65 protein-coding genes and 8 pseudogenes (1 of these 73 running past the window's edge) are annotated in these 115343 nt (G+C 70.2%); 49 read left to right on the forward strand and 24 right to left on the reverse strand.

Features of this window, described 5'->3' with window-relative positions:
- The 6 genes and pseudogenes from ACZ60Q_RS10500 to ACZ60Q_RS10525 all read left to right on the forward strand — a co-directional run.
- Positions 1-407: pseudogene (locus ACZ60Q_RS10500) on the forward strand (potassium-transporting ATPase subunit B); the annotation flags it as partial.
- Positions 408-413: 6 nt separating this feature from the next.
- Positions 414-1085, forward strand: a complete 672-nt coding sequence (locus ACZ60Q_RS10505) for a potassium-transporting ATPase subunit C (RefSeq protein ID WP_469631348.1) — start codon at positions 414-416, stop codon at positions 1083-1085.
- Between the two features lie 122 nt (positions 1086-1207).
- Positions 1208-3769, forward strand: coding sequence for a DUF4118 domain-containing protein (locus ACZ60Q_RS10510; protein WP_469631351.1), 2562 nt, complete (start codon positions 1208-1210; stop codon positions 3767-3769).
- 640 nt (positions 3770-4409) lie between these two features.
- Positions 4410-6050, forward strand: coding sequence for an FG-GAP repeat domain-containing protein (locus ACZ60Q_RS10515; RefSeq protein ID WP_469631354.1), 1641 nt, complete (start codon positions 4410-4412; stop codon positions 6048-6050).
- A 29-nt stretch (positions 6051-6079) separates the two neighbouring features.
- Positions 6080-9748: a LamG domain-containing protein gene (locus ACZ60Q_RS10520; protein WP_469631357.1), complete on the forward strand. Its 3669-nt coding sequence runs from the start codon at positions 6080-6082 to the stop codon at positions 9746-9748.
- 178 nt (positions 9749-9926) lie between these two features.
- Positions 9927-16880 carry an RHS repeat-associated core domain-containing protein gene (locus ACZ60Q_RS10525; RefSeq protein ID WP_469631360.1) on the forward strand — a complete coding sequence of 2318 codons (6954 nt, stop codon included), beginning with the start codon at positions 9927-9929 and terminating at the stop codon, positions 16878-16880.
- Positions 16881-16939: 59 nt separating this feature from the next.
- On the opposite strand, the gene ACZ60Q_RS10530 is transcribed toward ACZ60Q_RS10525, so the two are convergent.
- The 3 genes and pseudogenes from ACZ60Q_RS10530 to ACZ60Q_RS10540 all read right to left on the reverse strand — a co-directional run.
- Complete coding sequence (locus tag ACZ60Q_RS10530; protein WP_469631362.1) at positions 16940-17296, reverse strand: helix-turn-helix domain-containing protein; 357 nt, start codon at positions 17294-17296, stop codon at positions 16940-16942.
- A gap of 120 nt (positions 17297-17416) precedes the next feature.
- Positions 17417-17698 (reverse strand): annotated as a pseudogene (locus ACZ60Q_RS10535) (tyrosine-type recombinase/integrase); the annotation flags it as partial.
- Between the two features lie 18 nt (positions 17699-17716).
- Positions 17717-18022: pseudogene (locus ACZ60Q_RS10540) on the reverse strand (integrase core domain-containing protein); the annotation flags it as partial.
- 47 nt (positions 18023-18069) lie between these two features.
- Between ACZ60Q_RS10540 and ACZ60Q_RS10545 the strand changes: the two are divergent.
- The 6 genes and pseudogenes from ACZ60Q_RS10545 to ACZ60Q_RS10570 form a co-directional block, all read left to right on the forward strand.
- A pseudogene (locus tag ACZ60Q_RS10545) lies at positions 18070-18315 on the forward strand (IS30 family transposase); the annotation flags it as partial.
- 167 nt (positions 18316-18482) lie between these two features.
- Positions 18483-19328 (forward strand): polymorphic toxin-type HINT domain-containing protein, encoded by an 846-nt coding sequence (locus ACZ60Q_RS10550; protein ID WP_469631365.1) that lies wholly within the window; start codon positions 18483-18485, stop codon positions 19326-19328.
- A complete protein-coding gene (locus tag ACZ60Q_RS10555; RefSeq protein ID WP_469631368.1) occupies positions 19325-19807 on the forward strand; it encodes an Imm1 family immunity protein in 483 nt (160 codons plus the stop codon). Before ACZ60Q_RS10550 ends, ACZ60Q_RS10555 begins: the two co-directional genes overlap by 4 nt.
- A 149-nt stretch (positions 19808-19956) precedes the next feature.
- Positions 19957-20283: a transposase gene (locus tag ACZ60Q_RS10560; protein ID WP_469631371.1), complete on the forward strand. Its 327-nt coding sequence runs from the start codon at positions 19957-19959 to the stop codon at positions 20281-20283.
- Between the two features lie 45 nt (positions 20284-20328).
- Positions 20329-20922, forward strand: coding sequence for an IS3 family transposase (locus ACZ60Q_RS10565; protein WP_469632711.1), 594 nt, complete (start codon positions 20329-20331; stop codon positions 20920-20922).
- A 32-nt stretch (positions 20923-20954) separates the two neighbouring features.
- Positions 20955-22352: an IS30 family transposase gene (locus tag ACZ60Q_RS10570; RefSeq protein ID WP_469631373.1), complete on the forward strand. Its 1398-nt coding sequence runs from the start codon at positions 20955-20957 to the stop codon at positions 22350-22352.
- Between the two features lie 7 nt (positions 22353-22359).
- Here the strand turns inward: ACZ60Q_RS10570 and ACZ60Q_RS10575 are convergent.
- A pseudogene (locus ACZ60Q_RS10575) lies at positions 22360-23273 on the reverse strand (IS3 family transposase); the annotation flags it as partial.
- 766 nt (positions 23274-24039) lie between these two features.
- On the opposite strand from ACZ60Q_RS10575, the gene ACZ60Q_RS10580 reads away from it, so the two are divergent.
- Together ACZ60Q_RS10580 and ACZ60Q_RS10585 are read left to right on the forward strand one after the other, a co-directional pair.
- Complete coding sequence (locus ACZ60Q_RS10580; protein ID WP_469631376.1) at positions 24040-25185, forward strand: sporulation protein; 1146 nt, start codon at positions 24040-24042, stop codon at positions 25183-25185.
- Between the two features lie 289 nt (positions 25186-25474).
- Positions 25475-25684 carry a DUF1090 family protein gene (locus ACZ60Q_RS10585; RefSeq protein WP_469631379.1) on the forward strand — a complete coding sequence of 70 codons (210 nt, stop codon included), beginning with the start codon at positions 25475-25477 and terminating at the stop codon, positions 25682-25684.
- A 165-nt stretch (positions 25685-25849) separates the two neighbouring features.
- On the opposite strand, the pseudogene ACZ60Q_RS10590 reads toward ACZ60Q_RS10585, so the two are convergent.
- The 7 genes and pseudogenes from ACZ60Q_RS10590 to ACZ60Q_RS10620 all read right to left on the reverse strand — a co-directional run bounded on the left by ACZ60Q_RS10590 (position 25850) and on the right by ACZ60Q_RS10620 (position 30217).
- Positions 25850-26778: pseudogene (locus ACZ60Q_RS10590) on the reverse strand (IS5 family transposase).
- A 65-nt stretch (positions 26779-26843) separates the two neighbouring features.
- Positions 26844-27068, reverse strand: a complete 225-nt coding sequence (locus tag ACZ60Q_RS10595) for a hypothetical protein (protein ID WP_469632712.1) — start codon at positions 27066-27068, stop codon at positions 26844-26846.
- A 249-nt stretch (positions 27069-27317) separates the two neighbouring features.
- Positions 27318-28178, reverse strand: coding sequence for an isocitrate lyase/phosphoenolpyruvate mutase family protein (locus tag ACZ60Q_RS10600; RefSeq protein WP_469631382.1), 861 nt, complete (start codon positions 28176-28178; stop codon positions 27318-27320).
- A gap of 490 nt (positions 28179-28668) precedes the next feature.
- Positions 28669-28911, reverse strand: coding sequence for a helix-turn-helix domain-containing protein (locus ACZ60Q_RS10605; protein ID WP_469631384.1), 243 nt, complete (start codon positions 28909-28911; stop codon positions 28669-28671).
- 50 nt (positions 28912-28961) lie between these two features.
- A pseudogene (locus tag ACZ60Q_RS10610) lies at positions 28962-29270 on the reverse strand (transposase); the annotation flags it as partial.
- 33 nt (positions 29271-29303) lie between these two features.
- Positions 29304-29540 (reverse strand): integrase core domain-containing protein, encoded by a 237-nt coding sequence (locus ACZ60Q_RS10615; protein WP_469631388.1) that lies wholly within the window; start codon positions 29538-29540, stop codon positions 29304-29306.
- Positions 29525-30217 (reverse strand): FCD domain-containing protein, encoded by a 693-nt coding sequence (locus ACZ60Q_RS10620; RefSeq protein ID WP_469631391.1) that lies wholly within the window; start codon positions 30215-30217, stop codon positions 29525-29527. The genes ACZ60Q_RS10615 and ACZ60Q_RS10620 overlap by 16 nt, the downstream gene beginning before the upstream one ends.
- A gap of 250 nt (positions 30218-30467) precedes the next feature.
- Here ACZ60Q_RS10620 and ACZ60Q_RS10625 point away from each other — a divergent pair, with 250 nt between their 5' ends.
- The 3 genes from ACZ60Q_RS10625 to ACZ60Q_RS10635 are packed head-to-tail and all read left to right on the forward strand — an operon-like array spanning position 30468 to position 34249.
- Positions 30468-31583, forward strand: a complete 1116-nt coding sequence (locus ACZ60Q_RS10625) for a mandelate racemase/muconate lactonizing enzyme family protein (RefSeq protein ID WP_469631392.1) — start codon at positions 30468-30470, stop codon at positions 31581-31583.
- A gap of 30 nt (positions 31584-31613) precedes the next feature.
- Complete coding sequence (locus ACZ60Q_RS10630; RefSeq protein WP_469631395.1) at positions 31614-33074, forward strand: cation:dicarboxylate symporter family transporter; 1461 nt, start codon at positions 31614-31616, stop codon at positions 33072-33074.
- Complete coding sequence (locus ACZ60Q_RS10635; protein ID WP_469631398.1) at positions 33074-34249, forward strand: mandelate racemase/muconate lactonizing enzyme family protein; 1176 nt, start codon at positions 33074-33076, stop codon at positions 34247-34249. Before ACZ60Q_RS10630 ends, ACZ60Q_RS10635 begins: the two co-directional genes overlap by 1 nt.
- Before the next feature lie 235 nt (positions 34250-34484).
- On the opposite strand, the gene ACZ60Q_RS10640 is transcribed toward ACZ60Q_RS10635, so the two are convergent.
- Positions 34485-35165: a GntR family transcriptional regulator gene (locus ACZ60Q_RS10640; RefSeq protein ID WP_469631401.1), complete on the reverse strand. Its 681-nt coding sequence runs from the start codon at positions 35163-35165 to the stop codon at positions 34485-34487.
- A 159-nt stretch (positions 35166-35324) separates the two neighbouring features.
- Between ACZ60Q_RS10640 and ACZ60Q_RS10645 the strand changes: the two genes are divergently transcribed.
- The 8 genes from ACZ60Q_RS10645 (at position 35325) to ACZ60Q_RS10680 (ending at position 42347) form a co-directional block, all read left to right on the forward strand.
- Positions 35325-36335, forward strand: coding sequence for a phosphoglycerate dehydrogenase (locus ACZ60Q_RS10645; protein WP_469631403.1), 1011 nt, complete (start codon positions 35325-35327; stop codon positions 36333-36335).
- A complete protein-coding gene (locus ACZ60Q_RS10650; protein WP_469631406.1) occupies positions 36335-37165 on the forward strand; it encodes a hydroxypyruvate isomerase family protein in 831 nt (276 codons plus the stop codon). The genes ACZ60Q_RS10645 and ACZ60Q_RS10650 overlap by 1 nt, the downstream gene beginning before the upstream one ends.
- On the forward strand, positions 37162-37854 hold the full coding sequence (locus ACZ60Q_RS10655) for an aspartate/glutamate racemase family protein (protein ID WP_469631409.1): 693 nt from the start codon (positions 37162-37164) through the stop codon (positions 37852-37854). The genes ACZ60Q_RS10650 and ACZ60Q_RS10655 overlap by 4 nt, the downstream gene beginning before the upstream one ends.
- Entirely contained in the window at positions 37851-39248 is a 1398-nt protein-coding gene (gene otnK, locus ACZ60Q_RS10660; protein WP_469631411.1) for a 3-oxo-tetronate kinase, read from the forward strand. The genes ACZ60Q_RS10655 and otnK overlap by 4 nt, the downstream gene beginning before the upstream one ends.
- Entirely contained in the window at positions 39245-39883 is a 639-nt protein-coding gene (locus ACZ60Q_RS10665) for a class II aldolase/adducin family protein (RefSeq protein ID WP_469631414.1), read from the forward strand. Before otnK ends, ACZ60Q_RS10665 begins: the two co-directional genes overlap by 4 nt.
- A 113-nt stretch (positions 39884-39996) precedes the next feature.
- A complete protein-coding gene (locus ACZ60Q_RS10670) occupies positions 39997-40686 on the forward strand; it encodes a molybdate ABC transporter substrate-binding protein (protein WP_469631417.1) in 690 nt (229 codons plus the stop codon).
- Between the two features lie 60 nt (positions 40687-40746).
- The gene (locus tag ACZ60Q_RS10675; protein ID WP_469631420.1) at positions 40747-42096 is read left to right on the forward strand and encodes a TRAP transporter large permease subunit; all 1350 of its coding nucleotides are present in this window, start codon (positions 40747-40749) and stop codon (positions 42094-42096) included.
- Positions 42093-42347, forward strand: coding sequence for a hypothetical protein (locus ACZ60Q_RS10680; RefSeq protein WP_469631422.1), 255 nt, complete (start codon positions 42093-42095; stop codon positions 42345-42347). Before ACZ60Q_RS10675 ends, ACZ60Q_RS10680 begins: the two co-directional genes overlap by 4 nt.
- Before the next feature lie 976 nt (positions 42348-43323).
- Here ACZ60Q_RS10680 and ACZ60Q_RS10685 read toward each other — a convergent pair.
- Both ACZ60Q_RS10685 and ACZ60Q_RS10690 read right to left on the reverse strand, forming a co-directional pair.
- Entirely contained in the window at positions 43324-45306 is a 1983-nt protein-coding gene (locus ACZ60Q_RS10685) for a WD40 repeat domain-containing protein (RefSeq protein ID WP_469631425.1), read from the reverse strand.
- A 581-nt stretch (positions 45307-45887) separates the two neighbouring features.
- Complete coding sequence (locus ACZ60Q_RS10690; protein ID WP_469631428.1) at positions 45888-46898, reverse strand: hypothetical protein; 1011 nt, start codon at positions 46896-46898, stop codon at positions 45888-45890.
- Positions 46899-47447: 549 nt separating this feature from the next.
- Between ACZ60Q_RS10690 and ACZ60Q_RS10695 the strand changes: the two genes are divergently transcribed.
- On the forward strand, positions 47448-47645 hold the full coding sequence (locus ACZ60Q_RS10695; RefSeq protein WP_469631431.1) for a hypothetical protein: 198 nt from the start codon (positions 47448-47450) through the stop codon (positions 47643-47645).
- 16 nt (positions 47646-47661) lie between these two features.
- On the opposite strand, the gene ACZ60Q_RS10700 is transcribed toward ACZ60Q_RS10695, so the two are convergent.
- Complete coding sequence (locus ACZ60Q_RS10700; protein WP_469631433.1) at positions 47662-48120, reverse strand: SgcJ/EcaC family oxidoreductase; 459 nt, start codon at positions 48118-48120, stop codon at positions 47662-47664.
- Between the two features lie 90 nt (positions 48121-48210).
- Between ACZ60Q_RS10700 and ACZ60Q_RS10705 the strand changes: the two genes are divergently transcribed.
- Complete coding sequence (locus ACZ60Q_RS10705) at positions 48211-48813, forward strand: TetR/AcrR family transcriptional regulator (RefSeq protein WP_469631435.1); 603 nt, start codon at positions 48211-48213, stop codon at positions 48811-48813.
- A 512-nt stretch (positions 48814-49325) separates the two neighbouring features.
- Here the strand turns inward: ACZ60Q_RS10705 and ACZ60Q_RS10710 are convergent.
- Entirely contained in the window at positions 49326-52688 is a 3363-nt protein-coding gene (locus tag ACZ60Q_RS10710; RefSeq protein ID WP_469631438.1) for a BTAD domain-containing putative transcriptional regulator, read from the reverse strand.
- A 432-nt stretch (positions 52689-53120) separates the two neighbouring features.
- On the opposite strand from ACZ60Q_RS10710, the gene ACZ60Q_RS10715 reads away from it, so the two are divergent.
- The 6 genes from ACZ60Q_RS10715 to ACZ60Q_RS10740 are packed head-to-tail and all read left to right on the forward strand — an operon-like array spanning position 53121 to position 79575.
- A complete protein-coding gene (locus tag ACZ60Q_RS10715; protein ID WP_469631441.1) occupies positions 53121-53996 on the forward strand; it encodes an ACP S-malonyltransferase in 876 nt (291 codons plus the stop codon).
- Positions 53997-53999: 3 nt separating this feature from the next.
- The gene (locus ACZ60Q_RS10720; RefSeq protein ID WP_469631444.1) at positions 54000-54257 is read left to right on the forward strand and encodes a phosphopantetheine-binding protein; all 258 of its coding nucleotides are present in this window, start codon (positions 54000-54002) and stop codon (positions 54255-54257) included.
- A 16-nt stretch (positions 54258-54273) separates the two neighbouring features.
- A complete protein-coding gene (gene asnB, locus ACZ60Q_RS10725; RefSeq protein WP_469631446.1) occupies positions 54274-56310 on the forward strand; it encodes an asparagine synthase (glutamine-hydrolyzing) in 2037 nt (678 codons plus the stop codon).
- Positions 56307-76841 (forward strand): SDR family NAD(P)-dependent oxidoreductase, encoded by a 20535-nt coding sequence (locus tag ACZ60Q_RS10730; protein ID WP_469631449.1) that lies wholly within the window; start codon positions 56307-56309, stop codon positions 76839-76841. The genes asnB and ACZ60Q_RS10730 overlap by 4 nt, the downstream gene beginning before the upstream one ends.
- Complete coding sequence (locus ACZ60Q_RS10735) at positions 76838-77797, forward strand: LysR family transcriptional regulator (protein ID WP_469631452.1); 960 nt, start codon at positions 76838-76840, stop codon at positions 77795-77797. Before ACZ60Q_RS10730 ends, ACZ60Q_RS10735 begins: the two co-directional genes overlap by 4 nt.
- A 17-nt stretch (positions 77798-77814) precedes the next feature.
- On the forward strand, positions 77815-79575 hold the full coding sequence (locus tag ACZ60Q_RS10740; RefSeq protein ID WP_469631455.1) for a condensation domain-containing protein: 1761 nt from the start codon (positions 77815-77817) through the stop codon (positions 79573-79575).
- A 78-nt stretch (positions 79576-79653) separates the two neighbouring features.
- Here ACZ60Q_RS10740 and ACZ60Q_RS10745 read toward each other — a convergent pair whose 3' ends face one another.
- Positions 79654-80748, reverse strand: coding sequence for an NADH:flavin oxidoreductase (locus tag ACZ60Q_RS10745; RefSeq protein WP_469631456.1), 1095 nt, complete (start codon positions 80746-80748; stop codon positions 79654-79656).
- 311 nt (positions 80749-81059) lie between these two features.
- Here ACZ60Q_RS10745 and ACZ60Q_RS10750 point away from each other — a divergent pair, with 311 nt between their 5' ends.
- The 4 genes from ACZ60Q_RS10750 to ACZ60Q_RS10765 all read left to right on the forward strand — a co-directional run bounded on the left by ACZ60Q_RS10750 (position 81060) and on the right by ACZ60Q_RS10765 (position 87163).
- Positions 81060-81848, forward strand: a complete 789-nt coding sequence (locus ACZ60Q_RS10750) for an SDR family oxidoreductase (RefSeq protein WP_469631459.1) — start codon at positions 81060-81062, stop codon at positions 81846-81848.
- 95 nt (positions 81849-81943) lie between these two features.
- Positions 81944-83137, forward strand: a complete 1194-nt coding sequence (locus ACZ60Q_RS10755) for a cytochrome P450 (RefSeq protein ID WP_469631461.1) — start codon at positions 81944-81946, stop codon at positions 83135-83137.
- A gap of 126 nt (positions 83138-83263) precedes the next feature.
- Complete coding sequence (gene car, locus ACZ60Q_RS10760; protein WP_469631463.1) at positions 83264-86713, forward strand: carboxylic acid reductase; 3450 nt, start codon at positions 83264-83266, stop codon at positions 86711-86713.
- Between the two features lie 60 nt (positions 86714-86773).
- The gene (locus ACZ60Q_RS10765) at positions 86774-87163 is read left to right on the forward strand and encodes a nuclear transport factor 2-like protein (RefSeq protein WP_469631465.1); all 390 of its coding nucleotides are present in this window, start codon (positions 86774-86776) and stop codon (positions 87161-87163) included.
- Between the two features lie 12 nt (positions 87164-87175).
- Here ACZ60Q_RS10765 and ACZ60Q_RS10770 read toward each other — a convergent pair whose 3' ends face one another.
- The gene (locus ACZ60Q_RS10770) at positions 87176-87427 is read right to left on the reverse strand and encodes a hypothetical protein (RefSeq protein WP_469631468.1); all 252 of its coding nucleotides are present in this window, start codon (positions 87425-87427) and stop codon (positions 87176-87178) included.
- Positions 87428-87541: 114 nt separating this feature from the next.
- On the opposite strand from ACZ60Q_RS10770, the gene ACZ60Q_RS10775 reads away from it, so the two are divergent.
- The 6 genes from ACZ60Q_RS10775 to ACZ60Q_RS10800 all read left to right on the forward strand — a co-directional run bounded on the left by ACZ60Q_RS10775 (position 87542) and on the right by ACZ60Q_RS10800 (position 100965).
- On the forward strand, positions 87542-88402 hold the full coding sequence (locus ACZ60Q_RS10775) for a DUF4132 domain-containing protein (RefSeq protein WP_469631471.1): 861 nt from the start codon (positions 87542-87544) through the stop codon (positions 88400-88402).
- Positions 88399-93609: a hypothetical protein gene (locus tag ACZ60Q_RS10780; protein WP_469631474.1), complete on the forward strand. Its 5211-nt coding sequence runs from the start codon at positions 88399-88401 to the stop codon at positions 93607-93609. The genes ACZ60Q_RS10775 and ACZ60Q_RS10780 overlap by 4 nt, the downstream gene beginning before the upstream one ends.
- Positions 93606-94859, forward strand: coding sequence for an ATP-binding protein (locus tag ACZ60Q_RS10785; RefSeq protein ID WP_469631476.1), 1254 nt, complete (start codon positions 93606-93608; stop codon positions 94857-94859). Before ACZ60Q_RS10780 ends, ACZ60Q_RS10785 begins: the two co-directional genes overlap by 4 nt.
- A 3-nt stretch (positions 94860-94862) precedes the next feature.
- The gene (locus ACZ60Q_RS10790; protein WP_469631479.1) at positions 94863-98789 is read left to right on the forward strand and encodes a vWA domain-containing protein; all 3927 of its coding nucleotides are present in this window, start codon (positions 94863-94865) and stop codon (positions 98787-98789) included.
- The gene (locus ACZ60Q_RS10795; RefSeq protein WP_469631482.1) at positions 98786-100591 is read left to right on the forward strand and encodes a hypothetical protein; all 1806 of its coding nucleotides are present in this window, start codon (positions 98786-98788) and stop codon (positions 100589-100591) included. The genes ACZ60Q_RS10790 and ACZ60Q_RS10795 overlap by 4 nt, the downstream gene beginning before the upstream one ends.
- A 62-nt stretch (positions 100592-100653) precedes the next feature.
- Positions 100654-100965, forward strand: coding sequence for an NIPSNAP family protein (locus ACZ60Q_RS10800; RefSeq protein WP_469631484.1), 312 nt, complete (start codon positions 100654-100656; stop codon positions 100963-100965).
- A 422-nt stretch (positions 100966-101387) separates the two neighbouring features.
- On the opposite strand, the gene ACZ60Q_RS10805 is transcribed toward ACZ60Q_RS10800, so the two are convergent.
- The 3 genes from ACZ60Q_RS10805 to ACZ60Q_RS10815 form a co-directional block, all read right to left on the reverse strand.
- Positions 101388-105755 (reverse strand): nSTAND1 domain-containing NTPase, encoded by a 4368-nt coding sequence (locus tag ACZ60Q_RS10805; RefSeq protein WP_469631486.1) that lies wholly within the window; start codon positions 105753-105755, stop codon positions 101388-101390.
- A 15-nt stretch (positions 105756-105770) separates the two neighbouring features.
- Positions 105771-106103 (reverse strand): CU044_2847 family protein, encoded by a 333-nt coding sequence (locus ACZ60Q_RS10810; RefSeq protein ID WP_469631489.1) that lies wholly within the window; start codon positions 106101-106103, stop codon positions 105771-105773.
- A gap of 894 nt (positions 106104-106997) precedes the next feature.
- Positions 106998-107714, reverse strand: coding sequence for a DUF899 domain-containing protein (locus ACZ60Q_RS10815; RefSeq protein ID WP_469631493.1), 717 nt, complete (start codon positions 107712-107714; stop codon positions 106998-107000).
- Positions 107715-107778: 64 nt separating this feature from the next.
- Between ACZ60Q_RS10815 and ACZ60Q_RS10820 the strand changes: the two are divergent.
- A pseudogene (locus ACZ60Q_RS10820) lies at positions 107779-108216 on the forward strand (alpha/beta fold hydrolase); the annotation flags it as partial.
- Positions 108217-108223: 7 nt separating this feature from the next.
- Here ACZ60Q_RS10820 and ACZ60Q_RS10825 read toward each other — a convergent pair.
- The 3 genes from ACZ60Q_RS10825 to ACZ60Q_RS10835 all read right to left on the reverse strand — a co-directional run bounded on the left by ACZ60Q_RS10825 (position 108224) and on the right by ACZ60Q_RS10835 (position 110842).
- Positions 108224-109120: a DUF2510 domain-containing protein gene (locus ACZ60Q_RS10825; RefSeq protein WP_469632715.1), complete on the reverse strand. Its 897-nt coding sequence runs from the start codon at positions 109118-109120 to the stop codon at positions 108224-108226.
- Positions 109121-109193: 73 nt separating this feature from the next.
- Positions 109194-109886: a response regulator gene (locus ACZ60Q_RS10830; RefSeq protein ID WP_469631495.1), complete on the reverse strand. Its 693-nt coding sequence runs from the start codon at positions 109884-109886 to the stop codon at positions 109194-109196.
- Positions 109887-109888: 2 nt separating this feature from the next.
- Positions 109889-110842 (reverse strand): HAMP domain-containing sensor histidine kinase, encoded by a 954-nt coding sequence (locus tag ACZ60Q_RS10835; protein ID WP_469631498.1) that lies wholly within the window; start codon positions 110840-110842, stop codon positions 109889-109891.
- Between the two features lie 314 nt (positions 110843-111156).
- Between ACZ60Q_RS10835 and ACZ60Q_RS10840 the strand changes: the two genes are divergently transcribed.
- The 5 genes from ACZ60Q_RS10840 to ACZ60Q_RS10860 all read left to right on the forward strand — a co-directional run.
- Positions 111157-111444, forward strand: a complete 288-nt coding sequence (locus ACZ60Q_RS10840; protein ID WP_469631501.1) for a DUF3040 domain-containing protein — start codon at positions 111157-111159, stop codon at positions 111442-111444.
- A 268-nt stretch (positions 111445-111712) separates the two neighbouring features.
- Positions 111713-112444, forward strand: coding sequence for a FadR/GntR family transcriptional regulator (locus tag ACZ60Q_RS10845; protein WP_469631504.1), 732 nt, complete (start codon positions 111713-111715; stop codon positions 112442-112444).
- Between the two features lie 184 nt (positions 112445-112628).
- On the forward strand, positions 112629-113396 hold the full coding sequence (locus ACZ60Q_RS10850; RefSeq protein ID WP_469631505.1) for a (Fe-S)-binding protein: 768 nt from the start codon (positions 112629-112631) through the stop codon (positions 113394-113396).
- Positions 113393-114946: a lactate utilization protein B gene (locus ACZ60Q_RS10855; RefSeq protein ID WP_469631508.1), complete on the forward strand. Its 1554-nt coding sequence runs from the start codon at positions 113393-113395 to the stop codon at positions 114944-114946. Before ACZ60Q_RS10850 ends, ACZ60Q_RS10855 begins: the two co-directional genes overlap by 4 nt.
- A protein-coding gene (locus ACZ60Q_RS10860) for a LutC/YkgG family protein (protein ID WP_469631510.1) crosses the window boundary here: on the forward strand, positions 114943-115343 show its 5' portion. Its footprint extends 232 nt past the window's final position; the window shows 401 of its 633 coding nt (coding positions 1-401); the start codon lies at positions 114943-114945; its stop codon lies off the right edge, out of view. The genes ACZ60Q_RS10855 and ACZ60Q_RS10860 overlap by 4 nt, the downstream gene beginning before the upstream one ends.

Here is a 115343-nt window from a genome sequence, read left to right on the forward strand (position 1 = left end):
TGGACCTCGACTCCGACCCCACCAAACTCATCGAGATCGTCGAGATCGGCAAACAACTCCTCATCACCCGAGGAGCGTTGACCACCTTCTCCATCGCCAACGACGTCGCGAAGTACTTCGCGATCATCCCCGCGATGTTCGCCGTGGCCTACCCGTCGCTGGACAAGCTGAACATCATGGGCCTCACCTCGCCCGAGTCCGCGATCCTGTCCGCGGTCATCTTCAACGCGCTGGTCATCGTCGCGCTGGTGCCCCTCGCCCTCAAGGGCGTCCGCTACCGGCCCGCGAGCGCCGACCGGATGCTCCGCCGCAACCTGGGTGTCTACGGACTCGGCGGCATCGTCGCCCCGTTCATCGGCATCAAGATCATCGACCTGCTCCTCTCCCTCATCCCCGGAATCGGCTGATTCGCCATGACCAACAACGCCGTCAGCAGCACCGCGCGCGTACTCGGTGCGGGGCTCCGCGCCCTCCTCGTCCTCACCCTCGTATGCGGGGTCATCTACCCGCTCGCCGTCACCGGCGTCGCCCAGGCCCTGTTCCACGACAAGGCCAACGGCTCCGAGATCAAGGACGGGAGCGGACAGGTCGTGGGCTCCTCCCTCATCGGTCAGCGGTACGACCTCCCGCAGAAGGAGGGTGAGGAGTCACCCGCCCCGGACCTGAAGTGGTTCCAGCCCCGCCCCTCCAACGGCCTCGGCAGCAACAGCGTCAACACCCAGTACTCCCTGATCCTCTCCGGAGCCACCAACCGCTCCGGCGACAACCCGGAGTTGGTCCAGTGGGTGACCGACGCCAAGACGGCCGTGGTCGAGGACAACACCACGCCCACGTACACGGTGAAGCCCGCGGACGTGCCGGCCGACGCCGTCACATCGTCCGGCTCCGGCCTGGACCCCGACATCTCACCCGCGTACGCCGCACTCCAGGTCCACCGGGTCGCCGAGAAGAACAACCTCGACGTCAAGGAGGTCAAGGACCTGGTCGCCGATCACACCACCGGACGGCTGCTCGGCTTCATGGGCGAACCCCGGGTGAACGTCCTTGAGCTGAACACCGCGCTCAGGAACCTGACCCAAGGCTGATGGCACCGCCGCGGGACACCGGACACCGGTGGGGTACGGAACCTCCGCACCCCACCGGTGTCCGCCCACGTGTGTCCGTCGCACCCTGATGCCCATCCACCACGGAAGAACGAGAAGTCACCATGGGACGCGGCACACTCCGGATCTACCTGGGCGCGGCACCGGGCGTCGGCAAGACGTACGCGATGCTTTCCGAGGCGCATCGCCGGGTCGAGCGTGGGACCGACTGTGTGGTGGCTTTCGTGGAGCATCACGACCGGCCGCGGACCGAGGTGATGCTGCACGGGCTGGAGCTTCTGCCGCGCCGGGAGCTGGAGTACCGGGGGAGTGTGTTCACCGAGATGGATGTGGACGCTGTTCTGGAGCGTGCTCCGGCGGTGGCGCTGGTGGACGAGCTGGCGCATACCAATGTTCCCGGTTCGCGCAACGCGAAGCGCTGGCAGGATGTCGAGGAGCTGCTGAGGGCGGGGATCGATGTCATATCCACGGTCAACATCCAGCATCTGGAGTCGCTGGGTGATGTCGTGGAGTCGATCACCGGGGTCCGGCAGCGTGAGACGGTGCCGGACGAGGTGGTGCGCCGGGCCGATCAGATCGAGCTGGTCGACATGTCGCCCCAGGCGCTGCGCCGGCGGATGGCGCACGGGAACATCTACCGGCCCGACAAGATGGACGCGGCGCTCTCGAACTACTTCCGCCCGGGCAACCTCACCGCCCTGCGTGAGCTGGCCCTGCTCTGGGTCGCCGACCGGGTCGACGAGTACCTCCAGCAGTACCGGGGCGAGCACAACATCCGTACCACCTGGCAGGCCCGTGAACGCATCGTCGTCGGACTGACCGGAGGGCCCGAGGGCCGCACCCTCATCCGCCGCGCCTCCCGGATGGCGGCCAAGGGCTCCGGCAGCGAGATCCTCGCCGTCTACATCGCCCGCAGCGACGGCCTGAAGGCGGTGTCGCCCAAGGAACTGGCCGTCCAGCGCACCCTGGTCGAGGACCTCGGCGGCACCTTCCACCATGTCATCGGGGACGACGTGCCCTCGGCCCTGCTGGAGTTCGCCCGCGGCGTCAACGCCACCCAGATCGTTCTCGGCGTCAGCCGCCGCAAGTCCTGGCAGTACATCTTCGGGCCCGGCGTCAGCGCCACCGTCGCCCGCGAGTCCGGTCCGGACCTGGACGTCCATATGGTCACCCACGACGCCGTCGCCAAGGGCCGGGGGCTGCCGATAGCCCGCGGCGCCCGCCTCGGGCGGGCCCGGGTCGTCTGGGGCTGGCTCGTCGGCGTCACGGGCCCCGCCCTCCTCGCCCTGCTCCTCAGCACCGTCGTCCCCGACCTCGGGCTCGCCAACGACATGCTGCTGTTCCTCACCGCCACCGTCGCCGCCGCCCTGCTCGGCGGCCTGCTGCCCGCCCTCGCCTCGGCGGCCTTCGGCTCCCTGCTGCTGAACTACTACTTCACCCCGCCCCTGGGCCGGTTCACCATCGCCGACCCCAACAACATCGTCGCCATCGTGATCTTCGTCGGGGTGGCCGTGTCCGTCGCCTCCGTCGTCGACCTGGCGGCCCGCCGGACCCACCAGGCGGCACGACTGCGCGCCGAGTCGGAGATCCTCTCCTTCCTGGCCGGCAGCATCCTGCGGGGCGAGAACTCCCTCGACGCGCTGCTGGAGCGGCTCCGGGAAACCTTCGCCATGGACTCCGTCGCCCTGCTGGAGCGGACGGCCGAGGTCGAGCCCTGGACCTGTACGGCGGCTGTCGGCACCCGCCCCGTCGAGCGCCCCGAGGACGCCGACGTCGACATCCCCGTGGGGGAGAACCTGGCGCTGGTCCTGAGCGGCCGGGCACTGCCCGCCGAGAACCGCCGGGTCCTGGGCGCCTTCGCCGCCCAGGCGGCCGTGGCACTGGACCGCCAGCGCCTGGTCGACCAGGCGGAGGAGGCGCGCAAACTCGCCGAGGGCGACCGCTTCCGCACCGCCCTCCTCGCCGCGGTCAGCCACGACCTCCGCACCCCCCTGGCCGGCATCAAGGCATCGGTCACCTCGTTGCGCTCCCACGACGTCGCCTGGTCGGAGACCGACCGCGAGGCCCTGCTCGAAGGCATCGAGGACGGAGCCGACCGGCTCTCGGCGCTGATCGGCAACCTCCTGGACATGTCCCGCCTCAACACGGGCACCGTCGTCCCGCTGATCAGGGAGACGGACCTGGACGAAGTCGTCCCCATGGCGCTGGGCGGCGTCCCCGACGGCAGCGTCGAACTGGACATCCCGGAGACGCTCCCCATGGTCGCCGTCGACCGCGGCCTGCTGGAACGCATCGTCGCCAACATCGTCGAGAACGCCGTCAAGTACAGCCCCGAGGGACGTCCCGTACTCGTCTCCGCCAGCACCCTGCGCGACCGCGTCGAACTCCGCGTCGTCGACCGGGGGCCCGGTGTCCCCGACACAGCCAAGGAACGCATGTTCGAACCGTTCCAGCGGCTCGGCGACGCCCCGAGAGGCGCGGGAGTCGGACTCGGCCTGGCCGTCGCAAGGGGCTTCACCGAGGCGATACAGGCCACCCTCACCACCGAGGACACACCCGGCGGCGGCCTCACCATGGTCCTCAGCCTGCCCCGCGGCACCACCGCCGCGCCCGGCTCCTCGGACGCGCCCCCAGGGGCGGACGCGCCCCCAGGGGCGCCCGCGTAGGCGCCCTCACCCCGGTGGCGGACCGGCGGTCGGGCGGATAGCGCACATCAGCAGACAACCAGGTGGTGTTCTCCCCGGCCGCCTGTACGCGTACCTGCATGTCGTCCCCGTCCGTCACGCTTGGGTCGGGCGTCTTTGGAATACGTGAGAACCAGTCAAGAGTGGCCGATTGGCGAAGGCTTGGTATCTCGGCGTGAGTAAAGCCTTGACAAGAGCATGACCCGGAAAAGTAGTCTCCACCTGCCGCATGGTCACGATTTTTTCACAGGTTGCACACGGGGGTGGGGATGAGGCGCACACATGCGCGCTCGCTCGGTCTGAGCGCAGCGCGTTTCGGAGCCGCGGAGTGGCTGGCCGCACCGACTGGGGCCGCGACGGCATTAGCGTCCGACGCGGATCCGTATCTCAACAAAAGCGGGCAGCGGGACCGGGCCACCGGCTGTCCCGGGGCGACGACCGACGGTCCTGCCCATGCCGACGTGGTGTACATGGTGTGCGCTGGTGACAAGGGCAGCCTATGGTTTCTCCAGGAGCCGGAGCGCTTTGGTGGCGGCGCTGAGAATGACGGCCGGTTCGGCCGCCCTCTCGCGGCAGGAATGTCTTCGAGCATCGGCGACAAGGCTTTCAGTGCGGTGGCGAAGTGACGGAGAGCCGACGGCTCTCCTTTGAACTCACCGCTGATTTACCGCAGTCGAGTCAATGCGAGATCTCGATCAGAAGAGCGGGCCGTCGACTCGCGCTGCGCGCGGCCCTGGCGGCCGGCCTTGCCGGGGCTGTAGTGGCCACCGCGCTGGCCTTCAATGCCGCACCGGCGTCGGGGACGGACGTCCGGAGCCCGGTGGCAGCCGCCGCCTGTTCCGGAGCGGACTCCGACTTCAACGGAGACGGCCTACGCGACGTCGCCATAGCGGACCCGGAAGCCACCGTTTCCGGAATCGAGCGGGCAGGACTCGTCCACATCGTCTACGGCGGCGGCAAGGGCACTCTCGAGCTGAGTCAGGATACGCCCAACATCTCCGACGGAGCCGAGCGCGGTGACGAGTTCGGTTTCTCTATCGCTGTGTACGACGCGAACTTGGACGGATGCTCCGATATCGCGGTCGGCATTCCCTATGAGGACGTCGGCACAGTGAAAGACGCCGGTCTGGTGCATGTGGTCTATGGATCGCTTTCCGGCCTCGGCCAGGGAACTGTCGCCTCGGTGGGGCTGCGACAGGGCTCCGACGGAGAACTGGCCGACGGCTACGAGGCGGAGGACTGGGTTGGATACGCCCTGGCCGCAGGCAAGTCGGCGACCAACGTTCCCTTCCTCGTCGTCGGCGTGCCTGGTGAGGACGGGCCTCGCGGCGCGGATATCGGGATAGCGCACTACGTCTACGGAACAGACCTGAAGTCCGCGCCGTTCGGCCAGGACAGCGCAGGCGTCTGGGAGGACACCGAACCCTACGACCGCTTCGGTTCCTCGATTGCGTCCACCGACCGGCACTTCGTCGTCGGTGCGCCCGGTGAGTCGATCGGTACCGTGCAATTCGCCGGTGCGGTTCTCGCGTTCCGGCCCTCGCTCAACACCAGCGGTATACCGGATCCGATGTTCGGCATGGGGCAGGGCAGAGTCGAGGGCCCCGACAGCGCCGCGCAAGGCGGTGACGGATACGGGACCTCGCTGTCGATGGCGCCCTACCGGCCCAGCGGGGCGGCCACCGCCACCGACTCGATGCTGGCCGTGGGAGCCCCCGGTGAGGACCTCTCCACCACGGTCGATGCCGGAGCGGTGCAGGTCTACCACATCAAGGCCGACCAGTCCGTCGTACATACCCAGTGGATCGATCAGAACGCGCCTGACGTCGAAGGGGAGGCTGAGCCCGGCGACTTCTTCGGGCAGAAAGTTGCCGCGGTCAACAGCGCCCCCAACTCGGTCGGTACGGCTGCGACCATGCGTCTTGCCGTCGGTGTGCCGGGTGAGGAGTACGGAGCGGAGCACACTGAGAGCGGTGGCGTCGCCCTGTTCTCGATGCTGGGTGCGCCCGGCGCGGCGGACAGCTGGATCGAGCCCGGCCACGGCATTCCCGGGGAACCCGCACCCCGCCAGTTCATCGGCATGAGCCTGGGCAGCAGTCCCTCGCTTCTGTATGTGGGTATGCCCTATGGCCCGACCCAAGGCCGTGCGGTCTACGGCTTCCCGTGGAACGTCGCCTCGGGCGCTGCTCCCACCCAGACCTTCAGGCCCGGTGAGGGCGGAATCCCGACTGACGTCGCCGCCTTCGGCGCAACCGTTCGCTGACCGCGATGAATGACATGGAGAGCGGACGAGTGTCCAGACGAATGGGGCGCGACCTCGCGCTGCGCGCCGCCTTGGCAGCCGTGCTTGCCGGGGCCGTGATGACCACCGGGCTGACCTTCGACGCCGCCGAGCCGGACCTGAGGAAGGACGATCCGGTGCCGGCGCCGGTGGCGGTGTCGGGGCCCGCGCAGACAGAATCGGCGGCGTCGGCCGCGGCCGACAGGAGCGGCGCGCCGGTCGAGATGGTCGGCCTGCGCTCGGAGCGCCGGGAGGTGTTCGCCCAGCCGGACGGCACGTTCGAGGCGAGGGAGTACACCGAACCGATCCGCACGATCCGGTCCGGCAAGTGGGTGGACGTCGACGAGACGCTTGTGAGGCGAAAGGACGGCCGGTGGGGTCCCAAGGCCGCGACCGTGGATCTGTCCTTCGCAGGAGGGTCGACGAACGAGCCGTTCGTGACGTTGCGCCGCGCGGGCAGGGAGATGTCGCTGACCTGGCCTGACGGTGTGCTTCCCGCACCGAGTGTCGAGGGGGCCACCGCGACCTACTCGGAGGTCCACCCCGGAGTCGACCTCGTGGTGCGGGCCGAGGCCGACGGCTTCGGACATCTGCTCGTGGTCAAGACGCCTCAGGCAGCGGCCGACCCCGAGATGGCGAAGATCGACCTTGGACTGAGGACGTCAGGGCTGAAGGTGGCCGAGAACGCCTCCGGCGCGATCGTGGCGAAGGATGCTGAGGTCGACGGCACGGTCTTCGAGGCAGGCAGGCCCACCATGTGGGATTCGGCCGCGACCGCCGAGAGCGGAACGCCCCGGGCCGGGCTGTCGAGGGTGAAACGGTCGCGGGCGGCTCCACAGAACGGAGAAGCCCAGCTCGATCCGGCTCTGGACGGGCCGGGCGGAGGCGGCCGCAGGGCACCTCTGGACATCGAGGTCAGCAAGGACAAGCTGACCCTCACGCCCGACCAGGCGCTGCTGAAGGACGCCGACACGGTGTGGCCGGTGGTGATCGACCCCACCCAGCGGACCACCCCACGCACGTCCTGGACCGGTGTGATGTCAGGGATGCCGTCCGAGCAGGACTGGAAGTACTCCGACTCCGCAGGGGTGGGTAAGTGCCCCACCGACTACAACCCGGTCTCCTGCAACGGCGTCGGCGTACGCCGGGTGCTGTTCACCATGCCCATCTCGTTCTACAAGGGCAAGCAGATCCTGGGCGCGTCGTTCTCCGCCCGCGTCGCCCACATCTACAGTGCGAGCCCGAAGGCTGAGCCGATCCGGCTGTACAGGGTCGGTGGCAAGAACCGCGCCCTGTCGTCCTCCAGTGACTGGAACAACACCAAGGACGAGTGGGTCGATCACCTGGAGACCGTGGACAAGGCGATCTCGCCCACCTCATGTGGAGGCGATCCCAACCTGCACTTCGAGAGCGGGGCTTCCGGGGAGCTGACCGGTGCGCTCAAGGCAGCCGCGACAGACGGTTGGTCGTCGATGACTCTGGGGCTGCGTGCCGCGGACGAATCACGGTTCGCGGAGTGGAAGCGGATCTGTGGCAAAGCCCACCTTTCGGTCAGCTACAACAACCTGCCCCGACAGATGTCGACTGCCAAGATGTCGTCGGACCCCGGCGGTTCCTGCAAGTGGGGCAGCTCCCGCCCGTATGCGGAAGAGCCCCCGATGCTGACCGCCCACGCCTCCGACCCCGACCACGGCGACGGCAAGACGGACAAGGTGAAGGTGCAGTTCAAGGTGGCGTGGACGCCCAAGGGCGCAGCTACCGAGACCTCGTACACATACGACACCTCGTATCTGTCGCCGACCTCCACCACGCCGTACAGGCACCGGGTGAAGACGGCCATTCCGGAAGGCGTCGTCGTCTACTGGAGCGCACGGGCCTACGACGGTGACGGCTGGGGGCCGTGGAGCACGGACGGTGCTCCGCAACGCTGCGAGTTCATTCTCGACAAGACCAAGCCGGGTAAGCCGCTGGTGAACTCGCTGGAGTATCCCTCGAGTTCCGTCGAGCACGACGGCGTGGGCACAGCGGGTACCTTCACCTTCGCGCCCAACCCCAACGACTCCGTCCCGGACACCGACGTGGAGTCCTACCGGTACGGCTTCAACAGCGACGCGGACCCCACTACGGCCGCCAAGCCCTCCAAAGCCGGCGGGTCGGTCTCGGTTACGTGGACGCCTTCGAGGTGGGGCCGGAACTGGGTCGAGGTGATCTCCGTCGACAAGGCGGGGAACGCCGGCACCAAGGCCCGCTACGAGTTCCTGGTGACCGAGGGCAGGCCCGCCACCGCGCAATGGAACCTTGCCGATGCGGCGGACAGCACCTCGGCGCACGACGAGCGCGACAAATTCGCTGCCGACAAGGGTTCCGGCGTCGCCTTCGGGGCAATCGGCCCGGGCGGCAGGGCGGATGCCGCGGCATCCTTCGACGGCACGGAGAACGCCTATCTCGACTCGGTCAACACCGTGTTGGACACCGCCCGGAGCTTCAGCGTCAGCGCCTGGGTGCGACCCACGGATCTGAGCCGCGACATGACGGTGGTCAGCCAGGACGGTACCGGAGTGCCCGGCTTCACCCTGGGCTACGACACCACGGTCGGCACGTGGGCGTTCGAAACACCACTGACCGACGTGGACACTCTCGGGGAGTGGAAGGCTGTGGCCAAGGGAACGGACGGCAATCCCCTCGTCCCGGTCAAGGACGCGTGGGTGCTGCTGACCGGTGTCTACGACGCGCAGGCTTCCGGAGGCCCGCAACTGCGCCTGTACGTGAACAAGACTTCCGTCGGGACAGCGCAGCGCCGCTCGGCCTGGAAGACCTACGGTTCACTCCAGATCGGCCGAGCCCTGGCAAAGAGCGGATACCGCAACCATTTCAAGGGCGACCTCGCCGAGGTGCGGGTGTTCGACCGAGTCCTGCCGGCCGGCCAGGTCGCGGAGCTGATGACGATCAAGCCGACACGCAAGGGTTACTGGCAGCTCGACTCCGCCAGCGGCACCACATCGGCGGAGACCGGTGGTGGGCAAGCCCTGACCCTGGCCGGTGACGCACGGGTCTACAAGCCCGCACCGACCGACCCCGATGACCCGTTCGCCTCGCCCGATCCGCCGGCCCTGGTCGGCGCAGGGCACCTGGTGCTGGACGGGGCAGGCGACTACGCGGCCACCGCAGCCGCTCCGTCCAACGGGGCGAGCAGCTTCACGGTCACCGCTCGCGCCCAGCTCACCGCCGTCGACGGCACGGTCCCGCAGACGGTGCTCTCCCTGCCGGGCGCGGCCGCCAACCGTGTGCAGGTGCGCTTCCGTCCCGATCCGAACGGTGGCCTCGCATCGCGCTGGGAGCTGGCGGTGGCCGACACGGACGCCGCGTCGGCGGCGGTCAAGGTGTTCCAGGACGACCAGGAACTGCCCGACACCGGCGGCTCCGGCCAGCACCTGGCGGTGATCTATGACGCCTTCGCGAACGAGATCCGTCTCTATGTGGAAGGCCAGCTCGCCAGTACGGCACACGGCACGGACAACACACTGTGGTCCACCACCAAGGGACTCCAGGTCGGGCGCTCGGCGCTCGGCTCGGCGGAGCACTTCGCCGGAGCGATCGACGAGGTCCGCGCGTACGACGGGGCACTCGATCCGACCGTAGTGAAGCAACTGTCGCTCCAGACCGCCATCCCCGACATGTAGCCCGAGGTGAGGGGCGGGACAAGAACGTCCTGCCCCTCACCGCTCTCGCGTCCTTCATCCCTCTCGCATGATGCATGCGCCCGGCCAACATGCCCGCACGCCTGTTGCGCCGCTACCGATGTGTGGAGTCCAGATGCCGTTCCGTGGCCGGTTGGTCGACCAGCTCATACCCAGACGCGTGGGGGGATCTCTCGCGCTCGTCCTCTCTCTCGCGCTCGGCGGCGCATTACTGCAACCGGTGGCGTCAGCCGCGGACAGGCCCACAGAACTGGAGCGGGCGAAGGACCCGGTCCCGGTGGTCGAGGGGTCCACGGCCAACGCGGCCAAGCGGCCCGCCAACACCATGCGCAAGACCGTCGACCCTCGTCTGGACAAGCCGTCCTGGCCCGGCAGGGCCGACGCGGAGATCACGGTCGCGGCCCCGAGCACCAAGACCTCCCGCGGCGTAATGGTCGGCTCCCTCCCCGTCGCAGCCGCCTCCGTCCAGGGCAGGAGGACGACCACCGCCCCGGACAAGATCGCGGTAGAGGTGCTGGGCGCGGCCGACGCCAAGCGCCTGGGCGCGAGCGCCGTACTCAAGGTGGAGCGCGCCGACGACGCGGAACGCTCCGCACCCGTACGCCTCGACATCGACTACTCCTCCTTCGCCGAGGGCTATGGCGGCTCCTACGGCTCGCGTCTGCGCATGGTCGAGCTGCCGGCGTGCGCGGCAGTGGCCACCCCGGGCAGCAAGGCTTGCCCGGCAACCCCCAAGGTCCTGGCGACGACCAATGACCCGCAGGCCCGCACCCTGTCCGCCGAGGTGACCGCCTCTCCTCGAGCCACCGGCAGCAACGCCGGCGCACCCGGCCTGATCGCGGTGGCAGCAGGGCCGTCCTCGGCGCAGGGCACCTACAAGGCAACCGGGCTCGCCCCGTCGTCGAGTTGGAGCGTGGCGGCTTCCTCAGGCGGTTTCTCATGGAACTATCCGCTCAAAGCGGTGCCCACACCCGGTGGTCTGGTGCCGACGGTCGGCCTCGGGTACTCCTCGCAGGCAGCTGACGGCCGTACCGCAGCCACCAACAACCAGGGCTCCTGGGTGGGCGATGGCTTCTCCTACGACCCCGGATACATCGAGCGCCGCTACAAGCCGTGCTCGGAGGACGGGCACCCCTCATCCGGTGAGCAGTGCTGGGCGTTCGAGAACGCCACCATCCTGCTGAACGGGCAGTCCAGCGAGCTGGTCCAGGACGACACCACCAAGAAGTGGCACCTGTCCAGTGACGACGGCGCCAAGGTCGAGCAGCGCACCGGCGCGACGAACGGCGACAACGACGGAGAGCACTGGGTCGTCACCACTACCGATGGCACCGAGTACTCCTTCGGCCTCAACCAGTTGCCCGGATGGGCGAAAGGCAACGAAGAGACCAAGTCGACCTGGACCGCGCCGGTCTTCGGTGACGACAAGGGCGAGCACTGTTACAACGCGACGTTCGCCTCCGCCCACTGCAAGCAGGCCTGGCGTTGGAGCCTGGACCACGTCAAGGACACGCACGGCAACGTGATGTCCTACTTCTACGAGCCGGAGACCAACTATTACGCCCTGAACGGCAAGACGGATGTCAACGGCACCGCCTACCACCGCGGCGGTCACCTCAAGCGCATCGACTACGGTCAGCGCGACGGCCAGGCCTACGCGGCCAAGGCCCCGGCCCGCATCGACTTCAAGGTCACCGAACGCTGCCTGCCCACCGACACCTTCGACTGCGCCCAGCCCAAGCGGACCAAAGCCAACGCAGCGAACTGGCCCGACGTCCCGGTCGACCAAGAGTGCGCCGCGAGCACCAAGTGCACGGTGGGCCAGACATTCTTCACCACCAAGCGGCTGACCGGTATCACCTCCCAGATCCGCACAGGCGCCACCACGTACCGGGACGTGGACCACTGGTCGCTCACCCACAGGTTTCACGACAACGGCGACGACTCCAAGGCCCTCTGGCTTGACAAGATCCAGCACGAGGGCCGGGACGGCACGGCCGTAAAGATGCCGGCCATCGAGCTGTTCGGCGAACAACTGGCCAACCGGGTGGACACGGTCGGCGACAACATCGCCCCCTTCCACCGCTATCGCCTGTCCACCGTGCTGAGCGAGACAGGCTCCCAGCTGACCGTCAACTACGCGGCCACCAACTGCACCAAGTCCACCCTGCCGAAGCCCGGCGCGTCGACCAAACGCTGCTACCCGGTGAAATGGGCGCCTCCAGGCTATCTGGAACCCACTACGGACTGGTTCCACAAGTACGTCGTCGCCGAGATCATCGAGACCGACCGCACCGGCGGCGGCGAAAGCGGCGTCACCCGCTACAACTACCAGGGTGACGCGGCATGGCGGAAGGCCAAGCCCGACGGCATCACCGAGGACAAGTTCCTGACCTGGGGCAACTGGCAGGGCTACGGCAAGGTCTCGGTCACCAGCGGCACCGCGGACAAACAGTCCACCCGCATCGACTACACCTATCTCCAGGGCATGGACGGCGACAAGGACGCCGACGGTGCCACGCGCAACATCAAGGTCAAGGACTCCCAAGGCACCGAGCACACGGATGCCGAGGAGTACACCGGCCACGAGCTGGAAGCAGTCACCTACAACGGCAGCGCTATCGCCTCCCGGACAATCAGCCAGCCGTGGAAGCACAACACCGCGACGCAGACACGCAGTTGGGGAACGCGATACGCCGTGATCTCCAAGCCGCGAGTCCAACGGGGCTTCACCCCGCTATCGGCCGGTGGCTGGCGTGAAACCAAAAGCACCACCACCTACGACACAGCCACGCGCACCGGCCGGGTCACCCACGTCGAGGACCTCGGTGACGTCTCCACCGCCACCGATGACACCTGCACCCGCACGTACTACGCGGACAACGCCGACAAGAACATCCTTTCGCTGCCCTCCCGCAGCGAAGGGGTGACAGTCAAGTGCGCCACCACACCGGACCGTTCCCAGCAGATCCTGGCCGATGAGCGCACCTCCTACGACAACGGTGCGTTCGGGGCGCCCCCCACCAAGGGCGACGCCACCAAGACCGAGAGGATGACCGCCCACAACGGCACCACCGCCACCTATCAGACCACCGGCACCACCGGGTACGACGGTTTCGGGCGCCCTCTGTGGCAGAAGGACGCCAAGAACAACGAAACAAAGACCCAGTACACCGAGGCCGACGGCCTGCTGACCCGGACCACCGCCACCAACGCCGCCAGCCACACCACCACCACCGACTACAACCCCGCGCGCGGCGCCGCCACCGGCCAGAGTGACCCGAACGGCAAACGCACCGATCTCGCTCACGACGCGATCGGCCGCCTCACCTCCGTCTGGCTTCCCGACCGCGCCAAGTCCCAGACCCCCAGCATCAAGTACTCCTACCTGGTCCGCACCGACCTGCCCACGGCCATCAAGACCGAAAAGGTCGAGACCGACGGAACGTACGGCACCGAGTACGAGCTCTACGACAGCCTCCTGCGCGGCCGTCAGAAACAGACCGAAGGCCCCGACGGCACCCGCATGGTCGCCGACGCCTGGTACGACGGAGTCGGCAAGGCCGTCAAGACCAACTCGACCTACCGGGCCGCCGGAGCCCCCAGCGACGGGCTCCTGATCGCGGGCAACGGTGCGGTCGGCGCACAGACACGCACCGAGTACGACGGCCTCGGCCGCCCCACCGCCGAGATCAGCCTTCACGCAGGCACCGAGCAGTGGCGCACCACCACCCGCTACGACGGCGAACTGATCCACACCGACCCGCCCGCCGGCGGCGTCGCCTCCACCGCCACCACCGACGCCGACGGCCGTACCACCACGCTGCGCCACTACCGCGGAGACCGCCCCGACGCGCTGCTCGGCTACGACGACACCAAGTACACCTACACTCTCAACGGCCAGCTCAAGACCGTAACCGACGCCAAGAACAACGCCTGGACCTACGAATACGACCAGCTCGGCCGCAAGGTCAAATCCATCGACCCCGACGCCGGCACCGCCACCACGCACTACGACGAACTAGACCGTGTGCAATGGGCGATCGACGGCAACGGCAAGAAGGTCTCCACCCAGTACGACTCTCTGTCCCGACCCACGTTCACGTGGGAAGGCGAACCGACGACCGGCACCAAGCTCACCGAGACCCGGTACGACAAGGCCGGCTGGCTCGGCCACGCATGGGCGTCCATGCGCTATGTGAACGCAACCCAGTACATCGGCTCCTCGGTCACCTCAATGGACGACTTCTACCGTCCGCTGAAGACCCTCTACGCCGTACCCAACACCGAGGCCGAGCTCCGCGGAACCTATGAGTTCACAACGGCCTACAACCGTGACGGCACCGTCCGCGGGACCGGACTGCCCGCCGCCGGAGGCCTTCCGGCCGAAGCCCTCACCTACGGCTACGACGAGCTCCAGCGCCCCACCACCCTGACGGGCACCACCTCCTACGTCACCGGCACCACCTACTCCGGCATCAGCCAGGTCATGGGCCTGGAGCTGCACACCGGCAGCGGCAGGAAGGTCGGCCAGACCTTCGACTACGAGGCCGGCACCGGCCGCCTGCGTACCGCCACCGTCGACGTCGCCGGCGCCACCAACCCGGTCAAACGCTCCTCCTACACCTACGACCAGGCCGGCAACGTCCTCTCCATCGCCGACACCGCCAACACCAGCTCCACGGCGACCACCGATGTCCAATGCTTCGCCTACGACACCGGCGCCCGCCTGAAGGACGCGTGGACCCCCGCCGCGAATAACGCCACAGCACAAGGCGCGGGCACCCTCGGCAGCAATGGCCTCGACGCCTCCAAGCCCTCCGCCTGCGACGCCGCTCCCGGCGCGAACGCGCTGAACGGCCCGGCCCCGTACTGGAAGTCGTACAGCGTCGACGCGATCGGCAACCGGAACAAGGAAGTCGTCCACGACGTCGGCCGCGACGCGGCCAAGGACATCACCCGCACCTACAGCTACGGCGGAGCGGGCACGGCCGGCGACGGACCGCACCAGGTCACAGAAGTCGTGGAGAACACTCCCACCGGCAACAGCCAGTCCACCTACACCTACGACGACGGCGGTAACACCAAAACCCGCGTCATCGGCGGCAACACCCAGACCCTCGAATGGAACGCCACCGGCCAACCCGCCAGGATCAAGACCTCCGCGGGCGACACCACCTACATCTACGGACCCGACGGCTCACGCCTGGTCCGCAAGGACCCCAACGCCACCACCGTCTACCTCCCCGGCATGGAACTCTCCCTCGCCGCCGGCTCCAGCACCGTCAAGGCCACCCGCTACTACAGCCACGCCGGCCAGACCATCGCCATCCGCACCAGCGACAACAAGCTGTCCTTCCTGGCCTCCGACCACCACGGCACCGGCGAACTCGCCATCGACTCCGCCACCGGAACCGTCACCCAGCGCCGCTCCGACCCCTACGGCGTCGATCGCGGCAAGGCCAACGGCACCTGGCCCGGCGAGAAGGGCTTCGTGGGGGGCACAACCGACGCCTCCACCGGCCTCACCCACATCGGCGCCCGCTCCTACGACGCCCAACTCGGCAAATTCATCTCCGTCGACCCGATCATCGACTACACCCGCCCTCAACAGATCAACGGCTACGCCTACGCCGACAACAGCCCCGTCACCCTGTCCGACCCCAGCGGGCTCTACGCGGACTGCGGCTCCTCCGACCCCCGGAGCTGCTCCCGCACACCGATCACCAACCGCGCTGACGCAGACGCGGATAACGCAGAGAAAGCCAAGGACGAGGCCGCATCAGGCCAGGCGGCTGCCGAGCAGCAGTTCTCCTCCGCCAGACAGCGCACCGTTCGGGCCGCCAAGGCCATCGTCAAGATCCTCATGGATGAGATCGGCATCACGGCCGGCCTCGACTGCCTTTCTACAGGAGACCTGGGAGCCTGTGGAGAAACTGTCCTCAACATCGCCGGTAGCTTCTCCGGCGGCCTAGCAGGAAAGCTTTTCGCGAAATATGGAGCCCCCTGGGGGTGGGAAAAGGGCGGAAAGCTCCTCAAGCGGGTCGTCGGCCTAGTGGATGACATTGTCGGCGGGGTTGCCGGAATGATCAGCGCCTCCAAGAAGGTCACCAAGGCGAAGGAGTCATTGGCTCGGGCCGAATCAGCCCTGAAAGCAGCGAAGAAGCGTTCAGCGGAAGCCGCCTCCGGGATCTGCGAGAAGCACAGTTTCCTGCCCGATACCAAGGTCCTGGCCGCGAACGGCAAGACCAAGCCGATCAAGGACGTCAAGCTCGGCGAAAAGCTCATCGCCACGGACCCGAAAACAGGCAGGACAACTGTCCGTCAAGTCGTCCGCACCATCACCACCGAAGACGACAAGTACTTCATCGACCTCACCATCGGCAAGAAGCCCGCTGGATTCGACGGCAAGACAGAGGGGGATGCCGAGGCCGGGCGGGGAGGCGTAACAGGCGAGGCGAACAGCAACACCTCGAACGCTACCCTCACCTCCACCATCAACCATCCCTTCTGGTCCCCTTCTGAGGGGAAGTGGATCGAAGCCGGGGACCTCACACCCGGCATGACCCTCCGCACAGCCGACGGAGACACAGTCACGGTCGCCGCCACCCGCACCTTTGAACAGCGCCAGCGCACCCACGACCTCACCATCCGCGACATCCACACGTACTATGTGCTGGCGGGTAAAACTCCGGTGCTTGTGCACAATTGCAGTCCGAGCACTGTTCAGAGCAGGATGTACGTTGCCGGACGCCCTGGCACGGACGCCACTCCGCAGGCACCCCTCCCCGAGAGTGCAGTGGTGACCAGGGGAGGAAATCTGCAAGACGGCAATTACCATTACGTCGTGACACCGGGTGGTTCAGTGAGAACGTTTCACGAGAGCGTCTTCGATGAGGGTATATGGGCGGGGCATACAAGCCTCTCTGGAGGTAGGCCTGTGACCATGGCCGGCACGTTTGACGTATCAAACGGATCCATCACAGAATTCGGTAACTTCTCCGGCCATTATAGGCCGAATGGATCTGGGATGGAGTCGGTGGCGCGAGATGCTCTGAACAGGAATGGATTCAACGTGGGTGGAGCGAGGTGGGACCCCTTCAACTTCGGTTGAGTTCTCACAAGTCCGCCCCCCGCCCGTCCAAGTGGACGGGCGGGGGGCGGACTTGTGGCCTAGTTATGATCTTCCGACTTCAGGTTGCGGGCAACGTCGATCAATCGCCGAAGTTGTCCATCCGATAGCGAGCTCGCAATCGAAACTAGCTCGCCGATCTCAGCAGAATTACGGTAGGTCCTGGGGGTGCTGGCGGTTGGCGTTGACGCAAGGCCAGAAATTGCGAGCAAATCGGCTTCGGAGATCTGCAATGCTGGCGCGAGATCTTTCAGTATTTCCGGTGACGGTGGAACACTTCCATGGAGCAATTGCAGAATGGTCGATTCAGCCCGTGCCGATGCGCGGCTAACAGCCCGGGGTGATAGTCCGCGGTTCTCCATGAGGCCCTGCAAGATATCGGCAAACCGTTGTGTCATCCTTGCACCTTACTAAGTCAACCAAGTTTGGCGCCAGCGTTCAAACCTGAAGGCGGCCCCGCCGGAGTCTTTATTCCGGCGGGGCTTCCGCGGTGTCTGACGGCAACGGTGACGGCAACGTCAGCGGACGAACGTTGCGGCAGGCGGCTCGTCAGGGGGTTCCTCGGTGTGCCCCAGGGCGCCGCTCAGGGCATCGATGGCTTGGCGTTGGAGGCGGAGTCTCACGTGGGCGTAGACGCCGGCGGTGACGCCGATGTGGGCGTGGCCGAGGAGTTCTTTGATCACGACGAGTTCGACGCCTTGCTCTAGGAGCAGGGTGGCGGTCGAGTGGCGTAGGTCGTGAAAGCGGATGCGTCGGAGTCCGGCCCGTTCGAGGAAGCTGCGGAAGCGGCGTGAACCGTTCCGGGTTCGGTAGAGACTCTAGATTGTGGCTGTGACCTGCTGTTTTTGTGTGTTCTGGTAGTGGGCGGTTTCGTATTCGGCGGGTGGGACGTGGCCGATCTCGCCGTGGAGTCGACGATGGTTGTACCAGTCGACGTACTCGGCGGTGGCCAGTTCGACGTCGCTGAGGGCTTTCCAGGGCCGCTGCGGTTTGATGAGTTCGGTTTTGTAGAGCCCGATGGTCGACTCCATCAGGGCGTTGTCGAGGGCGTCCCCGACGGTGCCGATCGACGCGGCGATCTGTTCGGCGGCCAGGTGGGTGGCGAGCCGGAAGCTGGTGTACTGGGTGGATTCAACTGATCGTCGCAACACCTCGATCTTGGAGGTGCTGGATGGGCCGGCCGACGGGATGGGCCACTCGGATGACGGGGCGTCCGGCGATGCGTTCGCCGGGGACGCCTCCGATCCGGCGGGAGGTGGAACGGGTCTTCTGGGTGAAGATTGCCGAGGGGATGACCAGCGAGGCGGCGGCGGTCACGTGCGGCGTATCCCCGGTGGTGGGGTCGCGGTGGTTCCGTGAGCGTGGCGGCATGCCATCGATCCAGCTGAGCCCGCCCTCGGGCAGATACCTGTCCTTCACATTGACGCCCCTGTATTCACTCAATGCGCCATAGCGTTCGCCGAGGTCATCCCCGCAGGCAAAATCCTCAAGCTCCGCAAGCTCGATAAGCTTCAGGAAGTCGCGCAAAAGGTACGTCTTCGTAAAGCCTGTGACAGCTGCTTCCTTGCCGGCACCAAAGTCCTCATGGCAGGCGGCCGGACCAAGACCATCGAAGATGTCCAGCCCGGCGATCAGGTCGTTGCCACCGACCCCGTAACCGGCAAAAGCAGCCTCCAGCAGGTCACCCGACAGATCGTCACCAAGAATGACAAGTGGTTCAACGAACTCACCATTGCCACCCCCAACGGCCCGGAGACGCTGAATCCGACATACGAACACCCCTTCTGGTCACCGTCTGAGAATGCTTGGATCAAGGCGGCAGACCTTCAAAAGGGGATGACTCTTCGCGCCCCCGATGATGCCAAGCCTGTCAAGGTCCAGACAAACAGGTCCTACCATCTCACCGCAACCACATACAACCTGTCCGTAGCAAGAGTCCACACTTACTACGTACTGGCAGGAAACACCCCAGTTCTCGTTCACAATTGCTTCGACTTCGACGCAGAGGGCCTTGGGAAAAGCCTTCCCGAATGGAAGGAAAAGCAGCCGACATTGGGTCGATACATCGACGAGAATGGGCAACCTCAGACCATTTCAAGCGGCAGAACGGGGGAGAACTATCGTTTGTACGAACTCGCCAATGAGAAGCTAAAAAAACTCATGGGCGTCAGCTACAATATCAACCGCGCCGATCATGCAGAGTTGAAGTATGCAGCAGACATGGTGGAACGCGGTATAGATAATTCCAGCATCGTGATCAACTATCCGACAGGGACCTGCCTTGAGATGCAGGGATGCGATCAGCTGCTCAATCTCCTGCTTGGCAACAGAACGCTCACGGTATACTGGCCCGACGGTAAGGGGGGGTTCAGTAACGTGCACACGTACGGAAATGGATCACCCAACAGAAAGCAAAAGGGTCGAAAATGACAAGGCAAGGAATTCAAGCAGTTTATCTACCGGAGCATAACGAGGAGCCGCGGATCCTTTTCTCGCCGGCGGACGTCGATGACATGATCGACACCCTCCTAATGAGTGACGGAAGCGGAGATTCGGTGGAGATGTTTTCACTGGATCGCCCTCTCGTAGGGCCTCTCGATATGCCGGACCACCGACTTTTTGCCGGCGTCCGCAGAGATCGGAATGCAGGAGTCCTGGATTCCGGGGACGGTACGTGCGAGATCCCTAACACTCGATCCGCGAGTGAGGGCGTCAGGGGCAGCGCTTCTGCGGTTACGTTCGCAACGGCGACCGAAGGGGACATAGTTGTCTACTCGCAAAACGGGAGCCCCTTTGAGTTTCTGATCTCTTCGGAAATCTCTATTGAGAAGGTACGCGAAGCGGTAAAGGAGTTCGTGGCAACAGGCGGGGAACGCCCGTCCTGCGTCGGATGGGTCGACGCAGGCTAGCGCCATCAGGAAACCGCCAGGATTATCACATATGTGTGTAATCGTATAAGTTGCTCGATGTTGGCGGGGCGAGGAAGATGTTTCCTCGCCCCCGCCAACTGAACCGCCCCGCTTCGAGTAGAGACTCGATTTCGTGAAAGGATCGAGTCATGGCACGACCTTCCCGTTACCCGCTTGAGCTCCACCGTCGTGCGGTGCGCATGGTCGCCGAGGTACGCGACGACTACCCGACCGAGACGGCTGCTCTGCAGGCGGTTGCCGAGAAGCTCGGCATCGGTTCCCGTGAGACGCTGCGGAACTGGCTGAAGCAGCACGAGATCGATGCGGGCCAGCGCCCAGGGACGACGACGGAGGAGTCCGCCCAGCTCAAGGCGTTGAAGAAGGAGAACGCCGAGCTCAAGCGGGCGAACGACATCCTGAAGGCCGCGGCGAGTTTCTTCGCGGCCGAGCTCGACCGGCCACTCACACCCTCGTAGCGTTCATCGACGAGCACCGGGGCCCGCTTCGGCGGCGTCGAGCCGATCTGCAGGACGCTCACCGAGCACGGCTGCAAGATCGCCCCCTCCACCTATTACGCCCATAACAAGCGCCTGGCCGAGCCCTCGGCCCGCACCTTGCGCGACGAGGAACTCAAGCCGGTCATCCGCGAGGCGTTCGCCACCAACTACCACGTGTACGGGGCCAGGAAGATCTGGCGGGAGCTGAACCGGCAGGGCCACGCGGTCGCCCGCTGCACCGTCGAGCGGCTGATGCGCGAGCTCGGCATCACCGGCGCGGTCCGCGGCAAGCAGGAGATCACCACGATCCCGGGCGGGCAGGTCAAGCGGGCCCCGGACCTGGTGGACCGGAACTTCGTCGCCACCGCACCGAACCGCTGCTGGGTCGCCTACTTCACGCACGTCAAGACCTGGTCCGGCGTCGTCTACATCGCGTTCGTCGTCGACACCTTCTCCCGCCGCATCGTCGGCTGGTCGGCCGCCACTTCCAAGGAGACCCAGCTCGTCCTGGACGCCCTGGAGATGGCTTTCTGGCAACGCGACCGCGACCAAATTCTCTACACAAAAGGCGAGTTGATACATCACTCGGATGCCGGCTCGCAAGGTGGATTCAACTGATCGTCGCAACACCTCGATCTTGGAGGTGCTGGATGGGCCGGCCGACGGGATGGGCCACTCGGATGACGGGGCGTCCGGCGATGCGTTCGCCGGGGACGCCTCCGATCCGGCGGGAGGTGGAACGGGTCTTCTGGGTGAAGATTGCCGAGGGGATGACCAGCGAGGCGGCGGCGGTCACGTGCGGCGTATCCCCGGTGGTGGGGTCGCGGTGGTTCCGTGAGCGTGGCGGCATGCCATCGATCCAGCTGAGCCCGCCCTCGGGCAGATACCTGTCCTTCACGGAACGCGAAGAGATCGCCCTGCTCAACGCCCAGGCTGTGGGAGTGCGCGAGATCGCACGCCGTCTGGGGAGGGATCCGTCGACTGTCTCGCGGGAGTTGCGGCGCAACGCGGCCACCCGCGGCGGCCAGCTCGACTACCGGGCCTCTATCGCTCAGTGGAAGGCGGAACTGGCGGCGCGGCGTCCGAAGACGCCGAAGCTCGTGGCCGATGAACGGCTGCGTGAGTATGTGCAGGACCGCCTCGCCGGGGACGTCCGGCGTCCGGACGGAACCCAGGTCACCGGGCCGACAGCGCCTCGGTGGAAGGGCCGGAACAAGCCTCACCGTCAGGACCGGCGGTGGGCGACGGCCTGGAGCCCGGAGCAGATCTCGGCCCGGCTGGAAGCCGACTTCCCCGATGATGACTCCATGCGTATCTCGCACGAAGCGATCTACCAGGCGCTTTACATCCAAGGACGCGGAGCCCTCAAGCGCGAGCTGGTCGGTTGTCTGCGGACCGGGCGTGCCCTGCGGGTTCCTCGGGCCCGTGCCCGGCGGCGGGCGAGTGGGCACGTCACCCCCGAGGTGATGATCAGCCAAAGGCCAGCCGAGGCCGAGGACCGGGCAGTGCCGGGACACTGGGAAGGCGACCTCATCATCGGCACCGGCAAGTCCGCGATCGGCACGCTGGTCGAGCGGACGACCCGGTTCACCATGCTCCTGCACCTGCCCCGGATGGAAGGCTTCGGCACCGAGCCGAGGGTGAAGAACGGGCCGGCGCTGGCCGGTCTGGGCGCCGAGGCCGTCAGGGACGCGATCGCCGCGACGATCACCACGCTGCCCGAGCAACTGCGTCGTTCGTTGACCTGGGACCGGGGCAAGGAACTGGCCCAGCATGCCCGGCTCCGCGTCGACACCGGCCTTGAGATCTACTTCGCGGACCCGCACAGCCCCTGGCAACGCGGCACGAACGAGAACACGAACGGGCTGCTTCGGCAGTACTTCCCCAAGGGCACCGACCTGTCCCGCTGGCAGCCCGACGACCTCCAAGCCGTTGCACACGCCCTCAACACCAGGCCTCGGAAGACCCTCGGTTGGAGGACACCCTCCGAAGCCCTCAACGAACACCTACTCTTGACTCAAGAAGCCAGTGTTGCAACGACTGATTGAGTCCGGGTTGCGATCCGCGGTCCGCGTGGAAGATCACTCCGGTGACTTTGCCGGCCCGGGCCATGACCGCGGCCTGGAGCGCGTCGACGACGAGCCCGGCTCGCATGTGCGGGGCCATCGAGTAGCCGAGCACCCGGCGGGAGTGGATGTCGATGACGGAGGCGAGATAGAGCCACACGGCTCCGACCTGCACGTATGTGATGTCACCGCACCACTTCTCGTCCAGAGCGGCGGCGGTGAAGTCCCGCTGGACCAGGTCCGCCACCGGCGGCGCGAGCCGCTCCGGGACGGTCGTGCGCTTCTTCTTGCGCAGGTGGCGGCCGACGATCTGGTACTTGCGCATCAGCCGTGCGACCCGCTTGCGGTTCACCGTATGACCGAAGCCACGTAGTTCGGCATGGACGCGAAGGGCGCCGTAGTTGCCGTGGTGTTCGGCGTGGATGTCGCGGATCTCGGCGACCAGGGCATCCTCGTCGGCCTGCCGGGCGGCCCGCACCTCGGCGCCGACGATCCACTGATAGTAGCCCGAGCGGGAGATCTCCAGCGCCCGGCATATCCGCTTGATGCCGAAGATCCCGGCGTGGGCGGAGACGAAGTCCCAAGCGGCGGTCTTCACTTCATCTCCCGGGCGAAATAGGCGGCTGCCCGACGCAGGATCTCCCGCTCGACCTGCCATTCCTTCTCTGCCCTGGCCAGCCGCGTGTTCTCCGCACGCAGCCGGGCCAGCTCGGCTTCGGTGTCCTGCGTCGCGTCGGCTGCGGCCGGACGGCTCTCAGCGTCACGTACCCAGGTCCGCAGCGTCTCGGGGTTGACATTCAGATCGGCCGCGACATCCCTGAACGTCCTCCTGCCGGCTGAGGCCCGCCACAACGTGATCGCGTCGGACCGAAACTCCGCACTGTACTTCGAGGGCCGTGCCATGTGGATCTACACCTTCCAGGATCACCAAGACCCATTGTCAGGTGTGTCCACACCACAGGGATCACCTCAGGGTGCGATGTTCGACGAACGGCGACAGTGGGACCACGCGCCGTCGCCGTGACTACACGATCCTCGCCCACAGCAGCCCAAACGCGCTGACCGACTGACAGGTGGAGGTCAACCGGCGACGATCACGAGGAGGTGTGGCCCGGCCCTGCAACCCTCAGCTACCTCCGGTTGGTTCGCATAAAGATCAGATACAGGACGGCTCCGATCGGAATGTGCAGCTCCAATGTCGCCGCCGGAGAGAGAATCACTGACAGTTGGATCAGATCGAACATTTCCCGGCCTCCTTCGAGGGATTGTCGAACCGCCCGTGCGGGGCACCGGCGGCGCCTCGGGTTCCCTCCATATGATCCGAACGGTCGGAGCGCAGGAAGGGCTCACAAGGGGGCCCACAACTCGCTGGAGGGGCTCAGAGCGCCCAACTCCCATGTAGCTTTGGGGTAAAAGGAGGCGGGGCAGCATGACTGACACACGGGACGGGGCGAGTCAGAGCAATCTTCGGCTTGAGGAACTCGTGGCCGCATCAGGGATGAGCCGCAAGAGGTTGGCCCATCGGGTGAATGAACTGTCCGCCTGCGATGGAAGATCCAGTCAGTACACCCACACGTCCGTCGCGAACTGGTGCCGCCGTGGAATGGTCCCGAAATGGCCTACTCCGCAGCTCATCTGTCGGTCGTTATCCGAGGTACTGGGCAGGCCGGTGACCCTTCAGGACATCGGCATGCTCGGCACGGAAAGGAACACGGCGCAGCTGGGCCTGGAGTTCGCTCGGCGCCAGGAAGACGCGGTGACCGAAGCAGCAGCCTTTTGGAGCGCAGTGAACCGCCGTCAGTTCCTCACCAGCCAGACGTTCGCCATCTCCGCTTTCAGTACCCCGATGGCCCGCTGGTTGATCGATCCGGCTGAGCCGACCCGGGCCCGTACCTCGGGGCCAGTGGTCGACCGGGGGCACATCGCGGAGCTCAGAGAGGCTTCCGACAGTGCGCGTCTGTGGGACTCGCGGTTCGGTGGGGCCAATCGCATGGCCAAGTCCCTCACGGAGTACCTGTACGACCGGGTGGCCCCGCTGTTGCAGGGCAGCTACTCCGAGCCGGTGGGCCGTGATCTGTTCCGTGTCACCGCAGAGATGGCGCGGCTGGCCGGCTTTACGGCGTTCGACGCAAGCCAGCACGACATCGCCCAGCGTCACTTCATCCAGGCGCTCAGGCTCGCCCGGGCCGGCGGCGACGCCGAACTCGGGTCGTACATCCTCAGCACCATGGCGATGCAGTCGATGACGCGTGGATTCACGTCCGAGGCGATCGACATGGCCCAGGGCGCCTTCCAGCGCGGGCGCGGCCTGAATCCGCGAGTGGCGGGGTTCGCCAAGATGATGGAGGCAAGGGCACACGCCCGTGCGTCCGACGGGCGGGCGACGAGCGCGTGCATCGCCGAGGCGGAACGCCTCCAGGAACGGGCGGACGGAATGGAGAGCCCCGCGTGGATCGGCTTCTTTACCCAGCAGAGGATCGTCACCGACGCGCTGGAAGCATTCCGTGACCTGGGGAATCACCGGGCCGTCTTCGCCTGGAACGCGACGGGCCCCATGCCCTCCGATGCGTTCCTCCGTTCCCGTAGCGTCCGGCTCTCCATGCTGGCCTCCGCCCACGCCCAGAACGGCGACCTGGACCAGAGCCTGCGCCTGGGCCGCGAGTCACTGGCCCTGTTCACTCGGCTGGGCAGCCTGCGCGGAATGGAGTACCTGCGCGTCTATAGCCGCTCCTTGGAGTCCTGGCCCAGGGACGCGCAGGTGGTGGCCTTCAGCGCGGACGTCCGCAAGGCTGCCCGTTCGCTGGCGGCGGCCTGACCGCAAGACCATCGTGCGCTTCGTCCAACGCAAGGACCGACCGCCGACTCCCGAGGAACAACTCAAGCTCGCCTGTTCCCTGCGCGGAACAGCAACCGTGAACTCCTAGGAGCTGTCCGGTCGATCACGTTCGGTGGTGACCCCCACGCGTGCGCATGGGGAGATGGTGACGATGTGGCCGAGGTGGACCGTGAGCCATGTTGGCGGCTGGATGGCTGACGCTCGGCACGAGCATGACGGTGCGCCATATGATGGCCGAGCAGAGTTGAACCAGTAATCGGAGGCACACGTGCGCGAGGCCGGGTTTACAGGGGTAGCAGTAAAGCGATCGGAGATCGAGAACCAGCTCAGGATCGCTAGAGAGCACGGCAACGTCAAGCAGGTAGCAGAGTTGGAGGGAGCTCTTCGAGAACTGGAAGACGCGACTGGCGTCGGACTGCGCAAGGAGCGGGAGCAGGCGGCTATGGACTGCCGGCATGAGGTGGCGCAACGCGAATAGGTTTTGAAGAGGGCAGAGAAGAAAGGGGACGCAGAGAAGATCGAACAAGGGAAGGAAAGGCTTGCCGAGGCGAGGAAGGCGCTGCAAGAGGCTGTGGACGAGCTCGACAGGTAGCTCGCCGCGAGGTACGGGTCAGCGAAGGTCTCCTGGGACCCGTCCGGCCGATCATGTGCGGAGCCAGATGACGAGGGCGGCCGCGGTAACGGTGCCGAGAAAGACATAGACGCGCTTGTCGTAGCGCGTCGCGACGGCACGGTGGTTCTTGAGCTTGTTGATGGCCCGTTCGACGGTGTTTCGCTTCTTGTAGCGCTCCTCGTCGAAGCCGGGGGCCGCCCTCCACGAGAGCCTTTGCGTAGGCGGGCGGCCTGACTGTCGGCCTTCTCTGCGATCGTGTGCGGGATCCCACGACCTCGCAGGTACTCACGGCATGGCCGGTTGCTGTAGGCCCTGTCTGCGGCGACGCTGTCGGGCCGATTGCGGGGCCTGCCCGGTCCCGGGCGAGGAACGCGGATCTTCTCCAGAACCAGCTTGAACTGGGGACTGTCACCCCGCTGTCCGGCGGTGACGAGCAGGGACAACGGGCGACAGCGTCCGTCGGCGCTCAGGTGGATCTTGCTGGTGAAGCCGCCCCGCGAGCGGCCCAGGCCCTCACCTCACGCACCACCTCCACCAGCCGGTCGACGAGGCTCTGCCACGGAGGTTCGGTCTGTGTTCCGCTGCCTTGTCCCTCTTTGAAACAGACAGAGCGGGGGCGGCTCCTTCCGAGCGCCGGCCGCATGCTGATGCGCCCGCACGCTTGTCGAGTCGACCGCAACATCCCAGTCGATGTCACTTGCCGCGTCCGCTGCGGCTTGGGCCCGCTGCAGCAAGTTCTCCCAAGTGCCGTCCGCCGACCACAACCGGTGCCGCTCGTAGACCGTCTTCCACGGTCCGAACCGCTCCGGCAGGTCTCGCCGCTGCACACCGGTCCGTACCCGGTGCAGAATCCCGTCGATCACCTGCCGATGATCCCGCCACCGGCCGCAACGGCCGTTGCTCACCGGCAGGAACGGCCGAAGCCGCTCCCACTCGGCATCCGATAACTCGCCACGCAGACCCCGCCCCACGCGTGGACCAACGAGCCGCGGCTGAACCGGTCACATGATCGGCCGGACAGCTCCTAGGTGAGTCCGAGTGCCAGTTCCGCTACTGAACCTGAGGACACGCTGGGGATGTTGAAGACCTGGATGCCCGCACACTTGGCCGCCGTGAGATCGATGTTGTCGGTTCCGTTGCCCGCTCGGGCGATCACCTTGAGCTGCCGGGCGCCGTTTATGACATTGGCCGACACCTCCACACCGCTACGCAACACGATCGCCTCCATGCCTGGCATGAGGTGGACCAGTTCAGCTTCGGATGGCTACATGTGGACGGTAACGTCGTATGTCACGCGGAACTGCTCCAGCGCTTGAGGAGCGATGGGGTCGACGCCCAAGATTTTGTGACGAACGGGCAAAGAGGGCACAACTGAGTTCACGGGTTGTCTCCCTCTGTCGGCCTGGATGCCTGCGATGGACTATCCGGCGCAGGCTCGGAGGGGGCACGAGGACACTCAAGCGGGCGTGTCCCACAGCGGAGTGTCGAGTCGACGGGATCAGGCATGGAGCTTCTGCCACGTTTTGAGTTGCTGGAGCTCGAAGACGTCACTCACTGCGGCGATGCGGTCCTCCAGTTCGGTGGAGTCACCGCGCCGGCGGATTGACTCGAACGTCTCGCGAAGCGAGGCGACGGTGGCACGCAGCCCATGGTTTGCGTAGATGACGACGGAAACGCCAGCACCAGCGATGTCATCCACGTGCCAGTCCGGGTAGGTGGTAGGAACAATTACGACTGGTCGGCGGCCATCCCAACGCGAGAGAAACGCCTCGACTTGATGCTTCGTCTTGGACTTGGAATGAATGAGAACCGCATCAGCGCCAGCTTCGCAGTATGCGTGGCATCGCTCCAGGGCGACGTCCACGTTCAGGCCGCTGATGAGAGCTTCGGTGCGCGCGACGACGAAGAAATTCTCCGTAGCCTGGGCGCTCTTCGCAGCCTGGATCTTGCCACAGAACGCCTCCGTGCTCAGCAGCGTTTGGTCTCCCTCTGCGAAGCTGTTGAGCTTCGGGAAAAGTTTGTCCTCCATGCAGATGGCGGTAATGCCTGCAGCCTCGTATTCGTGGACCATATGCACCACGTTGAGGTTGTTCCCGTACCCCGTGTCGCAGTCAGCGATGACCGGTATGCCTAGCGCCTTCTGCATGTTCGAGGCGGCCTCCAGGTACTCCGTCATCGTGAGTAGGCTAGCGTCGGGAATACACCGGGCCGCCGACACCTCAAGGCTGGAAGACCATACGGAATCGAAGCCCGCCTGCTGTGCAATCACAGCACCCAGCGCATCGTGCGCTCCGACGACACGAACCAATTCTCCCTTTTCCACTAGCGATCGGAAGGAGGAGTACGAACGCCTGAGCATCTATTTCTCCAATACGTGTCGGCTAAGACGACTTTAGTGAGACGCTCTCAGGCTCAACTGCACTGGGGTGGCGATTTTCTGACGTGCCCGATATGGCACAAGAAGCTTCAAGAGGTAATATTCCAAACACGTTAACCCGGTGTTCAATTGTGAGTCAACTCCTTGTTGGCTATCTGGCCTATTCAAGTTGCCGCGCACGGCAACTTGCGTGCGCAGAGCTATCAGAGGCGTGTGTTGGGGGAGGTGGTGAACCAGAGGTCAGCCCGCGTTCATGTCAATCACCTGTCGCTACCGAACCCATTCGCGTCGAGTCGCACGGGTGGCCTGTATGGGGCCCTTGACGCCGACCCTGCCGTGGGCGTAATTGCGCAACGCTGCAGGCTCTGTCGAAGAAGTAGATGCTGAGGGCGGATCTTCCGATCAGATCTGGCGGGCACCTCTTTAAGAACCCAGATGCTCTTGCTTGGCCCCAGCAGTCACGCTCCTGGCGTCAGTCGTCGTTGAACAGCTGATAGACCTCCACGTCCAGCGTCTGGGCCAGGGGTGGCAGTCGGTCTACCGCGATGCTGGTCCGCCCGGCTTCCACTCCTGCATAGAAGGAACGGTTGAGCCGCGCGCCGACGGCCGTGGCGGTCTGGCTCAGACCAGCGCGTTCGCGCAGCTCCCGCAGCCGCCGCCCGAATGCCGCACGGCCGGTCGGGCTCGGTACGGCGACGTCCTCCGCGTTCTCCATGGAGCCGAATTTAGGGTCTGGCGCAAGTTCCGTGATCTGGTCACGCAGGGTCACGCGAGGAGGACGCTTTTCCGGAGAAGCGGGAATCCGGCGCGTCCGAACATCTGTCGTTTGAGCATCTTGATCCGGTTGACTGCCCCTTCGACCGGGCCGGAGTTCCAGTGGGTGGTCAGTCCGGCGGTCACGGCGTCGAAGTCGCTGTTCAGGCCGGTGGCGAAGCCGCTGATGCCGGGGAGGTTCGCTGCGGCGGCCTGGTTGATCCAAGCTGGCCGGTCTGTGCCGGTGAGCGTGGTGAGCATCTCGGCGAAGGAGCTGACCAGTTCGGCGGCGGTGGCGAGTTCGGGGCAGTGGGCCAGGACGGCCTGGGTCTTGACCCTGGATGTTGAACACGTCTATGCGGCTTGGGCCAGGGTAGTTGCTGTTGGTTGCAAGGCGTTCTCGTAGGCGATGGGAGACCGCTGGCCGAGGCGGGAGTGCCGGCGTCGGGTGTTGTATCGGGTCAGCCAGCGGAACGCGTCGAGCCTGGCCTCGCGCTCGCTCGACCAGCCTTTGCGGCCCTTGAGAGTCTCCCTCTTGAAGGCTGGGGCCGTGCTTGGACAGGCCCGCCCGTCCTTCAGGGGTGCGGACATCCGTGCTCGGCCAGCATGCGGTTCTTTCCCGCGAGGATGTGGGCTTCCATCAGCCGGGCGGCGTCCTCGCCGTTGCCGGCCTCCAACTGGTCGATGATGCGACGGTGCTGCTCGTTGGAGGTGCGCCGGGCGGCAGCGGGTTCGAGCCCGTGCCGGCGGAACAGGTGGAGCTCCTTGGAGACCGCGTCGTAGAGCTCGACGAGTCTGGGGCTGCCGGAGAGGGCGACCAGGCGCCGGTGGAGGTCGACGTTCAGCGGGTAGTAGTCGTCCATGCGGGCGGAGTCGTCAAGCCTGTCCGCCGTGGCCCGCAGCGCCTCGGCCTCCGCCGAGCGGAACCGTGCGGCGGCCAGCCGTCCCGCGAGCCCGAAGAGGCTGGCCCGGATGTCGTAGAGTTGGGCGGCCTCCTCAACTGTGATCTCGCGAACGAACATTCCGCGGTTGGCACGGAACTCGACCAACCTGGTCCGCTCCAGATGTCGGCACGCCTCCCGTACCGGGCCACGGCTGACTCCGAGTCGGGCGGCGAGAGCGGACTCATTGATCCGGTCACCCCCGCTCAACACCCCGTTGATGATCATCTGTTCCAGTTCCTCGACGATCATCTGAGGCAGCGAACTCGCCTGGCGTTCGGCCACTTTGCGCTGGAGCGCTGTCATCTCGTCGGAGTGTTCTCCCACGTCCGCCCGGACCTCCTCATCACAGGTTGGCAACTGTCAACAATTTAACATCGCGGGCCGCGTGAACCAGCGTGGCTGCAGCCCGCGCTCCGTCGAGTACGGCACCAGAAGCGCGAAAGCTGTTAATAAATGCCCCATTTATTAAGATTTGTGCACTGTGAGAGTGGAGTGCAAATCGTTGACAGTTGACGATTGACGGATTCAGACTGTGACCCACGTCATGAGCCGCCAAGGTCTGTGGGGACGGGAAATGAAGATCAAGAACATCCGTGCGAGCGTGCACACCACGTCCATCGAGGTGCCGCTGTTGCGCGAGAGGGTCGCCGGTTACGGTCGGGAGGAGCAGCGGGAGTTCGTCTTCTGCGAGGTGGAGACGGACGAGGGGCTCACCGGGGTGGCCGTCACCGGTCACTTCCTGGCCAGGTCGGTGGTCACCGCTCTGGAGCACCACTTCCTGCCCGTGGTGCGGGATCTGGACCCCCGTGAGGTCGAGGCAGTGCATCAGCGGGTCTGGCGCTCGATCAATCCGAGGACGATGACCGGCGTCGTGTCCAGTGCCCTGTCACTCCTGGACATCGCACTCTGGGACATCGCCGGCAAGCACGCGGGACGGTCGGTGGCCAGTCTGCTGGGCGGGGCGAGGACGCAGGTGCCGGTGTACTCGACATTCGGGTTTCCGCAGTACGACCGCGAACAGCTCGCCCAAGCCGCGAGGCTCCAGCTGGACCTGGGCTTCCGGGCGCTGAAGCTCGTTGTCGGAGTGGACAAGGGCGGCTGGCGGGAGGACGCCGCACGGGTGCGCGTGGTGCGGGAGGCGGTGGGCGAGGACATCGACATCATGATCGACGCCAACTATCTGTACACGCCGACGGACGCGAAGCTGCTGTGCCGTGCGATCGAGGACTGCGGCCTGACCTGGTTCGAGGAGCCGCTGCACCAGAACGACGCGAGGGCGATGGCCGATCTGCGATCACACACCCGTATCCCCCTGGCAGCAGGACAGATGGAGGGGCACCGGTGGCGGCTCCGGGAACTGGTCGAGCACCAGGCGGTCGACATCCTCCAGCCGAACGCCTGCTACTGCGGTGGTTTCACCGAGGCCCGCAAGGCCGCCCACCTGGCGCAGATCTACAACCTGCCGGTGGCACACGGCGGCGGCTGGCCGTTGTTCAGTCTGCACACTCTGGCCGGCCTGATGAACGGCTGGATCCTGGAGTGGCACCTGGGCATGGGCCAGGTCGGCGAGCGGCTCTTCCCGGACGCGCCCCGGCCCGAGAACGGCCATATCACCGTCCCGGACCGGCCGGGCCTCGGACTGGCCGTCGACCGCGACGTGCTCCGGGACACCCTCCAGCCGGCCGCGTAGTCCGGCATCCGGAAGGAGGGTGACGCGCCCATGAACAGCCCGACCGAGAAGGACAGAGAGAACAGCACCGACGACGACACCGAGAACGGCACCCAGAGCGAGCACGGGACCACCCCCGAGGAGGACATCAGGAACTCTTCCGCACCCAGCATCGATCCCCAGCCCGGCGCAGCCCCCGAACGAAGGGCCGGTGCCCCCCCGCGGGAACGCTCTCGCTGGCGCCGAGCCGCCGGCAACACGGGCCTGCAGGTCCTCGCGTCCGCCATCCTGGCCGCGATCTTCGGCATCCTCGTGCCCGACACCGCGGCGGACCTCAAACCGCTCGGCGACGTGTTCATCGACCTGATCCGGCTCACCATCCCGCCGATCGTCTTCCTGGTCGTGGTCACCGGGATCGTGTCCGTGGGCGGGACGAAGGCCGCGGGGCGGATCGCGCTGAAGGCCATCATCTACTTCGAGGTCATCACCACCATCGGCACGCTGCTGGGGCTCGCGGCGATCAACATCTTCCGCCCCGGGGAAGGGGTGGCACCGCCCGCGGGCGCCGACGACGACATCGACAGCTACGTCGACGGCGCGAAAGAGGAGTCGATCGGCGAGTTCCTGCTCGGTCTTATCCCGCACAACGTGGTGGAGGCCTTCGCCAAGGGCGACATCATCCAGATCCTGGTGTTTGCGGTCCTCTTCGCCGTCGCCCTGCTCTTCCTGCCCAAGAAGCAGTCCGATCCGGTGCTGCGCGCCTTCGGCATCCTCGGCGACGTCTTCTTCCGCATCATCGGCATGGTCATCCGCCTGGCCCCGATCGGCGTCTTCGGAGCGGTGGCGTACACGGTCGGCGCGTACGGGCCGGAGGCCCTCACCGCGCTGATGAAGTATGTCGGACTCGCCCTCGCCACCCTCATCGTCTTCCTGACGGTGGTCCTCGGCACGGTCACCCGCGTGATCGGGGTGTCCCTGATCAGACTGATCAAGGGGCTGCGCCGCGAACTGGTCATCGTGCTCGGCACGTCCTCCTCGGAGGCCGTCATGCCGCATCTCATCGCGAGACTCCAGCAGTTCGGCTGCAAACGCCATGTGGTCGGACTCGTCGTGCCGACCGGGTACTCGTTCAACCTCGACGGCGTCGCGGTCGTGGTCCCCATGTCGGCGGTGTTCATCGCCCAGGTGTACGGCGTCCCGCTCACCTTCACCGATCAGCTCACGCTGTTCCTGGTGTTCCTGTTCGTGTCCAAGGGCACCGCGGGTGTGACGGGATCCGCGTTCATCACCCTGGCGAACCTCATCGCCGCAGTCGGGTTCATACCCATCGGCGGCCTCGCACTGATCCTCTCCATCGAACGTTTCCTCTCCCTGATGCGCGCGATCACGAACGTGCTCGGCAACGCGGTCGCGGGCATCGCCATCGCACGCTGGGAACCCGGGGGGATCGACGAGGAACGGTTCGCCGCCACCATCGCACGCCGCCGTACCCGCACCCCAGGAGGGAAGTAGTGCCCAGGATCACCGCCATCCACGAAGGCACCGTCCCGATCAGCTCGTCCATGAGCAACGCGTACATCAACTTCAAGAACATGGACTGTTCGATCGTCGCTGTGCAGTCCGATGTCATCCGGAACGGACGGCCCCTCGTCGGATACGGATTCAACTCCAACGGCCGCTACAGCGTCGGCGAGATCCTGCGCCGCCGCATCATCCCCCGCCTCCTCCAGGCGCCCCCCGGGGACCTGCTGACCGAGGACGGAAGGAACATCGACCCGGCCCGGGCCTGGGACGCGATGACACGGGACGAGAAGCCGGGCGGTCACGGCGAACGGCCCGTCGCCGTCGGCGTGGTCGACATGGCCCTGCACGACCTCGCCGCCAAGATCGACGGCCTGCCCCTCCACCACTGGCTCGCCCGGCACCACAACCTGGGCGAACCGGACCGCGACGTGTTCGTCTACGCGGCCGGCGGATACTACGCCCCCGGCAAGGGTCTGCGTGAACTCCAGGACGAGATACGGCGCTTCATCGACCTCGGCTACCGCGTGGTGAAGATCAAGATAGGAGGGAACGAAGGTCTCCCGGAGGACCTTCGGCGCATCGAGGCGGTACTGAAGGTGCTCGACGGAGCGGGCGACCGCCTCGCGGTCGACGCCAACGGCCGCTTCGACCTGGAGACCGCCCTGACCTACGGCAGGGCACTCGAACCGTACGGCCTGTTCTGGTACGAGGAACCGGGAGACCCGCTCGACTTCGCCCAGCACGCCGCACTCGCCGAGAGCTACCAGGGTCCGCTCGCCACCGGCGAGAACATCTTCTCCCTGCCCGACACCCGCAATCTTCTGCGCTATGCCGGCATGCGCCCCGACCGCGACATCATCCAGATCGACCCGGTACTCAGCTACGGGCTGGTGGAGTACCGCCGCATCCTGGACCTGCTCGCCCGGCACGGCTGGTCCCCGCGCCGCTGCGTGCCCCACGGCGGCCACCAGTTCTCCCTGCACATCGCCGCTGCCTTCCAGCTCGGCGGCAACGAGTCCTACCCGGGCGAGTTCCAGCCCACCGGTGGCTTCGCCGACACCGCTGTCGTCGTCGACGGACGCGTCGCCCTCACCGACGTCCCGGGCATCGGCTTCGAGGAGAAAGCAGATCTCTATCAGGTCTTCCGCGCGCTGCATCAGTGATACGCGGGCTGCGGACGCCCGAGAGGTGTGAGCAACGGTGCCCCAGGCACCGTTGCTCACCTGCTTCCCACGAGCCAGGGCACGAGGGGCCGGGCTTCCGGTGGGCCTCTCGCCGCCGTTGCCCTTCCGCAGCCGCGCCTGTCCCAGCGACGGATCCTGCTGAACCGCTATCGGCAGGGCGGCTGTCCGCGGGGGCCCGGCTGCGGATCGGCACGCCCCGCGCGGAGGGCCGCTGTCAGTCGCCCGCCACGGCCCGGCGGTCCTTGAGTGCGCGTACCTTCGCGTTCTCGATGTGCTGCCGCATCAGGTCGGCGGCACCCTCGGCGTCTCCGGAGTCCAGCGCGTCATGGACCGCGGCGTGGTCGCGCGCGGGTGAGTGTGCGTCGGAGGAGCCGAGTTCGGTGAAGAGCCGGAAGCGCTGTACATGGCCGCTCAGTGAGCGGTATGCCGACTCCAGGAACGGGTTGGCCGACTGCTTGGCGATCAGCAGATGGAACCGCTCGTCGGCAGACAGGTAGGCGTGTACCGACGCCGAACCGTCCTCTGTGGCGCAGCGCCGCAGATCCTCGATGCTGTCGGCGAGGTCCTGGAGGAATTCGGGGGTCGTGCGGCGGCCCGCCTCGTAGGTGAGCGTCGGCTCCAGCGCAAGGCGCGCGTCCATCAGCTTGATCAGTTCGCTCTCGCTGAAGAGCGGGGCGACGCGGTAGCCCTTGAGAGCCTCGCGTCGTACCAGACCGGTGTGTTCGAGCCGTGCGAGAGCCTCGCGGAGCGGAGTCTGGCTGACGTTCAGCTCGCGGGAGAGCGCGCCGATGTTGAGGGCCTGGCCGGGTGACCACAGTCCGTCCATGAACTGCTTGAGCAGCGCGTCGTACATCTGGTCGGCCAAGGGTTGCCGATCGGACGGGCGCCTAGCCATGTGAGTCTCCTTTGTCGCTCGATGGTAGCGCGGCCGTCCTCCCTGTCGATCAACCTCCGTTCATCATCGCTATAGTCTGTGGTGCAATCCTATACTATAGTTCGGTCATCGAGGGCTGTGCGCCCCAGACCGTGCCATCGCAGAACGCAGAGGATTCCCATGACGCAGCGCTCCGAAGACCGTGCGCCCCGTGTGCTCATCACGACGCCCTATCTCGAACCCGGTGGCGCGGTGGACCGGATGCTCCGGGACGCCGGTCTTGAGACGGTCTTCGGCCGGGGTGCCGACCGGGAGGCCGCCGGGCGCACCCTGGCGGAGTACGTCGCGGATGTGGCGGGCGTCGTCGCCGGCACAGACCCCTTCTCCGCCGAGGTCATCGAAGCGGCCCCGGCGCTGAGGATCCTCAGCCGCTGCGGTGTCGGCTACGACAACATCGATGTCGCGGCGGCGAGCCGGCACGGGGTCGCGGTCACCATCACCCCGGGCACCAACCGCGTATCCGTCGCCGAGCACGTCCTGGCGCTGATGCTGAACTGCGCCCGGCGCATCCCGCAGAACGTCGCCACGGTACGCGCAGGCGGCTGGACACAGGAGAGCGGCCGGGAACTGTACGGCAGCACGCTCGGCGTGGTCGGCCTCGGTTCCATCGGCAAGAGCGTCACCCGCGCGGCACTCGCCCTCGGCATGCGCGTCGTCGCCCACGACCCCTGGCTCGACGAGGAGTTCCTCAAGGAGACCGGCATCGAGACGGGGCCCCTCGACACGGTGCTGGCCGCGGCCGACTTCCTCACCCTGCACATCTCCCTGGACGAGACCACCCGGCATCTGATCGACACGGCCGCCCTGCGCCGGATGAAGCCCGACGCGTATCTGATCAACACCGCCCGGGGCGGGGTCGTGGACGAGGACGCGCTCGCCGACGCGGTCGAGAATGGCCGACTGGCGGGCGCGGCGCTGGATGTGACCGAGCGCGAACCGCTGCCAGCCGACAGCAGGCTGCGCGGGTTGGACAGCATCCTGGTCACCGCGCACATCGCCGCCGCCACGGTGGAGGCCCGTGCCAGGTCAGGCGCCCTGGCCGCCCAGCAGGTGATCGACCTGCTCGCCGGCCGCGTTCCGGCACACCTCGTCAACCCCGGCCACGCCGGCGCCCCCGCCGGAGCACGCTGATGCGGGCGCCGAACGGGCTGCGCTTCGACGCCAACCTCAAGTGGCTGTTCACCGAGGTCCCCTTCGAGGAACGGTTCGAAGCCGCCGCCGGCGCGGGCTTCACCGCCGTCGAATACGCCGACCCCTACCCGTACCCCGCCGCCCGTCTGCGCCGACGCCTCACCGACGCGGGACTGCGCCAGATACTGATCAACGCGCCGATGGGGGAACCCGGTTCACCGGAGCGGGCGGGCGTGGGCTGCCTGCCAGGTCGCACCGACCGGTTCCGGGCGGACCTCGAACGCGGCCTCGACTACGCGACCGAACTGGAGTGCGACTTCCTGCATGTGCTGGGTGGCATACGACCCGCCGACGTCAGCCATGACCGCGCCTTCGCCACCTATGTCACCAACCTCGCCTGGGCCGTCGAGCGGGCACAGGGCACGGGAGTGTGCCTGGTCATCGAGGCACAGAACAGCCGGGATGTGCCCGGCTTCCTCTTGGACACCCAGGCGCGCGCCGCCGCGGTGGTGGAAGCCCTCGGGAAGCCGGACGGGCTCGGGCTGCTTCTGGACCTCTACCACGTGCAGGTCCAGGAGGGCGACCTCATCACGACGCTGCGCGAGCACCTGCCCCTTGTCCGGCACCTCCAGATCGCCGGCCCCCCGGACCGGACGGAACCGGGCAGCGGCGAAATCTCCTGGCCGTATGTCTTCGACACGCTGCTGGACGCCTCGTACCCGGGCTGGATCGGGTGCGAGTACCGCCCGGCGAACGGCACGCTGAACGGGCTCTCCTGGCTCACCGCGCAGGCCGGAACGGCGAAGGCCCGGGCGGAGGGAACCCGGTGAGCGGGGAAACCACGGACGGACTCCGTGTACCGAGGGTCGCACTGATCAGTGCCGTCCCCACCGCCATCGCCCCGGCGGTCGCCGGACTGGCGGAGGAGTTCCCGGAAGCCGAGCCCTGGAACCTGCTGGACGACCGGCTACTGGCCGACGCGCCCCTGGACGGCCCACTGCCACCGGCCCTCCTCGGCCGAATGGGCCGCCTGATCGACTACGCCCTGGCGGGTGGAGCCGATGGGGTGCTGCTGACCTGCTCCCTGTACGGATCGGTCGTCGCAGCCGTCGACACGCCGGTACCCCTGCTGGCTCCCGACACGGCAGCCTTCGAACGGGCGCTGGCCCCGGGGTTCGGCCGAGTGCTCGTCCTCGCCTCCTTGAAGGCCGCGATGTGGGACTCGGCGGCCCGCTTCTCGGCGGCAGCGGTAGCGGCGGGCTCGGCGACCGAAACCGTCGGCGTGTTCGCCCCCGGGGCCTTCGACGCGGTCCGCCGCAATGATCCCTCCGCGCTGCTCGAAGCACTCCGGACCGCATGCCTGTCCCAGCTGGCCGACGCCGACGCGGTACTGCTCGCCCAGTACTCGCTGGCACCCGCCGCCGCTGTGCTGTCCAACGAGCTGGGGGTGCCCGTTGTCTCCGGCCCACAGGCCGCCGCCGCCGCCCTGCGTTCCGCCCTCACCAGGAGACCCGTATGACCGCCCGTCACGACAACCGAACCCCGGCACAACAGCAGGCCGGCACCGCGCCGCTCGGAGTCCTCGCCGACGATTTCACCGGCGCGACCGATGTCGCCGTGGCTCTGCGTCGCGCCGGACTGAGGACCCTGCTGTTCTTCGGCGTTCCCGACAGCGGGGGTGCAGGAATCCGCGAGGGTGACGACGCCCGGCTGCCCGAGCACGAGGCGCTGGTCGTCGCACTGAAGAGCCGCATGGTGCCCGCGGCCGACGCCGTGGCCGCGTCCACGAGCGCGCTGGAGTGGCTGCGCGGTCAGGGCGCGGGACAGATCTACTTCAAGTTCTGCTCGACCTTCGACTCGACCCCGCGCGGCAACATCGGCCCGGTCCTGGACCGGCTGGTCGAGTCGACCGGAGCCGGTCCCGTCCTGCTGACCCCCAGCTCGCCGGAGCACCTGCGGACCCAGTACCAGGGGCATCTCTTCGTGGACGACCTCCTGCTCGGCGACTCGCACATGCGCGACCACCCCGTCACACCCATGACGGACTCGCACCTGCCCGGCCTGTTGCGGGCCCAGACGGCCGAGCAGGTGGCCCTGATCAGCCTCACCACGGTGCGCCGGGGGGTGACCGCGGTGCACGACGCGCTGGCGGCGGCCGGGGCGCACGGCGCGCGCCATGTGCTGGCCGACGCCATCGACGAAAGCGATCTGCGCACACTAGGCCGGGCCGTGCTCGACGCACCGCTCGTCGCCGGCGCCGCCGGACTGGCCGGGGGAATCGGGCACGCCCGTGCCGAGCAGCGCGCCCGCCTCGCGCCGGGCACCGGACGGAAGACGGGTGACGGGGGAGCGGAGACTCCCGGCACCTCGGTGGCGCCCGGCGGATCGGCCGCCGTCCTGAGCGGGAGCTGCTCCCGCCGCACCCTTGAACAGCTGGCGGTATTCACCGCCGCGGGCAGACCCGGGTACTACCTGGACGCGGTGGCGACACCGGATCCCGCGGCGCTCACCGATGCGGCCCTCACCTGGTACGACTCCCTGCCCGCCGATGGCGGCGCACCCGTCCTGTACTCCTCGGTCGACCCCCGGCGACTGCGGGACATACAGCGGGCGCTGGGCGTGGAACGGTCGGCCGCCGTACTGGAGGAGGCGACAGGGCGCATCGCGGTCGGGCTGGTCGCACGCGGGGTGGGCCGACTGGTCGCCGCCGGCGGCGAGACCTCCGGCGCGGTCGTCGCCGCGCTCGGGATCACCGGCGCACAGGTGGGCACCGAGGCCGCGCGCGGCGTCCCCTGGATCCACCCCCTGGACGACGGCCCCCCGGCGCTCCTCCTCAAGTCCGGCAACTTCGGCGGTCCCGACCTGCTCCTCGACGCCTCCGCGTCTCCCACCGGACAGGGGGACCGCGCATGAGCAGGCCCGAACACAGGGCCGAGCGGGACCGCCTCATCGCCACCGCACGTGCCATCACCGCCCGCTCGCTGACGCACGGGAGCACGGGCAACGTCTCGATACGCGCCGGTGCACACATCCTGGTGACACCCACGGGATCCGGTCTGGCCACCGTGCGCGCCGAGGACCTCTCCGTGATCGACGCCGACGGCGCCCATGTGTCAGGCGGCCAACCGTCCAAAGAGGCATTTCTGCACGCCGCGATCCTCCGCGCCAGGCCAGGCGCCGGTGCCGTGGTGCACACCCACTCCACGCACGCGGCGGCCGTCTCTTGCCTGGCAGACATCGACCGACGAGACGCCCTGCCGCCGTTGACCGCCTACTACGCGATGCGTGTCGGTGCCCTCCCGATGCTGTCCTACTTCGCCCCCGGCGACAGCCGGATGGCCGCAGCCGTCGAAGCGCTGGCCGCGGAGCACGCCGCACTCCTCCTGAGCAACCACGGACCCTTCACCTCCGCCCCCGACCCGGAGCGCGCACTGGAGATGGCCGAGGAGATCGAGGAGATGGCCAAAGTCTTCCTCCTGCTGCGCGGAGCCCGCACCCGTCCGCTGACCCGGGCCCAGCGCGCCGAACTGCGCCCCGCCTCCCACTGACCCACCCCCCCCGAAACACCGTGAGGAGACCCAAGGCCCCGGGGCCTTCCCCCAGGGCATCGGCTCCCCACCCCTGTGAAAGGACGACGATGTCCGCGGAAACATCACACGCGGTGTCACTCTTCAGCGCCCTGGCGGTGAAGAAGGCCCTCGGCGACGTGATTCTCACGGCGTTCACCCAGAAGACCGGAACAGCCGTCGACGGCGTCTACGACCCGACGAACGTGCTGCTGCGCAGGATTGAGAGGGGTGCCCGGCCGGACGTCATGGTCGGCGTGACCGGGGCGTTCCCCGCGCTGTGCGAATCGGGGGTGATCAACCCCTCCTCGGTGCGGAGCATCGCCCGGGTCGGCATCGGCCTGGCCGTACCGCCCGGTGCCGAGCGGCCCGCTGTCGACAGTGTCGAAGAGCTGATCACGGCGCTCCGCTCGGCCCGCTCGGTCGCCTATTCCCGCACCGGGGCCAGCGGGGTCCACTTCGCCGCGCTGCTGGAGCGGCTCGGTATAGCGGACGAGGTGAACGCGCGGGCCACGGTCGTGGAGAAGGGCTTCACGGCGCTGGCCGTGGTCGACGGCCGGGCGGATCTGGCCGTGCAGCAGCTCAGTGAGCTGCTGTTCGTGCCCGAGGCCCGGGTGGTGGGGCCGTTGCCGGACGGAGCCCAGCACTTCACCGAGCTCTCGGTGGCGCTGGGCACCGCGGCTGTCGAAAGGACCGGGGCCCGTGCGCTGCACACCTTCCTCACCGGAGAGGAGGCGGGAGATGCGTACCGGAGAGCCGGACTGGAAGCGCTGCCACAGGACTGAGCCCGCCACGGCCGCAGACCCGTTCGCCCCTGCCCGTTCCGTCCGACGGGGGCGAGGCCGGTGAACGCGATACTCGCACTGGTCGCCTTCATCGGGGCCATCATCGTGTGGAACGTGGGGTTCAAACGCAACATCGGCGAGTCTATGATCGTCGGCTTCCTCGTCAGCGCCGCCTTCGCCGGTACCGACGCACCACGCATCGCCCGGGAGAGCCTCCTGGAGGGGCTGAAGTCGCACGTCACCTTCGCTGCCCTGGCCTTCGTCTTCGTCAGTGAACTGCTGACGCGAACGGGGCTCGTGCAGCGGATGATCGACATCCTCAGCTCGCTCCTCGGCCGACGTGAGGGCGGCTCCGCGTACGCGGCGACCGTCTCGGCCGGCCTCTTCGGCGCCGTCGCCCACAACGGCGCGGCGATCGTGGCCACCATCGGCTCCATCACCATCCCCTGGATGAAACGCTCCAAGGCGAGTGGTGAGACCGCGGCGCTGGTCCTCGCCGGGAACGCGGGCGTCGGCGCCACCTTCCCGTTCAGCGGAGCCTTCTTCATCCTGCTCGCGGCGCCCACCGTCATGCCGGTCCTCCAAGCGGATGACGTGGTCGGCACGATCTTCGTCGTGGGCGCCTGGATGGTCGCCATGCGGCTGGTCATCGCCTACGTCATAGTCAAGCGACGGGGTGTGGGCTCGATGGCGGCACAGGACATCCACCCGCTGCGCCAAACGTTCGCCGCGGGCTGGACCTCACTGATCGTCCTGGCCGCCATCGCGGTGCCCATCCTCTTGACGACCTCACCGACCAGCGATCTCATCGGCGACCGGATGGACGGGCTGGATGTCTCCGACACCGTGCCGCTGCTGGTCTGGCTGCCCGTGGTGATGCTGCTCGCGGGACTGCTCGTCGAACGGCGGTCGCTCCCGCACGGCGGCCGGGAATGGTGGACGCTCCTGTCGGAGATCAGCCCCAAACTCGGCCTGATCGGCGTGACGATGGTCTCGGCCTTCGCCGCCTCCAACGTCCTGAGCACTCTGGGCATCGGCGAACAGCTCACCCCCTACCTGGAGCGCCTGGACGGTGTGCCGCAGACCGTCGCGGCCCTCGTCGTGGGAGCGATCGTGGTCGTCGTCGCGGGCCCCCTCAACACGACCTCCACACTCGCGGCCGTCGGGCCCGTCGCCTTCGCCGCACTGACAGCAGCCGGCGTCCCGCCGTACATCGCCTTCGCCGCCATCATCGTGTGGGCCTCGTCAGAGGGCTGCTCACCACCGGGCGCCGCGCCGCTGTACGTGGCGGCCGGCATCGCCTCCATCAATCCGGTGCGGATCTTCGTTCCTGTGACGCTCTACTACCTCCTGCCCTCCTATGTGATGGGCGTCCTGATGGTGATGGGAGCGATATGGATTCCCGGATGAGGAGCACCAGGATGTACGCGATCTGCCTGAACACCTCCCGCATTCTCGTCGCACTCTTCCTCCTCGGCGGAATCGTGGTGGTCGCGGGCCAGACGGTGGCGATGGCCCTCGGCTCCGCGAGACTCATGACGAGCTTCGGCTCGGAGGTCACCGACATCGTCTGCATCCTGGCCGGTCTGGCAGGCGTTTTCGCCTTCCTGCTCCACTACAGGGCGGAGGGGAAGGAGAGGGCTGAGGAGTGGAGCGAGTGATCCGAAAGGGCATACCGGACACCTGACCGAAAGGCCTGAGCGGCGTGACCTGGCGCCCGACATTCGCGAACTGCGCATGATCACCATCAACGCCCGCAAAGCGACGCACACACCCGGATCCCTCTCGGAGGTGCATCGCCGTATCAAGGGCCTGAGAGGAGAAGAGGACGCTCTGCCGTGGAGCATCCTGTGAACCAGTAGCTCCTCGACCGTCGGGACCCCCATCTCTGCGGTTCCCAGGAATGAGCAGCAGGCAGGTAGGGCCTGGGGTCAAGGCCCTACCTGCCCCGCACCCCGGCACGATCGGCTCCCGCGCGCCGGGGCTGTGGTCTGCCGGGCAACGACCGCAGTCCAGCCCCCGCAGCAAGAAACCGGAGCGCGCCACTGACGCTTCGGCAGCCGCCGTGATGCGCCGGAGCCCCCGGTGCCTCATGCAAGGTGCAGCTTGTACTGCGACCACAGGCAGACAGCAATGGCGCTCTCCGCCCAGCCCCTGATCGAACGAACTCCGGCTACCCGGTTCGACACCCAGGTGCCATCCGGCCCCGCGCACACGACCAGTGGCAGCCCCCGCCCCAGGTCTCAAGGGCTTCTGTCCCTGATCGGACGATTGAGAGGTGGACACAGAGGCCCGACGGCCGTAGGCGCCGGACCGGCCGGGCATGAGCGTGGCGAGGGTTTTGTCGCGGACCTGCCCGGGGCGGGACGGTCGTTGCCGCTGCGCTGTCGGCGTGTCGCGGACCGCGCGAAGGGCTGCGTCCTCCCGGTGGGGCGGTGGTGCCGTGATGACATGCGCGGCCGGGTTCTGGGACGGGACGTTGCCGGTGGTCACCAGGGTCCGGGCGTGGTCGGTGAGCATCGGGTGCCGGTACCTCGTGACGACGAGCGTCGGGAAGGTCGACGACGACGTGGACCAAGTCCCCGACGGGACGGTTGCCTCGGGGCGCAGGGTTCGTCGCCTGGCGGCAGGGGCGGGCTACGCCGGTGGAGGCCCGTCGCTGTCCGTCGTGGCTTCGAGGTCGAGTGCTGTCAGGCCGCTGGCTCCGGCGAGGTACAGGGTTCCGGTGGAGCCGATGGCGAGGTCGTGGACGGGTGCGCCGGTGTCCAGGGTGTGGAGGAGGGTTCCGGTGAGCGGTTCGCGGATCCGCAGGGTGCCGTCCTCGCTGACGGTGGCGAGGCGGGTGGGGCTGCCGGGCAGTGCGAGGAGTCTTCCCACGGTGTCGCTGTGGCCGGTGTCCCACTCGGCGGCCAGTTCGCCGGTCCAGGGGTCGCGGATGTGGACACGGTGGGTGCCGCGGGCGCTGCTGACGGCTGCGAGGAGGGTGGTGCCGTCGTCGGTGGGGAACGCGGTGAGGTGTGCCGGCGGGTTGGTGTCCGGGGGGCCGGTCGGGGTGGCGGGGGTACGGACCGGTCGTCCGGTGAGGCCGTTCCACAGCCGGATGCCGTGCTGGGTGGAAGCTGCGAGGAGGATGCTGCCGTCCGGTGCGGTGAACGGTGTGACCGTGTCGGCGGGTTCGGGCAGGCGGAACCGGACGGGACGTCCCCAGTGGCGCAGGGGGTGCCCGGTGGCCGCGTGCCAGAGCCGGACGACGGCCCTCTTGTCGAAGCGCTCCTCGACAGTGGCGATGAGAGGGTTGCCGTCATGGTCGGTGTAGGTGACCGCTCTGTCGGCGCGGCCCCTTCTGCGGCCGAGCGCTGCACGCCACGGCACCCGGTGTCCGTCCGGAACGGACCAGCGGCGCGGTCCCTTGAGGCTCCGGCACTGGGCGATGCCGTGCCGGCCGTCGGGCAGCGGCACCCAGAGTGGGCTTCTTCCACGCGGCCACCGTGGCGTGGCGATGGGTGTGCCGGTGCTGTGGCCGGTGGCCTGGTCCCACAGGCGTACGGTCTTGTCGCCTTCGCCGTAGGTGGCCAGGAGGGCGGGGGCGCCGTCGGCCGGCGGTGGGGTCAGGACGGTGAGACGGCCGCTGTGGCCGGTCGGGGGGAGACCGGCGGCGGGCAGGGTGCGGGTCAGATCCCAGACGTGCACGGTTTCGCCGTGGCAGACGGCGAGCATGGCGTGCCCGTCGCGGTCACGGAAGGCCGCCATGTCCTCCACGGCCCCGGTGGGGCCGAACAGCGGAGGCGAAGCCGGGAGCCCGGTCGTGAGATCGAGCAGCCTTACGGTTCCGTCGCGACCGCCGGCGGCCAGCCAGGGTGAGCCCTCCGGGCCGGGGAACACCTCCACCGTCGTGGGGTCGCCCAGGTCCCAGGAGGGGCGTTGCACGCTGCCGTCACGAACATCGCACACCACGACGCCCCTGAACTCGACGAGAGCCAGCCGCACCAGGCCCTCCTCGTCGGTCCAGCCGGCGAACTTCACCCCGCCCCAGTTCCACCCGGAGGAGCCGGGGAGCGGGAAGCCGGACGGCAGCGCGCCCGTCGTGTCCCACAACCGGGACGAGACCGAGACGAAGTTCGGCTCTCCACCCCATTCGAAGCGGGTGAGGCAGGTGAACGCCGTCAGGGGGGTTCCGCCGGGGCCCGTGAACGTGCGCAGCTCGACCCGCGGGGTCCGGTCCAGGGCCCCGCCGCCCGTCTGGGCGATCCTGGGCGGGTGGCCGTCAGCCGACGGCCACACACGGACCGACCCGTCGTAGGCCGACACACCCAGACCCCTGTCCGGGAGCGCGACGATGGAACGGACCCCGCCGTAGCCGGGATGACCACTGCGGGCAGCGGCCGTCTCGACACCGTTCTCGACATCCCAGACCCGTACGGTGCCGCCCCGGTCACCTACCGCCAGACGCTCGGCTCCCGAGGCGTCTCTCACCACGGCCAGCGCCGTCACCGAGTGATCGCTCTGCAGCGGCTCGCCGAACCGTCGACCGGTCGATGCGTCCCACAGTGCCACGCTTCCGGGATACCGCGAGGTCGCCAGGACCACCCGCCCGTCGGGCAGGGTGACCGCCGCGATCACGTCTCCGCCCGCGGCCCAATGCCGACTCGCCGGATTCCGCCGCTCCCACCGAACCTTCACCGCGCCACCCCGTCCCCACGAGCAACCAGCCAAGCCCCGCCGACGATTCAACCCGCACCGCCGGCCCGGCGTCCAGACACACAGCACGCCGGATCGGGTTCGCGTCTTCATCGAGCAAACAGCGGGCCCTCGCCGGAATCCGCCGCATCCTCGAACCCGAGGCACCCGGCGACGCATCCGCCGTCGAACACGCCCTCTTCCCGCCCCGTCCAGTGGGATTCCGCCGGGTGTCCTGGCCGATGTCCAGGGGGTCGGCGGCGTTCTCGGCAGCTCTCCCGGTCATGCCGCCCACGCGAATGGCGACCCCTTGCCCGCACGCTCCGCGGCAGCCTCACCACGCCCGGGTAGACGACTGGCCGCCCCCGTGCGCTGCCGCCTCCATCCGTCCTGCCTTCGCCGTCCGCAGCTGCCTGCCCTGTTCCGGCCACGCCGACGACGCCACACCTCCCGGCGCGCCGCCGCCACCGTTCCGCAGCCCGATGTCGTGCCGCGGAACCGGCAACGACACGCCGTCAGGAGGACTATCGTCTGGGGCAGATGTCGAGCGGCAGCAGCGATCCGCCCTGCTCCTCGTCATCCGTGCCCACGAGCCCGGTACCGCTGTTGCTCCGGCAGGCCACCGCCTCGATCTTGCGGTTGTCCACGTCCTTGTCGAAGGTCGCGATCGGCGTGAGCTGCGCCTTTGACTTCAGATTCACACTGATCGTTCCCGCGGCTCCGACGGTCACCTTCCCCGCGCGGTAGACGGCCGATGCGAACGGTCCGGAATTGATGTTCGGGTCGGATGCCGCGGTCAGCAGGACGGTCCCGTCCGCGTGCACCTTGATGTCGCTGGCGTGCCGTACTTCCTGTCCGTCCACGGGCAGCGGGTCGGGCACGCTGAAGTCCACCGGGCCGACCGCCGGGCCGAACACTCCGCTGTTCGGGTCGTACTCGGAGGCCCGCACCTTCGCCGGCCGGCCCTCGCTCGACCCCCTTGTCGCCCAGACGGCGATGGTCCGGCCCTGCTGACGGGTCAGCGCGAAGCTCTCGTAGTTGTCGCCGGCCGCCCGCCCGGGGACGGTGGAACTGCCCCACACCATCGCGGCGTTCGGGTCGAGGGTGAAGTGGTAGGCCGTGCCGTCGCTGGAGAGCGCCACGAAGTCACCCGACTGCCCAGGCACCGAATCGACCGCCTCCAAGTCCTTCGGCACCTCCATGCCCCGCCAGGGCAACTCCCGCACGACCGGCGGGCCGGCGGGGTGGTACCGCACGGTGGCTACCCGGTTCTCGCCCGGGTTCTTGTTGTCCCGCACCATCACGAGATCGAACGGAGCCCCGGGGGCCGCACCGTTCTCGATCACGGCCAGACCGCTGACGCCACCGGTCATGCCGACACCGACGCGCTGCCAGTCGGAGGCGGCGGACGAAGCAGAGGTGGCAGAGCCGACGGGGGAGGCGGTGGACGGGGTGGTTGCGTGGGCGACAGCCGTGACGGAGGCGACGAAACTCAAGAGAGCGACGGGCGCGGCGGCCCACCTTCGACTAATCATGTGGGGACGCTAACGCAAGATCCAACTCACCCGAACGCCGGTCCCCCGATAGGCGAAAATCCTCAGGTGGGGGCACGATCTGACCGCGGCCCGGACCCACGGCATTCCCGCCGCTCTCGCCGCTGGCGAGATCAAGTGCGGGGCCGACAAGGCGTATCGGTGCGCAGGCCCTGCTGTCCGCTTCCCGTTCCGGGGCAAGAACCTGCGCGGCCGGCGTCGTCGTCACAACCGTGACCACGCCAAGATCCGCAGCCTCGGCGAAAGCGCCATGGCCACCCTCGAATGCCGGCAGCTCCTGCGGAAGTTCCGGTGCAGCACCACCCGGATCAGGCCGCCTTCAGTTGCAACCCCCCTGCTGCGACAGGAGGTTGGCGCAGGTCCCGTACCTCTACTTGAACCAACTGCGCCTCACGGCGCAAACGGAACGTGTGCCCAGAGCCCGATTCGAGCCGATCTTCTGGATAAGCGGCTCGTCGCGCCGTCGGGCTGCGTTTCGACAGCGCGACGAGCCGCTGCCCCGTTTACCTTCTTCGCTGCTTCAGCGCGCGTATGGACGATGACGACGACCGCATCTCCCTCGCCTCCGTGCTCCAGCGCGAACTCGACGAGTACCTCGCGGCCCATGACGACGTCGACACCATCGACACCGAGGACCTGGCCGCGCAGCTCGCGAGCCGAGCCGACCACTTCGGCATGCAGCGCGAGCACCGGCACGAAGGAGGCGAGGGCCTCCTTCGGCGGCAGTAGCGGTCGGTCGAGGCACTCAACGATCTGGCCCCGACCCGGCCTGCGTGTTCGGGTTCCGCCACTCCAGCGGCGACCGGTCGGCGAGATCACGGTCTCCGGCTGTGAAGTTCGCGAGGTCCGTCCGCAGAGTGTTCTGGAACGCCAGCACCAGCCCGTCGCGGTGCAACTGCGTCTGGACCGAGTGCCACTCTCCAGCGCGCGGTCCGGCCGGGACCCGCAGTTCCGTCGCGGTGTGCACCAGCAGCAGACCACCGCCGAGCGGGCGGGTCCGCAGCGACCGCATCCGCAGTCGGCTGTCCAGGTAGACGGTGTCGAGGATCTTCTGGTGCTCCTCGGCGATCACGGCCCGGCCCCGCTGGGTCCGGCCCACCGCGTCCACATAGTCCGCGTCCTCTGTGAAGTACTCCGCCCAGGCGGCTCCGTCGGCCCTGTTCCAGGCCCGCTCCAGTCCCGTGACAACATGCTCGACCGTCATCGACTACTCTCCGATCTGGATAACTGATCCATTGACTGGAACAACGTTCCAATCATGTTAACCCCCGCTACGCACATGAGGAGTTCGGTGATGGAGGAGACACCCGCCCCGGTACGACTGCGGGACCGGCGCGAGGCGCTCACGCTGCGGACGATCCTCGGCGCGGCACGCCTCCTGTTCACCCAACGCGGCTACGCCCGCACGCCCGTCCGGCTGATCGCCCAGCAGGCCGGGGTGTCCCCGCAGACCGTCTACGCCCACTTCGGCTCCAAAGCCGGAGTCCTGGCCGGACTGATCGACCTGCTCGACGAGGAGGCCGGCATCCACGACCTGGTCGCGCGGGCGGAACAGGAGACCGACCCGACCGCGCTGATCGGCATCCTGGCCCGGATCGGCCGCCAGGCACGGGAACGCTGCGGTGACATCGACGCCGTCCTGCGGTCCGGCTCCGCTGCCGACCCCGACTTCACCGCGCCCCAGGCGGAAGCCCTGCGGCGTCACCGCCGAGGCGTCGCGGAATTCGTGGCACGCCTCCGCGCGGCCGGCCGACCCGTCGGTCCCCGCGGTGCCGACATCGCCGCCGCCCTGATGAGCACCGACGTCCACGACAGCCTGGTCAAGGACGCCGGCTGGTCCCACGACGACTACGAGAACTGGCTGAAGGACTCCCTGATCACCGCCCTGGCACCCTGACCCGCGTGGCCGGGCCGGACCCGCACGGCCCCACAGCCGGCTCCACCGCCACGCCGGTCGAGCGCCGGACGGCTAACGCCGCGCGAGCGAGGCGCACCGGCCCCACGTAACTCGTGAGTCGAAGGGGCGCAGGTTCGAATCCTGTCGTCCCGACTGGAGACAGTCGCAGATCAGAGCCGGTTTCGGAGCAATCCGAAACCGGCCCTGATCATTTCTGGGGGCCAGGTGGGGGCCAGGTGAGGCCACGTGGGGGCCACGTGGGGGCCACGTGGGGGCCGGTTGGGGGCCGGCCCCCTTGACCGGGGTCAGCGGGTCGTGACGATGGGTTTCGGCGGTGAGGGCGGTGCCCACGCGCCATGCCGAAGTGGGCCGGGGGCGCCGCGCCCGTGGCCGTGATTCCGTGTACGTCCGGGTGCGGGCGGCGGTGGGGCTACGAGGGGGCGGATCTTCTCGACGACAGGCACCTTGCGGGCCCGCTTGCGCCGGGCTTGGTCACCGTACTGGCCGAGTGCCTATTCGACCGCACCCGCGGCTTCGCGTATCTCCTTGCCCAGAAGCTTGTCGAGCAGGAGCGTGGCGGGTAGGGCGGAGTTGAGGTAGACGTACTCGCGGTGGTGCTCGACGACCGCGAGCAGGGTGCGCAGCGTGTCCACGGCTCCCTCCCGCTGCTCGGCGAGATGCTGAGCCTGGGCCAGCAGGCCCAGGTGGAGGGGGAGGTGGAGTCTCGTCCGGGACAGCCGCATCTCGGTCAGCGCGTTCATCATCTTCGCGATGCCCTCCTGCTGTCCGGCGTACGTGAGGGCCCAGCCCAGCGGGATGTGCAGCATCGCCGCCCAGGAGGACAGGCCATGCTTGACGGAGAGTTCGACGCCCTCCGCCCCGAAGGCCCCGGCCGAGTCCGGGTCGCCCTCCCAGGCGGCCACCATCGCGTTGACATAGAGGGCCTGGACCCGGTCCCAGGGCCTGTCGCCCCACTGCGTCAGTCTCAGGAGGCGACGGCCCTGCTCGGCGGCGGCCGAGCGTTCGTTCATCAGCCAGCGGGCGAAGACGTCGTGGCTGCGGAAGTAGACGCGTGGATCGGACCGGTACATTCCGTCCGGCAGCCGGCCCTCGCGTGCCAGCCGTTCGGACAGCTCCACGCCCTGCTCGAACGATCGCAGCGCGTCGGGCAGTTGGTCGCGGATGAACAGCGTCATCCCCTCGCCGTACACCGCGCCCAGCCGGGCCGCGGGATCGCCGGTACGTGCGGCGATGGACTTCAGCCGGGCGGTCAGCCGTCCCGACTCGTCGTACCGCCCGCGGACGAGGAGTGACACGCTCAGCATCGACAGGACCGCCGGGTCGTCGGACCTGTGCGGAGGCGTGCCGGGGGCGTTCCCCCGGAGGATCTCCGTCTCGGCCTCGGTGTCGCCGAATCCGCGTACGTGGCCCAGCAGATGGGCCAGTTCCCCGTGGAGCCGGGGCGCGAGGCCGCGGGCGGCCGAACCGTCGGGCATGGAGCCGGTGAGGGAGATGGCACGGCGCAGCCACATCTGGCGGTCGTCCGAGGCCAGCCGAGCTCCCGCGTTCTCGGCCGCGCTCAGGAACCAGTTCAGCGCCCGCTCCGGAGGCATGACGCCTTTGGCGCGCCAGGCGTGGTGGGCGATGCGGTCGCTCCGCTCCGGGGCGATCTCCTCGGCGAAGCGCGGGGACAGGGCGTCCGCGTACGCGGCGTGCAGCCGCCGGCTCTCCTGGCTGGTGAGATCGCCCACGAGCACCTCCCGGGCGCGCGGCGGGGTGAGCCGGAGCCGGTCGGCGGGCTGCTGGCCGGCGGCGAGCAGGCCGTGCCGGACCGCCGACTCCACGATCGCCATGGCGCCATCGCCGCCGGCGGCGCGGCACAGGGAATCCAGTTCGATATCGGGTGCGGCGATGGCGCACAGGCGCAGAAGCCGCAGGACCGTTCCCGGCAGTTCGGCGAACTCCTGGCGGAGGACCTTGCGCGCGCACGGCGCGACGAGGCCGATCGACTCGTTCGCGGTGCGGGGGTCCAGGAGGTCGCCGGCCTCGCCGAGGAGGGAGAGCATCTGGAGGACGAAGGAGGGGCTGCCCACGGACTGCTGGTGGAGCGCTTCCACGATGCGCCGGTCGACGCCCGGCCCGGTGTGCGCTTCGACCAGGGCGGTGACGTCGGGGAGCGTCAGGGTCCCGAGCCGCAGGATCTGCGTGTTGGGGCCCCTGAGTATCTCGGTCATCGTCCCGTACCGGGAGCTGTCGGGCCAGGTCTCCAGGTCCCAGCCGGTCAGCACGATACCGAGCGGATGCCCCTGACGGCGGTTGGCCAGCAGGCGGAGCACGTCCAGGGACGCCGCGTCGGCCCGGTGCACGTCCTCCAGGAGCAACACCAGTGGCCGCTGCGCCGCCAGGGCGAGCAGGATCTCGCAGAGCGCGTCATGGATCCGGAAGGGGCTCTGCGGGGCGCCCGGCCCGGGGCCGCCGTCCGGGTCCTGGCGCCACCCGGGCAACAGCGGCGCCAGCAGCGCGCCGAACGGCTCGGCGGCGGCCCGGAAGGCCTCGGGCCGCGCCGCCGAGAGGCGCCGCAGCACCTGGGTCCACAGCCAGTAGGGCGGAACTCCCTCGCCGGAGAAGCTACTGCTCTGAATCGTTTCGATGTTCTCGTCCAGTGCCCGAAGGCGTTGGACCAGTTCCATCACGAGATGGGTTTTCCCGAGTCCGGAGAAACCGAGTACGCACGCGAGATGTCCGCGACCGGACACCGTTCCGGCCATGGCGGTGACCAGAAGACCCAACTCCCGTTCACGGCCTATCAAGGGAGATGTCATCCCGGGTTCATCTGAAGTAATCCCGGGTTCACCCGGCGAGGGTGAAGAAGCGGCGGAACGTCGGGGCGCCCTGCGTTCCAGACCTTCCGGCGCCTCCTGGGCGCACACGGCCGGTTCGTCCGGGGGACGGGGCGTGGTGGGGCCCGCGGGCGGGCTGGACATCGTTATCCGCATCTGCCGCCGAAACGAGGTCGCTCCGGGGGGGACAGGATGGCCCGGTGCGCCGTGCGCACGCTGGCCGTCCAGTTCCTGCCGGAGGAGAGCGGTGTGGAGCCGCTGGAGGTCGGCGGTCGTGTCCACCCCGAACTCCTCGACCAGATAGCTGCGTGTCCACTCGTACATCTCCAGGGCCTCGGCCTGTCGTCCCGACCGGAACAGCGCGGCCATCAGGTGGCCCACCATGCGTTCCCTGGCCGGGTGCTGACGGACCTCGCGCTCCAGTTCGGTGACGACCTCGGCGGTCCGTCCCAGGAGGAGTCCGGCCTCGGCGGAGGCTTCGAGGGCGGTGAGCCGCATCTGCTCCAGCCGGGCGCTCTCATCGGCGAGCGGCGGGTGGGTGAGGAACTCCGCGTACGGGGAGCCGTGCCACAGCTTGAGCGCCCGGGTGAGGTTGTCCCGGGCCGCCAGGGGGTTCTGACCCGCGAGGAGCCGGCTGCCGGCGGAGAAGAGCTGCTCGAAGCGGTACGCGTCCACCTGGTCCGGCGCGAGCTGGAGGATGTATCCCGGGGCCTGGTAGCGCAGGATCGCGGACCTGCCGGGGCCGGCCGCGGGGGCCAGGGCCCTGCGCAGATGGGAGATGTGACTCTGCAGGGTGGCGACAGCCTGCTGGGGGCGGGCGTCCCGCCACAGCTCCTCGATGAGCACCGTGGTGGGGACGACGCGGCCCAGCCGGATGAGGAGGAGGGCCAGGAGCGCCCGGCGGCGTGGTGGTCCGAGCGGGACGTCGCGGCACTGGTACCGGGCCGACATGGGCCCCAGCACCTGAAGCGCGGGGCCGGAAAGGGCGGGCGGTGATGAGGGCGGCGACGCCCCCTCGGCCTGGTGCACGAACATATTCTCCTGCCCTATTCGTTCTCACGCCTGAGACTTCATCGGTGAATACACCTTAGAACAGCGGCCTCATCCGCGGGGATTTTCTGGGTGGCCATGGACACTGGGCGTTATAGAGCGATCTTCGCGCGGATGTCAACGGTGCAGAGTCGCCGTGTGAGGCGAAACCGGCCATGCACGCTGTGAATTCCCTATAGATACGCGGAGAGCTCCCGGTGCCCGGATCCCCCCGGCACGGGCCTTTGGCCGCACCTTTTGGGGACCCCGGTCCCGGGTACCGGCAAGCGAACGGCAGGGATTCGGACAAGCTCTTGCGGCGGGGTGTCAGCGAACCGGCCAGCGCTCAGCAAGGGGTGTGGTCCAACATGATCGAAACCGCCGTTTTCCGAGTGGCCCGAGCCAACCGCTCGGCGCAGATCCAGGAGGCGTCACACGGTGTTCGCGATTCTCTTTCCTGGTCAGGGCTCACAGTTCCGTGGCATGGGTGCAGATGTTTTCGGCCACTATCCGGGCATCACGCGATTCGCCTGCGATCTCCTCGGATACGATCTCCCCGCCCGCTGCCGCGACAACCAGGACGACGTGCTCGCCCGCACGGAGTGCACGCAGCCGGCCCTCTTCACCGTCAACGCGCTGCACGCCTTCGAGCGGGAACGCCGGGAGGGCCGGCCCGCCGACTGCTACCTCGGGCACAGCCTGGGGGAGTACAACGCACTCCTCGCCGCCGGGGTGTTCGACTTCGAGACCGGTCTCCGGATCGTGAAGAAGCGCGGCGAGCTGATGGCCGCGGCTTCGGGCGGCGGTATGACCGCGGTCATGAACACCCCGGTCGAGCGGCTCTTGGAGGTGCTGGGCGCCGACGGCGTCGAGGGGGTGGACGTGGCGGCCCACAACACCGACACCCAGGTCGTGATCGCCGGCGCCGACGGCGCGCTCCGGGCCGCTCACGCCTCCCTGCGGGAAAGGGGCATCCGCTTCACCCCGCTGCGGGTCGGCGCCGCTTTCCACTCGCGCGCCATGAAATCCGCGCGCACCGCATTCGAGGTCTTTCTCCGTGAATTCACCTTCGCGGAACCCTCGGTGGCCGTGATATCCAACGCGAGCGCACGCCCCTACGAGGGGTGCATGATTCCGGAGATGCTGAGCCGGCAGATCGTCGAACCCGTTCGATGGGCGGAAAGTATCCGCTATCTTCTCGATCGGGATTCCGGGCTGGAGTGCGAGGAGATAGGCGGCACATCGCTGCTCCGCATGATGAAAAGCATCACCACATCCGGTCCTCGGGGAACTCTGACGAAAAATGAGGTGTGAGACATGGGGCGAACCCAGCACATACGGAACATGATCGAGGAACAGTTCCTCGTTGAATTCGATGACGAACTGACCGACCAGAGCGACCTGTTCAAGGCCGGGGTGATCGATTCCTTCGGCTATGTCCAGCTCCTCAGCTCCATCGAGGAGGAGTTCTCGATCCAACTGAAGGAAGAGGACTTCCTCAAGGACATTTTCACCTCGTTGGAATCCATCGACGCCTTTGTGATGAAGAAGATCGCCGAGCGCGGCGACCGCTGAAGCAAGGAGACCCCGCATGTGCGGAATCGCAGGCTTCGTCTCGTCCTCGCTCGACGTCGGGACCACTCCCGAGGTCATGGCCTCGATGCTGTCGCTCATCCGCCACCGCGGTCCGGACGAGGCGGGCTACTACCTGGACGACGGCGTGGCCATGGGTACGGTCAGACTGTCCGTCATCGACCTCTCCACGGGTGCCCAGCCCATGGCGGACCCGTCGGACCGCTACTGGATCTGCTTCAACGGCGAGTTGTACAACCACATCGAACTCCGTCAGGAGCTGCGAGGGCTCGGCCGGCGGTTCCGTACACGCTCGGACACCGAAGTAGTGCTGCAGGCATGGGCCCAATGGGGAGCCGCCTGTCTGCCCCGTTTCAACGGCGCGTTCGCGTTCGCTATCCGGGACGCGGTGTCCGGAGACCTCTTTCTGGCCCGGGACAGATACGGCAAGCGCCCGCTCTTCTACAGCGGTGGGGAGAGCGGCACGGGCCGGGGCGGGGATTTCCTCTTCGCCTCGGAGATGAAGGCGTTCCAGGCATTTCCGGGATTCCGCTTCGAACTGGACCCCGGTGAACTCGCCTCCGCTTTCGCGGTGTGGACCCCGCTGCCCGACCGGACCCCCTTCCGGCACATCCGCCAACTGCCCATGGGAAGCTGCCTGACCGTGCGCGGCGGACGCATGGACCTGACCACGTACGCCGAACTCGAAATCGATGTCGAACCGTTCACCGGTTCCGCCCGGGATGCGGTCGCATTGGTCCGCGACACCCTCCGCGAAAGCGTCGGGATGCGACTGCGGAGCGATGTCGAGGTCGGCGTCTACCTGAGCGGCGGTCTCGACTCGTCCATCGTCACCGCACTGGCGACCGAACTCTCCTCGCACGAGGTCCGCACCTTCTCGGTGGAGTTCGACGAGGCGGCCTTCGACGAATCGGGCAGCCAGCATGTCGTCGCCTCGCACCTCGGGACGCTCCACTCGTCCATCGCCGTGCGCGGCGCCGACATCGCCGCGAACTTCCCGTCCGCCGTGTACCACGCCGAAGTCCCGGCGTTCCGCACCGCGTTCGTGCCCATGTACCTGCTCTCCCGTCATGTGCGCGACGCCGGCATCAAGGTGATCCTCAGCGGCGAGGGCGCCGACGAGGCGTTCCTCGGCTACTCGCTCTTCCGCGAGACCTTGCTGCGCGCCGCGTGGCACGACCTCTCGGACGAGGAACGGACGGCCCGGATCGGCGGCCTCCACCCGGAACTGAGCCACTTCGGCCCCGCGAACCGGGCCCGGCTGAAGGGCCTGTTCGAGCAGTTCGCCGTCGAACGGCTCCCCGGTCTCTTCTCGCACGAACTCCGTTACCAGAACGGCCGCTTCGCCGCACGACTGCTGAAGGAACGGAGCGATCCGTTCGCGGACCTCCTGGCCCTGACGGCCTCGACTCCCGGATACGCCGCACTGAGTCCTGTGCAGAAGGCCCAATGGCTCGAGTTCAAGACCCTGCTGCCCGGCTACCTCCTCTCCACCCAGGGGGAGCGCATGAGCCTCGCGCACGGCGTCGAGAACCGCTGCCCCTTCCTCGATCCCGCGGTGGTCCGCGCGGCGGCCTCGGTCAATCTGCGGTTCGACGACGGCTCCGAGGAGAAGGTCCTCCTCAAGGAGGCCTTCCGGGGCGAGCTGCCGGAGTCGAGCCTCGCCCGGCGCAAGCAGCCGTACCGCGCACCCGGTGCCGCCGTCTTCAAGGAGCAGCGGCCCGACTACCTGGACCTGGTCCTCTCCGACACGGAGTTGAGGAAGATCGACGGCATCGACCCCGTGTTCGCGAGGAAGCTCGTTGCGAAGATCATGGCCACACCCAGCGAGGGGATCAGCACGAAGGAGGACCAGGCCTTCGTCTATCTGCTGTCGACCGCCGTCCTCCACCAGCAGTTCGTGGACGGCCGGTACCGGGGGAAGGACGGCTACCCGGAAGCGGAGCTGAAGGTGGGAACGATCGTCGATCTCCGCAGCTCCCGGGGTGCCCGGCCGGCCGGGCACGCCCTCCCCGGGGCAGGAGGCCCCCGATGAGCACGGTCGTACCGGCGCCCGCGGCGGACGATGTCGCGATCATCGGAATAGCCCTGCGCTTCCCCGGCGCCGAGACGCTGGAGGAACTCGGCGAACACCTTCTGGCCGGCCGGTCGCTCATCACGGAGGTGCCGCCCGAACGCTGGTCCAAGGAGCAGTACTTCGGAGATCCCCGGCGCGGGGCGCAGAAGACCAACAGCGTCTGGGGCGGCTTCGTCGAGCACGCGGACCGCTTCGACGCCGACTTCTTCGCCATATCGCCGCGCGAGGCCGAGAACATGGACCCGCAGCAGCGGATGGCGCTCGAACTCGCCTGGCGGGCCGTGGAGAACGCGGGATACGCGGCGGGCGACCTGGCCGGCACGGCAACAGGCGTCTTCATGGGAGTCTGCCACGCGGACTACGCGGAGATGATGGAACGCGAAGGGGTGCGGACGGACGCCTACTTCCCCACCGGTACTGCCTACTCGGTCATCGCGAACCGCATCTCGTACCAGTTCGACCTCCAGGGCCCGAGCATCACCAACGACACCGCGTGCTCGAGTTCGCTGGTGGCGGTGTACGAAGCGGTCCGCGCGCTGGACCACGGCGAGTGCGGCCTCGCCCTGGCAGGCGGGGTCAACCTGATCTGGTCGCCGAAGCACTTCGTCGCCTTCAGCCAGGCGGGCATGCTGTCGCGGACCGGCCGTGCGAGCGCCTTCGACCAGAGCGCCGACGGCTACGTACGCGGCGAGGGCGGAGCGGTGCTCCTGCTGAAACCCCTCGCACGGGCCGTCGCGGACGGTGATCCCGTCCACGCGGTCATCAAGGGGGTCGCCACGAACCACGGCGGGCGTACCACCTCCCTGACCGTCACCAGTCCGACCGCGCAGGCGAACCTGATCGAAGGGCTCTATACCCGGACCGGAATCCGCCCGGAGACCGTCAGCTACATCGAGGCGCACGGTCCGGGGACGCCCGTCGGCGACCCGATCGAGGTCATGGCCCTCAAGACCGCCTTCCGGAACCTGCATGCGGCGCAGGGCACCGTCGCCCGGCCGTCGAGCTGCGGGATCGGGTCGGTCAAGACCAACATCGGACATCTGGAAGGGGCCGCCGGGGTCGCCGGGATCGCCAAGGTGATTGCCTCCCTGGCTCACCGGGCGCTGCCCGCCACCGTCAACTTCCGCAAGCAGAACCGGTTCATCAGCTTCGACGACAGTCCGTTCCACGTCGTCGGCGAGACCCGGCCCTGGGAGGCGCCGCCCGCCGGGCCGGGCGGCGCTGTCCCGCCACGCCGGGCCGGGGTGAGCTCCTTCGGGTTCGGCGGCACGAACGCGCACATCGTGCTGGAGGAGCACCTCGCCGACGAGACGCGCGGGACGGACCCGCCGGGCCCGCACCTCGTGCCCCTCTCGGCGAAGACACCGGAACGGCTGCGCGTGGTCGCGCGCACGCTGCTCTCCCATCTGCGGGAGCAGCCCGCACAGGCGCTCGCCGATATCGCGCACACCCTCCGGATCGGCCGCGACCCGATGCGGGCGCGGGTCGTCTTCATCGTCGCCGACCGTGCCGAACTCGTCGTCCTGCTGGCCCGGTTCGCGGACGGTGAGCCGGCCGAGGACGAGGTCCACCTGGGTGCGACGGTGTGTGCCGACGACGCGGACACCGCCGGGCTGAGGACGACGGGGACGCTCTGGGCGGGCGGCGGGACGGTGGACTGGGCGGAGCGGCTCGGGGCCGGCGGCCCCACCGCACGTGCGCGCCGTGTGCGTCTCCCCGGGTATCCGTTCGCTCGCGAGCGCCACTGGTTCAGGGTGCCGCCGAAGGGCGACGAGGCGGGGGAGGCGGCGGACGGGCCGCCCGCGAAGACCACGGGTACGCGGACACCGCCGGAGCGGACCGAGGCGGTGCCCACGGAGCCGGCACGGACGAGGACGAAGGGTACGGAGAAGGCTCGGACTGCGGAGGTGCGGCCAGGAGCCGTGTCTCATCCCGCGCTGCCGCACCCCCTCCTCCACACAGCTGTCCCCGGCTCCGATGGGCGGCGCTTCGCCTCGACCTTCACCGGGGAGGAGCCGTTCCTCGCCGCTCACCTGGTGCGCGGCACGCCCGTACTGCCGGCGGCGGCGCAGGTGGAGATGGTCCGTGCGGCGGTGGCCCGTGCGGCGGGGCCGGAGGCCGGGGCGCCACCGGTCGTCCGGCTCCGCACCATGGGGTGGTCGCGCCCGCTGGCCGTGCGGGACGCGCCGGCCGAGGTCGGGGTGGGGCTCACCCCGAGGGACGGTGGCGCGCTCGCCTTCGAGATCTCCACCGGAACGGCCCCCGGCACCGTGCACAGCTCGGGGCTGGCCGAGACCGTCGAGGCACAGGAGCCGGGCCGGCTGGACCTCGCAGCCCTGCTGGCGGCCTGCCCCCGCGAGCGTGGGCACGCGCGGGTGTACGCGGAGTTCCGCGACCGGGGGCTGGAGTACGGGCCGGCCATGCGCGGGCTGAGGGAACTGTGGCTGGGGGAAAGGGAGCTGGTCGCGCGCATCGTCGAACCCGACGCGGGCGGGCCCGGGGGCGCCGGATACGTCCTCCCGCCGAGCGTGCTGGACGCGGCCTTCCAGGCCTCCGTCGTCCTCCTGGCGGATACCTCACCGACGAAGGGCGGCGGCCGGTCCGTCCCGGTGCTCCCGTTCGCGTTCGAGGAACTCACGGTCCACGGCCCCTGTGCCCCCGAGACCTGGGCATGGGTGCGACGACGGGAAGGCCGTGGCGCGCTCGACATGTTCGACATCGACCTCTGTGACGGGAAGGGCACCATGAGCGTCAGTCTGCGTGGACTGGTCCAGCGGACGGAACCTGCCGGGGCGGCCCCCGGACCCGGCCCGCAGACGAGCGGCAACACCGTGACCGCCACCGTCTCGTGGGTGCCGGCTCCCCTCGGCGTACCCGATGACGGGACCGGGCCCGCCCCCGTCGTACGGGGGTATCTCGGCGGACGTACCGCCCGGCACACCGCCGCCGTGGCCGACCTCACCGGATTCACCGTCGCACGGCTCCCCGACGTCGAGACCGGCCGGGTCGCGGACGGCGTCGGGGACGTACTGGACCTGGTCTTCCGGGATGTCACGGACGTCGTGCGGTCGAAGCCCAAGGGGCCGCATCGGTTCGTCGTACTCGTGGACGACCGGCTGCCCCGGCACTACCACGCGCCTCTCACCGGCCTGTTGCGGACCGTCGTCCTGGAGAACCCGCACGTCTCGGGTCGCGTCGTGCGCGTGGCGGACCTCGACACCGCGCCGCCGGAGCGGATCGCCGGGATCCTGCGGGCGGAGGCGGCGGACCGCTCGGCCGACTGCGACATCCGGCACGCGGCGGACGGCACACGCCACGCGTCACGGCCCGGGGAACTCCATCTGGGCGACGGGGCCGAGATCCCGCCGCTGAAGGAGGGCGGGGTCTACTGGATCACGGGCGGTCTCGGCGGGCTCGGACGGCACGTCGCCCGCTACTTCGGTCGGTGTGCCGGGGTCACCGTCGTCCTGAGCGGCCGGTCGGAGCACGGCGCCGGGAGCGGGGCGGCCCTGCGGGAACTGCGTGACGCGGGAGTCGACGCCCACCACGTCCCCGTCGACGTGGGGTCGCGCAGCGACGTGGACCGAGCGGTCCGCGCCATCACCGAGGACCACGGAACCATCGACGGCATCGTGCACGCGGCGGGCGTCCTCCGCGACGCGTACGTCTACACCAAGGACGCCTCCGACCTGCGGACGGTGCTGGCGCCGAAGGTCGACGGGGTCCTGCACCTCGACGCCGCCTCGCGCGACCTCACACTCGACTTCTTCGTCGCCTTCTCCTCGGTGGCGGGGGTGTTCGGCAACGCGGGCCAGTCGGACTACGCGGCGGCCAACGCCTTCCTGGACGCCTTCGCCCACCACCGCCAGGCGCTCGTCGACATCGGCGAGCGGACCGGCACGACCCGCGCCGTGAGCTGGCCGCTGTGGGCCGACGGCGGGATGTCCGTGGACGCCGTCACCCTGAGGGCGATGCGACGGGACCGGGGCTGGGAACCCCTCCCCACCGAGGACGGCCTGAGGCTCCTGGGCCGCGTCCTGGGCGACGCGCCTCCGCACATCGTGGTGGCGCACGGCGACACCGCGACGCTCACGGCAGCCCCGACGACCCCGGACACGCCGGTCACCGCCTCCGTGGACCCCGCCCGCGCCGACTCCGCTCCCGCCGGCACGCATCCCGCCGTCACCGACGAAGAGCTGACGGAACGTGCGACGGCGCTGCTGCGCCGGGTCGTGGGCGAGGCGCTCCACCGTGATCCCGGGACTCTGGAGGAGACGGTCGACCTCATCGAGTACGGCATCGACTCGCTCGCCATCCTCGACACGACCGCGGCGCTCGAAGAGGTCTTCGGCCCGCTCCCCAAGACGATCTTCTTCGAGTACACCGACATCGCGGGCGTCGCCGGGTACTTCGTCGCGGAACACGCCGGGGCGCTGCGAACCGAAGCCGTCGCCGAAGCCGAAGTCCACGCCGAAGCCGTCGCCGAAGCCGAGATCCACGCCGAAGCCCCGCACCGGACCGCCGCCGAACAAGCGGCGGACGCCCCGGCCCCGGTCGGACGCACGGCAACGGTCACTGCCCGGGCCACGGTCGCCCCTCCGGCCGCGGAGGCGGCCCCCGCGCCCGCCCAGGGCCCGCGGGAGGCCCCGGGCGCCCGCGACGACTACCACGACATCGCGATCATCGGCGTCTCCGGAAGCTATCCCGGCGCCGACACCCTGGACGAACTCTGGTCGGTACTCGAAGAGGGCCGCCACGAGTTCCGCGAGGTACCGCGCGAACGCTGGGACCACGACGCGATCTACAGTCGCGACCGCAGCGTCCTCGGCAAGAGTTCCATCCGTACCGGAACGTTCCTCCAGGACATCGACAGGTTCGACCCCCGCTACTTCCGCATCTCCCAGCGCGAGGCCGAGAGCATGTCGCCCGAGGTCCGGCTGTTCCTGCGAGCAGGGGTCGAGGCGCTGGAGGACGCGGGCTACTCGCGCGAGACGATCCGTCGGAAGTACGACGGGGAGGTCGGTGTGCTCGCCGGTTCCATGAGCAACCACTACGGCCTCTACGGCTTCGAGAACGGCCTCACGCGGGGATCCCCGGCGAGCGGCAGCTACACGGGGACGCTGCCCAACATGCTGTCGTACTTCTACGGCTTCACCGGGCCCTCGCTCTTCGTGGACACCATGTGCTCGGGATCCTCCACCTGTGTCCACCAAGCCGTGCAGATGCTCCGGGCGCGCGAGTGCCCGATGGCGGTCGCGGGCGGGGTGAACCTGCTCCTGCACCCGTACAACCTCATCAGCTCGTCGCAGGAGCACTTCACGACGGCGACCTCGGACGTGATCCGGAGCTTCGGCCTCGGGGCGGACGGGACGATCCTCGGGGAGGGCGTCGGAGCCCTGGTCCTCAAGCCGCTCGTCGAGGCCGAGCGCGACGGCGACCACGTGTACGCCGTCATCAAGGGGACAGCCCTCGCCAACGCCGGGGTGCGCAACGGGTTCACCGTCCCCAGCCCCCGGATGCAGGCGCGCGCGATCGAGAAGGCGATCGACGACGCGGGGGTCGACCCGCGGACCATCAGTTACGTGGAGGCGCATGGATCAGGGACGTCCCTGGGTGACCCGATCGAGGTCAAGGCGCTGACCACCGCCTATCAGAAATACACCGGGGAGACCGGGTTCTGCGCGATCGGTTCGGTGAAGTCCAACATGGGCCACTTGCTGCACGCCGCCGGAATGATCGGCCTCGCCAAGGTCATCCTCCAGTTCCAACGGGGACAGTTGGTTCCCTCGCTGCACAGCTCGGTGATCAACCCGGACATCGACTTCTCCCGCACGCCCTTCCGGGTGCAGCAGGAGCTCACCGCCTGGAAGCCGGCGGTGACCACCGTCGACGGGCGTGAGGTCACCCATCCGCGCCGGGCCGGGATCACCTCGATCGGCGCGGGCGGGATGAACTCCCACATGATCCTGGAGGAGTACCCGCCGCGGGACGGCGGGGCGCGCGACGGCGCACCCGGCGGGCGCGAGGAACTCTTCGTCTTCTCCGCGATGAACGACGCCGCGCTGCTGGCGTACCTTGCCCGGTTCCGCTCCTTCCTCGCCGGGGAGAGGGCGCCGGACCTCGCGTCGGTCGCCCACACCCTCCGCGTCGGCAAGAACGAACTCCCGCACCGGTGGGCGTTCCTCGCGCGGACCGGGGACGAGGCGCTGGCCGCCGTCGACCGTCGTCTGGCCGGAGACCGGGAGCTCGGCGCCGCGCTCGCGGGCGCCGGTGCCCGCACCGCGGAGCTGCGTGACCTCGCGACCACCTGGGTGGACGGGAAGAGCGTCGACTGGCAGCTGGCCGACGCACCGGACGCGCCCACGCCCCGCCGGGTCTCCCTCCCCGCGTACCCCTTCGAGCGTGTACGGTGCTGGGTCGCCCGGGAGGACGGCGCGCCGTCCGTGACCGCGCCGCTCGCCCTGCGCGAGAAGCTCCACCCGCTCCTCGGCCGGAACGCGTCGGACGTCACCGGACTGCGGTACGTCCTCGACGTGCGCCTGGACGATCTCCTGGACTACGGCCGCACTCTGGGCGAGCGGCAGGACACAACACGCGGCATCGTCCCCACCTTCGCCGTCGAGCTGGCGATCGCGGTCGCGAAGGTCTCCGGTTTCTCCGACGGGTCGCTCGTGCGCGGTCTTCGCCTCCTCGGCCCGGTCGACTGGACGGCCGCTGCGCGGCTGGTGACGGTCCTGGACGCCTCCGGGGGCAGGACGGCGGCGGGAGCCGTGCACACGGAGGACGGGTCGGGGCGGCGGACCGCCGTGGCGGCGTTCGACCTGTGGGCGGACGAGGGCGGCGCGACGCGGCCGTCCGGACATCCCCACGCCAAACCGTTCGTCGGCCTGCTTCCGGGGGCGCTCGCACCGGACCTGGCCGAACCGCTCTCCCCGGCCGGATTCCTCGCCGAACTGGCCGAGGGCGGAGTCCGATACGCCCACGAACTCGCCGGTGTCGAGGGAGTGTTCCGTCTGCGGGACGGACGGCTCGCGCTGCGGCTCGGTGCGCCCGAGCTCCAGCACGACCATGTGAGGCCCCAGGTCACGCTCGCTCCGCAGGTACTCGCCGCGGTCGCGCAGGGCCTGCGGTTCGAGGCGAAGCGGACGGGCGACCCCCGCTGGGCGCGGAGCGCACCGCACCGGATCGACGAGATCCGGCTCTTCGGGGGCGGGACCGGCGGCCGGGCCTCCGTGGCGTACGTCGTCTTCGACGTGAGCGCGCACGGAGAGGGGATCGGGGGCTCGGTCGGGTTGCTGGACGGGAACGGCGAAGTGGTCGGTGTTCTCGCCGACCTGTGGTGCGGCGACGACGAAGGACCCCGGGAGGGCCCGGAGGTGAACGCACGGACAGCGGGCGCGACCGGAACAGGCACCGGCGGCGGGGACGGAGGCGGAGGCGGAGGCGGAGGCGGAGAAGTGAACGACAGGACACCGGGGGAGCCCGGGGCGGCCGAGGGGCTTGTGGCCTTCGCGGTCGACGAACTGCGCGGCCTGGCGTCCGGCATCCTCAAGTTCGACCCCGACGAACTCGACGCCCGGACCGGCTTCGACGCCTTCGGCTTCGACTCGATCTCGCTGATCGCCCTGGCGCAGCAGGCGAGCGAGCGGCTCGGCATCGAACTGACCCCCGCGGTCTTCTTCGACCGCAACACCTTCGCTTCGCTGGGGGAACACCTCGTGGCCGAGCACCCCACCACCCTGCGCACGGCGTACGAGCGGTCCACCGGAACTACCGCCCGCGCCGGGAGCACCGCCCGGCCCCCCGAGACCCCGCCGCGGCCCGTCCCGGACGCCGGGCACCGGGGCGGCCGGGAGAAGGCCGGGGTCCCCGACAGCGCGCCGCGGCCCGCCGCCCCACGCCCGGCGGCCACGAACCCCGCCGCCCCGATCGCCGTCATCGGAGCCGCGGGCCGCTTCCCCGGCGCCCCCGACCTGGACGCGTACTGGACCAATCTGGCCGCCGGTACCGACCACGTGACGGCCTTCCCCGTCGACCGGTACGACGCGGAGTACACACGGATCGTGGAGGCGTCCGACTTCCCTCGCCACGCGGGCGTCCTCGACGGGGTGGACGCCTTCGACGCCGCCTTCTTCCGTATCCTGCCGCGCGAGGCCGAACTGATGGACCCGCAGCACCGGCTGGCGCTCCAGACCGTCTGGAACGCGGTGGAGAACAGCGGGTACGCCCCCTCGGACCTGCCGGAGAGCACCGGGCTGTTCTTCGGCGTCTCGGGCACCGACTACGCCACGCTCCTCGCCGCCCACGGCACCCCGCCGGATGCCTTCACCTCCACGGGCAACGCCCACTCCATGCTCGCCAACCGCATCTCCTACGTCCTAGACATCCACGGCCCGAGCGAGCCGGTCGACACGGCCTGCTCCAGCTCTCTCGTCGCCGTCCACCGGGCCGTCGAAGCCCTCCGGTCCGGGGCGTGCGACACCGCGATCGCGGGCGGGGTGAACCTCCTCCTCAGCGTCGACACATTCGTCAGCGCCGCACAGGCCGGCATGCTGAGCCCGGACGGACGGTGCAAGACCTTCGCGAGCGACGCGAACGGCTACGTACGGGGCGAGGGCGTCGGCGCGGTCGTGCTGAAGCCGCTCGCCGACGCCGAGCGCGACGGAGACGCGATACTCGCCGTCATCGTGGGGAGCGCCGAGAACCACGGCGGGCGGGCGAACTCCCTCACCGCGCCGAACGGGGCCGCCCAGGCGGACCTCGTGGTGCGGGCGATGGACGGCGTCGACCCCCGCACCATCGGTTATCTGGAGGCCCACGGCACCGGCACGGCCCTGGGCGACCCCGTCGAGGTGCAGGCGCTCCGGAGCGCCTTCCGGCGGCTGGGGAGCGAGGGCGGAGGAACCTGCGCACTCGGCTCCGTGAAGGCCAACATCGGCCATCTGGAAGCCGCCGCCGGCATCGCGGGGCTGCTCAAGACCGTCCTCGCGATGAGGCACGGCACCTTGCCGCCGTCCCGGAACTGCGACGAGATCAACCCGTACATACAGCTCGACGGCAGCCCGTTCCGCATCGTGCGCGCGAGCGAGCCCTGGGAGCGGGTAAGCGACCGGGACGGTGCGCCCGTTCCCCGGCGGGCGGGTGTCAGCAGCTTCGGCTTCGGCGGTGCGAACTGCCACATCGTCATGGAGGAGTACCCGGGCAAGGACCAGGAGGCGACTTCGGCACGGGACCTGGACGCCCCCGAGGGCCGGGTCGCCGTGCCCCTCTCGGCGCGCACGGAGCGGGAGCTGCGGGAGCGGGCGCGCGATCTGCTCGCACACCTCGAGGACGCCCGGCACACCGATTCCCTCCGTTCGATCGCGTGGACACTCCAGAGCGGACGGGAGGCCATGGCCGAACGCGTTGGCTGGGTCGTCGCCTCCCGCGGTGAACTCAGCACCCGGCTGCGGGAGTTCATCGGCGGCTCGGGGGACGGGCCGGATCCGGCCGCTGACCAGGAGCCGGACGGCCTCTCCGAGGTGATCGCCCGCTGGTGCGGTGGGGGTGAGGCCGAGTGGCGGCAGTTGTACGGGCCGGACGGTGCCGGACCGCCGAGGCGTGCGCACCTCCCGGCCTATCCGTTCGCACGCGACCGGTACTGGATTCCCCGGAGCGCGGTGGCTCCCGCGCCCGCTCAGGCTCCCGCGCCCGCTCAGGCTCCCGCGCCCGCTCAGGCTCCCGCCTCCGGGACGACGCTGTTCGTGCCCCGGTGGACGCCGAGGCCCGCCACCGGGGCCCCGGGCTCCGCGGCCGGGTCCCCGTACCGGCGTCACACGGTCATCCTGTGCGGAACACCCGCGTCCCTGCGGGACGGCGTCGAGCGGCTGCTGCCGGGGGTGCGCTGCCACGCCGTCACGACGGCCAAGCAACGCCCGGAGAGCCGTTTCACCGACCTCTCACGGCAGGTCTTCGAGCTCGTCCGGACGCTCGCCGGGGAGGCGCACGACGGGGCCACGCTGGTACAGGTGGTGACATCGGCCACCGAGGACGAGGAGACCGGTCCGGCCCTCTCCGCGCTCCTGCGCACGACCGCGCTGGAGAGCCCGCACGTCACCGGTCAGGTCCTCGTCCTCGACGGCGCGAGCGACCGGGACCGGATCGCGGGCGCGGTCCTGGAGAACGCCCGCCACGCCGAAGACGGTCTCGTTCTCCACCGGGACGCCGAACGCCACGTCCGGACCTGGACACCCCGCACGGCCACCGGCACGGGCACGCCGTGGCGTTCGGGAGGCACGTATCTGATCACCGGCGGCGCCGGCGGCATCGGGGCCGTCGTCGCCCGCCGGATCGCACGGGACACCGACCACCCGGGGCTCGTCCTCGTCGGCCGGTCCGCTCCAGGTCCCCGAACCGACCGGCTCCTCGCCGAACTGCGGGCGGCCGGAGCGGAGGCCCGGTACGCCGTCGCGGACGTCTCCCGCTGGGAGGAGGTGCGCCATCTCGTCGCGGAGGTGCGGGAGCGGACCGGCGCGATCCACGGAGTCATCCACGCCGCGGGCGTGATCCACGACGCGTACGTCAAGGACAAGACACCGGAGGAATGGGAACGGGTCCTCGCCCCGAAGGCCGACGGCGCGGTCCACCTGGACCGGGCCACGGCGGACCTGCCGCTCGAATCCTTCCTCCTCTTCTCGTCCGGCGCGGCCGTCACGGGCAACCCGGGCCAGTCCGACTACGCCACGGCCAACGCCTACCTCGGCGCGTTCGCCGCCCGCCGCAACGCACGTGTCGTGGCGGGCGGACGATCGGGCCGCACGGTCTCGATCGCGTGGCCGCTCTGGAAGGACGGCGGGATGACGGTCGACGACGCGACCCGCGCGTACCTCCGGCGTCACCGCGGCCTCGTCCCCATGGAGTCGGACGCGGGGCTCGACGCCCTCCTGAAGGCCTGGCGCCTCGGCGAGGCCGGCGAGGACCAGATCTGGGTGCACCACGGCGAGACGGAGAAGGCCGCACCTGTCCCGGCGTCGACTCTCGCATCGGCCTCCGCGCCGACCCTCGCATCGGCCTCCCCGCCCGCGTCGGCGTCCGCGCCCGGGACCGCGCCCACGTCGGCGTCCGTACCGGACCCAGCCGACGGTGTGGCCCCGGACCGGGAGACGCTCCGGTCGGTCCTCGGGCTCTTCGCCCGGGTCACCAAGCTGCCCCCGCACGCCATCGACCCCGATCGGCCGCTCGACGAGCTGGCCCTCGACTCGGTCATGGTCGTCCAGCTCAACAGGGAGCTGCACAACGTGTTCGGGGAGACCTCGACGACGCTCTTCTACGAATCCCCCACCCTGCGCGCCGTCGCCGAGCACCTCACGGGCCGGCGGATCCGGACCGGCCAGGAGACCTCCGGGGCTCCAGAGATCCCCGAAGCCTCTCAGCCCGCGGCCGGACCGCCCGGCGCGCCCGACCAGGACGACGCCATCGCGATCATCGGGATGAGTGGACGCTATCCGGGCGCGCGGAACACCGACGAGTTCTGGCAGAACCTCATGGCCGGACGCGACCGCATCACCGAGATCCCCCGGGACCGGTGGCCGCTGGACGGCTTCTACGAACCGGACCGTGCCACCGCTGTCGCCACCGGACGCAGCTACAGCAAGTGGGGTGGATTCCTGGAGGACTTCGACGCGTTCGACCCGCACTTCTTCCGGATCGCGCCGCGCGACGCGTATGCCATGGACCCGCAGGAGCGTCTGTTCCTCCAGGCCTCCTGGGAAGTGATCGAGGACGCGGGCTACACCCGCGAGGAGCTGGCCCGTCGCCACCGGCGGCGTGTCGGCGTCTTCGCCGGAGTGACCAAGTCCGGCCACGCACGGCACGGCGAGGCCATGTTGCCGTCGGGCGAGCGGATCGCGCCCGCCCTCTCGTTCGCCTCGCTCAGCGCCCGTACTTCCTATGTCCTGGACCTCCGGGGCCCCAGCCTGACGATCGACACGATGTGCTCGTCCTCGCTCACGGCGATCCACGAGGCCTGCGAGCACCTGCGGCAAGGCTCCTGCGAGCTGGCCGTCGCCGGTGGCGTGAACCTGTATCTGCACCCGTCCGACTACGTTGAACTCTGCCGTTCCGGCATGCTGTCCGCGCAGTCCCGGGTACGGAGCTTCGGCAGCGGCGCCGACGGCTTCGTCCCCGGGGAGGGGGTCGGCGCGGTGCTGCTGAAACCGCTGGCGCGCGCTCTCGCGGACGGGGACCGGGTGCTCGCGGTCATCCGGGGGACGAGCATCAACCACGGCGGCCGGTCCAACGGCTACACGGTGCCCAGCCCGGCCGCCCAGGCGGAACTGATCGGCGAGGCGCTGACCCGGGCCGGGGTCTCGGCGCGCGAGGTCGGTTACGTCGAGGCGCACGGCACCGGTACGGAACTGGGCGATCCGATCGAGGTGAAGGGGCTCTCGCTGGCCTTCGGGGAGTTCACCGGGGACCGGCAGTTCTGCGCGATCGGCTCCGTGAAGTCGGTGATCGGGCACCTGGAGGCCGCCGCGGGCATCGCCGGTGTCACCAAGGCCGTCCTCCAGCTCCGGCACCGCACCCTCGTCCCGAGCCTGCACGCGGAGGATCCGAACCCCGGCATCAGGTTCGAGGAGACGCCGTTCCGTCTCCAGCGGACCCTCGAACCGTGGGAGTCCGCACGGCCACGCGTCACGGCGGTCTCGTCCTTCGGGGCCGGCGGCTCGAACGCGCACGTGATCATCGAGGAGTACGTGGCGGATGCCCGCCCCGCCGAGCGAGCCGCCGACGACGGCGAGCAGCTCGTCGTCCTGTCGGCACGGACCCCGGAGCAGCTGAGGCACTCCGCCGCGCGCCTGGTGGCGTTCCTCGAACAGGAGGAGGCGCGCGGGCGGACGGTCCGCCTGGCGGACCTCGCGTTCACCCTGCGGTCCGGACGCGAGGCGATGAAGGAGCGCTTGGCGGTCATGGTGCTCACGCTTGCCGAACTCCGGCGGGTGCTGCGTGCGTTCGTGGAGACCGGCGACGGGACGGCGGTGCCGGGTCTGCACCGGGGCAGCGCCGGGCAGGAGCGGGGTACGGCCGCCGAGATCTGGGCCGACGACGACCTTCGGGAACTCCTGGCCGAACGGTGGGGCCGCGAGGGCAAGCACGACAAGCTGGCCGCGCTCTGGGCCGGCGGGATGGACCTGGACTGGCGGGCACTGCCCGGGGCGGTACCGCCGCCCCACCGGATCTCCCTGCCGACCTACCCGTTCGCGAGGGACCGATTCTGGATCGGTGACCTGGAGCCGGCCGGGAAGGCGATCGGCACCGGTGTCCGTACGGGTGCGTCCGCCGGCGCACCGTCCGCCGGCGCACCGTCCGTCGCCCCGGCCGCCGTCGCGCCGCGCACCGCACCCGGGACGTCACCCGGTGATCCGGCCGGCACGTCACCCGGCGAACGGGTCGCGCGGCTGGTGCGCGCGAAGATCGCGGACGTCCTGGTCATGTCGCCGGACGAGATCGAGGGCGGGCTCGCGTTCGCCGACTACGGACTCGACTCCATCCTCGCCGTCCGTCTCGTCCATGTGCTCAACGAGGAACTGGGAACCGACCTCTCGACCGATGTCGTCTTCGACCACAGCTCCGCCGACCGCCTCGCCGCGCATCTGATCGCGGAGCACGGTCCCGTGGCGGCCTCCACCTCCGTCCCCCCGGTACCCGTCCCTCCGGTCCCCGAGGCCCCGGCCCCCGTCGCGGCCCGGACGCGGACCGGCATCACCTCCGCCCGCCCGGCGACCGGTGGCGGCTCCGTTCCCGTCGGGCCGACGACCGGCCCCGAGCCGATCGCCGTGGTCGGGATGAGCGGGCGGTTCGCCGGTTCCGACACCCTCGACGAGCTGTGGACCCATCTGGCGAACGGTGACGACCTCATCACCGAAGCGACCCGCTGGGACCTCCCGGCCACCGGGCCCGACGGAACGGCACGCTGCACGCAGGGGGGATTCCTCGACGGCATCGACCGGTTCGACCCGCTCTTCTTCGGCATCTCGGGCGTCGAGGCCGCCGTCATGGACCCCCAGCAGCGACTGCTCCTGGAAGAGGCGTGGAAGGCCCTGGAGGACGGGGGCCACGCCGGACGACAGCTGAGCGGGTCCCGCTGTGGTGTGTACGTGGGCTGCTGGAACGGCGACTACCACGAGCTGGTCGGGGAGAACGGTCCGGCCCAGGCCTTCTGGGGGAACATGGCGTCCCTGATCCCCGCCCGCGTCTCCTACGTCCTCGACCTGAAGGGTCCCGCGCTGGCGGTCGACACGGCGTGTTCCAGCTCGCTCATCGCGATCGACCTGGCCTGCCGGGGGCTCCGGTCGGGCGAGACGGACATGGCACTGGCGGGCGGCGTCTTCGTCCAGACGACCCCCCGGCTCTACGAGCTGGCCGGGCGGGCCGGGATGCTCTCGCCGACGGGCCGCTGCCACACCTTCGACCACCGCGCCGACGGCTTCGTCCCCGGTGAGGGCGTCGGCGTCCTCGTGCTCAAGCGGCTGGGCGACGCGATCGCCGACGGGGACCACATCCACGGCGTCATCCGCGCCACGGGCAGCAACCACGACGGCGCGACCAACGGCATCACCGCGCCCAGCTCCGTGTCGCAGGAGACCCTGCTCCGCGACGTCCACGCGTCCTGTGGCATCGACGCCGGGGCCATCCAGCTCCTGGAGGCGCACGGAACGGGTACCCCGCTCGGCGACCCCATCGAGTTCTCGGCGCTCAGCCGGGTGTTCCGGGCCGACACGGAGAGGACCGGCTCATGCGCGCTGGGCTCCGTCAAGTCGAACCTCGGGCACACCCAGTTCGCCGCGGGTATCGCGGGGGTGTTCAAGATCCTCCTCGCGATGAGGCACCAACAGATCCCGGCCTCCCTGCACTTCGAGAAGCCCAACGGCGCCATCGACCTCGACACCAGCCCCTTCTATCTGAGCACGCGCAACCACCGGTGGGAGCCTCCGTCCGACGGCGGGCCACGCCGGGGCGCCGTCAGCTCCTTCGGCGCGAGCGGCACCAACGCCCACCTCGTGATCGAGGAGGCGCCGGACACCGCGCGGACCCGTCCCCGTACGCCCGGGCCCGTGCGGCTGGTCGTCCTCTCGGCGCACTCGCGGGAGCAACTGGGCCAGCAGGTGGCCCGGTTGGCCGAACGCATGCGCTACGAGGACGCCCCGGACCTCGGCGACCTCGCGTACACGCTCACGGTCGGAAGGGACAGGTTCCCCCACCGGTTCGCCTGTGTGGCGGAGGATCGCGCCGAGCTGCTGCGGATCCTTGAGGAAGGGCTCGACGGAACGCAGGCGTTCACCGGCCGGGCGGCGCCCGAGGGCAAGGGCCGGCCGGGCGCGGACACGAGCCGGGGCGAAGCATCCCTGGAGCGCTGCGCGCGGTTCACCGCCACCGGAACGGACGCGGAGAATCACGGTGCTGAAGCCGGAGACGTCCGGGCGGTGGTCGACACATACCGCGCTGACGCCCAGAACCGCCGCGCTGACGCCGAGACCTACCGCGCGGACCTCACCGTCCTCGCCGAGTGCTTCGTCCGGGGCACCGCACTCGACTACGGTGCGCTCTTCCCGGTCGGAGCCCACCGGCGGGTCCCCCTGCCCACCTACCCGTTCGCCCGGGAGAGCCACTGGGCCGGTCCGCCGCCCGCCGCGACCCGGCCCGTCCCCGCCACCTCCGCAGAACGCCCTGCGGCGGACCCCTCGCTGATCCGCCGGACGCCGGAGGTACCGGGCACTCCCGGCGCGCTGCGCGCCTCCACGGTGTTCACGGGCGCCGAACCCGTCCTGCGCGACCACACGGTGCGCGGCCGGCGGGTCCTTCCCGGCGTCGTCCACCTCGAACTGGCACGGGAGATCGCCGTCCGCCACTGGGGCGCGGACGTGACGGCCCCCCTGCTGATGCGCGACATCACCTGGGTACGGCCGGCCACCGCCGACGGCGCGGGGGCCCTGGGCGTCGAGGTCCTGGTGAAGCCCGGCGACGACGACCAGCTCACCTTCGAGATCACCGCGCGGGCGGACCGGGGCACCGGCCCCGTCGTCCTCTCCACCGGGCGCGTGTCCCGCACCGGCACGTCCCGTCCCGACCGCGTCGACCTCACCTCGCTTCGCGCGGCCTGCACGAGGACCGTGTCCGCCGAACGCGTCCGGGAGGCGCTCGCGTCGATGGGGATCGTCCATGGGCCGTCGCTCCGGGCCATCCGTGAGGCGTACGTCGACACCGGCACCGGGACCGTCCTCGCCGAGCTGGAACTCCCGGCCGGGGCGGACCCCGCCGACGGCGGAGCCGTTCTTCCCCCGGCCTTGCTGGACTCCGCCATCCAGGCGTCCATCGCGCTGCACCTCACCGACGGACCGGCCGACCCGGAGACCGCGGTGCCGTTCGCGCTCGACCGGTTCGAACTCCTCGCCCCGTGCCCGGCCTCGGCGCGGGCCGTCGTCCGCGTCGCGGACGGGGCCGGGCCCGCGACCGCGCTGAGCCGGCTCGACGTGGACATCACCGACGTCCACGGCCGGGTCTGCGTACGGATGACCGGCTACACCTCACGCCGCCTCAAGGACCCCGTCCCCTCCCTGTTCGCACCCGTATGGGAACCCGTGGCCACGTACACCCCGGGCGAGCACGCCCCGGACCCCACGGACCACGTGCTCGTGGTGGGAGGCACGGCCGAACAGCGGGCCGCACTCGTCGGCCGGCACCCGGGTGCCACCCTGTGGGACCTCGCCCCCGGCGCGTCGACCGACGAGATCGCCGACCGGCTCCGGTCCGCGGCTCCGGTCGGCCACCTCATCTGGATCGCGCCCGGCCCCGGGCCGGATGACGGGCCGGCGCTCCTGCCGACCGACACCGCCGGCTTCACCGCGGCCCAGGAAGACGGTGTCGTCGCGGCCTTCCGTACGGCCAAGGCCCTCGTCCGCACCGGACACGACGCGCGCCCGCTCCACATCACCCTGGTCACACGACGTGCCCTCGGCACGTACGACGACGAGCCGACCGCACCCGCCCACGCCGGGCTGCACGGCTTCTTCGGGTCGCTCGCACAGGAGTACGCGAACTGGTCCGTCCGCCGGGCCGACCTCGACACCGCCGAGCTGCCCGACGACCTCCTGGCGCTCCCCGGCCGTACCGGCGACGACCCCCTGGCGCACCGCGCGGGCCAGTGGCTGGCGCGCCGCTGGGCGCCGAACGAGCCCGGCGACGCAGAGCACGCCCCGTACCGGCAGGGCGGCGTCTACGTCGTGATCGGCGGCGCGGGCGGACTCGGCACCCAGTGGACCCGGCATGTCGTGCGGAACCACGACGCCCACGTGATCTGGATCGGACGGCGACCGCGGGACGCGTCGATCGACGCGCGGCTGGCCGAGGCGGGCGGCCGGGTGAGCTACCTGTCGGCCGACGCCGCCGACCCCGCGTCACTGCGCCTCGCCCACAAGGAGATCAAGCGCCGTCACCCGCGCATCCACGGCGTCGTCCAGGCGGCGCTCGACCTGCGGGACCAGAGCCTGGCGCGGATGGACGAGGCGACCCTGCGGGCGGGCCTCGCCGCGAAGGTCGACGTCGGGGTGGCCATGGCCGAGGTCTTCGCGGACGAGGCGCTGGACTTCGCCCTGTTCTTCTCCTCCGTCCAGTCGTTCACGACGGCAGCCGGCCAGAGCAACTACGCGGCGGGCTGCACCTTCGGCGACGCCTACGCCCACTTTCTCGACCGGCACTGGCCGTGCCCGGTCAAGGTGATGAACTGGGGATGGTGGGGGAGCGTCGGCAGTGCCTCGACCGAGCGGCACAAGGAGCACATGGCGCGCTGGGGCCTTCTCTCGATCGAGGCGCCGGAGGCGATGGACGCGCTCGACACGCTGCTCGGCGGCCCCCAGCGCCAGTTGAGCTTCATCAAGGTGAAGGACCTCGACGCCATCGAGGCGCTCGACCCGACGACGCGGACCACCGTCCACCCCCGGGCACGGACCCGCGTCGCGCCCGCCCGGGTCGCGTCGGCCGCGTCCCTGCCCGCCGAATGGGAGGCGATGCGCGCGATCGCCGCGTGGCGCGTGGACGAGCGCGATCCGCTCCTGGCGAGGATGGTCCGCGGCCATCTGGAAACGCTCGGCGGGCTGCGCGGCCCCGGCACTCCCACGTCCCCCGGCGACATCGACCGGCTCCGCCGCCGCGCCGGGATCCTGGACAGGTACGCGACCTGGCTCGACCACGCGCTCCGCATCGTGCCGGATACGGCCCCGTCGCCGGCCGCCCTCGTCCGCGAGTGGGACGAGCGCCGGGCCCAGTGGTCCACCGACCCCGACAAGGCGGCCGAACTCGCCCTGCTCGACGCCACGCTCCGGGCGCTGCCCGGCATCCTCACCGGTGCGACCAGGCCGACCGACATCCTGTTCCCGCGCGGCTCCGTCGAACTCGTCGAAGGCACCTACCGCGACAACCGGGTCGCCGACCTGTACAACCGTGCCATGGCCGACGCAGCGGTCTCCGTCGTCGAGGAGCGGCTGCGCCTGGACCCCTCGGCACGACTCCGCGTCCTGGAGATCGGCGCCGGCACGGGCGGAACGAGCGTCGGCATGTTCGCCGCGCTGCGCCCCTACCAGGAACACATCGAGACCTACACGTACACCGATCTGTCGAAGGCGTTCCTGAACCACGCCCGTACCGCGTACGGACCCGACGTGCCGTACCTCGCCTACGCCCGCTTCGACGCCGAGCAGCCGCTGGCCGGGCAGCAGGGGGTGGAGAGCGGGAGCTACGACCTGGTCGTCGCCGCCAACGTGCTGCACGCGACCCGCGACACCCGGAACACGATCCGCAACGCGAAGGCGGCCCTGCGCGACGGAGGGTGGCTCCTGCTCAACGAACTCGCGGACTTCGATGTCTCCAGCCACCTCACGTTCGGCCTGCTGGAGGGCTGGTGGCTCTTCGAGGACGACGCGCTGCGTGTACCGGGTTCGCCGGCGCTGTCGCCCGAGAACTGGCGGAAGGTGCTGGAGAGCGAAGGGTTCGCGGCGGTCGTCCCCGTACTGCCGGAAGCACGGGAGCTCGGGCAGCAGATCATCGCCGCCGAGAGCGACGGGCTCGCCCGGCAGTCGGTGGCCCGGCGGACCGGCCACAAGCCCGCGGCCCGGAAGCCCGGACGCAGGCAACCGGCGGCCCGGCAACCGGTGGCCCCGGTGGCGGTGGACTCCGCGACCCTGCCCGAGGCGGTCGCCGCCCCGCGGTATCCCGCCCCCTCCCCTGCCTTCGTCCAGGTCCCCGCGGAGACCGCGGCCGCCGGGGAAGCGGTCGCCCCGCCCACCGCCGAACCGGGGAGCCGGGCCGAGGCCCTGGCCGGGTACCTCCGTGACCGGGCCGCGGAAACCCTCGGCATTCCGGCGGACCGGATCGCCCTCTCCACACCGCTCAGCGACTACGGCATGGACTCCATCCTCGTGCTCCAGCTGACGAACGCCCTTCGGGAGGACCTCCAAGAGGTCTCGTCCACCCTGCTCTTCGACGCCGAGTCCGTCGAGGAGCTCGCCGATCACTTCCTCACGACCGGCGGCCCGGACGTGGACGCCCTCGTGGCGCGCCTGAACCCGGCCGCGGGGGACCGGCCCGTCCCCCGGCCCGAGCCGCGGCCGGCGGCCGAATCCCCCGGCTCCGTCGCCGCCCTGTTCCGTACGGTGCTGGAGACCGGCACCCCGCGGCAGGCCGGCGACCTGCTGTCGATGGCCGCCCGGCTCCGGCCGGTCTTCGCGGCCGGAACCGTGGGCGACGAAATGGAGTTGCTGAGGCTGTCGGACGGCCGACGGGAACCCGACCTGGTCTGCCTGCCGTCGCTGATCGCCCCCACCGGGGCCCACCAGTACGTGAACTTCGCGGGCGCGCTCCGGGGCCACCGCCAGGTCTGGGCGGTCTCCGTACCCGGCTACCGTCCCGGGGAGCCGCTGCCCGTGGACCTGGCGGCGGCGGCGGAGCGGGTGGCCGACACGCTGCTCCGACGGCTCGGGGGCGGTGAGTTCGCGCTCGCGGGCTACTCCTCCGGCGGCTGGCTGGCCCACGAGGTGGTGCGCCGACTGGAGGCGGCCGGCGCACCACCCGCCGGGCTGGTGCTGCTCGACACCCCGCGGACGACCGGAGCGGCGATGGTCCGGGGCATGACCGTGATCACGCGGCGGCTGCTCGACCGGTTCCCGCGCCTGCCCCTCGCCGATGAACAGGTGACGGCGATGGCCTGGTACGCGGAACTGCTCGACGGCTGGCGCCCGCTGCCGGTGACCACCCCGACCCTGCTGGCGGGAGCCGGGCAGGAAGGGCCCCTGCTGGAACTGCTCGGCGAGGACGCGCGGTCCGGCTGGCCGCTGGAGCACCGGCGGACCGAGGTGGCGGGGGACCACTTCTCCCTGCTGGAGGAGCACGCCGGGGCGACCGCGCTCACGGTCGACCGATGGCTGGACACCCTGCGGGACCGGGCCGGAGGCGAGCGATGAGCGACGGCCTGGGCTTCAGCCTCGCGCAACTGCGGTACTTCGTCGTCTCCGCCGAAGTGGGCAACATATCGGAGGCGGCGGAGAAGCTGTGCGCCTCGCAGTCGACGGTCTCGTCGGCCGTGATGAGGCTGGAACGCCAACTCGGCGTACAGCTCCTCCTGCGTCATCACGCACGGGGGGTCTCCCTCACCCCGAGCGGCCGCCATCTGCTGCGGGAGGCCCGGGACCTGCTGGGGCGGGCCAGGAATCTCAAAGCTCGGGGCGACGCCCTGGCGGGGGACGCCGTCGGCCGGCTCGACGTCGGCTTTCTCTCGTCACTCGCGCCGTTCCTGCTGCCCGGGGTCCACCGGCTGGCCCGGCAGCGTTACACGGACCTGCGGCTGACCGTCCACGAGGAGCCGGCCGACCGGCTGGCGGCACTCCTGCGGGAAGGGCGCTGCGAACTGGCGGTCACCTACGACTTCCTGGCGGGGGACGCCCGGTTCCACGCACTGGCCGAACTGCCCGTGCACGCGGTGCTGGCCGAGGACGACCCCCTGGGCAGGAGCGGACCGGTGGAGCTGGCCGAGCTGGCCGCCCGCCCGCTGGTGACCCTGAACGCTCCCGACGTCATCCGCCACGGCGAGAAGCTCTTCGCCGACGCGGGTGTTCGGCTGCCGCGCGTGATCGAGGCGGCGAGCGTGGAGACGATGCGGGGCCTTGTGGCGGCCGGCTCCGGATTCGCCCTGATGTACCAGCGCACCGAGGCGACGACGACCCTCGACGGCGGGACGGTCCGCACGGTCGAGATCGCCGGAGACCTGCCTCCCGCCTCCCTCGGCGTGGCCATGATGCCGGGCCTGGCGATGAGCGGCCGCGGCATGGCCTTCCTGGACGTGCTCGGCTCGACGGTGCCGGCGGTCCGGAGCGGACCCGCCGAACCCGTGCACCCGACCGTGGGCCGAGGGCGCCCGTGACGGCCGGGGAGCGTTCCGTGGAGAGCGCCCACCGCCCGGCCGACGGCTCCGAGCAGCTCGTCGTTCTCTCGGCGCGAACCACCGGGCAGCTCCGGGCGTCCGCCGACCGGCTGGCCGGATACCTGGACCGCCACCCGGACGCCGACCTCGCCGACCTGGCCTTCACACTCCAGGCAGAACGGGAGGCGATGGCCGCGCGGTACGCCGTGGTGGTGTCGTCCGTCGCGGAGCTGAGGACCCGGCTGCGGGCCGGCCCCGGGCACCTGGATCCGGCCCTGGCCCCCGGGGGGCCGCTGGCGGAGATCGCCGGCGAAGGGGACCTGAAGGACGAGCTGGTACGCCGATGGAGCGCCGCGGGCAAGCTGTCCCGGCTCGCGGCGCTGTGGGAGTCCGGCGCCGACGTGCACTGGGAGCACCTGCACCGGGGGGCGCGGCGCCGGGTGGTGCCGCTGCCGGTCTACCCCCTCGCGGAGGACGGGAGGGAGCGGTGCGACGGCCCGCCCCGGCGGTGGAACCTCTCGCGCGGTCAGCTCGCCATGTACCGCGACGAGCGGCGCTGGTCGGAGTCCGGGGCGTACAACCTGCCGCTCCTCTTCGAGATCCATGGTGATCTGGACGAGGCGGCCCTGGAGCGGGCGGTCCGCGCGCAGACGGAGATCCATCCGTTGCTGAGCGCGGCCGTTCGCGAGCGGGACGCCGTGCCGTACCTGGACCTCGACCCGGCCAGAGTGCCGTCGTTCGACCGGGTAGCCGTCCCGGCCGCCTCGCGCGGGGAACTGCTGACCGCGCTGCGGGACCTGGTCGACGTCCCGTTCGACCTGGCGCAGGGCCCGCTCGTCCGGACGCACCTGGTCCTCTCCGGAGGACGGCGTCTGCTGCTGATCACCGCGCACCACATCCTGCTCGACGGCACGTCGACCGCGGTCCTGGTCCGTACGCTGAAGGAGGCGTACCGAGGGGAAGGAGGAGGTGAACGAGCCGCCTCCTACGGTGACTTCGTGGCCTGGGAGGAAGCGCTCCTGGTCGGCCCGAGGGCGCTGCGGCACCGGGACCACTGGGTCCGGGAGCTGGCCGGATCGCGCCCGGCGCTCGCGCTGCCCTTCGACCGGCCGCCCGACCCGGGGCGGATGCCCCGCGTCGAGGTGGTCACGCTGACGGTGCCACCGGAGCGGGCCGCCGCACTGGCCGGCACCGCGCGGGCGCACCGGGTCAGTGCCGCCACCGTGCTGTTCGCGACGTACGTGCTGCTCCTGCACCGGCTGACCGGCCAGGACGACCTGACCCTGGGCATGACCGCCGCCGCCCGCTACGAGCAGCGGTTCCACGATGTCGTCGGCCAGTTCGCGAACTGCCTGCCGCTCCGCTGCAGGGTCACCGGCGACCTCACCGAACTGCTCGGATCGCTGCGGCGCGGGATGGTTACCGGAATCGAGCACGGTGCGCTTCCCCTGCCGGAGATCGCCCGAGCGCTCGGATCGGAGGAAGCGCCACTTGTCATGACGAACTTCCTCTTCCAGAACTTCGAAGGCGCGGAAATTCTCACCCAGGAAACCCGGGCCGATCGGGATGCCTGGGAGCTGCGGCCATTCGATGACCTGCCGTATGCCGGTGAATTCACCCTCTCCGGGGAGATCTACCGGGCGGGCGAGGGGTACAAGGTATTTCTCAAGTACGACACGAACGTATTCGACCGGGCCACCGCACGAGGCATGGCGGACATCTGGGACGCGGTCATCCGGAACGTGGCCCGGGGAGACGAGGAGGTTCGGGCGCGGTAGCGGCGCCCGCCCTTCCCCCCCCGGTGCCCCGGGCCCGGTGGCGCACCTCTCCACCGGTACCTTCGGCTCCGCCGTCCCTCAGACCAGGGTCCGAAGGACGGACGGGTCATAGGGGACGGCCCGGTCCAGCTCACCTCGGAGCGCCAGCGCCGCCCAGTCCGGGTTGGCCAGCAACGACCGGCCCACGGCGACCAGGTCGAACTCGTCGCGTTCCAGGCGGGCCACCAGCTCGTCGATACCGGTCGCGCCGGACGGTCCGGTGAAGCCCTGGGTGAAGTCGCCCTCGCCGTACTGCCGGTCCATCCCGACCGAGCCGACCGTCACGGTGGGCCGGTCGGTGAGCTTGCGTATCCAGCCGGCCAGATTGAGAGTGCTGTCGCTGTCCTCGAACTCCGGCAGCCAGTAGCGCCGGGTCGAGGCGTGGAACACGTCGACACCGGCCGAGGCCAGGGGCTCCAGCAGCAGGCGCAGTTCGTCCGGGCTCGCCGCGGTGCGGGCCCCGTACTCGCCGAGCTTCCACTGGGAGAAGCGGAAGAAGACGGGGAACCCCGGACCGACGGCTGCGCGGACCGCCCGCACGACCTCTGCGCCGAACCGGGCCCGGGAGGTCGGGTCGCCGCCGTAGCGGTCGGTGCGCCGGTTGGTCCCGGTCCACAGGAAGTCGTCGATCAGATAGCCGTGCGCGCCGTGCAGTTCGACCCCGTCGAACCCCAGCCGGGCGGCGTGCGCGGCGGCCTCCGCGAACGCCTCGACCGCGGCGTCGATGTCCTTCCGCGTCATGGCCCGTCCCGCCGGGGCGCCGTCCAGCCCGATTCCGGACGGGCCCTCGGCGGGGGGATCGGTCGCGGTGCGCGCCGCCCCCGTGTGCCACAGCTGCGGAATGATCCGGCCGCCCTCCTCGTGCACCCGGCGCAGCACATGGGCCCAGCCGGCGAGGGCCTGTTCGCCGTGGAACTCGGGCACGCCGTCGTACGCGGGGGCGGCGGGGTGGCCGATATAGGTGCCCTCGGTGATGATCAGCCCGACGCCGTGGGCCGCCCGGCGCGCGTAGTACTCCGCCACGTCCGGACCGGGCACGCCGCCGGGGGACGCCGTCCTCGTCATCGGGGCCATCACGATCCGGTTGGGGATCGTGAGGCCGCCCACGGTGAATGGTTCATCCAGACTGGCCATGATGTCCTCCCGATTCGCGGGAGCCGTCGAAACGGCTTCCCGCATGTTTATTGATTGTCTTTTCGGCGGGAAACTCTCAAGCGATACGGGGAATGGTCCGGCTCTCGTCGATTGTGCACGAACATCGGCGTCGTTGACCACAGTGCCGCTGTATTGCTGAATGCGATCCATTGCATCGGCACAATGAATTTGACCGTGTCGACCGGACCATGGATATTTGGGCCGGCGGAACAGCGTCACCCGGGCAGCGAAGCGCAACGCCCGTCCATTTCGGCCGTATGACGGCCCGTAAGGGAAAGAGGTGGAGCCCCATGACGAGGGAGAGCGGCCGCGTCCCCGGAACGTCCCCCGAGTTGGCGGGCCGACGGGCTGTGGTCACCGGCGGCAGCCGCGGGATCGGCGCCGCCGTCGCGCGCAATCTGCTCGACGCCGGCGCGACCGTCGTCACCTCGGCCCGCAGCGAGACCCCGCACACACCGCCCGGCGCCGCGTTCGTCGCGGCCGACCTCAGCAGCCCCGAAGGCGTGCGGGAGTTCGCCGACACCGCGCTGGAGCTGCTGGGCGGCGTGGACATCATCGTCAACAACGCCGGGGGATGCCGCTCGTTCCAGAGCGTGCTGGAGCTGGAGAACGACTGGCAGTACACGATGGACATCAACTTCCTCGCAGCCGTCCGGCTCAACGCGGCCCTCGTGCCCGCCATGCGCGAGAACGGCGGCGCCATCGTCCACGTGTCGTCGATCGCGACCGTCGCGGCCTACCCGAACCTCCTGCACTACGCCGCCGCCAAGTCCGCGCTGGAGACGTACAGCAAGGGCCTTTCCGCCGAGCTGGCACCGGACGGTATCCGGGTGGTATCCGTCTGCCTGGGCAACGTGGAGACACCGGCGTCGGAGATCGCCCGTACCCGGATCGTCGAACAGCACGGCGGAGACCTCGACGACCTCACCGGACAATGGGCCGCCGAGATCCCGCTCGGGCGGCTCGGTGAGCCCCAGGACATCGCCGACGCCGTGAGCTTCCTGGTCTCTCCCCGCGCGTCCTGGATCACCGGGAGCAACGTCGTCATCGACGGAGGGAAGACCGCGAGCCTGTGCTGAGCCCCGGCCCCGGCGCCTCGAGGCCCCCGGCACCCAAGAGCACACCACCGAACACCCGCGGCCGACCGCTCGGCAGCCCGGAAAGGACGGACACGATGACCGCCGCAGGACACGAGATACGGGCCTACCCGTTCGGTCCGGTGGACCGGCTCGACCTGGACCCCACGCTGTTCGAGGTCTGCGGCGAACACCCCGTGCTCCGGGTGCGCCTGCCCTTCGGGGGCGACGGCTGGCTCGTCACCCGGTACGCCGACGTCAGGACCGTCCTGTCGGACCCCCGCTTCAGCCGCGCCGCCGCCGCGGGCGACCATGTGCCCCGCACCGTCGCCGTAGCCCCGCCGCCGACCTCCATCATGGGCATGGACCCGCCGGACCACAGCCGGCTGCGACGCCGGGTGATGCGGGCGTTCACCGTACGCAGCATCGACGCGCTCCGCCCGCGCATCGAGGAGATCGTGAACGCTCTGGTCGACACCATGACGGAACGGGGCGGCCCCGCCGACCTGGCGGCGGTCCTCACGTGGCCGCTGCCGATCACGGTGATCTGCGAGATGCTCGGCGTGCCGCCCGCCGACCAGGACCGGTTCACCGAGTGGGTGGACGGCCTGCTGATCCTCGACGACCCCGAGCAGTCCGCGCATGCCCGCCGGCAGCTCGGCGACTACCTCGCGGAGCTGATCGAGCAGCGCCGCGCCGAGCCCACCGACGACCTGCTGGGCGAGCTGGCCGCCGACCGCGGGAAGGATCCGCTCAGCGAGGAGGAGCTGGTCAGCCTGGGCGTCAGCCTGCTCTCCGCCGGCCAGGAGGCCACCGCCAACCAGATCGGCAACTTCGTCTACACCCTGCTGACCCGGCCCGCCCTCTGGCGGCAACTCGTCGCCGATCCCTCACTCATCCCCCGAGCGGTCGAGGAACTCTCCCGGTTCATCCCGATCAGCGCCACCGCCGGCTTCACCCGCGTCGCCACCGAGGACCTCGAACTGGGCGGGCAGCTCATCCGCGCCGGGGACGCGGTGGTGGCCGAACTCGGGATGGCCAACCGCGACTCCGAGGTGTTCGACCGGCCCGGGGAGATCGACTTCCACCGCGAGCAGATCCCGCACGTCACCTTCGGGTACGGCATCCACCACTGCCTGGGCGCGCAACTGGCCAGGGTCGAACTGCGCGTCGTCCTCGAGACTCTCGTCACCCGCCTGCCAGGTCTGCGACTCGCCGTCCCCGCCGACCAGCTTGCCTGGCGGACCGAACGCCTCATCCGCGGCGTGGCCGCGCTGCCGGTCCGCTGGTGACGTCCGTACCACCCCAGGGCTGACCGCCGGGCCGCCGCCACCCCCGCACCGCCCCGCTCACCCCGCCCCGCTCACCCCGCCCCGCTCACCTCGCCCCGTCACGGAACCGCCACCGGAGGATCCACCATGGCCGAACCGCTGGACGCCACCACCGCGTCGGCGCACGATCCGGGCCAGGGGCTTGCCGAGGCCCTGGCCTCCGTCGACCCGGGCCGGGCGCTCGCCGAGGTCATGGCGTCCGTCCTGGAGAGCCACGGGGACCGGCCCGCCCTCGGCGAACGCGCCCGGGACCCGGACACCGGGCGTCTCCTCCCGCGCTTCGACACCATCAGCTACCGCGAGCTGTGGTCCCGTGTCCGCGCACTGGCCGGCCGGTGGCATCACGACCCGGAGTATCCGCTGGGCCCCGGCGACCGGATCTGCACCCTCGGCTTCACCAGCACCGACTACGCGACGCTCGACCTGGCGTGCATCCACCTGGGGGCCGTGCCCGTGCCCCTGCAGTCCAACGCCCCGCTCTCACAACTGGCGCCGATCGTCGCGGAGTCCGAGCCGACCGTGCTGGCCGCGAGCGTCGACCGGCTGGACACCGCCGTCGACGTGGTCATCGCGTCGAGCACGATCCGGCGCCTCGTCGTCTTCGACCACGGCCCGGGGACCACCGGCCCGCACGAGGCCCTGGCGGCGGCCCGGGAGCGCCTGGCCGGGGCCGGCAGCCCGGTCGCCGTCGACACACTGGCCGAGCTGATCGACCGGGGCAGCACCCTGCCACCCCCGCCCCTGTACACGGCGGCCCCGGGTGAGGACCCGCTCGCCCTGCTCATCTACACCTCCGGCAGCACCGGCGCGCCCAAGGGCGCCATGTACACCCAAAGCCTCCTGGGCACCGCGTGGTACGGGTTCAGCTACGGGGCGGCCGACACCCCCGCGATCAGCGTCCTCTACCTGCCGCAGAGCCACCTCGCGGGCCGCTACGCGGTGATGGGCTCGCTCGTGAAGGGGGGCACCGGCTACTTCACGGCCGCCGGTGACCTGTCCACCCTGTTCGAGGACATCGCCCTGGTCCGCCCCACGGAGCTGACCATGGTCCCGCGCCTGTGCGACATGCTCCTCCAGCACTACCGGAGCGAACTGGACCGCCGGGCCGGCGAGCCGGACGACATCGGGCCAGTGCTCAGGAAGGAGCTGCGGGAGGATTTCCTGGGCGGGCGGGTCGCCAAGGCGTTCGTCGGTACCGCCCCGCTCTCCGCCGAACTCGCGGCGTTCGTCGAGTCCGTCCTCGGCTTCCACCTCTACACCGGATACGGCTCCACCGAAGCGGGCGGAGTGCTGCTGGACACGGTGGTCCAGCGCCCTCCGGTCACCGACTACAAGCTGGTGGACGTCCCCGAACTGGGCTACTACGCGACCGACCTGCCGTATCCGCGTGGCGAACTGCTGCTGAAGTCGCACACGCTCATCCCCGGCTACTTCCGGCGCCCCGACCTCACCGCCACGATCTTCGACGCGGACGGCTACTACCGCACCGGTGACGTCTTCGCCGAGACCGGTCCCGACCGGCTGGTCTACGTCGACCGCACGAAGGACACCCTGAAGCTGTCCCAGGGCGAGTTCGTGGCCGTGTCCCGCCTGGAGACCGTTCTCCTCGGCAGCCCCCTCGTCCAGCACCTCTACCTGTACGGCAACAGTGAGCGCGCCTATCTGCTCGCGGTGGTGGTGCCCACCCCGGCCGCGCTGGCCAGGTGTGGCGGGGACACCGAAGTGCTCAGGCCGCGGCTCATGGAGTCGCTCCGGAGCATTGCCAAGGAGGCGGGACTCAACCCGTACGAGATTCCCCGCGACATCCTTGTCGAGACCGAGCCCTTCAGCCCCGAGAACGGCCTCTTCACCGAGAGCCACAAACTGCTGCGTCCCCGCCTCAAGGAGCGCTACGGGCCCGTCCTGGAGGAGCTGTACGACCAACTCGCCGACGGCCAGGACCGCCGGCTGCGCGAATTGCGGCGCACCGGGGCGGACGGGGCGGTGGAGGAGACGGTCACCCGGGCCGCCCAGGCCCTGCTGGGAAGCCGGAGCGTCGATCTCCGCCCCGGGGCGCACTTCACCGACCTCGGCGGGGACTCCCTCTCCGCGCTGTCGTTCTCCGAGCTGATGAAGGAGGTCTTCCACGTCGACGTCCCGGTCGGCGTGATCATCAGCCCGGCCAACGATCTGGCCGAGGTGGCGCGGTACATCGGGGCGGCACGCCGGCCGACCGGGACGCGGCGGCCCACGTTCGCCTCCGTGCACGGGGAACACCGCGCCGAAGTCCGCGCCGAAGACCTCACGCTGGAGAAGTTCCTCGACGCGCCCACGCTCGCCGCCGCTCCGCCGCGGCCCCGCCCCGACGGCGACGTACGGACGGTCCTGCTGACCGGGGCCACCGGCTACCTCGGCCGGTTCCTCTGCCTGGAGTGGCTGGAGCGGCTGGCACCCTCGGGCGGACGGCTGGTCTGTCTCGTCCGCGGCAGCGACGCGACCGTCGCGGCGAGGCGGCTGGAGAGAGCCTTCGACAGCGGCGACGCCGCCCTGCTCCGGCGCTACCGGAAGGCGGCCGGGAAGAGCCTGGAAGTGCTCGCGGGGGACATCGGCGAACCGCGGCTGGGCCTGGCGGAAGACACCTGGCGGAAACTGGCCGACACCGTGGACCTGATCGTCCACCCGGCCGCGCTGGTCAACCACCTGCTGCCGTACAGCGAACTGTTCGGCCCCAACGTCGTCGGCACCGCCGAAGTGATCCGGCTGGCGCTCACCGCGCGGCTGAAGCCCGTCAACCACGTCTCGACCATCGCCGTCTGCCTCGGAACCCCCGCCGAGACCGCGGACGAGGACGCCGACATCCGCGCCACCGGCCCGGTGCGGACCATCGGCCAGGGGTACGCCGCCGGGTACGCGACCAGCAAGTGGGCCGCGGAGGTCCTGCTCCGGGAGGCGCACGAGCGGTACGGTCTGCCGGTCGCCGTCTTCCGGTCCGACATGGTCCTGGCGCACAGCACGTACTCCGGGCAGGTCAACGTGCCCGACGTCCTCACCCGTCTCCTGCTCAGCCTGGTCGCCACCGGCATCGCGCCCGGCTCGTTCTACCGGGCGGGGGCCCGTGCGCACTACGACGGGCTGCCGGTCGACTTCACCGCGGACGCCGTCGTCGCCCTCGGCGCACGGATCACCGAGGGCCACCGGACCTTCAACGTGCTGAACCCGCACGACGACGGCGTCTCCCTGGACACCTTCGTCGACTGGCTCATCGAGGCCGGCCACCCGATCCGGCGGATCGACGACCACGGTGCCTGGCTCACCCGTTTCACCGCGGCGCTCCGGGCCCTGCCGGAGAGGCAACGGCAGCACTCGCTGCTCCCGCTGCTCGGCGCCTACGCGGAACCCGGCGAAGGCGCCCCGGGTCCGCTGCTCCCCGCCGGGCGCTTCCACGCCGCCGTGCGGGCGGCGAGGGTCGGCCCTGAGCAGGACATTCCCCGGGTGTCGCCGGCTCTCATCCGCAAGTACGTCACCGACCTGCGCGCACTGGGCCTCCTTAGCCCCTGACCGGTTCGCGACCGGCTGCCGGCAGCGTCACACGTCACCCCATCAGGAAGGGAAACCGCCATGGCGCACGACATCGACGACCGGGTGAGTCTGTTTCTGCGGAGTCTGGAGGCGTTCGACTTCACCACCGCCCGGACGATGTGCACCGAGGCCGCCACAGTGCGGCAGAACGACGGCCAGGGCGAACTGCCGATCGAGGAGAGCCTGGACCGGCTGAGGTCCTTCACCGCGGACGTCGACTCACTGAGATACGACGTGATCCGCCGGTTCCGCAACCCCGACGAGGTACTCCAGCAGCACGTACTGCACCTGGTCGGGATCGACGGGTCCCGCAGCGACGTCCACGCCGCGGTCTACTTCCGGTTCCATGACGGTCTCATCGACCGGATCGAAGAGTACGTCTACGCCGAGCCCGCCCTGACGGGGGCCCGGCCACGAGACCCGGCGTAGTCGTCCGCGGCATCACGTCAGGCGGCCGGTGACCAGGAGGTCCTGCGGGAGCGCGGCCTCGACTCCCAGCACCGCCGCCTCACCTGCCCGGGCCGAAGAGGACCGGCGGCCCCGTTCCGGCGGCGGCGCCGCCGAGTACGTGCTCGCCCCGGCCGGGTCTCCGGCCCCGGCGCCCCTGACGACCGAGCCGGTCGACGCCGCGGACCTGGCCACCGGCCCCCTCGGCGCGGGCGGCAGGGCGCTGTGGAGGGGATCCGAACCCATTGTCACTGGGGCCCTTTAGAGTCTCTCCCACTCGTCACGGTGCGTTGCCGTCGACGGGTCTCATCAGCGTGCCACCGGTTCGGCGGCCGTTCGGAAAACAGGGGAGAACAGCGCATGGGGTGGGTGTCGGCAGGCGACTACGAAGTCGCCCTGGAAGCGGGCAAGGTGGTCTGCCGCAACGGGAAGGGGCGGCGGCTGAAGTCCGTTCCGGCCAAGTTGAAGGACGACCCGGCGGTCGTGGGTCTGAGCCGGTTGACCGAGTGGACGGAGCGGCACGAACGCCGGTGCCTGACCGACGTCGAGCAGTGGATGGTGCGCTCGCTGCCCGTTCCCACGGCCGTGTTCGCCCGGGTCTGGCCCGACCCGGCATGGCAGGCGGCCCTGCGGGACGTGGTGGTCACCGGCGCGGACGGCGGGGTCGCCGGATTCCTGCGCGATGTCGATCCCGAGCGCGGTCTCGGCCTCGTCGACCTGGACGGCGACACGGTCCGCATCACCCCGGACGTGGTCAGCGTGTCCCACCCCGTGCTCCTCGAAGACCTCGACGAACTGCGGGAGTTCGCGGTCGAACTGGGGGTGCGCCAGAACGTGGAGCAGCTGTTCCGCGAGGTGTGGCGCCGCCCGCCGGGCCTCGCTCCTGAGACCACCTCCGTGGATACCTACGCAGGCGGCGTGTTCAAGGAACTGCGCTTCCTGCACGGCCGCGTCACTCAGCTCGGGTACCGGTCACGCGGGGGATACGCGGTCTGCCCCATGGTCGAGGACGGCGCCACCGCCGAGGCGCGCATCTGGATCGGCGAGCACGACGGATACGACGCATACGGCACCGAGACGGGCCCCCTGGGCTGGACCGACCCCGCGGGGCGCGCGCTGACGGCCGCCGAGGTCGGCCCCGTGGCGTGGTCGGAGGGCATGCGGATGGCGGCGGCGCTCTACGCCGGCCGTGACGTGGAGGACGAGGAGCGGGCGGCATGAGCATCACGACGACGAACACAGACGCCAACGCGGCGGCAGCGCACACGAACACGAGGACAGCGGACGCTTCGTTGCCTCCCGGCCAGGCCCGGGGCGAGAGCACCTCCGGCCCCGCCGCCGAGGCCCGCGCGAGGGCCCTGCTGGACGCGGGGGCGATACTCCCGGCCGGCACCACCGACCGGGACGACGCCGACGCGCTGACCGCCCGCACCTACACGCACACCGCCCTCGGCGACCGCCCCGTGGTCCGGCTCGTGCCCGGCACGCTCGGCGAAGCCGAGGACCTGGCCCTGGAGTTCCTCGGGCTGGCCCGGACCGCCGAGGCCCCCGTCGTGGGCCAGGTGCGCCGCGAGACGCTGGGCTTCCCGGCCTGGGCACTGGTCAACGACCCCGCCAACGGGCACCACGCCCTGGCCCTCGTCAAGGACATCGAGCGCCTCGGCCGGCAGGCCAGGAGCCGTGCCGGAGCGGCCAAGGAGGGCTTCGACGCACTCGGCACCCGACTCGGCCGGGCCGTGCCCCACTTCCTTCCCACCTACTACGAGCAGGTGGCACGCCTCTTCCTCCAGGCCGAGAACACCAGCTACGCCGCCTCCTTCTTCGGCAAGGCCCGTGAGGCCGAGCGGGTGCACGGGCTGGTCGTGGACGAGGAGCGGCAGCGGGCCGTCTTCCTGGAGTTCGCCCTCGTCGGAGCGCTGACCGTCAAGGCGCTCCGGCAGTACGTACAGGACTTGGTGGCCAGGCTCGCACCGGCGGACGCCTGGACACAGTTCCGCCGTCTGCTGGTCGAGCGCTGCGCGGCCGGCATGCCGCCGTACGCTGCGCTGCCGCAGGACGTACGCGCGCTGATCAAGACCGCCGGACTGGACCGCGAGGCCGCCGAACGTGAGCTGGTGGCCGACCTGATCGGCTCGCCGGGGGTCGTCCGCGCACCCGCCTCGTTCTGGGCGACCTACCGCTCCTCGCTCATCGACCTCGCCCGACGGGACGAGCTCGTGAGAACCCGGCTCCTCGGCTTCTTCCCGGAGACCTTCAGCGAGAGCGGCCGGAACGCGGAGGGCGAACCCGGCTGGCTCGCCCTGCTGGCCGAGTCCGGCGCCGAGGATCTGCTGACCGCTCTCCCGGACACCTCCGGCAACCCGGCTGCCGGCTCCGCCGCCCACTCCGTCTCCCCGGCGGACTGGCTCGCCCGCTGGGAGGCACACCGCGGGCGCAGCCAGGTCACCTCGGGCCGCTGCCCGGGGACCCTCGGCCTGGCCGCCCGGATGGCGGACCGGCTGCGCGCCGACGGGCACCCCGTCGAACTGTTCCAGGGCCGCTGGCAGCACACCGCCGACCTGGATCTTCTCGACCTCTGCCTGGCCTCCGGCGTCCCCGTCGCCGAGCCGGACGACCAGGACCCGGGCACCGCGAGGTCCCTCGGTGTCCCGATCGGTCCGTGGCTCATCGACACCACACCCGGGGCGCGGGATCTCACCGCCGTCGCCGAACACCCCGTCTTCCGCGACCTGCTGAGCCGGAACGTCGGGGGCCTCGGCGACGGACACGGCCAGCGGCTGAGCGACGCCGGCCTGGCGAGGATCGCGGCGCACCCGGTGCTCTCCGTCATCCTGCGCGAGTGGCTGACCGCCCGCGCCGAGGAGTACACGGCCGCGCGCGGGCTCCCCGGGCTGCGTGCCGCCCTCAACAGGCTCTCGGCGTTCCGTGCCGTGGTCGCGGACGTCGCCCCGGACGCCGTACGACTCCTCGACAGCCACGATGTCGTGCCGCTGCTCGCTTCCACCCTGCGCACCGGTCTCCTCGACGAACTGGGCTGGCCCGCGCTCGACGAGACCTACGCCGAACTGGCCGCCGAGGCCGGCGCCGCCGCGCGTCAGCAACGCCATCGGCGGGAGAGCGTCGGCGTCACCGGCGCCTGGCCCGCGCTGATCCTGAACACCCCCGAACGGGCCGTCGTCATCGGCCCGGAAGGCGTCCTGCTGCGACACACCCTGCGGATCCCCGCCGCCGTCGACCACTGGCGGACGATCGCCTTCCGTTACGTCGACGGCGAGTTGCTGGTCATCTGGTGGGAGGACGGCAAGCAGTGCGGCTACTGGTCGCACCGCCCCGCCGAGGTGTTCACCGTCGGCGGCGAGCAGATCCCCCGCTGGAGCGGCTCCGGCCCCACGGACGAGGTCTGCCTGCCGCTGCCCGGCGGCGGCCGCGCCACGGGCGGCAAGGCCCTGCACGCGGGAGACACCTCGCTCCCGCCCCGGCGCGCCGTCATCTCCGACGGCACAGGGCACTGGCGAGAGGGCCACCAGGGCACGCAGCGGGTGTGGCTGGAGTACGACCCGACCGGCGGCACGCACGGCCGCGCCTCGCTCCCCGCCTTCCTCCGCTCCGGGGTACGGGACGGCGCCCGGCTGCTCGCCGAGCACTGCCAGGTGCTGCCCCTCCAGCCCGGTCTGGAGACCACCCCGTTCGGCACGGACGGCACGGTCCTCGGCCGCTGGGTCCGCCGCACGGTCACCGGGACCGGCACGTCCGCGCCCGCCGACGGGCACCGCGTCATCGCCGGCACCCCCGACGGCCACACGGTCACCCTGCCGCACCCGCTGCCCGGTGGCGGCTCCCCGGTGCCGCTCGGCGCCCTCACCCTGCCCGGCGGGTCGAGGCCGGTCGTGGCCCTGAACCAGCGCTCCGTGGAAGCGCACCCGGCGGACACCGACGGCACCGGCGGCACCCTGTGGTCCATCACCCCCGACTCCTCCGGGGGGAACGACGCGGCGGGCACCCTCTACGTCCCTCCCGTCTCCTACTGGCACGCCCTGCGCCCGAGGGACGAGCGGGGCTCCCTGGCCCTGCGGAACCTGACGGACTCCCGGACGCAGGAGCTGTTCAACGAGGTCGCCGCCGCGGTCGCCCGGCACCTGGAGGCGTTCCGGGCTGTCGAGGAGTACACCGGCCCCTCCTCGCGGGAGCTGACCGAGGAGGCCGCCGCCCGGGTGCTGCCCGAGGTGTCCGACGCCCGGCTCCTCGCGGGCGTCACCGCGCTCGTCCGCACAGCGGTGGACCTGGCTGTCTCAGCCGCCCGGTATCTGGAACCGCCGGGGCCCGTACAGCCGGACACTCCCCGGAACACCGCGCGGACCAAGGGCATGTTCTTCGACCACGGGCCCGAGCACGGCGACGACTCGACGTTGCGGGATGCCTCCGCCTGGGGCTCCGAGCGGATGCACGGCAACTGGTGGGGAGGCGGGAACCGATGGACCGTGATCCGGCAGATCCTCGCCGTCAACCATGTTCTCGGCGGTGAGCCGGCCTTCGGCCCGCCCACGCCGTCGAAGGTCCCGTTCACCCCTGTGGACGGTTGGCAGCGGGACGAGTACACGGTGCCGGGCGACTCCCTCACCTGGATCTCCCTCCTCGACAAGTTGCCCGAACTGGCCTACCGGGCCGCCTCCGCGACCACCTCCACCGAGCACCGCACCGGGCTCCTCGTGCTGCTGGAAGCCCTCGCCGCGGGCCCGCTGGCCGACCCGGCGGGCACGGTCCGGCAGGTGGAGCTCGTCGAACCGCTCGGCGGAGTGACGCCCGGGCGGGGACGGCCCGAAGCCGTTCACCGCCTCGGCCAGGTGCTGCGCAGGGGCGCCCGCACGGTCGTGGTCCTCGCCGACCGCGGCCGGAACACCCGGGACGACGCGGCGTGCTGGCTCGCCCTGGACCACGACCCGACCGGTGCCTTCGGCCCCGTCCCCGGCTTCACCCTGGACCGTGAGCGTGTTCACCGGCAGGGCATCACCCGCGACCGGCTCACCCGGCTCACCGCCCGGGTACGGGAGCAGGGCCCGGCACTCTGGCGCCCGGACGCCGCAGAGGCGTTCCACACAGCCACCGGAATCGGACCGCTCCAGTCCGCGGCCCTGCTGTCGGCAGCCGTCCGGGAGCCCGGCGCCGAGGCGCTCGCGCTGCTCGGGGCGAAGGCACGTGCCTTCGAGGAGGCCGGGGCAAGGCTGGATGCCCTGCCCCGTGACGACCGGCACGCCCTGCTCCGAGCGCTGCTGCCCGAGGACCCGGCCGAGCTGTGGTCCACCGGCCCCGATGTCCGGGCCGCGGCCGAGGTCTGGCAGGAGCGCCTGGCCTCCCTCGTCCGCGTACCCGAGGAGCTGGACCTCGACCTCTCGGGCACCACCCCGGGCGACGTCGACCTGGTCCTCAACGCGGGCTCCCGGACCTGGCTCGCCCACGGCACCGCCGTCCAGGACGGCACCGGGCACCAGGGCCCGCGCGTGGCGGGCGCACGCGGTACGGTCTCCTCCGCCCTGACCGCCCTGCACACCCTCGCCTACACCCTGCCGTACGGGCACCCCCTGCGGGCGCACCTGCCCATCGGGCTCGCGGCCCTGCGCGGCCGCCTCGCCGACCCGGACCTGGTGCTGGACCTCGGCCTGCACTGGACAGATTCGGGGGGCCCGATCGGCGCCACGGTCCGGGCCGCCCACGGGCTCCCCGAGTCCGGTGGCGCCGACGGCGACGGACTGGTCCGGGCCGGCTCGGCGCTGCTCCTCGCCCCCGGCTACGGCGACAACGAGAAGCTGCTGATTCGCCCGGCCGGCCTGGCAGGCCCCGACGACCCGGCGTTCGGCCTTGTCGAGGGCACCATCCGCAGCCACGGCACCGGCGATCTCCTCGCCCTGCGCGCACTGCTGGGCGAGGAGACCGATCTGCTGGCCTCGGCGGGCGCCCCCGACGGCTCCCCGCACCACCCGGCCCAGGACCCGACACGGTCGGTGCCGCACCTGGTGGCCGATGCGGCCAACACCCTTGAGCTGAGCGCGGACACCGCCGCCCTCTACCTGATGCTGCTCGCCCTGCCCGACCCCACGGACCGCAACTGCGTCCGCTGGACCGAGTGGAAGCCGGCACGGATCAAGAGGGCCCGGGCGGAACTCGCCGCCACCGGCCTCGTCGTGGAGGCCAAGCGCTCCCGCGCCGGCCGCACCCTGTTCCTCCCCTGCGGCTGGCTGGAACGCGGCGCCCCGGGACTGCCTCTGGAGACCTGGAAGGAACGCCTGTACCCCGTGGCCGGGTCCACCCGGACCCTGCCTCACCTCCCCGTACCCGCGCTGTACACAACCGCTTGGGCACGGGTCCGCGACGGCGACGCCCCCGCCTTCGAGGAACTGGACACCCGCGCGACCCGGAAGGGCCGCCGCCGATGACGAACGACACCACGACCACCACGGGAAGCACCACCATGGACAGCACCACCTCGGACAGCACCACCACGGGCGTCATCCCCGGCCAGGCGCCGGCTCCCGGCCGGGAGCACCGTCAGATCACGCTCCCCGAGGACCGGTACGCCACCGAGCTGACCTTCCTGGCCGCCCACGACTCCGGTCCCCGGCCGCCCGGCTGGCTGCTGACGCCGCGCGCCGTCGTCACCTTCGTGACGGGCAGTGCGGGCGAGGCACTGGGCCTGCCGAAGGGCTCCGACCCCGGAGCCGGGGTGCCGCGCCGCCTGGTGATCGAGCAGAAGTTCGTCGGCGAACGAGCCCTGGTCGAACGGTGCGTGGTCACCCTCGCCGGAGAGCGCGGACTCCTCCTCGTGGGTGAACCAGGCACCGCCAAGTCCATGCTCTCCGAACTGCTGTCGGCGGCCGTCTGCGGGACCAGCGCCCTCACCGTGCAGGGCACCGCGGGCACCACCGAGGACCAGCTCAAGTACGGCTGGAACTACGCTCTGCTCCTTGCCCAGGGCCCCACCGAACAGGCCCTGGTGCCCTCCCCGGTACTCGCCGCCATGACCCGGGGGGCCGTCGCCCGCGTCGAGGAGGTCACCCGCTGCCTGCCGGAAGTCCAGGACGCTCTCGTGTCGCTGCTCTCCGAGCGGCGGATCGCGGTCCCCGAACTCGCGGGAAGCGACGGCGCCCAGGTACACGCGGCGCCCGGGTTCACGCTCATCGCCACCGCCAACCTGCGGGACAAGGGCGTCTCGGAGATGTCCGCCGCGCTGAAGCGGCGCTTCAACTTCGAGACCGTGGGCCCCATCGGGGACGTGGACGCCGAGATCGCGCTCGTACGGCGCCGGTCGCGGGCAGCCGTCGAACGTGTGGGCGCCGCCTACCAGGTGGACGACGCGGTCCTCGAAGCCCTGGTCACCGCCTTCCGGGACCTGCGCGAGGGCCGCTCCGCGGAGGGCTGGGAGGTCGAGCGCCCCTCCACGGTGATGAGCACGGCGGAGGCGGTCTCCGTAGCGGGCTCCCTGGGCCTGGCCGCCGCCTACTTCCCCGGCGACCGGGACGTGCTCTCCCTTCTGCCCGGACATCTGCTCGGTGTCGTCCGAAAGGACGACCCCGCCGACGCGGCACGGCTGCTGGGGTACTGGGACGGACCGGTGCGCAGGCGCGCCGAGCAGGGGTCGGCCACCTGGCGTGCCCTGTGGGACCTGCGCGCGGTGCTGGAGAACTGACGGATGAGCGAGTCGACCCTTCCCGAGACGCTGTCCACCGCGGTAGTGGTGCCCACAGCGGAGACGGTGCCCACCGCCGACCCGCCGGCCGCCTCCCCGGCACGGGGCCCGGCGGCAGGGCCCGCCACCACCCCGGTTTCCGGGCCCGCCACCGCGGCTTCCAAGCCCACCACCCCGGAAGCCGCGGTGGCGGCCCTCGCGGCGACCGGCCCGGGGTTGCCGTTCCTGATCGGGGTGCGCCATCACGCGCCCTCGCTGGCGGCCGCACTCCCGGTGCTGCTGGACGCGGCGGCCCCCGACGTCCTCCTCGTCGAACTGCCCGCCGAGTTCCAGCCCTGGCTGGGCTGGCTCGCCCACGAGGAGACCGAGGCACCGGTGGCGCTGGCCGCCGTGCCCGCCGACCTGCCCGGATCCGGTTCGGCAGGCGAACGGGGTCCTGCCTTCTACCCGTTCGCGGACTTCTCGCCGGAACTGGTCGCCCTCCGCTGGGCGTCGAGAAACGGAGTCCCGGCGGTGGCCTGCGATCTGCCACTGGCCGACCGGGCGTGGGCGCGGGGCGGCTCCGACCTATCCGCCCCGGTCCCCGGCGCCGACTCCGCCCCGGTGCCGGGGGAGGGGCTCGGGCTGTCCGCCGCGCTCCGGTCCCGGCTCACCGGCCGGGAGGGCGAGGACCTGTGGGACCGGCTGGTGGAGGCCCTCGCGCCCGGTTCGACACCCGAGGCGCTCCGCCGCGCCGCCCTGCTCACCGGCTGGGCGCTGCGCCACGAGGCGCAGGCGCGGGGCGGCGTGCACGGCACGGACCTGGTGCGCGAGGCGTGCATGCGCCGACATGTCGCCGAGGCCCTGGCGAGCGGGCGGCGGCCCGCCGTGGTCGTGGGAGCCTTCCACACCCCGGCGCTGCTGCCCTCCGCCGCCGCGGAGGGCCCCGCGCCCTACCCATCGGCGGCGCCGGAAAGGCCGGAAGCACCGGGAGAACCAGCAACGCCGGAAGCAGCGGCGGCGCCGGACCGGGCCCCCGCGCCCGAGCCGGTCGCGGACGGCCACCCGCACGGCATCGCGGGGACGACATCGTGCACGGTCTCCCTGGTCCCGTACACGTACCCGCTGCTCGACTCACGCTCCGGCTACCCGGCCGGCATCCGGGACCCGGAGTGGCAGCACACCGTCCTGGACGCCGCCGGGGACCCGGCGGCGCTGCACGAGGCGCTGATCCGCACCGCGGTCCGCGTCTGCGCCGCCCTGCGCGAACAGGGCCACCCCTACGGCCCGGCGGACGGCCGGGAGGTCGTCCGGGTGGCCGGTGACCTGGCCCGCCTGCGCGGCCTGCCCGCCCCCGGCCGCGGTGAACTCCTGGAAGCCGTACAGACGGTGCTCGGGCGCGGCGAGACCTACGGCACGGGCCGCGCCGTCGCCCGGGCCCTCGAACGCGTACTCGTCGGAGCCCGCACCGGGCGGCCCGCACCCGCCGTTCCTCGCAGTGGACTGGCCCCCGCCGTCGAGGCCGAGACCGCGGCGCTCACGCTCCCAGGGCCGAAGGACGCGCACGAGAAGACACCGCGCGACCTCAGGCTGGACCCGGCGCGCTCCCCCCTGGACCGACGCCGCGAACTGCTGCTGCGCAGGCTGACGGTGTGCGGCATCCCCTACGCGCGGGAGCAGGCGGTGGCCGGTGCGGCGGGCGGAGAAGGACTCACGACGCGCTGGCAGGTGCGGTGGACCCCGGCGACGGCCGCGATGCTCACCGCCGCCGGGGCCCGCGGCGTCACCCCGGCCCAGGCGGCCGAGGGCGTGCTGCGGCAGCGGCACGCGGCCGAGCGCGCGGAGGGCGGCCCGACGGCCGCCCAGGCCGTCGGCGGCCTCGCGGAGGCCGCCGAGTGCGGGCTCCCCGCCCTGGCCGACGAACGGCTGAGCGAACTCGCCGCCGTACTCCCCGCGAGCGGTACCCTTCCCGAACTCCTCGCCGGACTCGACCTGCTGGATCGCGTCGACGCCGGCCACCTGCCGGGCCTGGCCGCGCCCGACGGCTCCACGGCCCCGGACACCACCGCCCGTGCCGCCCGCACCGCGCACGCGGCCGAACTCCTGACCTCGGCCGCGGTACGCCAGGTCGACGGGCTGACCGGCGCCGAGGACCCCGAGGAGGCGCGAGCGCTGCTCGAACTGGCCCAGCGGGCCGACCGGGTGGGCGGCATCCGGCTCACCGACGCCCTCGCCCGGCTGGCCGCCGACGGCACCCCGTTGATCGCCGCCGCCGCCGGAGCGGTCAGGGTGCTCACGGGCCACGAAGAGGCGGGGGTCTTCGGGGGCCGCGTCGCCTCCTGGGTGGACGGAGCGGTGGACAGCACCTCCAGGTCCGCGCTCACCGCCCGCCTCACCGGCGTCCTGACGGTGGCGGGCCCCCTTCTGACCGTGGGCGCCGACGCTCTGGACCCGCTGCTGCACCGGGTCGTCGAGCTGGACGACACCGCGTTCCTGGCCCGGCTGCCGGCCCTGCGCGGTGGGTTCGACACCCTGAGCCCGGCCGCCCGGGACCGGCTGCTGGACACCGTCGAGGAGCGGCTCGGCGAACGGGTGGACACCCTCGACGCGGACGACCCGGCCGAGCTGGCCCGCCGGACGAGGGCCGACCTCGCGGCCCGCGAGCTCCTGACCGGCCTCGGCCTGCCCGTCCCACCACCCGCGCGGGACGACCGGATCGCACCGCCGCCCGGCCGCCCCACCGCGACGAGCCCCACCCCCGGACCCGATACCGAGGCTGCCACCGCACCCGACACCGCTCCCGTAGCCTCCGCCGAGGCCGCCCCCGCGCGGACCCTCGCGCCCGCCGACCGCTGGCGGCTCGTGCTCGGCCGACGTGCCGACCGACTGCCGTCCGGCGCCGCCCGCCTGGCGACCGCTCTGGACGAGCTCTACGGCGCGGGGCACGGCGAGGGATCCCGAGGCGGCCTGCCCGGTCGAGGCGGCGGCCGCGGACCGCGCGGCGGCCGGGAGCCGTCGTTCCCCGGCGTCCGCGAGTGGTCCGAGGAACTGGCGGCGCTGTTCGGCCCCGGCGTCCGTGAGGAGGTCCTCGCCGCCGCGGCCGTGACAGGACGGCAGGACGTCCTCGCCGAACTCGACCCGGCGGCCACCACCCCCTCCGTGGAACTGCTCCGGACGATCCTGCGGTACGCCGGCGGGCTCCCCGAAGCCCGCCTCGCGGCGCTCCGGCCCCTGGTCCGCCACCTGGTCGACGAACTGACCCGGCAGCTCGCCACCCGGCTGCGACCCGCCCTCACCGGCACGATGGCGGCCCGGCCCACCCGCCGCCCCGGCGGGGGGCTGGACCTGCCGCGCACGCTGCACGCCAACCTGGCCACCGCCCGCCGGACGGCCGACGGAACGATTCGGGTGATCCCGGAGAAGCCCGTGTTCCGCAGCCGCGCCCGCCGGTCGGCCGACTGGCGCCTGATCCTGGTCACCGACGTCTCCGGGTCCATGGAGTCGTCCACGATCTGGTCCGCGCTGACCGCCTCCGTGCTCGCCGGGGTGCCGGCCCTGAGCACCCACTTCCTGGCCTTCTCCACAGAGGTCGTCGACCTCACCGGCCATGTGCACGACCCGCTTTCCCTCCTGCTGGAGGTGAGCGTGGGCGGAGGCACGCACATCGCCGCCGGGCTGCGGCACGCCCGCGACCTGATCGTGGTGCCCAGCCGCACCCTCGTCGTCGTCATCAGCGACTTCGAGGAGGGCGCGCCGCTCGCCGGACTGCTGGCCGAAGTGCGGGCTCTGGTGACCACCGGCTGCCACGTCCTCGGGTGCGCGAGCCTCGACGACGCCGGCCGGCCCCGTTACTCGACGGGCGTCGCCGGGCAACTCGTGGCCGCCGGCATGCCCGTGGCGGCCCTCAGCCCACTCGAACTGGCCCGCTGGATAGGGGAGAAGACCGCATGAACGACGACCGGTTGCCACCCGTCGCGCCGGAGGTCACAGCCACGCTCGTGGAGGACCTCTCGCCCCGGCTGCGCAAGCGGCTGGACGCGGCGGTCACGAAGTTCGGCGCCCGTCCGAAGCGCCGCGACGGGGACACGGTGACGATCGAGGTCGACGACGAGACCGAGTTGCGCCTGCACGCCCCGGGCGGCGTGGTGGCGACGGTGGACGCCATCACCTGCGGCTGCCTTCTCGCCCCGGCATGCGTCCACCGCGCAGCCGCCGCCTGCGCCGCCCCCGCGGCGGACCCGCCGCCGGACCTCGCCGACCGGCCCACCGCGGCGGCCCCCGAACGCGGCTCCGTAACGGACCCAGCGCCCACCCCCGACTCCGCCTCCTCGCCCGAGGTGGCGAGCCCGGACCAGCGGGCCGCCGCCGACGCCCTGTGGTCGGCGGGCGCCGCCGTGCTGGAGGCCGGCGTCGACGGGGCCGGCGCCGTCACCCAGTCGGCCCTGCTCCGCGCCGCGCACACCGCCCGGCTCCGGCAGCTGCCGCGCGCCTCGGGAGCCGCGCTGTCCGTCGTCACGCTGCTGCGCGCGGCCCGCGCCGGTGACCCGTCCTACCGCACCGGCGACCTCGTTACGGCCCTGGCCGAACTCCTGGGCACCGCGCACCGGGTGGGGACGGCGTCCGGGGCGGAGCTGGCCGCCGTCCGAGGCCGCGCGCGCCGCCCGTACAGTCCGGACGGCTCGCTGCGCCTGTACGGCCTGTTCACCGAACCCGTGGTCACCGACTCGGGGCACGGCGGCGCCCGCACCTGGGTCGCCGGATCCGACGGCCGCCTCTTCACGGTCGGCGACGTGGCGCCCGGCGGCGTCGGGCGCGCCCTGGGAGTGGCCGACCGGGCTGTGCGCCTGGGAGACAGCGCGCTCACCCACCGGGAGCTGGGCCGGGCCGGCCTGGCGGTCTCGGGGGCGACGGTTTCGCCGGACGGCAGACTGGGCGCCGGGAAAGGCGTCAAGGCCGTCAGCGCCCGGGGTGCGGCGTGGACGGAGCCGCCGCTCGGTGCCCTGTGGGAGACGCCGCCGGCCGAGCAGGCCGCCCGCGCCCTGCGGTCCACCTCCCGCTACGCGGACCCGGACGGCGGCGGCAGTGACCTGCTCTTCCTGGACGTCGAACTCCTCGGTGCCGTAAGGGAGTCGGGCGGTTCCTGCCTCCTCGCGCTGTGCGAGGGAGGCCTTCCCGTCCGGCTGACCGTCGCCGACGACGACCCCGCGCTGGCCCACCGCGACAACGTGATGCTGCTGGCCACGGCGCCGGGGACACGCCTGAGAATCATCGGCCGCCTGGTGCCCGCCCCCCACCCCCGGCTCACCCTGCTCGCCTGCTCGCACCCCTCCGGCGAGGGCACCATCGACCTCGGCTTCGACCGCCTGCGCCGCGCCGACCTCCCGGACCCGACCGCCCCCCTGCGCCCCGCCCCGTCCCGGCCCGGAGGGTCCGGCGCGCACTCGCCCCTGTACCTCCTGGAGCGCAGGGTGGAACAGACGGTCCCGGCCGGCCGCGCGGCCCTCGGCCTGCTCGGCGACGTCACCACCGAGACCCGCCGGATCCGCCGCGCGGGTCTCCCCACGGCCGCCGGACTCCTCACCGCCCTGTGCGCCTCGGCGGCCAGACGCGATCGCGATCTGTTCGGCCGTCTGCTCCCCGCCGACACCGACGGCTTCGCCGCCCACTGGCTGGCCGCCGCCCGCTACACGGCCGCCGTGGCCGAGTCCCTGTGCTCGGCAGCCTGGGAACCGACGCGGGAGGGCGGTCGATAGGCGTTGCTCGTTCCGACCGTCCTGCCCGCCGGCCCCGAACCGGCACACGGCATCATGCAGGCATGATCACCATTCACCTGAGGTACGAGATCGACGCGGACAAACTCGAGGACTTCGAGGAGTACGGTCGCCGGTGGGTCCGGCTCGTCAACCGCTTCGGCGGAACGCACCACGGCTACTTCCTGCCGAGTGAGGGCGACAGCGACATCGCCTACGCCCTCTTCTCCTTTCCCGGCCTGGCCGCGTACGAGCAGTACCGCACGGACAGCATGTCCGACCCGGAATGCCAGGAAGCGTTTCAGCTGGCCCGTGACACCCGCTGCATCAAGCGGTACGAACGCCGCTTCCTCCGGCCGCTCGACGGCCTGTCCTAGCCCTTCCGGGAGGAGTACGTGAGCCAGGGCCTGGACCCGCACGGGCCGTCGAAGTCGAGGCCCTTCGCCCGGGAACGCCGTGCGAGCGCCTGGACATCGCGATCGAGCACCAGGTGCGCGACGTACCCCCAGCGGAACGTCCTGGCCCGCGCCGGGCAGCACGATCGGAACACGCTCCTCGGCGCCCAGAAAGCACTCGAATCTCACCTCCGGCGGCAGGACCCCGGCAACGGCGCCTGACGACCCACGTGCCGAACTTGGGACCCCTTCGAGCACCCGCTCGCCGCCCGATCACGTCCGTACGGGCCTGAGGTGGCGTGGGCGTCAGGCTGGTTGGCCCCGTGCGGCCCGCCGTGCTCTTCAACGGTAGGGCTTGGGCCAGGTCGCGCGACCCCCTTCGAGTGCCCATCGGTTGCCCGTGTTCAGGTGCAGATCCGGTCCGGGAGTCCGCCGGGCATGCCACGGCGTTCGTCCTGGGAGAGGTCACGGTCGACGACATCGCACAGGTGGCGTCTCCACAGGCCGGGATCGAGGCGGATCAGGTCCCCGCTGCCGTCGACGACCCGGACCAACGCCTTGCCGTCCCTGCTCGCGGCGACGAAATGCTGGTCCTCCGCGAAGTCGTAGGAGTCGAAGTGGCTGGGGTCGTCCGCCCGCTGGAAACGCACGGAGTTTCCGTTGGCCACGAAGAACTCGGTCCCGTGCCCGGTGAAGCCGAACTGGAACCCTTCCCCCCAGGACACGTCGTTCGCTCCCAGTGGCCCTAGCGGCCCCACCACTCTGTGAGCCTCCTGCCCCGGCCGCACCGACCACAGCTCCAGCATGGCCCCCTTCGTCTTCGCGGCCGCATACCGCCCACTGCTGTCGAGAAACGCGCGGTCGTTGTCCGGCGCGAGGCTGACATGCAGAGCCTTGTCCTCCTTGCCCGTGCGCAGATCGATGGCGTGCATGGTCGGGTAACCCCGGACCATGATCTGTACGTATCCCGGCTCGGGGCGCCTGTTCACCGCGAAGCCGGAGTCAACGGGCTTCGCGTCCGAGGTGTACAGGGGTGGGCTCTCCTTGGCGAGCCCGAGGTCACGCGCGTCCACCGGTTCTGAGAGCCGTAGGCCCTCCCTGGCGTTCCATCGCTCGATCCGGCTGCCGGACCGCGTAACGAGTTCGTTCTCTCTCGCGAAGAAGAGCGACAGCGGCTCCGGCTTCCCGTCCTTACTGACAGGGGGCCCGAGCGTGGTGATCTCCGCAACCTTGCGCAGGGACGGAAGACTTCGGACGAAGATCCTGTTGCGTCCCACCACGTCGGCTACCAGGGTCTCGGCCTCGTTCACCGCCAGTACCTCGCTGGGACTGGGGTCCTCAGGCGCGTCCGCTGTGGGCCGCCTCACCTCGTTCGTCACCTCGTCGGTTACCACGTCGTAGAGCACGAGCTTCTCAGCGGAGAGGCCGGAGAAGCCCCTGGCCCGGGTCACTTGGGCCACCTGGATACGGCCTTCGTCGATCAGCGCCGGGTTGCTGGCGACCATGTTGTACCCAGCGCCGCTTGGTTGTACGGAAAGTCCCCTTACTGTCGTGTCGTCCCAGGTGGTGACCACGGGATGGGCTGCGTCCCCGAGAAGCCGGTTGCCGAAATTCGCCGGCTTCGGCCCCAGCGCCTTCTTCTCTCCCCCGCCTTGTTGATTGTCACCGAGCACCCACTCGCTGCCGTAGACCGCGAAACGCTGCCCCGTCTCGTTCATGGAGACGCCGTCGCAGCTGTACGAATCGCTGGTATAGCGGTTCAGTACCCGTCCGTCACGCACGCGTACGAAACGGTACACAGCGTTGTCGGAGAAGCCGTCCTTGACAGGTTCCATCCGGCACCAGGCCAGGACCCCACCGTCGCCCGATACGCTGGCTGCGGGGGCGCTGTAGAAGTCGAGGGCGGGACTGAAGGTGCCTGTGCCGGTCGTCAGCTCGCGGATCCCGCCGGTGCCGGTGTTCACCGCCACGAACACGTACTTGTCGGCTTTGCGCCGCTGGGCCACGAGCGTCTCGCCGTCGGAGCCGAACCACACGGCCTCGAACGCGGGCAGCCCGGAGGGAAGTCCCTCATGCCGTCCCGTCCGCAGATCCCACAGCCGCAGGCGTCCGTCGCCGGCCACCGTGACCACCCGCCGGGCGTCCGGTGAGAAGTCCGCGGTGTGGAACTGATCGCTTCTGTACCCCTGTTCCTCAGCCCTGTCCATGAACTCACCGTTACGGATCGTGTGTGCCGGCCCCAGCAGTTCCGCCGTACTGTCCGCCTCCGGATCTAGGTCGTGCCATACCAGCGCGCCCGCTCCCGACGTATAGGCGATACGCCGCCCGTCCCTGCTGACCATGGGGCGGAAGGCCATCTCATGGAGACGAAGCCGCGTACTCATGACGCTCTTCCCGGCTCTGCGGACGAATAGTGACGCGCGCCCGAGCTGGGTCGTCGCCAGCGTCACCGTGCCGTCGGTGCTCATCGCCGTATCGACGATCTTCCCCTCGGTGCCGCTGAGTACCCAGTCGGCTCGCTTGAACTGGTCGTATCCGCGCAGCACGGCGTTGCGAGCCTCCTTCGTCGGCGCGATCTTGTAAGCCGCCACGGCGACGAGTGCGGCCTGTCCCGGATCACTCCTGTCCAGCTGGCCCGCGAGGACGGCCATGGCCCGGGAGCGTGCCTCCGCGTCCCGCTGTTCGCTGACCTGCCCCTGGTAGACGAGGAACGTACCGAGCCCGGCGATCACCGCGAGTACCACGGCGGTCGCGATCCACGCGGCGCGTAGCCGGTTCCGTCTCGCGCGGTGGCGCTGCCGGGTGAGTTCGAGGAAGTCCTTCTCGTCGGTGTTGAGTTCGTGTTCCCGGTCTTTCACATGGCGTTCCAGGCCCGCGAGTTGGAGCCCTCCGGGTAACAGCCCTGCCGCCTTGTCCCCGTCGGCCCACCGCTCACGCTCATGGGTGAGTTCCCACCGAGCCGCCAGGAACTCGCTGTCGGATCGCACCTGCTCCCGCAGGGCCGGCCATTCGGTGACCAGCGCCTCATGGGCCAGTTCGACGGACTCCGGCTCTCCCTGTCCGCCGTGGACGACGAGCAGTCGTCGCTCGGAGCCGGCGAGCCGGATGGCGATGTCCCATCGCTTGTCGCCCGCCTCCTGCCGGGTGAGCCTGCGGCGCAGCGGATCAGGGCTGCCGGGCAGTACTCGGACCAGCCCGGTGAGTAGCCGACTCGCCTCGCCGTCCTTCTGTTTCTCCTCGTCCGTGACGCACTCGTCCCAGGCCTGCGTGGCATGGCCTGCCAGCGCGCCGGAGACACCACCAGCCTCCTCGTACGTCGCCGTCCGGAGCCGACCGCCCTCCTTGCCGTTCCACAGCTTTTCCAGGACGAAACCGAGGAGCGGGAGGGCCCCCGCTTCGCTGCCGGCGTCATCCAGGATCCGTTCGACGAGCCCTGGTTCGTAGGTCATGGCGACGCCCGGGAGGTCACGCAGCGGTTTGGTGATCACATCCGTGAGCTGCTTGCGGGACATCGGAGTCAGCGGCAGGGTGTCTCCGCGCTGCAGCGCGGGACCGAGACTCGGGTGTCTGAGGGCGGCGTCGACGAGGTCGGCCCGGAGTGTAACGAGGACGCTGGGCGCGCCGACCGGACGGTTCTCCGGGAAGAGCGCATCAACCACCTGGGCGACCTCGGCGTCCTTGCCTGCGAGCAGGGCTTCGGCCTGGTCGAGTACGACGAGGAGTTTGCCGCCCGACTTCCCACGCAGGCGATGGAGGGTGTCCACGAGCCCCAGCCCCGTGAGCCACTGCTGTACGTCACCGGCGTTCCGCGCCCCGTGCCGTCCCGTGCTGTATGCCGCGTACAGCTCGGTGGCGAGCGCGGCCAGCGGCGAAGAGACCGGCCCGGCATCCACCACCAGGACGTCGTACCCTTCCTCGCGCATTCTGGGCACCACACCGGCCAGCGCCAGCGACGACTTGCCCGAGCCCGACGGCCCGAACAGGGTGACACTGGGACGCCCGCCCAACAGGGCTCTCGTCACCTTCGTCTTTTCGCGTTCACGGCCGAAGTAGACGTCCACGTCGGATTCTTGAAAGGCCCTCAGGCTACGGAAGGGCGACGGCGGTTCCACGGTCTTCTCGAGTTCGGGGATAAGCCTCAGCACCGTGCTCGCGCGGATCACGAACGTCTGCTGGGCCTCGTTGGCACCCCGCTGGGTTACCGCGACGAGGCCCACGACCGCGCGGCCGTGGGAATCCCAGACCGGGCTGCCACTGAAGCCTTCCTCGATGTAGGGCCTGGTCTCATCGGTCCGGGAGAGCTGTCGCCAGCCCTCCTCCGTCGGGCCGCCGAGGACTCCCCAATACCAGGATCCACCCGGCCGTGGCCCCGTGAATCCGACGATGCCGACTCTCTTGTCCCAGGCGGTCGCGGGCTCGGCCAGGGCCAGCGGACGGCCGCCCGGTATGGCGCCCCGTACACGCAGGACCGCGACATCCCCGGTGCGGTCGTCCTTTTCCTCGACGCAGTACTCGACCTCGGCGGTCCAAGAACGTCCCGCCAGGTTCGCGTCCAGCGGCAGGTCCAGCGTGACCGTGGTCCCGGCAGCCACTTTTGCCGTGCTGCATTCCTCCCCCGAGGCGTACGCCACCACATGCGCGCATGTCAGCACCACATCCGGTGCCAGGAGGAAACCCGTTCCCACGGGCTCACCGCTCTGTCCCTTGATCCGGACAACCGACGAGACCAGCGCCTCATCAGGCTCCTGCGGCTCCGGCTCCACCCCTGTCACATGGCCTCCGCTTCATCACGGCCCGACAATCCCCAACGGTTCAACTTCGCACGAATTATTGACCGTTGTCTCAGGATCGTCTTTCCTGTTCCATGTGAGGGTCACAGAAAAGTTCGCCGCAGTGGCGGAGCTCGCGATGACCACATCGGCCTCGGCCGACAGCGACACCCCGAACTCCAGGGTGATCTCATCAGGCGCGTTGGCCAGCCCCCGGAACCGTCCGACGAAGCTCTCCGCGACGGGCCGTACGGTGTCCAGCATCTCGCCGAACGATCTCTGGGCCCGCGTCACGGAACGGCCGCCGCGCCCCACCCGTACCAAAGATTCGTCCACCTCACGGATCTGCACCCGTATGGTCTCTTCGCCACCGTCACGGAGGGGCACCTCAACCGTGTGGACAGGGCGTTCACTCACTGCGTCCTCCAGAGCTCGGAAGCTGGAGAGTGTAACGAATCCCGCGCACGGTTCGCCGGTGGAAATCGTCGCCATAATCCCGCTTCGCGTTCCAGTTGCTCACTCATGACATGTGAACGTGGTGAAGCCCCACCCGAGTCGTATGCGGCCGGTGTGGCCGGTGTGGCGGGACACCCTGCCCCACCAACCCGAACCTCGATCCACCGCGTGATCTCTGATCACCCGGTGTGATGGGTTGTGGGTGGATTTCCGGTTTCGGGCAGGGCGGTCTTCCGGACGGCCGTTCCGGTGGTGGGTTCTCCGACGTCGTCCAGGTCGTGGGTGGGCGGTGGGGGTTCGGCGGGTCGGGTCTGCGTCCGCTGGCCGGTGGCTGTCCACAGGGCAGTGAAGTCGTCTGCGCAGCGACAGCGTTGGGGAAGGCCCGGCACCACGCGTGGTGCCGGGCCGGGCGATGCGGGCCGGGACGTTGAAGGGGTGGTGGCGGAGTCCGCGCGGACGATGACCATGGCGGTGATGCCCATGGCCCGCACTGTGGCCAGGGTTTCACGCAGCAGGGAGGCAGCACCCTTGGATGAGATTCGGCTCGCCGGAAGCGGCGAACACCCGCGCCGGGGTGGTGAACAATCTCACTGCGGAGGTGCCTTGCTGATCGTGCCCGATGTGAGCCTGGAGAACTCTCATTATCGCGGTTCACAAGGCACTTCTTTCCCCACTGGTCCCACCGGCGGTGCCGTCGACGCCGGCACCGAGCCCGCACCGGTCATGACCGACGACGTGGCACACAGCACCCGAACCTGTCCGAACATCAGGGCAGAGACCGTTGCGGTACTAGCCGCCGTAGTCGTCGTGATGGCGGACCCAGTCCATGGTCCCGGCCTCCTCCTGGCGGCCGAGGGGGGTCAGGTCCAGGTAGTTGAAGGTGCCGTTGAGGAGATCGGTGCCACGCGAGTACGTGGAGTAGGTGTGAAACACGCGGTCGTCCTCGCGGAGGAAGACGCTCAAGCCATGCTGCTCGCCGCTCAGGGCCCAGGATCCGATTCCGGCCTCCCTCAGTTCATCCTCCGTGCGGAAGTTGAAGAGAACGGGCCTCACGGATTCATCCATGGTGACGTGGAAATCGTAGTTGAACGACGTCCCGTGGGAGGAGAACCAGGGGAAGGTCCACTCCATGCGTTCACGGAACTTCGTGATGTTCGCGAGAGGCGCGCGCGAGACCGCGGCGAACGATGTCCGGGCCGCGTGCAGGTGCGCCAGGTGGCCGATGTTGTCGGCGAGGAGCGAACACCCGGTACAGCCGGCCTCCCAGTCGGGTGCCAGCATGAAGTGGTAGACGATGAGCTGACTGCGGCCGTCGAACAGGTCGACGAGGCTTGCCGTGCCGTCCGGGCCGTCGAAGACGTAGGGTTCGGTGACCTCGACCATCGGCAGGGCCCGGCGCCGTGCGCTGAGCGCGTCCCGATCCCGGTCGAACTGCTTCTCACGTGCCAGGAGTTCCTTCCGGGCCGCCAACCATTCTTCTCTCGACACAATCGCCGGACTGTTCATTTTCGGTCCTCGCTGTCGTCGTACATTTCCACCGGCCGGAACGTTACGTGAGGAGGCGGGCGCTCTGTCTGCCGTAGTGCTCGTTCATGGCCTGTACCACCGTCCCGAGCACTTCGGCAGGGTGGCGGAACCCTTGCGGACCGCGGGAATCGAGGTCGTCGTCCCCGAGCTCCACCGGGGCTCGCTGTCCGCCGACACCTCGGCGGTCCAGGCCGTTGTCGACTCACTGGCGGAGCCTCCGCTCGTGCTCGGCCACTCCTACGGCGGGTCGGTGATCACCGGAGTGCGCGGAGCGGGACATCTGGTCTATCTGACGGCCTTCGTGCCGGACGCCGGCGAAAGTGCGGCCATCCTGGGCGGGGCGTCACCGCGGAAACAGGGGCCGCCGGAGGCAGCGACCCGGCAACGGCCACGGGCTGACGACGAGGAGGACCCGACAGTTGAACGGCGGGGGCCGGACCGTCTCCGATCCGGCCCCCGCCGGGCACTCACCCGCTGGGCGCGGCCGTTCAGACGGTTCCGCCGACACCGCCGCCGGCGCCGGCCGCGGCCTTGATCCCACGGGTGATCTCGTCGAGGACGGACAGCTTCGGCGCGTCCTTGTTGACGTCGAATCCCGACCGGACCACGACGAGCATGTCCTTGGAGGCCGGGGAGGGGAACACCAGCGATTCCACGTAGCCGTCGTCGCCCTTCTCCGTCACCACCTTCCAGCGCACGACATAGCCCTTGCCGCCTGCCACCGTGACCGCCTCGGACTTCAGCTCCTCGTGCGAGGAGATCTTTCCGTAGCTCTTACCGCCGTAGGACTCCTGGGCGTTGAGGGTGATGTCCTTCTTGGCCGCCTCCTCAGGCGTCCCCGCGGTGAGCTTCATGGCAGCCGCCGGAGCGGAGAACACTCCGCCGCGCACGCAGGTCTCGGCAGTGTCGCCGGGGCACGCGTGCTCACCCGTCGTCAGTCCGGCGCCGACCGCCCCGGACGTTCCCTTCCACCCCTTGGGCACCGGAAGACTGACCCCGGCGGCCAGGTCCGTGGCGAAACCCGGCTCGGTCGGCGGGAGCTGGTCACCGGGACCCTGACGGTCGCCGTTCCCCTCGCCGCCCTCTTCGCCGTCCTTCTCTTCTCCGTCCGGAGCGCCCGGCGGATCAGGGACGGCGGACGGCGAGGAGGCCGCCGTGTCCGGCCGGCCGGCGCCGTCCTCGCCCAGCAGATACACGCCGCCCCCGATGGCGGCGAGCACCACCGCGCCCACCGTCACACCGACGCCGACGCGGATCCCGCGGCGGCGCGCCGCGCCGGGCGACGCGCGGACATGGCCGGTCCACTGCGCTCCGTCCCACCAGCGTTCCTGAGCGGGGCCATTGCCTGAGTACCCGGGGTCTGGATGCCAGCCGGGCGGGGTCATCTGGGTCACGGGGGCACCCTATGCGGACCGGGTGAGAATCACATGAACTGCCCGCGCCCCCGATCGCGTGGGGTCAGGGTTCGATCAGCCCGGCGCGGATCGCGTAGCGGGTGAGTTCCAGGCGGTCGCGCAGGCCGAGCTTCTGGAGCAGGTTGGCGCGGTGCCGCTCCACGGTCTTGACGCTGATGACGAGCAGCTCGGCGATCTCCTTGGACGAGTGGCCCTCGGCGACCAGCTTGAGGATCTCCTCCTCGCGCTCCGTGATGGCTCGCGCCGGCAGGTCCTCGCCGTCCCTGGCCCGGTCGAGGAAGTTGCGGATGAGCGCGGTCACCGCGCCCGGGTAGAGGAACGGCTCGTCGCGCATCGCCGCCCGGCAGGCCTCCACCAGGTCCCGGTCCGCGACCGACTTGAGGACGTAACCTGCCGCCCCTGCCTTCAACGCCTCGAAGAAGTACTGCTCGTTGTCGTACATCGTGAGCATCAGGATGCGCAGTCCGGGCATGACCCGGGACAGCTCGCGCGCCGCCTGGAGGCCGGTCAGGCGGGGCATAGCGATGTCCAGGATGACCAGGTCGGGCCGTTCGGCACGGGCCATCTCGATGGCCTCGGCGCCGTCGCCCGCCTCGGCGACGACCGTCAGGTCCGGTTCGCCGTCGAGGATCAGCCGGACGCCGCGACGCACGAGGGCGTGGTCGTCCGCCAGCAGGATGCGCGTCGGAGCGGTCGCGCCCCTGAAGGGCGTGACGATGGACGGCGAGGTGGGCATGGTCACTTGCTTCCGTTCGGGACGGGCACATCGAGACGTACTTCGGTGCCGCCCTGCGGTCCGGGACCGAGGAAGACCTCGGCGCCGATCAGCAGAGCGCGTTCGCGCATACCGCGCAGGCCGGCCCCCTCCGGGGCGTCCCCGAGGCCGCGGCCGTCGTCGCGGACGCGCAGTTCCACTCCGCCGGGGCCGCGCCCCAGCGAGAGTTCGATCCGGGTGGCGCGGGCGTGCCGGACCGTGTTGGTGAGTGCTTCCTGCGCGATCCGGTAGACGACCAGTTCGGCCTCGGCGCCCAACTCGGGCAGATCCTTTCCCATCCGGCGGCGGATCGTCAGCCCGTCCGGCGTCGGGGTCTCGTTGATCAGCGCCGTCAGCGCGCTCACCAGGCCCAGTTCCTCCAGCACCCCGGGCCGCAGCCGGCGCGCGATCCGGCGGATCTCGTCGAGCGACCCCCGGGTGATCTCCTGGACCTGGCGCAGCTCCCCGCGCAGCGGCTTCGGGGCGTGGTCGGCGACCCGCTTCAGTTCCAGCAGAACCGCGGTCAGCGTCTGCCCGACCTCGTCGTGCAGTTCCTGCGCCACGCGGCGGCGCTCGGCCTCCTGCGCGGAGAGCGCGCGGGCGCTGCTGGTGGCCCGCTCGGCCTCCAGCCGGTCCAGCATCGTGTTGAACGTCTCGATCAGCGCGGCGATCTCACCATGCCCCGCGACCTCGGGGCGGGGGCTCGGACGCAGCAGATCGGTGGTCGTCATCGCGCGAGTGACCCGCTGGAGCGGGAAGAGACCGAGCCGGAGCAGGGCGGCGTTGGCCGCGAGCATGAAGGCGATGCCGCCGGTCAGGATCATGGCCTCGGTCAGCAGGACCGGGGTGGAGATGGTGATCGGCCCGAGCAGCAGCAGGGCGCCGGCCGCTACCAGCACGGCGGCGTTGAGCAGGAAGATCCGCCAGAACAGGGACAAGATCGAACGGCTCCTTCGGAGGGCGGTGGTGCGGACGCGCTGACAGCCGCGGTGACAGCCTCCACTATCGCCGCTGTGCGGGAGGACGGCCGCCGCCGCCCGGACCCGCCTCTCCGACACCCCCGCGCGCCCGGTCTGCATGGTGCGCACCCGCGGATATGGGTGCTGTCCCCGATGGTCTGCGGAGGCTTCCCCCGGCGACCATGAGGCCAGGGCCCCAGGGCCCCAGGGCCCCTGCTCCGTGCCGCCTGCCGCACCGCGGGGGTCGGGCCGTTCAGGAGCCGAGAGGATTTCCGTGCCGGGAGGGAGACACCATGCCCACGTACGACAAGCGGCTGCGTGATCTGGAGGAGCGGCTGCGTCACGACGATCCCGGGTTCGCCGAGGCGATGTCCGGCGGTACCCCGCGCACCCCGCGCGAGTACCGCCGCCGCAACGCCTGGCTGTGGCTCGCTGTCGGGCTCGCCGCACTGGGCACCGGCATCGCCATGGGCCACGGTCTCCTGATCGCCGCCGGCCTGGTCGTGTCCGGAGCGGCGGCCCAGCTCTTCGACCCGCAGCGCGGACGCCTGCACGGTCGGGACATCCCCAGCACCCGTTGACCCGCACCCCGTCCTCCTGGCAGTGCCCGTATGCAGTGCCCGTATGCACTGCCCGCCGCCGCCCCCTTCCGGCAGGCGTCGAGGCCTCGTCCGTACCGCCGGGCGGGGCCTTCGCGCGTACGCAGGAGAGGCAGGGGAGGCAGGGGAGGAGTGATGTCCGTGCGGCCGGACCGCACGCTCCGAGGTCGGTCAACACTCTGAGGTCCGACCACATGCCCGGTGTGACATAGGCTGCATGCCCTGATCCGGCCGAGGCAGGGAGTGGCGGATGCCCGTCGAATGGCAGCCCGTGCGGCAGTCCCGCACCCATGAGCTCGTGCTCCGTAGCATTGAGGAACGGGTCTTCGCCGGAGAGCTCCGCGCCGGTGACCGGCTGCCGCCCGAACGGGAACTGGCTCCGGTGCTCGGCGTCAGCCGCTCCGCCCTGCGCGAGGCGCTCCGAGTGCTGGAGACCATCGGCGTCCTGGTGGCCCAGCCCGGCCGGGGACCCGATGCCGGGGCCCGCATCGTGCGCAACCCGGACGACGCCCTGGGCCGACTGCTCCGTCTTCACTTCGCCCTCGGAAGTTACAGCCTCCAGGACGTTCTGGAGGCCCGGGTGGTCCTGGAGCGGTCCAGCTTCGAGGCCGCCGCCCGCCACGGACCGCCCGAGGACCTCGACGAGGCGGAGAAGCTGGTGGCGGGCATGGCGGAGCCGGGCATCGAAGTGAGCGGATTCAACGATCTGGACACCCGCTTCCATGTGCTCATCGCCCGCAGCTCCGGCAACGCCCTGACGTCCACGCTCACCTCCGCCGTACGCGAGTCCGTGCGGCCGTTGATCCTGCGCGCCCTGGAGGCCGCCGAGGACTGGCCGACCACTGCTCGCGCCCTCAACGCCGAGCACGTGGCCCTTCTGGCGCTCGTACGGGAAGGGCGGGGCGGAGAAGCCGCGGACCTGGTGGAGCGGCATATCCGGGGGCTGCACGGGACGCTGGTGGAGGGCCCCATCGTGCCGTAGGCGTCCGAACGGGCGCCCGGTCAGGCCTCCGTGCGGCACGCAACGCCGGGCGTGGCGCGTCGCACGACGCGCACCTTCGGACTTTCCCTTCAATGGCCTACGCCTAGTATGGTCCGACCATAGAAACCTCATAGTGAACGCGACGGCCCCGGCCCGCCGCGAAGAACCCGACCGAGGAGGCTCCATGCGCATCGGACTCTTCGCCACCTGTCTGGGAGACACGCTCTTCCCCGACGCGGTGAAGGCCACCGCGATCCTGCTCACGCGCCTGGGCCACGAAGTGGTGTTCCCACCGGGCCAGACATGCTGCGGGCAGATGCACATCAACACCGGCTACCAACGCGAACCCGTGCCCCTGGTACGCGACTTCGTGGACGGGTTCGGCGACGCCTCGATCGAGGCGGTCGTGATGCCGTCGGGCTCGTGCGCCGGTGCCGTCCGGCATCAGCACCGGATCGTCGCCGACCGCTACGGGGACGCCGCGCTCCGCGCCGGAGTGGACGCCGTCGCCGCGAAGACGTACGAGCTCTCCGAACTCCTCGTGGACGTTCTTGACGTCACCAGGGTCGGCGCGTACTTTCCGCACCGGGTGACGTACCACCCCACCTGCCACTCGCTGCGGATGCTCCGGGTCGGCGACAAACCGCTCCGGCTCCTGCGCGCGGTAGAGGAGATCGACCTCGTCGAGCTGCCGGGGGCCGACTCCTGCTGCGGATTCGGCGGCACCTTCGCACTCAAGAACGCCGAGACCTCCACCGCGATGCTCCACGACAAGACGGCAAGTATCACGGCCACCGGGGCGGAGGTCTGCACCGCCGGGGACTCCTCCTGCCTGATGCACATCGGCGGCGGGCTCTCCCGGATCCGGTCCGGGACCCGCACCCTGCACCTCGCCCGGATCCTCGCCGCGACCCGCGCCACGCCCGACGTCCTGACGGAGGTCACCGTATGAGCACGTTCCTCGGCATGCCCGCCCCGCCGCCGCGCTCCCCGTACGGCACCGGCAACCTCCGCGGCGACAAGGCCTTCCCTCGCGCCGCCCACGACGAACTGGGCAACGACCAACTCCGCCGCAACCTCGGCCGCGCCACCGGCACCATCCGGGCCAAACGCCTGAACGTCACCGGCGAACTGCCCGACTGGGAGGCCCTGCGGGACGCGGGCTCCGCCATCAAGACCGACGCCCTGAACCGGCTGCCCGAACTGCTCGAACAACTGGAGCGCAAGGTCACCGAGCGCGGCGGCACCGTGCACTGGGCGCGCGACGCCACCGAGGCCAACGAGGTCGTCGCCCGGCTCGTGAGGGCCGCGGGAAGCGACGAGGTCATCAAGGTCAAGTCGATGGCCACCCAGGAGACCGGACTCAACGAGCACCTGGAGTCCGTCGGCATCACCCCGTACGAGACCGACCTCGCCGAACTCATCGTGCAGCTCGCCCACGACAGGCCCTCACATATCCTGGTGCCCGCCATCCACCGCAACCGGGACGAGATCCGGCAGATCTTCCTCGACCGGATCCCCGGCGTCGACCCGGAGCTGGACAACACCCCCGCCCACCTCGCCGCCGCCGCCCGCCGCTACCTCCGCGAGAAGTTCCTCTCGACGAAGGTCGCCGTCTCCGGTGCCAACTTCGGTGTCGCTGAGACCGGCACGCTCGCCGTCGTCGAGTCCGAGGGCAACGGACGCATGTGCCTGACCCTGCCCGAGACGCTCATCACCGTGATGGGCATCGAGAAGGTGATTCCGCGCTACCAGGACCTGGAGGTCTTCCTCCAGCTCCTGCCCCGCTCCTCGACGGGGGAGCGCATGAACCCCTACACGTCGCTGTGGACCGGAGTGACGCCCGGTGACGGTCCGAGCGACTTCCACCTGGTCCTCCTCGACAACGGCCGCACCGCCGCCCTCGCCGACGCCATCGGACGCTCGGCCCTCAACTGCATCCGCTGCTCCGCCTGCCTCAACGTCTGTCCGGTGTACGAGCGGACCGGGGGCCACGCCTACGGGTCGACCTACCCCGGCCCCATCGGCGCCGTCCTCACTCCGCAGCTGGCCGGAATGCACGCGGCGAAGGATGACCCCAACAGCTCCCTGCCGTACGCCTCCAGCCTCTGCGGGGCCTGCTTCGACGCCTGTCCGGTCAAGATCGACATCCCCTCGCTGCTGGTTGAGTTGCGCCATCAGCACACCGAACAGAGCGGCGTCACACCGGAGAAGCTGGCGATGAGGGCGGCCGCCGCCGTGATGCGCCGCCCCGCCCTGTACACCACCGCGCAGAAGGCGTCCGCCCTTGGCCGCGTCATCGCGGGACGCGACGGGACGATCTCGCGGCTGCCGCCACCGCTGAGCGGCTGGAGCGACAGCCGTGACACCGCGGCCCCGCCCCGGGAGACCTTCCGCTCCTGGTTCGCCTCCGACGAGGGCACGGCCGCCCTGCGGGCCGCGGCCGCCGAACACGACGCCGCGGCCCCCGGCGGCGAGCACGACGAGAAGGACGCGACATGAACAGTGCCCGCGACACGGTGCTGGGCCGGATCCGCGACGCCCTCGCGCTGGCCCCGGCACCCGCCGTCGTCGTCCCGCGCGACTACCGCACCGGACGTGTCCTGCCCGACGAGGAGCGCCTCGCCCTGTTCACCGACCGGCTCCTCGACTACAAGGCGCGGGTGCACCCCTGTACGGCCGATCGCACCGCCGAGGTCGTCGGCGACGTCCTGCGGGAGCACGGCGTTCGCCGCATCGGCGTACCGGCTGGGCTGGAAGCGCACTGGCTCGACCGGTACGAGGGTGAGGTGCGGCAGGACGACGGCGGTGTCCTGCCCGCACAACTCGAGACCCTGGACGCGGTGGTGACGGCGTCGGCCGCCGGCTGCGCCGAGACCGGCACGATCTTCCTGGACAG

The organism is Streptomyces sp. NPDC104313, from assembly GCF_055583985.1.

What these genes read in the sequence shown, in the direction of transcription:
- ACZ60Q_RS10735 (WP_469631452.1), top strand. Translation starts at nt 76,838, where the DNA reads ATGAGCGACGGCCTGGGCTTCAGCCTCGCGCAACTGCGGTACTTCGTC.
- ACZ60Q_RS10710 (WP_469631438.1), bottom strand. Translation starts at nt 52,688, where the DNA reads ATGTTCGTGCACCAGGCCGAGGGGGCGTCGCCGCCCTCATCACCGCCC.
- asnB (WP_469631446.1), top strand. Translation starts at nt 54,274, where the DNA reads ATGTGCGGAATCGCAGGCTTCGTCTCGTCCTCGCTCGACGTCGGGACC.
- ACZ60Q_RS10690 (WP_469631428.1), bottom strand. Translation starts at nt 46,898, where the DNA reads ATGATTAGTCGAAGGTGGGCCGCCGCGCCCGTCGCTCTCTTGAGTTTC.
- ACZ60Q_RS10700 (WP_469631433.1), bottom strand. Translation starts at nt 48,120, where the DNA reads ATGACGGTCGAGCATGTTGTCACGGGACTGGAGCGGGCCTGGAACAGG.
- ACZ60Q_RS10640 (WP_469631401.1), bottom strand. Translation starts at nt 35,165, where the DNA reads ATGGCTAGGCGCCCGTCCGATCGGCAACCCTTGGCCGACCAGATGTAC.
- ACZ60Q_RS10560 (WP_469631371.1), top strand. Translation starts at nt 19,957, where the DNA reads ATGGCACGACCTTCCCGTTACCCGCTTGAGCTCCACCGTCGTGCGGTG.
- ACZ60Q_RS10750 (WP_469631459.1), top strand. Translation starts at nt 81,060, where the DNA reads ATGACGAGGGAGAGCGGCCGCGTCCCCGGAACGTCCCCCGAGTTGGCG.
- ACZ60Q_RS10615 (WP_469631388.1), bottom strand. Translation starts at nt 29,540, where the DNA reads ATGTCCGCACCCCTGAAGGACGGGCGGGCCTGTCCAAGCACGGCCCCA.
- ACZ60Q_RS10745 (WP_469631456.1), bottom strand. Translation starts at nt 80,748, where the DNA reads ATGGCCAGTCTGGATGAACCATTCACCGTGGGCGGCCTCACGATCCCC.
- ACZ60Q_RS10790 (WP_469631479.1), top strand. Translation starts at nt 94,863, where the DNA reads ATGAGCGAGTCGACCCTTCCCGAGACGCTGTCCACCGCGGTAGTGGTG.
- ACZ60Q_RS10695 (WP_469631431.1), top strand. Translation starts at nt 47,448, where the DNA reads ATGGACGATGACGACGACCGCATCTCCCTCGCCTCCGTGCTCCAGCGC.
- ACZ60Q_RS10730 (WP_469631449.1), top strand. Translation starts at nt 56,307, where the DNA reads ATGAGCACGGTCGTACCGGCGCCCGCGGCGGACGATGTCGCGATCATC.
- ACZ60Q_RS10845 (WP_469631504.1), top strand. Translation starts at nt 111,713, where the DNA reads ATGCCCGTCGAATGGCAGCCCGTGCGGCAGTCCCGCACCCATGAGCTC.
- ACZ60Q_RS10570 (WP_469631373.1), top strand. Translation starts at nt 20,955, where the DNA reads ATGGGCCGGCCGACGGGATGGGCCACTCGGATGACGGGGCGTCCGGCG.
- ACZ60Q_RS10505 (WP_469631348.1), top strand. Translation starts at nt 414, where the DNA reads ATGACCAACAACGCCGTCAGCAGCACCGCGCGCGTACTCGGTGCGGGG.
- ACZ60Q_RS10550 (WP_469631365.1), top strand. Translation starts at nt 18,483, where the DNA reads ATGGCAGGCGGCCGGACCAAGACCATCGAAGATGTCCAGCCCGGCGAT.
- ACZ60Q_RS10830 (WP_469631495.1), bottom strand. Translation starts at nt 109,886, where the DNA reads ATGCCCACCTCGCCGTCCATCGTCACGCCCTTCAGGGGCGCGACCGCT.
- ACZ60Q_RS10605 (WP_469631384.1), bottom strand. Translation starts at nt 28,911, where the DNA reads ATGGAGAACGCGGAGGACGTCGCCGTACCGAGCCCGACCGGCCGTGCG.
- otnK (WP_469631411.1), top strand. Translation starts at nt 37,851, where the DNA reads ATGACCGCCCGTCACGACAACCGAACCCCGGCACAACAGCAGGCCGGC.
- ACZ60Q_RS10780 (WP_469631474.1), top strand. Translation starts at nt 88,399, where the DNA reads ATGAGCATCACGACGACGAACACAGACGCCAACGCGGCGGCAGCGCAC.
- ACZ60Q_RS10755 (WP_469631461.1), top strand. Translation starts at nt 81,944, where the DNA reads ATGACCGCCGCAGGACACGAGATACGGGCCTACCCGTTCGGTCCGGTG.
- ACZ60Q_RS10840 (WP_469631501.1), top strand. Translation starts at nt 111,157, where the DNA reads ATGCCCACGTACGACAAGCGGCTGCGTGATCTGGAGGAGCGGCTGCGT.
- ACZ60Q_RS10825 (WP_469632715.1), bottom strand. Translation starts at nt 109,120, where the DNA reads ATGACCCCGCCCGGCTGGCATCCAGACCCCGGGTACTCAGGCAATGGC.
- ACZ60Q_RS10555 (WP_469631368.1), top strand. Translation starts at nt 19,325, where the DNA reads ATGACAAGGCAAGGAATTCAAGCAGTTTATCTACCGGAGCATAACGAG.
- ACZ60Q_RS10650 (WP_469631406.1), top strand. Translation starts at nt 36,335, where the DNA reads ATGCGGGCGCCGAACGGGCTGCGCTTCGACGCCAACCTCAAGTGGCTG.
- ACZ60Q_RS10625 (WP_469631392.1), top strand. Translation starts at nt 30,468, where the DNA reads ATGAAGATCAAGAACATCCGTGCGAGCGTGCACACCACGTCCATCGAG.
- ACZ60Q_RS10800 (WP_469631484.1), top strand. Translation starts at nt 100,654, where the DNA reads ATGATCACCATTCACCTGAGGTACGAGATCGACGCGGACAAACTCGAG.
- ACZ60Q_RS10600 (WP_469631382.1), bottom strand. Translation starts at nt 28,178, where the DNA reads ATGCTCAGGCGTTCGTACTCCTCCTTCCGATCGCTAGTGGAAAAGGGA.
- ACZ60Q_RS10775 (WP_469631471.1), top strand. Translation starts at nt 87,542, where the DNA reads ATGGGGTGGGTGTCGGCAGGCGACTACGAAGTCGCCCTGGAAGCGGGC.
- ACZ60Q_RS10680 (WP_469631422.1), top strand. Translation starts at nt 42,093, where the DNA reads ATGAGGAGCACCAGGATGTACGCGATCTGCCTGAACACCTCCCGCATT.
- ACZ60Q_RS10815 (WP_469631493.1), bottom strand. Translation starts at nt 107,714, where the DNA reads ATGAACAGTCCGGCGATTGTGTCGAGAGAAGAATGGTTGGCGGCCCGG.
- ACZ60Q_RS10630 (WP_469631395.1), top strand. Translation starts at nt 31,614, where the DNA reads ATGAACAGCCCGACCGAGAAGGACAGAGAGAACAGCACCGACGACGAC.
- ACZ60Q_RS10645 (WP_469631403.1), top strand. Translation starts at nt 35,325, where the DNA reads ATGACGCAGCGCTCCGAAGACCGTGCGCCCCGTGTGCTCATCACGACG.
- ACZ60Q_RS10770 (WP_469631468.1), bottom strand. Translation starts at nt 87,427, where the DNA reads ATGGGTTCGGATCCCCTCCACAGCGCCCTGCCGCCCGCGCCGAGGGGG.
- ACZ60Q_RS10665 (WP_469631414.1), top strand. Translation starts at nt 39,245, where the DNA reads ATGAGCAGGCCCGAACACAGGGCCGAGCGGGACCGCCTCATCGCCACC.
- ACZ60Q_RS10795 (WP_469631482.1), top strand. Translation starts at nt 98,786, where the DNA reads ATGAACGACGACCGGTTGCCACCCGTCGCGCCGGAGGTCACAGCCACG.
- car (WP_469631463.1), top strand. Translation starts at nt 83,264, where the DNA reads ATGGCCGAACCGCTGGACGCCACCACCGCGTCGGCGCACGATCCGGGC.
- ACZ60Q_RS10530 (WP_469631362.1), bottom strand. Translation starts at nt 17,296, where the DNA reads ATGACACAACGGTTTGCCGATATCTTGCAGGGCCTCATGGAGAACCGC.
- ACZ60Q_RS10705 (WP_469631435.1), top strand. Translation starts at nt 48,211, where the DNA reads ATGGAGGAGACACCCGCCCCGGTACGACTGCGGGACCGGCGCGAGGCG.
- ACZ60Q_RS10510 (WP_469631351.1), top strand. Translation starts at nt 1,208, where the DNA reads ATGGGACGCGGCACACTCCGGATCTACCTGGGCGCGGCACCGGGCGTC.
- ACZ60Q_RS10720 (WP_469631444.1), top strand. Translation starts at nt 54,000, where the DNA reads ATGGGGCGAACCCAGCACATACGGAACATGATCGAGGAACAGTTCCTC.
- ACZ60Q_RS10855 (WP_469631508.1), top strand. Translation starts at nt 113,393, where the DNA reads ATGAGCACGTTCCTCGGCATGCCCGCCCCGCCGCCGCGCTCCCCGTAC.
- ACZ60Q_RS10850 (WP_469631505.1), top strand. Translation starts at nt 112,629, where the DNA reads ATGCGCATCGGACTCTTCGCCACCTGTCTGGGAGACACGCTCTTCCCC.
- ACZ60Q_RS10765 (WP_469631465.1), top strand. Translation starts at nt 86,774, where the DNA reads ATGGCGCACGACATCGACGACCGGGTGAGTCTGTTTCTGCGGAGTCTG.
- ACZ60Q_RS10785 (WP_469631476.1), top strand. Translation starts at nt 93,606, where the DNA reads ATGACGAACGACACCACGACCACCACGGGAAGCACCACCATGGACAGC.